The sequence below is a fragment of the Microbacterium sp. genome (assembly GCF_044340635.1).
Lineage (GTDB): Bacteria > Actinomycetota > Actinomycetes > Actinomycetales > Microbacteriaceae > Microbacterium.
The window spans coordinates 1-113,823 of the sequence record NZ_JBIITF010000006.1; the positions used below are offsets into that span (position 1 = coordinate 1).

General features: G+C 68.4%; 106 protein-coding genes, 1 tRNA gene and 3 pseudogenes (1 of these 110 only partly in view). 40 read left to right on the plus strand and 70 right to left on the minus strand.

All coding sequences use genetic code 11. The features are described from left to right. The 4 genes from ACIQ0W_RS07015 to murI all read right to left on the minus strand — a co-directional run. The coding region (locus ACIQ0W_RS07015; protein ID WP_396642044.1) for a cation diffusion facilitator family transporter at positions 1–334 on the minus strand (334 nt) is incomplete at its 3' end. Between the two features lie 98 nt (positions 335–432). Next, on the minus strand, positions 433–1,053 hold the full coding sequence (rdgB, locus tag ACIQ0W_RS07020) for an RdgB/HAM1 family non-canonical purine NTP pyrophosphatase (protein WP_396642045.1): 621 nt from the start codon (positions 1,051–1,053) through the stop codon (positions 433–435). Positions 1,054–1,056: 3 nt separating this feature from the next. Then, positions 1,057–1,839 (minus strand): ribonuclease PH, encoded by a 783-nt coding sequence (gene rph, locus ACIQ0W_RS07025; protein ID WP_396642046.1) that lies wholly within the window; start codon positions 1,837–1,839, stop codon positions 1,057–1,059. A gap of 60 nt (positions 1,840–1,899) precedes the next feature. After that, on the minus strand, positions 1,900–2,721 hold the full coding sequence (gene murI / locus ACIQ0W_RS07030) for a glutamate racemase (protein ID WP_396642047.1): 822 nt from the start codon (positions 2,719–2,721) through the stop codon (positions 1,900–1,902). 54 nt (positions 2,722–2,775) lie between these two features. Here murI and ACIQ0W_RS07035 point away from each other — a divergent pair, with 54 nt between their 5' ends. Beyond that, positions 2,776–4,119, plus strand: a complete 1,344-nt coding sequence (locus ACIQ0W_RS07035) for a nicotinate phosphoribosyltransferase (protein WP_396642048.1) — start codon at positions 2,776–2,778, stop codon at positions 4,117–4,119. 21 nt (positions 4,120–4,140) lie between these two features. Here the strand turns inward: ACIQ0W_RS07035 and ACIQ0W_RS07040 are convergent, their stop codons facing one another. From ACIQ0W_RS07040 to ACIQ0W_RS07050, 3 genes are read right to left on the minus strand one after another with little or no spacing between them, the layout of a single operon-like run. Beyond that, the gene (locus ACIQ0W_RS07040; protein ID WP_036297062.1) at positions 4,141–4,407 is read right to left on the minus strand and encodes a DUF3039 domain-containing protein; all 267 of its coding nucleotides are present in this window, start codon (positions 4,405–4,407) and stop codon (positions 4,141–4,143) included. A 41-nt stretch (positions 4,408–4,448) separates the two neighbouring features. Further along, a complete protein-coding gene (locus ACIQ0W_RS07045) occupies positions 4,449–5,918 on the minus strand; it encodes a hypothetical protein (protein WP_396642049.1) in 1,470 nt (489 codons plus the stop codon). A gap of 56 nt (positions 5,919–5,974) precedes the next feature. Then, positions 5,975–7,327 carry an ABC transporter ATP-binding protein gene (locus tag ACIQ0W_RS07050; protein WP_396642050.1) on the minus strand — a complete coding sequence of 451 codons (1,353 nt, stop codon included), beginning with the start codon at positions 7,325–7,327 and terminating at the stop codon, positions 5,975–5,977. Positions 7,328–7,887: 560 nt separating this feature from the next. Here ACIQ0W_RS07050 and ACIQ0W_RS07055 point away from each other — a divergent pair. The 3 genes from ACIQ0W_RS07055 (at position 7,888) to ACIQ0W_RS07065 (ending at position 10,136) form a co-directional block, all read left to right on the plus strand. Beyond that, positions 7,888–8,580 carry an NTP transferase domain-containing protein gene (locus ACIQ0W_RS07055; protein WP_396642051.1) on the plus strand — a complete coding sequence of 231 codons (693 nt, stop codon included), beginning with the start codon at positions 7,888–7,890 and terminating at the stop codon, positions 8,578–8,580. 49 nt (positions 8,581–8,629) lie between these two features. Further along, positions 8,630–9,664 (plus strand): hypothetical protein, encoded by a 1,035-nt coding sequence (locus tag ACIQ0W_RS07060; protein WP_396642052.1) that lies wholly within the window; start codon positions 8,630–8,632, stop codon positions 9,662–9,664. A gap of 112 nt (positions 9,665–9,776) precedes the next feature. Further along, complete coding sequence (locus ACIQ0W_RS07065; RefSeq protein ID WP_396642053.1) at positions 9,777–10,136, plus strand: hypothetical protein; 360 nt, start codon at positions 9,777–9,779, stop codon at positions 10,134–10,136. Between the two features lie 18 nt (positions 10,137–10,154). Here ACIQ0W_RS07065 and ACIQ0W_RS07070 read toward each other — a convergent pair whose 3' ends face one another. Beyond that, the gene (locus ACIQ0W_RS07070; protein WP_396642054.1) at positions 10,155–11,426 is read right to left on the minus strand and encodes a CDP-glycerol glycerophosphotransferase family protein; all 1,272 of its coding nucleotides are present in this window, start codon (positions 11,424–11,426) and stop codon (positions 10,155–10,157) included. 144 nt (positions 11,427–11,570) lie between these two features. Between ACIQ0W_RS07070 and ACIQ0W_RS07075 the strand changes: the two genes are divergently transcribed. Further along, the gene (locus tag ACIQ0W_RS07075) at positions 11,571–12,596 is read left to right on the plus strand and encodes a glycosyltransferase (RefSeq protein WP_396642199.1); all 1,026 of its coding nucleotides are present in this window, start codon (positions 11,571–11,573) and stop codon (positions 12,594–12,596) included. Positions 12,597–12,763: 167 nt separating this feature from the next. On the opposite strand, the gene ACIQ0W_RS07080 is transcribed toward ACIQ0W_RS07075, so the two are convergent. From ACIQ0W_RS07080 to ACIQ0W_RS07095, 4 genes are all read right to left on the minus strand, one after another. Continuing rightward, entirely contained in the window at positions 12,764–14,047 is a 1,284-nt protein-coding gene (locus ACIQ0W_RS07080) for a DUF222 domain-containing protein (protein WP_396642055.1), read from the minus strand. Between the two features lie 121 nt (positions 14,048–14,168). After that, entirely contained in the window at positions 14,169–15,635 is a 1,467-nt protein-coding gene (locus ACIQ0W_RS07085; RefSeq protein WP_396642056.1) for a CDP-glycerol glycerophosphotransferase family protein, read from the minus strand. Beyond that, positions 15,632–16,906, minus strand: a complete 1,275-nt coding sequence (locus ACIQ0W_RS07090) for a CDP-glycerol glycerophosphotransferase family protein (protein ID WP_396642057.1) — start codon at positions 16,904–16,906, stop codon at positions 15,632–15,634. Before ACIQ0W_RS07090 ends, ACIQ0W_RS07085 begins: the two co-directional genes overlap by 4 nt. 124 nt (positions 16,907–17,030) lie before the next feature. Next, a complete protein-coding gene (locus ACIQ0W_RS07095) occupies positions 17,031–18,581 on the minus strand; it encodes a S1C family serine protease (RefSeq protein WP_396642058.1) in 1,551 nt (516 codons plus the stop codon). 144 nt (positions 18,582–18,725) lie between these two features. Here ACIQ0W_RS07095 and ACIQ0W_RS07100 point away from each other — a divergent pair, with 144 nt between their 5' ends. From ACIQ0W_RS07100 to ACIQ0W_RS07115, 4 genes are all read left to right on the plus strand, one after another. Continuing rightward, entirely contained in the window at positions 18,726–19,928 is a 1,203-nt protein-coding gene (locus ACIQ0W_RS07100; protein ID WP_396642059.1) for an aminotransferase class I/II-fold pyridoxal phosphate-dependent enzyme, read from the plus strand. Between the two features lie 131 nt (positions 19,929–20,059). After that, entirely contained in the window at positions 20,060–20,581 is a 522-nt protein-coding gene (locus tag ACIQ0W_RS07105) for a DUF1877 family protein (RefSeq protein ID WP_036297043.1), read from the plus strand. 46 nt (positions 20,582–20,627) lie between these two features. Beyond that, the gene (locus ACIQ0W_RS07110; protein WP_036297041.1) at positions 20,628–20,834 is read left to right on the plus strand and encodes a type II toxin-antitoxin system VapB family antitoxin; all 207 of its coding nucleotides are present in this window, start codon (positions 20,628–20,630) and stop codon (positions 20,832–20,834) included. 23 nt (positions 20,835–20,857) lie between these two features. Beyond that, on the plus strand, positions 20,858–21,316 hold the full coding sequence (locus ACIQ0W_RS07115; protein WP_304686747.1) for a PIN domain-containing protein: 459 nt from the start codon (positions 20,858–20,860) through the stop codon (positions 21,314–21,316). A gap of 1 nt (position 21,317) precedes the next feature. Here ACIQ0W_RS07115 and ACIQ0W_RS07120 read toward each other — a convergent pair whose 3' ends face one another. The 11 genes from ACIQ0W_RS07120 to dapA all read right to left on the minus strand — a co-directional run bounded on the left by ACIQ0W_RS07120 (position 21,318) and on the right by dapA (position 30,864). Beyond that, the gene (locus ACIQ0W_RS07120) at positions 21,318–22,121 is read right to left on the minus strand and encodes a carbon-nitrogen hydrolase family protein (RefSeq protein ID WP_396642060.1); all 804 of its coding nucleotides are present in this window, start codon (positions 22,119–22,121) and stop codon (positions 21,318–21,320) included. After that, complete coding sequence (locus ACIQ0W_RS07125) at positions 22,121–22,666, minus strand: DUF6328 family protein (RefSeq protein ID WP_304686745.1); 546 nt, start codon at positions 22,664–22,666, stop codon at positions 22,121–22,123. The genes ACIQ0W_RS07120 and ACIQ0W_RS07125 overlap by 1 nt, the downstream gene beginning before the upstream one ends. A 106-nt stretch (positions 22,667–22,772) precedes the next feature. After that, positions 22,773–22,846 (minus strand) — tRNA-Met (locus tag ACIQ0W_RS07130). A 65-nt stretch (positions 22,847–22,911) separates the two neighbouring features. Continuing rightward, on the minus strand, positions 22,912–23,136 hold the full coding sequence (locus tag ACIQ0W_RS07135) for a DUF3046 domain-containing protein (RefSeq protein ID WP_396642062.1): 225 nt from the start codon (positions 23,134–23,136) through the stop codon (positions 22,912–22,914). 6 nt (positions 23,137–23,142) lie between these two features. After that, positions 23,143–23,451 carry a helix-turn-helix domain-containing protein gene (locus tag ACIQ0W_RS07140; protein WP_036297033.1) on the minus strand — a complete coding sequence of 103 codons (309 nt, stop codon included), beginning with the start codon at positions 23,449–23,451 and terminating at the stop codon, positions 23,143–23,145. 140 nt (positions 23,452–23,591) lie between these two features. Beyond that, complete coding sequence (locus tag ACIQ0W_RS07145) at positions 23,592–24,128, minus strand: CinA family protein (RefSeq protein WP_396642063.1); 537 nt, start codon at positions 24,126–24,128, stop codon at positions 23,592–23,594. Then, entirely contained in the window at positions 24,125–24,700 is a 576-nt protein-coding gene (gene pgsA / locus ACIQ0W_RS07150) for a CDP-diacylglycerol--glycerol-3-phosphate 3-phosphatidyltransferase (protein WP_396642064.1), read from the minus strand. The genes ACIQ0W_RS07145 and pgsA overlap by 4 nt, the downstream gene beginning before the upstream one ends. After that, entirely contained in the window at positions 24,700–27,480 is a 2,781-nt protein-coding gene (locus ACIQ0W_RS07155; protein WP_396642065.1) for a DNA translocase FtsK 4TM domain-containing protein, read from the minus strand. Before ACIQ0W_RS07155 ends, pgsA begins: the two co-directional genes overlap by 1 nt. Before the next feature lie 65 nt (positions 27,481–27,545). Further along, on the minus strand, positions 27,546–28,040 hold the full coding sequence (locus ACIQ0W_RS07160) for a GNAT family N-acetyltransferase (protein WP_396642066.1): 495 nt from the start codon (positions 28,038–28,040) through the stop codon (positions 27,546–27,548). 30 nt (positions 28,041–28,070) lie between these two features. Next, positions 28,071–29,747, minus strand: a complete 1,677-nt coding sequence (locus ACIQ0W_RS07165; RefSeq protein WP_396642067.1) for a ribonuclease J — start codon at positions 29,745–29,747, stop codon at positions 28,071–28,073. 139 nt (positions 29,748–29,886) lie between these two features. Further along, positions 29,887–30,864: a 4-hydroxy-tetrahydrodipicolinate synthase gene (gene dapA, locus ACIQ0W_RS07170; RefSeq protein ID WP_396642068.1), complete on the minus strand. Its 978-nt coding sequence runs from the start codon at positions 30,862–30,864 to the stop codon at positions 29,887–29,889. A gap of 306 nt (positions 30,865–31,170) precedes the next feature. Between dapA and ACIQ0W_RS07175 the strand changes: the two are divergent. Both ACIQ0W_RS07175 and ACIQ0W_RS07180 read left to right on the plus strand, forming a co-directional pair. After that, positions 31,171–31,311 (plus strand): annotated as a pseudogene (locus ACIQ0W_RS07175) (type IV toxin-antitoxin system AbiEi family antitoxin domain-containing protein); the annotation flags it as partial. 96 nt (positions 31,312–31,407) lie between these two features. Further along, a complete protein-coding gene (locus ACIQ0W_RS07180) occupies positions 31,408–32,046 on the plus strand; it encodes an endonuclease domain-containing protein (protein ID WP_396642200.1) in 639 nt (212 codons plus the stop codon). 194 nt (positions 32,047–32,240) lie between these two features. On the opposite strand, the gene ACIQ0W_RS07185 is transcribed toward ACIQ0W_RS07180, so the two are convergent. Together ACIQ0W_RS07185 and thyX are read right to left on the minus strand one after the other, a co-directional pair. Continuing rightward, positions 32,241–33,005, minus strand: coding sequence for an SDR family NAD(P)-dependent oxidoreductase (locus ACIQ0W_RS07185; protein WP_396642069.1), 765 nt, complete (start codon positions 33,003–33,005; stop codon positions 32,241–32,243). 20 nt (positions 33,006–33,025) lie between these two features. Further along, entirely contained in the window at positions 33,026–33,784 is a 759-nt protein-coding gene (thyX, locus tag ACIQ0W_RS07190) for an FAD-dependent thymidylate synthase (protein WP_396642070.1), read from the minus strand. Positions 33,785–33,887: 103 nt separating this feature from the next. On the opposite strand from thyX, the gene ACIQ0W_RS07195 reads away from it, so the two are divergent. From ACIQ0W_RS07195 to ACIQ0W_RS07210, 4 genes are all read left to right on the plus strand, one after another. Next, the gene (locus ACIQ0W_RS07195; RefSeq protein WP_396642071.1) at positions 33,888–34,346 is read left to right on the plus strand and encodes a TlpA family protein disulfide reductase; all 459 of its coding nucleotides are present in this window, start codon (positions 33,888–33,890) and stop codon (positions 34,344–34,346) included. Beyond that, positions 34,339–34,917 carry a DUF4395 domain-containing protein gene (locus ACIQ0W_RS07200; protein ID WP_396642072.1) on the plus strand — a complete coding sequence of 193 codons (579 nt, stop codon included), beginning with the start codon at positions 34,339–34,341 and terminating at the stop codon, positions 34,915–34,917. Before ACIQ0W_RS07195 ends, ACIQ0W_RS07200 begins: the two co-directional genes overlap by 8 nt. Positions 34,918–35,036: 119 nt before the next feature. Next, positions 35,037–35,462 carry an OsmC family peroxiredoxin gene (locus ACIQ0W_RS07205; protein WP_036297007.1) on the plus strand — a complete coding sequence of 142 codons (426 nt, stop codon included), beginning with the start codon at positions 35,037–35,039 and terminating at the stop codon, positions 35,460–35,462. Between the two features lie 14 nt (positions 35,463–35,476). Beyond that, positions 35,477–36,373, plus strand: coding sequence for a TIGR01777 family oxidoreductase (locus tag ACIQ0W_RS07210; protein ID WP_396642073.1), 897 nt, complete (start codon positions 35,477–35,479; stop codon positions 36,371–36,373). 31 nt (positions 36,374–36,404) lie between these two features. Here ACIQ0W_RS07210 and ACIQ0W_RS07215 read toward each other — a convergent pair whose 3' ends face one another. Together ACIQ0W_RS07215 and dapB are read right to left on the minus strand one after the other, a co-directional pair. Next, entirely contained in the window at positions 36,405–36,860 is a 456-nt protein-coding gene (locus tag ACIQ0W_RS07215) for a hypothetical protein (RefSeq protein WP_396642074.1), read from the minus strand. Next, positions 36,857–37,669, minus strand: coding sequence for a 4-hydroxy-tetrahydrodipicolinate reductase (dapB, locus tag ACIQ0W_RS07220; protein WP_396642075.1), 813 nt, complete (start codon positions 37,667–37,669; stop codon positions 36,857–36,859). Before dapB ends, ACIQ0W_RS07215 begins: the two co-directional genes overlap by 4 nt. 68 nt (positions 37,670–37,737) lie before the next feature. Between dapB and ACIQ0W_RS07225 the strand changes: the two genes are divergently transcribed. Further along, positions 37,738–38,223 carry a GNAT family N-acetyltransferase gene (locus ACIQ0W_RS07225; RefSeq protein ID WP_396642077.1) on the plus strand — a complete coding sequence of 162 codons (486 nt, stop codon included), beginning with the start codon at positions 37,738–37,740 and terminating at the stop codon, positions 38,221–38,223. Positions 38,224–38,396: 173 nt separating this feature from the next. On the opposite strand, the gene ACIQ0W_RS07230 is transcribed toward ACIQ0W_RS07225, so the two are convergent. From ACIQ0W_RS07230 to ACIQ0W_RS07240, 3 genes are all read right to left on the minus strand, one after another. Then, positions 38,397–38,999, minus strand: coding sequence for a histidine phosphatase family protein (locus ACIQ0W_RS07230; RefSeq protein WP_396642079.1), 603 nt, complete (start codon positions 38,997–38,999; stop codon positions 38,397–38,399). 119 nt (positions 39,000–39,118) lie between these two features. After that, a complete protein-coding gene (locus ACIQ0W_RS07235) occupies positions 39,119–40,141 on the minus strand; it encodes an aldo/keto reductase (RefSeq protein ID WP_396642081.1) in 1,023 nt (340 codons plus the stop codon). A 216-nt stretch (positions 40,142–40,357) separates the two neighbouring features. Beyond that, positions 40,358–42,634 (minus strand): polyribonucleotide nucleotidyltransferase, encoded by a 2,277-nt coding sequence (locus ACIQ0W_RS07240; RefSeq protein ID WP_396642083.1) that lies wholly within the window; start codon positions 42,632–42,634, stop codon positions 40,358–40,360. Between the two features lie 367 nt (positions 42,635–43,001). On the opposite strand from ACIQ0W_RS07240, the gene ACIQ0W_RS07245 reads away from it, so the two are divergent. From ACIQ0W_RS07245 to ACIQ0W_RS07255, 3 genes are read left to right on the plus strand one after another with little or no spacing between them, the layout of a single operon-like run. After that, positions 43,002–43,187: a DUF5302 domain-containing protein gene (locus ACIQ0W_RS07245; protein WP_396642084.1), complete on the plus strand. Its 186-nt coding sequence runs from the start codon at positions 43,002–43,004 to the stop codon at positions 43,185–43,187. A gap of 13 nt (positions 43,188–43,200) precedes the next feature. Then, positions 43,201–43,458 (plus strand): hypothetical protein, encoded by a 258-nt coding sequence (locus ACIQ0W_RS07250; protein ID WP_396642085.1) that lies wholly within the window; start codon positions 43,201–43,203, stop codon positions 43,456–43,458. Positions 43,459–43,460: 2 nt separating this feature from the next. Beyond that, complete coding sequence (locus ACIQ0W_RS07255) at positions 43,461–43,625, plus strand: hypothetical protein (protein WP_396642086.1); 165 nt, start codon at positions 43,461–43,463, stop codon at positions 43,623–43,625. A 75-nt stretch (positions 43,626–43,700) separates the two neighbouring features. Here the strand turns inward: ACIQ0W_RS07255 and ACIQ0W_RS07260 are convergent, their stop codons facing one another. Next, positions 43,701–44,396: an alpha/beta fold hydrolase gene (locus tag ACIQ0W_RS07260; RefSeq protein ID WP_396642087.1), complete on the minus strand. Its 696-nt coding sequence runs from the start codon at positions 44,394–44,396 to the stop codon at positions 43,701–43,703. Between the two features lie 161 nt (positions 44,397–44,557). Between ACIQ0W_RS07260 and ACIQ0W_RS07265 the strand changes: the two genes are divergently transcribed. Continuing rightward, the gene (locus ACIQ0W_RS07265) at positions 44,558–45,532 is read left to right on the plus strand and encodes an AraC family transcriptional regulator (protein WP_396642088.1); all 975 of its coding nucleotides are present in this window, start codon (positions 44,558–44,560) and stop codon (positions 45,530–45,532) included. Between the two features lie 21 nt (positions 45,533–45,553). Here ACIQ0W_RS07265 and ACIQ0W_RS07270 read toward each other — a convergent pair whose 3' ends face one another. Continuing rightward, entirely contained in the window at positions 45,554–47,554 is a 2,001-nt protein-coding gene (locus ACIQ0W_RS07270; RefSeq protein WP_396642089.1) for a GDSL-type esterase/lipase family protein, read from the minus strand. 160 nt (positions 47,555–47,714) lie between these two features. On the opposite strand from ACIQ0W_RS07270, the gene ACIQ0W_RS07275 reads away from it, so the two are divergent. Next, on the plus strand, positions 47,715–48,311 hold the full coding sequence (locus ACIQ0W_RS07275; protein ID WP_396642201.1) for a DedA family protein: 597 nt from the start codon (positions 47,715–47,717) through the stop codon (positions 48,309–48,311). Between the two features lie 138 nt (positions 48,312–48,449). Here the strand turns inward: ACIQ0W_RS07275 and ACIQ0W_RS07280 are convergent, their stop codons facing one another. The 3 genes from ACIQ0W_RS07280 to ACIQ0W_RS07290 all read right to left on the minus strand — a co-directional run bounded on the left by ACIQ0W_RS07280 (position 48,450) and on the right by ACIQ0W_RS07290 (position 51,465). Continuing rightward, complete coding sequence (locus ACIQ0W_RS07280) at positions 48,450–49,094, minus strand: FMN reductase (protein ID WP_396642090.1); 645 nt, start codon at positions 49,092–49,094, stop codon at positions 48,450–48,452. Between the two features lies 1 nt (position 49,095). Then, the gene (locus tag ACIQ0W_RS07285; protein WP_396642202.1) at positions 49,096–50,271 is read right to left on the minus strand and encodes an LLM class flavin-dependent oxidoreductase; all 1,176 of its coding nucleotides are present in this window, start codon (positions 50,269–50,271) and stop codon (positions 49,096–49,098) included. A gap of 306 nt (positions 50,272–50,577) precedes the next feature. Then, entirely contained in the window at positions 50,578–51,465 is an 888-nt protein-coding gene (locus tag ACIQ0W_RS07290; protein ID WP_396642091.1) for an alpha/beta fold hydrolase, read from the minus strand. Between the two features lie 82 nt (positions 51,466–51,547). On the opposite strand from ACIQ0W_RS07290, the gene ACIQ0W_RS07295 reads away from it, so the two are divergent. Further along, entirely contained in the window at positions 51,548–52,720 is a 1,173-nt protein-coding gene (locus ACIQ0W_RS07295) for an acyltransferase family protein (RefSeq protein WP_396642092.1), read from the plus strand. Positions 52,721–52,727: 7 nt separating this feature from the next. Here ACIQ0W_RS07295 and efeB read toward each other — a convergent pair whose 3' ends face one another. From efeB to rpsO, 5 genes are all read right to left on the minus strand, one after another. Then, a complete protein-coding gene (efeB, locus tag ACIQ0W_RS07300) occupies positions 52,728–54,062 on the minus strand; it encodes an iron uptake transporter deferrochelatase/peroxidase subunit (RefSeq protein WP_396642203.1) in 1,335 nt (444 codons plus the stop codon). A 13-nt stretch (positions 54,063–54,075) separates the two neighbouring features. Next, positions 54,076–55,317, minus strand: coding sequence for an iron uptake system protein EfeO (gene efeO / locus ACIQ0W_RS07305; RefSeq protein WP_396642093.1), 1,242 nt, complete (start codon positions 55,315–55,317; stop codon positions 54,076–54,078). Next, positions 55,314–56,300 (minus strand): iron uptake transporter permease EfeU, encoded by a 987-nt coding sequence (gene efeU, locus ACIQ0W_RS07310; protein ID WP_396642094.1) that lies wholly within the window; start codon positions 56,298–56,300, stop codon positions 55,314–55,316. Before efeU ends, efeO begins: the two co-directional genes overlap by 4 nt. A 256-nt stretch (positions 56,301–56,556) precedes the next feature. Then, complete coding sequence (locus ACIQ0W_RS07315; protein ID WP_396642095.1) at positions 56,557–58,359, minus strand: hypothetical protein; 1,803 nt, start codon at positions 58,357–58,359, stop codon at positions 56,557–56,559. Positions 58,360–58,623: 264 nt separating this feature from the next. Beyond that, positions 58,624–58,893 (minus strand): 30S ribosomal protein S15, encoded by a 270-nt coding sequence (gene rpsO / locus ACIQ0W_RS07320; RefSeq protein ID WP_100810423.1) that lies wholly within the window; start codon positions 58,891–58,893, stop codon positions 58,624–58,626. Between the two features lie 171 nt (positions 58,894–59,064). On the opposite strand from rpsO, the gene ACIQ0W_RS07325 reads away from it, so the two are divergent. After that, on the plus strand, positions 59,065–60,375 hold the full coding sequence (locus tag ACIQ0W_RS07325) for an MFS transporter (RefSeq protein WP_396642096.1): 1,311 nt from the start codon (positions 59,065–59,067) through the stop codon (positions 60,373–60,375). 276 nt (positions 60,376–60,651) lie between these two features. After that, on the plus strand, positions 60,652–61,671 hold the full coding sequence (locus tag ACIQ0W_RS07330) for a DMT family transporter (protein ID WP_396642204.1): 1,020 nt from the start codon (positions 60,652–60,654) through the stop codon (positions 61,669–61,671). Here the strand turns inward: ACIQ0W_RS07330 and ACIQ0W_RS07335 are convergent. From ACIQ0W_RS07335 to ACIQ0W_RS07345, 3 genes are all read right to left on the minus strand, one after another. Continuing rightward, positions 61,631–62,194: a YceI family protein gene (locus ACIQ0W_RS07335; protein ID WP_396642097.1), complete on the minus strand. Its 564-nt coding sequence runs from the start codon at positions 62,192–62,194 to the stop codon at positions 61,631–61,633. The genes ACIQ0W_RS07330 and ACIQ0W_RS07335 overlap by 41 nt on opposite strands. A 193-nt stretch (positions 62,195–62,387) precedes the next feature. Continuing rightward, positions 62,388–62,756 (minus strand): FKBP-type peptidyl-prolyl cis-trans isomerase, encoded by a 369-nt coding sequence (locus tag ACIQ0W_RS07340; protein ID WP_100813801.1) that lies wholly within the window; start codon positions 62,754–62,756, stop codon positions 62,388–62,390. A gap of 203 nt (positions 62,757–62,959) precedes the next feature. Next, entirely contained in the window at positions 62,960–64,213 is a 1,254-nt protein-coding gene (locus tag ACIQ0W_RS07345; RefSeq protein WP_396642098.1) for a PrsW family glutamic-type intramembrane protease, read from the minus strand. Between the two features lie 248 nt (positions 64,214–64,461). Between ACIQ0W_RS07345 and ACIQ0W_RS07350 the strand changes: the two are divergent. Further along, a pseudogene (locus ACIQ0W_RS07350) lies at positions 64,462–65,636 on the plus strand (integrase core domain-containing protein). Between the two features lie 54 nt (positions 65,637–65,690). Continuing rightward, positions 65,691–66,566 (plus strand): fumarylacetoacetate hydrolase family protein, encoded by an 876-nt coding sequence (locus ACIQ0W_RS07355; protein WP_396642099.1) that lies wholly within the window; start codon positions 65,691–65,693, stop codon positions 66,564–66,566. A gap of 31 nt (positions 66,567–66,597) precedes the next feature. Here the strand turns inward: ACIQ0W_RS07355 and ACIQ0W_RS07360 are convergent, their stop codons facing one another. The 7 genes and pseudogenes from ACIQ0W_RS07360 to ACIQ0W_RS07390 form a co-directional block, all read right to left on the minus strand. Then, complete coding sequence (locus tag ACIQ0W_RS07360) at positions 66,598–67,005, minus strand: DUF4190 domain-containing protein (protein WP_396642100.1); 408 nt, start codon at positions 67,003–67,005, stop codon at positions 66,598–66,600. Between the two features lie 77 nt (positions 67,006–67,082). Then, positions 67,083–68,549 carry an aspartate ammonia-lyase gene (locus tag ACIQ0W_RS07365; protein ID WP_396642101.1) on the minus strand — a complete coding sequence of 489 codons (1,467 nt, stop codon included), beginning with the start codon at positions 68,547–68,549 and terminating at the stop codon, positions 67,083–67,085. A gap of 180 nt (positions 68,550–68,729) precedes the next feature. Beyond that, on the minus strand, positions 68,730–69,707 hold the full coding sequence (locus ACIQ0W_RS07370; protein ID WP_396642102.1) for an aldo/keto reductase: 978 nt from the start codon (positions 69,705–69,707) through the stop codon (positions 68,730–68,732). Continuing rightward, a complete protein-coding gene (locus ACIQ0W_RS07375; protein ID WP_396642103.1) occupies positions 69,704–70,105 on the minus strand; it encodes a MerR family transcriptional regulator in 402 nt (133 codons plus the stop codon). Before ACIQ0W_RS07375 ends, ACIQ0W_RS07370 begins: the two co-directional genes overlap by 4 nt. 33 nt (positions 70,106–70,138) lie before the next feature. Further along, positions 70,139–71,068 carry a phosphodiesterase gene (locus ACIQ0W_RS07380; protein ID WP_396642104.1) on the minus strand — a complete coding sequence of 310 codons (930 nt, stop codon included), beginning with the start codon at positions 71,066–71,068 and terminating at the stop codon, positions 70,139–70,141. 154 nt (positions 71,069–71,222) lie between these two features. Then, positions 71,223–71,558 carry a peptidase gene (locus tag ACIQ0W_RS07385; RefSeq protein ID WP_396642105.1) on the minus strand — a complete coding sequence of 112 codons (336 nt, stop codon included), beginning with the start codon at positions 71,556–71,558 and terminating at the stop codon, positions 71,223–71,225. Then, positions 71,555–72,810 (minus strand): annotated as a pseudogene (locus ACIQ0W_RS07390) (anion permease). The gene ACIQ0W_RS07385 and the pseudogene ACIQ0W_RS07390 overlap by 4 nt, the downstream one beginning before the upstream one ends. A gap of 363 nt (positions 72,811–73,173) precedes the next feature. Here ACIQ0W_RS07390 and ACIQ0W_RS07395 point away from each other — a divergent pair. Continuing rightward, positions 73,174–74,757: a molybdopterin-dependent oxidoreductase gene (locus ACIQ0W_RS07395; protein WP_396642106.1), complete on the plus strand. Its 1,584-nt coding sequence runs from the start codon at positions 73,174–73,176 to the stop codon at positions 74,755–74,757. 124 nt (positions 74,758–74,881) lie between these two features. Here the strand turns inward: ACIQ0W_RS07395 and ACIQ0W_RS07400 are convergent, their stop codons facing one another. Further along, positions 74,882–76,258 carry an amidohydrolase gene (locus tag ACIQ0W_RS07400; RefSeq protein WP_396642107.1) on the minus strand — a complete coding sequence of 459 codons (1,377 nt, stop codon included), beginning with the start codon at positions 76,256–76,258 and terminating at the stop codon, positions 74,882–74,884. 223 nt (positions 76,259–76,481) lie between these two features. Here ACIQ0W_RS07400 and ACIQ0W_RS07405 point away from each other — a divergent pair, with 223 nt between their 5' ends. The 7 genes from ACIQ0W_RS07405 (at position 76,482) to ACIQ0W_RS07435 (ending at position 85,777) form a co-directional block, all read left to right on the plus strand. Beyond that, on the plus strand, positions 76,482–77,999 hold the full coding sequence (locus tag ACIQ0W_RS07405; RefSeq protein ID WP_396642108.1) for an aldehyde dehydrogenase family protein: 1,518 nt from the start codon (positions 76,482–76,484) through the stop codon (positions 77,997–77,999). 37 nt (positions 78,000–78,036) lie between these two features. Next, positions 78,037–79,413, plus strand: a complete 1,377-nt coding sequence (locus tag ACIQ0W_RS07410) for an NtaA/DmoA family FMN-dependent monooxygenase (RefSeq protein ID WP_396642109.1) — start codon at positions 78,037–78,039, stop codon at positions 79,411–79,413. 41 nt (positions 79,414–79,454) lie between these two features. Further along, the gene (locus ACIQ0W_RS07415) at positions 79,455–79,955 is read left to right on the plus strand and encodes a thiamine pyrophosphate-binding protein (RefSeq protein ID WP_036299093.1); all 501 of its coding nucleotides are present in this window, start codon (positions 79,455–79,457) and stop codon (positions 79,953–79,955) included. Further along, a complete protein-coding gene (locus ACIQ0W_RS07420; protein ID WP_396642110.1) occupies positions 79,952–80,566 on the plus strand; it encodes a thiamine pyrophosphate-dependent enzyme in 615 nt (204 codons plus the stop codon). The genes ACIQ0W_RS07415 and ACIQ0W_RS07420 overlap by 4 nt, the downstream gene beginning before the upstream one ends. After that, positions 80,566–82,170, plus strand: a complete 1,605-nt coding sequence (locus ACIQ0W_RS07425; RefSeq protein WP_396642112.1) for a GMC family oxidoreductase — start codon at positions 80,566–80,568, stop codon at positions 82,168–82,170. Before ACIQ0W_RS07420 ends, ACIQ0W_RS07425 begins: the two co-directional genes overlap by 1 nt. A 388-nt stretch (positions 82,171–82,558) precedes the next feature. Then, entirely contained in the window at positions 82,559–84,697 is a 2,139-nt protein-coding gene (locus ACIQ0W_RS07430; RefSeq protein WP_396642113.1) for a S9 family peptidase, read from the plus strand. Positions 84,698–84,919: 222 nt separating this feature from the next. Beyond that, complete coding sequence (locus ACIQ0W_RS07435) at positions 84,920–85,777, plus strand: DUF559 domain-containing protein (protein WP_396642114.1); 858 nt, start codon at positions 84,920–84,922, stop codon at positions 85,775–85,777. Positions 85,778–85,871: 94 nt separating this feature from the next. Here the strand turns inward: ACIQ0W_RS07435 and ACIQ0W_RS07440 are convergent, their stop codons facing one another. The 6 genes from ACIQ0W_RS07440 to ACIQ0W_RS07465 all read right to left on the minus strand — a co-directional run bounded on the left by ACIQ0W_RS07440 (position 85,872) and on the right by ACIQ0W_RS07465 (position 93,718). Further along, the gene (locus tag ACIQ0W_RS07440) at positions 85,872–86,900 is read right to left on the minus strand and encodes an ATP-dependent 6-phosphofructokinase (protein ID WP_396642115.1); all 1,029 of its coding nucleotides are present in this window, start codon (positions 86,898–86,900) and stop codon (positions 85,872–85,874) included. 158 nt (positions 86,901–87,058) lie between these two features. Further along, positions 87,059–89,224, minus strand: a complete 2,166-nt coding sequence (locus ACIQ0W_RS07445; RefSeq protein WP_396642116.1) for a DEAD/DEAH box helicase — start codon at positions 89,222–89,224, stop codon at positions 87,059–87,061. 231 nt (positions 89,225–89,455) lie between these two features. Further along, entirely contained in the window at positions 89,456–90,103 is a 648-nt protein-coding gene (locus ACIQ0W_RS07450; RefSeq protein WP_396642117.1) for a hypothetical protein, read from the minus strand. 75 nt (positions 90,104–90,178) lie between these two features. After that, positions 90,179–92,524 (minus strand): heavy metal translocating P-type ATPase, encoded by a 2,346-nt coding sequence (locus ACIQ0W_RS07455; protein ID WP_396642118.1) that lies wholly within the window; start codon positions 92,522–92,524, stop codon positions 90,179–90,181. Beyond that, positions 92,521–92,733, minus strand: a complete 213-nt coding sequence (locus ACIQ0W_RS07460) for a heavy-metal-associated domain-containing protein (protein ID WP_396642119.1) — start codon at positions 92,731–92,733, stop codon at positions 92,521–92,523. The genes ACIQ0W_RS07455 and ACIQ0W_RS07460 overlap by 4 nt, the downstream gene beginning before the upstream one ends. Positions 92,734–92,827: 94 nt before the next feature. Then, positions 92,828–93,718, minus strand: a complete 891-nt coding sequence (locus tag ACIQ0W_RS07465) for a glycerophosphodiester phosphodiesterase (protein ID WP_396642120.1) — start codon at positions 93,716–93,718, stop codon at positions 92,828–92,830. A gap of 127 nt (positions 93,719–93,845) precedes the next feature. Between ACIQ0W_RS07465 and deoC the strand changes: the two genes are divergently transcribed. Beyond that, positions 93,846–94,565, plus strand: a complete 720-nt coding sequence (gene deoC / locus ACIQ0W_RS07470; RefSeq protein ID WP_396642121.1) for a deoxyribose-phosphate aldolase — start codon at positions 93,846–93,848, stop codon at positions 94,563–94,565. A 28-nt stretch (positions 94,566–94,593) separates the two neighbouring features. Here the strand turns inward: deoC and ACIQ0W_RS07475 are convergent, their stop codons facing one another. From ACIQ0W_RS07475 to ACIQ0W_RS07495, 5 genes are read right to left on the minus strand one after another with little or no spacing between them, the layout of a single operon-like run. Then, the gene (locus tag ACIQ0W_RS07475) at positions 94,594–95,589 is read right to left on the minus strand and encodes a bifunctional riboflavin kinase/FAD synthetase (protein WP_396642122.1); all 996 of its coding nucleotides are present in this window, start codon (positions 95,587–95,589) and stop codon (positions 94,594–94,596) included. Next, entirely contained in the window at positions 95,586–96,044 is a 459-nt protein-coding gene (locus tag ACIQ0W_RS07480) for a hypothetical protein (protein ID WP_396642123.1), read from the minus strand. Before ACIQ0W_RS07480 ends, ACIQ0W_RS07475 begins: the two co-directional genes overlap by 4 nt. A 51-nt stretch (positions 96,045–96,095) precedes the next feature. Continuing rightward, positions 96,096–96,464: a hypothetical protein gene (locus tag ACIQ0W_RS07485; RefSeq protein WP_396642124.1), complete on the minus strand. Its 369-nt coding sequence runs from the start codon at positions 96,462–96,464 to the stop codon at positions 96,096–96,098. Then, entirely contained in the window at positions 96,461–97,408 is a 948-nt protein-coding gene (gene truB, locus ACIQ0W_RS07490) for a tRNA pseudouridine(55) synthase TruB (RefSeq protein ID WP_396642125.1), read from the minus strand. The genes ACIQ0W_RS07485 and truB overlap by 4 nt, the downstream gene beginning before the upstream one ends. After that, on the minus strand, positions 97,408–98,091 hold the full coding sequence (locus ACIQ0W_RS07495) for a uridine kinase (RefSeq protein WP_396642126.1): 684 nt from the start codon (positions 98,089–98,091) through the stop codon (positions 97,408–97,410). The genes truB and ACIQ0W_RS07495 overlap by 1 nt, the downstream gene beginning before the upstream one ends. A gap of 234 nt (positions 98,092–98,325) precedes the next feature. On the opposite strand from ACIQ0W_RS07495, the gene ACIQ0W_RS07500 reads away from it, so the two are divergent. Next, a complete protein-coding gene (locus ACIQ0W_RS07500) occupies positions 98,326–99,198 on the plus strand; it encodes an A/G-specific adenine glycosylase (protein ID WP_396642205.1) in 873 nt (290 codons plus the stop codon). A gap of 119 nt (positions 99,199–99,317) precedes the next feature. Here ACIQ0W_RS07500 and rbfA read toward each other — a convergent pair whose 3' ends face one another. From rbfA to nusA, 4 genes are all read right to left on the minus strand, one after another. After that, positions 99,318–99,821: a 30S ribosome-binding factor RbfA gene (gene rbfA, locus ACIQ0W_RS07505; protein ID WP_396642127.1), complete on the minus strand. Its 504-nt coding sequence runs from the start codon at positions 99,819–99,821 to the stop codon at positions 99,318–99,320. 124 nt (positions 99,822–99,945) lie between these two features. Then, positions 99,946–102,768 carry a translation initiation factor IF-2 gene (gene infB / locus ACIQ0W_RS07510; RefSeq protein ID WP_396642129.1) on the minus strand — a complete coding sequence of 941 codons (2,823 nt, stop codon included), beginning with the start codon at positions 102,766–102,768 and terminating at the stop codon, positions 99,946–99,948. Between the two features lie 55 nt (positions 102,769–102,823). Further along, positions 102,824–103,096, minus strand: coding sequence for a YlxR family protein (locus ACIQ0W_RS07515; RefSeq protein ID WP_396642130.1), 273 nt, complete (start codon positions 103,094–103,096; stop codon positions 102,824–102,826). 49 nt (positions 103,097–103,145) lie between these two features. After that, on the minus strand, positions 103,146–104,135 hold the full coding sequence (gene nusA, locus ACIQ0W_RS07520) for a transcription termination factor NusA (RefSeq protein ID WP_396642131.1): 990 nt from the start codon (positions 104,133–104,135) through the stop codon (positions 103,146–103,148). Between the two features lie 273 nt (positions 104,136–104,408). On the opposite strand from nusA, the gene ACIQ0W_RS07525 reads away from it, so the two are divergent. From ACIQ0W_RS07525 to ACIQ0W_RS07535, 3 genes are all read left to right on the plus strand, one after another. Next, a complete protein-coding gene (locus ACIQ0W_RS07525; protein WP_396642132.1) occupies positions 104,409–105,872 on the plus strand; it encodes an alanine/glycine:cation symporter family protein in 1,464 nt (487 codons plus the stop codon). A 66-nt stretch (positions 105,873–105,938) separates the two neighbouring features. After that, the gene (locus tag ACIQ0W_RS07530; protein ID WP_396642133.1) at positions 105,939–106,745 is read left to right on the plus strand and encodes a DUF1206 domain-containing protein; all 807 of its coding nucleotides are present in this window, start codon (positions 105,939–105,941) and stop codon (positions 106,743–106,745) included. Between the two features lie 99 nt (positions 106,746–106,844). Beyond that, positions 106,845–107,657: a DUF1206 domain-containing protein gene (locus ACIQ0W_RS07535; protein ID WP_396642134.1), complete on the plus strand. Its 813-nt coding sequence runs from the start codon at positions 106,845–106,847 to the stop codon at positions 107,655–107,657. Between the two features lie 47 nt (positions 107,658–107,704). Here ACIQ0W_RS07535 and ACIQ0W_RS07540 read toward each other — a convergent pair whose 3' ends face one another. Beyond that, positions 107,705–109,543, minus strand: coding sequence for a lipase family protein (locus ACIQ0W_RS07540; protein ID WP_396642135.1), 1,839 nt, complete (start codon positions 109,541–109,543; stop codon positions 107,705–107,707). Between the two features lie 128 nt (positions 109,544–109,671). On the opposite strand from ACIQ0W_RS07540, the gene ACIQ0W_RS07545 reads away from it, so the two are divergent. After that, positions 109,672–110,286, plus strand: coding sequence for an acetate uptake transporter family protein (locus tag ACIQ0W_RS07545; RefSeq protein WP_396642136.1), 615 nt, complete (start codon positions 109,672–109,674; stop codon positions 110,284–110,286). A 46-nt stretch (positions 110,287–110,332) separates the two neighbouring features. On the opposite strand, the gene ACIQ0W_RS07550 is transcribed toward ACIQ0W_RS07545, so the two are convergent. From ACIQ0W_RS07550 to ACIQ0W_RS07560, 3 genes are all read right to left on the minus strand, one after another. Then, positions 110,333–112,099, minus strand: a complete 1,767-nt coding sequence (locus ACIQ0W_RS07550; protein WP_396642137.1) for a proline--tRNA ligase — start codon at positions 112,097–112,099, stop codon at positions 110,333–110,335. 359 nt (positions 112,100–112,458) lie between these two features. Next, positions 112,459–113,262 carry a hypothetical protein gene (locus tag ACIQ0W_RS07555; RefSeq protein WP_396642138.1) on the minus strand — a complete coding sequence of 268 codons (804 nt, stop codon included), beginning with the start codon at positions 113,260–113,262 and terminating at the stop codon, positions 112,459–112,461. A 364-nt stretch (positions 113,263–113,626) separates the two neighbouring features. Then, positions 113,627–113,823: the final stretch of a hypothetical protein gene (locus tag ACIQ0W_RS07560; protein WP_396642139.1), read on the minus strand. 229 nt of this gene lie beyond the right edge of the window; the window shows 197 of its 426 coding nt (coding positions 230–426); the start codon falls outside the window, past its right edge; the stop codon is at positions 113,627–113,629.

The window sequence follows — 113,823 nt, forward strand, 5'->3', positions numbered from 1 at the left end:
TCAGGCGCCCGACGCTCTCGACCGCGATCCAGACGGAGAGCACGATCAGGACCGCCGCGTTGATCAGCGCCCCGAACACCTCGGCGCGCTGATAACCGTAGGTGCGCCGGTCATCCGCGGGCCGGGACGCGACCGCGTTCGCAACGAGCGCGATGACGAGCGCCGCTGTGTCGGTGAACATGTGCGCCGCGTCGGCGAGCAGTGCGAGGGATCCGCTCAGCACACCGCCGACGATCTGCACCACCATGACGGTCGCCGTGATCGCGAGCGACATCGCCAACAGCCGACGATGGGAGGCGGTACGGATGCCCCCGGCCGGCGCGTGATCGTGCATGCCACCAGGCTAGGCCCGTGAATGCCCGTTTCTCCGCCGTTTCGCCTAGCCGGGAATGACTTCGATTCTCATGCCCATGCGCGAGTGTGATCCCGAACTCAGACCGACAAGGTCGAGAGCAGCGGCACGAGCGCGACGAATGCGCGCGCGCGATGGGATGCCGCGTTCTTCTCGGCGGGTGAGAACTCGGCGGCCGAGCGCTCGGCTCGGGCGGGTTGTCCGTCCGGGATGAAGATCGGGTCGTAACCGAAGCCGTTCCCTCCCGAGGGTGCCACGGCGAGACGCCCGGGCCATCGCCCCTCGACGACGTGCTCGGCGGCTGCTCCCCCGTCTTCCGCGGGAACGACCAGCGCGATCGTCGAAACGAACTGGGCGGTGCGGTGCGGGTCGGCGACATCCGAGAGCTGGTCGAGCAACAGGGTGAGGTTCGCCGAGGCATCCTTCGCATGCCCGGCCCAGTACGCCGAGAACACGCCGGGCGAGCCGCCGAGCACGTCCACGCAGATCCCCGAGTCGTCGGCGAGCGCCGGCAGGCCGGTGTGCAGCGCCGCCGCGCGGGCCTTGATGAGCGCGTTCTGCGCGAACGTCACACCGTCCTCGACGGGTTCGGGGCCGTCATAGCCGACGACCTCCAGATCGGGACGCGTCTCGCGAACGATGGCGCCGAACTCCTCGATCTTGTGCGGGTTGTGCGTGGCGAGCACGACGCGGCGGGCCATAAGCTACTCCGTCGTCGATACGGCCAGTGCAGCGAGCTGCAGCTCGCGAAGCGACGCGCAGCCGGCGACGCCCAGGTCGAGAAGGGCGTCGAGCTCGCGCTTGTCGAACGGCGCACCCTCGGCGGTGCCCTGCACTTCGACGAAGAGCCCGCGGCCGGTCACGACGACGTTCATGTCGGTGTCTGCGCGGACGTCCTCGACGTATGCCAGGTCGAGCATCGGCTCGCCGTCGATGATGCCGACGGATACCGCGGCGACCGAGTCGTGCAAGGGCTGCGAGCGCTGCGCGATGAAGCTCTTGCGCTTGCCCCACTCGATCGCGTCGGCGAGAGCGACGTACGCGCCGGTGATCGCGGCCGTGCGGGTGCCGCCATCGGCTTGCAGCACGTCGCAGTCGATCACGATCGTGTTCTCGCCGAGCGCCTTCATGTCGACGACAGAGCGGAGGGCGCGGCCGATCAGGCGCGAGATCTCGTGGGTCCGTCCGCCGATCTTGCCCTTGACGCTCTCACGGTCGTTGCGGCTGTTGGTCGCGCGGGGCAGCATCGCGTACTCGGCCGTGACCCAGCCCTTGCCCTTCCCGACGAGCCAGCGCGGCACGCCGTTCGTGAACGACGCCGTGCAGAGGACCTTGGTGCCGCCGAACGAGATGAGCGCCGAACCCTCGGCGTGGGCGCTCCAGCCCCGCTCGATCGTTATGGGACGCAGCTGGTCGGGGGTGCGCCCATCGGCGCGCGTGGTCTCGGATGTTTCGGTCATGGTGTTCTCGAACTCCTCGTTCGTCATCGGTGTCCCACTTATTCACCCCAAGGGCGCGTGTGGGGTGCAGTGTTGGGACATACAGGGTCAGGTGGGCGGCAGCTCGATGGCGCCGGTATGCACGAGCTGAACGGAGCGCACCTCGCGCCCCATCAGCCGGTTGGCGAGGTCGATGAAGGCATCCGGTGATCCGCCCGTCGCCTCGTAGACGTGCGTCCCGGGCTGCTCGGACGAGGTCAGCAGGTCGCGGGTCACGAGCTGGCGGTACACATCGTTCGCGGTCTCGTCGTCGCTCGCGACGAGCGAGACATCCGGTCCCATGACGTAGCTGATCGCACCCTTGAGGAACGGATAGTGCGTGCAGCCGAGCACGAGAGTGTCGATGCCCGCGTGGCGCAGGGGCGCGAGGTACGCCTCGGCGACCTCGAGCAGCTCGGGCGATCCGGTCACGCCCCGCTCGACGAAGTCGACGAATGCGGGGCAGGCCTGTGCGAAAACGGTGAGCGCATCGTCGAGTTCCAGCATGTCCTGGTAGGCGCCCGAGCCGATCGTGCCCTCGGTGCCGATCACACCGATGCGACCGTTGCGCGTCGTCGCGATCGCGGTGCGGACCGCGGGGCGGATGACTTCCACCACCGGTACGTCGTAGCGCTCGCGCGCATCGCCCAGAACGGCGGCCGAGGCCGTGTTGCACGCGATCACGAGCATCTTCACGCCCTGATCGACGAGCGAGTCGAGTACCTCGAGCGAGTAGCGCCGTACGTCGGCGATGGGCTTGGGACCGTAGGGCGAGTGCAGAGTGTCGCCGATGTAGACGAGCGATTCGCGGGGCAGCTGGTCGCCGATCGCCCGGGCCACGGTGAGTCCGCCGACGCCGGAGTCGAAGATTCCGATCGGCGCGTCATTCATGGTTCCCCAGCCTACCGGCGCGGATGCGCGGGCCCGCGTCGGTAGAGTGACCGGATGACCGCCCCGGCCAGCAGCCGCAGCAGCGCCCTGCACACCGATCGTTACGAGCTCACGATGTTGGGCGCCGCTCTCCGCGACGGAACGGCCCGTATCCCGTGCGTCTTCGAGATGTTCGCGCGTCGGCTCCCCGGCGGCAGGCGGTACGGCGTCGTCGCGGGCACGGGGCGCCTGCTCGGGTTGATCCGCGACTTCCGTTTCGGCGACGACGAACTCGCCTTCCTGCGCGACGAGAAGATCGTGGATGCCGAAACCCTCGCATTCCTCGCGGCCTACCGGTTTCGGGGGTCCATCTCGGGCTACCGCGAGGGCGAGCTGTACTTCCCCGGGTCGCCCGTGCTGACTGTCGAGGGCACCTTCGCGGACGCCGTCGTGCTCGAGACGCTCGCCCTCAGCGTCCTCAACCACGACTCGGCCATCGCGACCGCCGCCGCCCGAATGTCCACGGCCGCGGGCGCCCGCCCCTTGTCGGAGATGGGTTCGCGCCGGGCGGGCGAAGAGTCGGCCATCGCCGCGGCGCGCGCCGCCTACATCGCGGGATTCGCGGCGACGAGCAACCTCGAGGCCGGGCGCCGCTGGGAGGTGCCGACGATGGGCACCGCCGCGCACGCGTGGACGCTGCTGCACGACACAGAAGAGCAAGCGTTCCGTGCCCAGGTCGATGCCCTCGGGCCGAGCACCACGCTGCTCGTCGACACCTACGACATCCGCCGCGGCGTCGAGACCGCGATCCGCGTCGCCGGCACGAAACTCGGCGGCGTCCGCATCGACTCCGGTGATCTGCCGATCGTCGCAACCGACGTGCGGGCGCAACTCGACGCGCTCGGCGCGACCGAGACCCGCATCACCGTCACGAGCGACCTCGACGAATACGCGATAGCGGCCCTCGCCGCCTCACCGGTCGACGCCTACGGCGTCGGCACCTCGGTCGTCACGGGGTCGGGCGTCCCGACCGCGGGCATGGTCTACAAGCTGGTGGCACGCCAGGATGCCTCGGGCAACTGGATCTCGGTGGCCAAAGCGTCCGCGTCCAAGGCCTCGGTCGGCGGCCGCAAGTCCGCGTTTCGGACGCTCGAGAACGGGGTGGCCGCGAGCGAACTCGTGTCCTCCGATCGGGCCGTCGGCCCTGGGCCGGATGCCCCGGCATCCGTTCCGCCCGGTGCCCGATCGCTCCAGGTCCGACTCGTCGTCGAGGGCGAGATCGACACCGCTGCCGAGGGACCCGAGGGCACCCGGGGCGCCCGCGCCCATCATGCCCAGGCTCGCGCCGAACTCCCGCTTCAGGCGCTCGCGCTCAGCAAGTCCGATCCGGCGATCCCGACCGTCATGGTCGGGCGTTAGCGCCGGGTCCGCGCACGAAGATCAGGTCTGCAGCGACTCGTAGATCTCTTTGCACGAAGGGCATACGGGGAACTTCTCGGGGTCGCGACCCGGGGTCCACTTCTTGCCGCACAGCGCCCGCACCGGTTTGCCCGTCAGAGCCGACTCGAGGATCTTCTCTTTCTTGACGTAATGCGAGAAGCGTTCGTGATCGCCGGGTTCGACGTTCTCTTCCCGAATCAGCTCCTCGAGCTCGCGTTCGAGGGTGGCAAGGCCGCCTTGGTCTGGGGTATCGAGAGGCGTGCTCATGGCTGGTCAGTCTATCGGCGCGAGAGGCGGTGGGGTCCGTCTCAGGCGGTCTCGGCGAGTTCCAGCAGCCGTCCACCGCGGCGGCGGAAGACAGCCCCACCGATGGCGACCCCGATGACGAACACCGCGAGTCCGACCCCGAGTCCCAGACCGAGCGCCAGCATGCTCGCTTCCGCGTCACCCGCGACGGTTCGCCACGTCCACAACAGGGCTGGGAGGCTCACGACAGCGGACCCGAACAGCACCGCACCCTGGGCGATGACGCCCGACGAGCCCGTGCGCTGCGGCTGGCGGAAGGGGTTGTCGCCCGGCCGCGTGACGGCATAGGGCGCAACGACCGAAGCGATGCTCGACAGACCGAGACCCGAAAGGTACAGCGACGCGCAGAGCCCGATCATCGCCGGGAGCACGTCCCAACTGCCGTGGACGGCGACCGAGAACAGCACACCCACCGCCAGCACGGGAGTCGCGAAGAGCAGGATGGGTACGAGTCGTCCGACGCGATCCGAGACGCCGTGGACATCGGATGCGACATGCATCCACACCGCGGTCGAGTCGTATGCGACGTCGTCGTGCGGCAGCCATCCGAGAAAAAGGGCCGCAAGCGCCACGGGAACGAGGATGGCGATCTCGAGCGGAACGCCAGCCACCAGGAGGGGAACGATGGAGATGGCCGCGGCGACGGGCACGATGACGACGTTCATCAGGTAGCGGCGATCGTGTAGCCAATAGATCGTGCTTCGCGCCGCGATCGCACCGCCGGGGGTCCCGGGCATGACGCTGAACCACCCGAGTCCGGCGTGGTCATGTCCGGGCGTGGAGCGGATCGACCCCGACAGCAGGCGCTGCGCCAGCCAGGCCCATGACGTCCATACGAGGACGAGGGTCAGGACCGCCACGACGATCGCGACGGGGGTGTTCGCGTTCGGATCGCCGATCGCCCATGCGGCGCCGAACGGGCTGAGTGCCAGGACCTCCGCGACCGAACCGACGGCAACGACGGCAGCGTCCGCGGATGTCGCGAGGTACACGCCGATCGGCACAGCGCCGGCGAGAGCTCCCAGCGCGAGCAGCCCGACGACCGATTCGCCACGCCCTTCCCGGACGGCGATCGCGGCCAGAGCGAAGCCGACACGGCCCGCGAGAGCGCACGTGAGGACAGCGAGGATCGCGCCCACGATCGCGAGCGCGGGACTCGTACCCTGATCCACGCGGACGACCACACCGCTGACGGCGAGGACCACGACGAGCGCGAGAGGGATGCTGATGAGCGACGCGAGCGTCAGCATCGCGACGAGGCCCCGCGGGGCCAGACCGAAGACCGCGAAGCGGCGTGGATCGAGCGGATCGGTGGTCCCCGTCAATGCCGGTGCCAGCGCGAAGGCCAGCACGAGGGCAGAGCCGGTCCAGACCAGGACCGTGCCGGTGCGGTCGGATGACGCGTCGGTGAGCGACAGGACGCCGAGGCATCCGATGATCGCGAGCGCGATCATCGCGACGAGCCCGAGCACAGCGCGAACCACATGTGACGAATCGCCGCGAAGCGCACCGACGAGAAGCGTTGCCCTCAGTCGGAGAACGTGTGCAACCACTCGAGGCCTTCCGCATCGTCAACGCCGCCCGACAACTGGACGAAGCGCTGTTCGAGCGTCATCTCGCCACGCACCTCATCGACGGTTCCCGCAGCCAGGACCTCGCCTTCGACGAGGACAGCGACTCGGGTGCACACGCGTTCGACGAGAGCCATACCGTGACTCGACAGCACCACCGTGCCGCCGTTGTCGACATACGTTTCGAGGATGTCGAGGATGACCTGCGACGACGCCGGATCCAGCGACTCGAACGGCTCGTCGAGCACGAGAACACGAGGCGAGTGAATCATGGCGCCGGCCAGCATGACTTTTTTCGTCATGCCTGCTGAGTAGTCGGAGACGACGCGCCCGAGGGCGTCGACCAGGTCGAACGCGCGCGCGAGGTCGGAGATGCGCGATTGCACGACCGAAGCCGAAAGCCCTCGCAGCACACCGTAGTAGTAGAGCAGTTGGCGCCCGGTGAGGCGATCGAATGTCCGCAGACGATCCGGCAGGACACCGATGAGCTTCTTCGCCCGCGAAGGGTCTGTCGCCGTGTCGATTCCGCAGACCTCGATCGTTCCGCTGTCGGGGCGCAGAAGCCCGGCGATCATCGAGAGCGTGGTCGTCTTGCCGGCACCGTTCGGTCCGACGAGTCCGAAGAACGATCCCGCGGGGATCGTCAGATCGATGGCATCGACGGCACGCGTGTTGCCGAACTCCTTGACGACGCCGCGCAGGGCCAGCGCCGGCGTGGCCGACTCGGTCGCGTTCTCAACGGGCGCGGCGAGGACGTCGGCATCGGTTGGCGCAACGGGAACGAGCTCGTCGACAACCAACTCGTCGATCAATTCGTCGGCGACGGCGTCGTCCGCCTCGACATCAGGTGCGTCAGCCGCAGGCACGCCCACATCCGATTCCCGGGCGACGGGCTCGTCCACGACGGGTTCCACGACGGGCTCATCCACGACGGGCTCGTCCACGACGGGCTCGTCTACGACGGGCTCATCCACGACGGGCTCGTCTACGACGGGCTCCACGACATGCTCGTCCACGACATCCGGCTCGGCGACATCGGACTCAGGAACATCGGACTCCGCGAAGTCCGAGACAGCGAGATCGGGCGCGCCGAGTTCGCCAGAGGCGTCCGTGACCGCGGCATCGGGTGACGAAGCGGGTTCGAGTGTCCCGGCGGGCTCGGGGAGAAAGAGCGGCGGAAGTGGCGGTACCGGCGGGATGTCCGTCTTCCCGACGTGCTGCGCCTCGACCGGGGACGCACCGACAGCCGCGATCGCGGAATCCGTCTGCGCCGGTACAGGCAGGGGTGGCGGCGGTCCGGGGATCGACACGGCAGGTGTGCGCGACGGAGCACTCGGCGCACTCTTGGCGGGGCGGGGTGTCGCGGGTTTACGGGGCGTAGCGGGTTTGCGAGGAGTCGCGCCACTCGGCCGTGGAGCAGCGGGCTTTCGCGGAGCCCGCTGGGTCGACGTTTTGGCCGGGGGTCGCTCCGGCGTCGACGGCGCGGCATTCCGCGTCTCGGCTTCTGCCTGCTGCGCACCTGTCGGCGTCGCATCGGCGGGCGGCGCGGGGGGTCGCGGGGCCCTGGGTGCGCGCGGACGCGGCGGGGCCTGGGGGGCTCGCTGAGGCTCGGCGGGAGAAGTCGCGGCCTTGTCGGAAGGTTCCCGCGGGTCAGGCGTGGGAGCGGTCACCGACCCAACGTATCAACCATCCGGACCTAGACCCGGGGGACGTGCCGGGCATTCACAGCCAACGGTCATCCGTGTCACGAAAAGACAACGACGCCGATCGCCTCTGCTGGTTCCCAGGGTCCATCGGTACCATAGCCGGAGCACAAAGACGTGTCGCGTCGCTGAACCGACGGTGAACGCACACGAACTTTTGGAGCATCATGACACGACAGATCGTTATCCTGGCAGCCGGTATGGGCTCGCGACTCGGTCGCGCCCTGCCCAAGCCCCTCACCGAGCTGAACGATGGCCGATCCATCATGCAGCAGCAGCATGACAACGTCTACGGTGCGTTCGGCGACGACGCCCGCATCACGACTGTCGTCGGCTACCGCGCCGAGACCATCGTCGAAGCCTTCCCGGACGTGGACTACGTCTACAACGACCGCTACGACCAGACCAACACGTCCAAGTCGTTGCTGCGCGCCCTGGAGAAGACCGGGCGCGATGGCGTCCTCTGGATGAACGGCGACGTCGTCTTCGACCCGCGCGTTCTCGGACGCGCGATCGAGTTCATCGAGCGCGGCCAGTCCTTCGTCTCCGTCAACACGGCCAAGGTCAGCGACGAAGAGGTCAAGTACACGGTCACGGCCGAGGGATACATCAACGAGTTGTCGAAGACCGTGCGGGGCGGTATCGGCGAGGCCGTCGGGATCAACTACATCTCGACCGCCGACAAGAAGGCGTTCATGCACCAGCTGGGCCGGGTCGATGACCAGGACTACTTCGAACGCGGCCTCGAACTCGCGATCATCGAGAACGCGCTCCTCGTCGAGCCCCTCGACATCTCTGACCTGTACGCCGTCGAGGTCGACTTCGCCGAGGACCTCGAGCGCGCCAACCTGTTCGTCTGACCCGCACTCTTCCAGCGCGTCCCCAGCCCTCGAGGTTAGGCTCGCACGGATGGCCGACAAGGTACACAGGATCCACTCCCTGTCCGACGATGCCCCCTGGCAGGGGGGCCTTCCGCCCGTGGGCTCGGAGGAGCATCCGCGCATCGTCCGTGCTCTCGACCGCGTACTCGCGATCCAGCGTCCGCTCGTCGTCGCTCACATCCGCAGCATCCGGCTCCGGCACCCGGATGCCGTGACCGCAGACATCGTCCGCATGCTCGAGCGACGCTATCTCGCAGCTGTCACGACGGGCGGTGCTGCCGTCGGTGCGACCGCCGTCGTCCCGGGCATCGGGACCGGCGTGACTCTCGCACTGTCGGGGGTCGAGACGATCGGATTCCTCGAATCCACGACGCTCTTCGCCCAGTCCGTCGCCGAGGTCCACGGAATCGCGATCGAGGACCCCGACCGCGCTCGTGCGCTGGTGCTGACGCTCATGCTCGGCAAGGAGGGCGTGGACCTGGTCGCGCAGCTCGCGGGCCAGGCAGCGGGTAAGGGCACGGCTCGCCCCGCCTACTGGGGTGAGATGGTGACGAAGACCCTCCCGCGCGCCGCCGTCGGTCCGCTCGTCGATCGTCTGAAGACGGTCTTCGTACACCAGTTCGCGGCCAAGGCCGGGGCGTCGTGGGTGGGCAAAGCCCTCCCCTTCGGCATCGGCGCAGCCGTAGGTGGCGCCGGCAACAACATCCTGGGCCGACGCGTTCTTGTCGGCTCGCGTCGCGCGTTCGGCGCCCCACCCCTCGAGCTGCCCGCAGACCTCGAACCGCGTCCCGGCGCACGGCGCGTGGAGCATTCGACGTTCGCGGGCGCATCGCGCCTCGGCGGAACGATCGCAGGAGTCGTCGGTGGAGCTGTCGGCAGCGCCGCACACGGTGCCGGATCCGCGGGGCGCAAAGTGGCGGGCACTGTCGGCCGCATCATCCCCCGCCCTCGTAAGGCGATCGATGCCGAGAAGACGGAGCCCGCGACGGACGCGGGTGTGGACGACGCCGTCGGAACGAACGGCGAAGACAACGGCGACACGAACGGTGGCGCGGGGGCGTAGGCCCGCGCATCCGTCCTCCACCGCGCTCGTCACGAAAAGTTCTCCACGCCGGCGCGCCCAGACCCCCGCCTTCTCGCCTCGGCTGTCTGCGGCCCGCCCTAGCGTGCCCCGCATGCTGACTCCCCTGATCCCCCGAGGCGACCGTTCCCGAAATAGGGCCTACCGCGTGCCCTGGCACGTCGAGCGACTACACGAAAGCCACAGCCTCGTCTCCAACATCGGTGCCACAGCCGTCGACATCGTCCGCGTCTTCGTCCATGTCGGGGGCGCACGGCACGGCGCGCCCCGCCAGCTCGGCGATCCCGTTGGGACACACGATGCGCCGCGGATCGAAACGCATCTGTGGGGGTTCATGATCCCCGGCGAGAGCGTCGAACTCTGCCTGTGCGCCCTCGATCCGGACGACTGCGTCGTGACCCTCGCCTGGTTTCGCCCGGACGGACGCGAGTATGTCTGGCGGTTCGCGCCGTGACCGAGCAGTCGCGAAACGTCAGGCGTCGAACTCTGCCTCGTCGAGTTCTTCGGGGTCCCCTGCGGCGACAGAGCGCGCGTGCCAGGTGTCCCAATCGCTCATGAGGCGTTCGATCGCGGCCCGGAACGTCGCGGTCGGGACGCCGGGGCGCACATCGCCGAAGTAGTACTCGACCCAGTGACCGAGTCGCGCAGCGACCTCGGGATCGGCCGTGACGCGCTCGAGTTCCGCGACGAAGCCCGTCGAAGCGTCGGCGTCGAGCCACTCGCACGCGGCGAGGTAGCCGCCCGTGTCGATGGATGCCTCGGGGTCGACCGGTTTCGTGATCAGGAGCGGCCGCCCCGCGGCCAGTCGGTCGTAGACCATCGCCGAGATGTCGACCACCGCAATGTCTGCCGCGGACAGCTGCCAGCCGAGCTCGGGCCGATCGTCGTAGACATGGTGCGCAGAAGCATCACGAGTGTTGGCGGCAGCAATCGCCGCGATGATGCGCCTGTTCGCCGCACCGTACTCGGGATCGATGACGCCGCTGCGGGGGTGCGGCCGATAGATGACGCGATGCTGGCCGGTCGCGAGCAGTTCGGCGACGAGCCTCTCACCATGGGTGCGGATGGACCCGTAGTGCGCCGAGGGCCGATCGCCCTCCCACGTGGGGGCGTACAGCACCACCCTGCGGTCATTCGGCGTGTAGGGCAGCTCGCCCGAGTAGTAGTCCGCCTGGGGCCGCCCGATCGGGATGGCTCGGCGGTCGAAGTCGTAGTCCCACAGCACCCGCGATAACCGCTCACGCGCGGCCGCGCCGGCGATGAAGGCGAAATCGTATGCCTTGAACTGGTTGGTGGTCATGTACATCTTGTCGGACTCACCGTGGTTGATGAAGACGTGCCAGCGATGCCCGTAACGGAACATCTGGAAGTTGCGCGTGTTCTGGTTCACGTAGAGGACGATGCGGATGTCCTGAGCGGCGACGAACTCCTCGAGGCTCCGCACCGAGGGCACATAGGCCACAGGAAGCGCGCCATCCGCGAGAATCGCGCGAGCCCCGGTCGCCGAGCGCGAGAGCACCACGACCGGCCAAGTGGTAGCCAGCTCGGCGAGGGGTCGGTACCACTGCCTGATCTGGTACATGTTCACGTCGCCGTCGGCGAAGTACACGGCGATTCGGTAGTGACGCGGGGGGTGCGGCGGGCCGTTCTCGAGCTCGTGCAGCACGCCTCGATGAGCGGTGCGGTTCGCGAGCGCTCGCCGCGCCAGAGCGGCGAGCTTGCGGCCATCCGACACGAGACTCATCCGATCAGCCTACCCAGCGTCCACTCGGGTCGACGGCGAGCGCCGTGACATGATCGACGGGTGCATCAGGAGGAACGTGGGACGGTCGCGTCGACGGATCGGGACGCGCCGATCGTGCCGCCCGGTTCCGGGGTGTCTTTCGTGATGCCCGTGCTGAACGAACGCCGCTACCTCGAACGGGCCGTGCAGACGGTTCTCGAGCAGGACGTCGACGGCCCGACCGAACTCGTGCTCGCCCTCGGCCCCTCGACCGACGGAACGACCGAGTTCGCCCGCGAGCTCGCCGGTCGGGAGCCGCGCATCACCCTCGTCGACAACCCCGCCGCAGACATCCCCATCGGGCTGAACGCCGCCATCCGGGCGAGCACGCTACCGACGATCGTGCGCGTCGATGCGCACTCCGAACTCGCGCCCGACTACACCCGTCTCGCCCTGCAGACCCTCGAACGTACGCGTGCCGCCAACGTCGGCGGTGTCATGCACGCCTCCGGGCGAACCCCGTTCCAGCGGGCGGTCGCGCGCGCTTACAACTCCCCCATCGGCCTCGGCGGTGGGGCGTACCACGGTGGCACCCGTGAGGGCGAGGCCGAATCGGCGTACCTCGGGGTGCTTCGACGCTCGGTGCTCGACGAGGTCGGGCTGTTCGATGAGAGCATCCGACGAGGCGAGGATTGGGAACTCAATCTGCGCATCCGGGCGGCCGGATACCGCGTCTGGTTCGACCCGACGCTCTCGGTGACGTATTGGCCCCGCGAGAGCTGGGTGCGATTGGCTCGCCAGTTCCGCGCCACCGGAGCCTGGCGCGGAGAGTTGGTCCGTCGCTACGGCCGCCGCAACTCGCTGAGATTCTTCGCACCTCCCGCACTGGTCGTGGACGTCGCGCTCAGCATCGTCCTCGCCCTGCTGCAGCTCACGGGCGTGATCAGCGGGTGGCCAGCGCTCGTTGCATCCGTCGTCTATCTGCCGGTCGCCGCCTACGCGCTCCTCATCGTCGCCGTCGCGGCTGGGCGCGGCGGCGGAACCGGATGGCGCGACAAACTCTGGACTCTCGCAGTGCTCCCCACGATGCACCTGGCGTGGGGCACGGGCTTCATCGTCGGGCTGATCCGGGGCGCACACGAGACGGTCGACACGTCGCGACTCGGCGATCGAAACACCCCACTGCCGTAGGGCGCAGCCGCGCATGCGTACGACGGCACGGACAGGGTCGTTGAGCGACACTTCGTCTCGCTTCGCTCGCTCAGTGCGGGTCTCCGCGAGACGAAACGCTGACCACGACGGGCGCGATCGCAGGGTCGCGTCTTGCTGTCGCTTCGACAGGCTCAGCGACCGGCGCCCTAGAACGGTGGTGGATCCGTGTTCGGTGTGAAGTGGATCGCCGGGGGTGGTTTGTCGATATAGACGTGGCCGCCGGGTGAGGTCCACTCGAGGATTCCGCCGCCGAGTTGGCGGACCGTCCAGGCTGTTTCGCCCTTGAGAATGTGGTGTCGTTTGCAGAGGCAGGCAAGGTTGCAGACGCTGGTCTCGCCCCCCAACGCGTAGTCGAGGGTGTGGTCCCGATCACACCGGTGTGCGGGTTGCCGGCATCCCGGGAAACGGCAGTGCTGATCCCTCGCCCGGAGGAACCGCTTCATATCCGCCGACGGCGTGTACCGGTCGACAGCGAAAACACACCCCGTGATCGGGTCGGCCAAGACCCGGTCCCATCCGGTGGCATGCCCGGCCAATGCACGGGCCGTGGCAGGGTCGATCGGGCACCGGCCGACAAGCTCGGCCGGCTCGTCCGTCACTCCAGCCAACGCCAACGCAGGCACAGTGACGTTCACGATCGCCTTGATGGCCCCGAGACCGCCAAAGCCGTCCGACATGCCAGCGCCGGTTTCGACGGTGGGGGTTGTCGTGAGGACCATGTCCGCTACCAGGTCGGCACGGATCTGGTCCAGCGTCCGCGTGTCCGTCGGATCGGTGTTCTTGATCGCCCGGGCCTGCTGCGTGATGCGGTCGTGCATCGCGTGCGCCAACACCGCGGGCTGGGTGGAAATGAACTCCGCCATGCCGTCGCCTATGTCCCGCACGCACGCGCCCCGCGAAGCCCGCGCCTCCCGATGACGCTCCGCGAGCGGACGCGGTTGCAGCGACTCGGCGAGCCGCGCGAGCGCGGCTCCGAGGCGTCCGGGCGTGGTCCCCTCGGCCCTGATGAGCGCTTCGGTTTCGAACTTCCCGCGCGCTTCTGGGTCGGTGAGGGACGTGCCGTGTTCCATGATCACCGCGACATGTCCGCCGCTAATCCATCCTTCTTCCCACGCTGCGAACGTGGCCGGGAACAACTCGTCCAATATGGCGGCGTCGTTCATGCGGCGTTGGACGGTGCGGTCGGACATGTTCATCGCGGCGCCGAGTTCTGCCGCCAAGGCGCGGTACGGCAGCTCGGCTTCGCGCGACGAGGGGGACGCCAGTTCCGCAACGCGGCGTGCACCGACGTGCGCGGCTTTCGCGAACACTCGCGCGAGCGCGGCTTCCGTACGCGCGTTCGCGCGCCGGGCGTCGAGGCCCTCCCCAGCGAGTTCGCGCGCGATCGCGTCCACTCCCGTCGTTTCGACGTCGTCACAGCTCGAATGCATGTTCGAAACTCTACGGACGACCACCGACATCCGAACCCCGAAAAGCCCCCGAATCACGCCGAAATCGCGCCCAGAAGATGAGACTTCTCACATCTCACCACGCCGGGGAGCGCCTCCGCCCTCAGTCGCGGTCGACGAAGCCCTGGTCGAGGATGCGGGCCACGACGCGCTCCGCCGCCCGCCCGTCCTCGCGAGCCGAGAACTTCCGTCGCCATGCGTCGTACCGGGGGGCGTATGTCGCCTGCGTCGCCGTGTCCTCGATCGCTTCGACGAGTTCGTCGAATGTGCTGACGACCGGCCCCGGGGCGTGCGCCTCGAGATCGAAGTAAAAACCCCGCAGCTCGCCGCGGTAATGCTCGAGGTCCGGGACGAAGAAATACATCGGCTTGGCCGTCACGGCGAAATCGAACATCATCGACGAGTAGTCGGTGATGAGCGCGTCTGCGGCGAGCAACAACTGTGAGACATCCGGATATCGCGTCACGTCGATGACGCGTGCGCCGGCGGCATCCCGTCCCGTCGGGAGCGTCCGCGAATGGCCGCGCACCAGAACCACCGCACCCGTTCTGCGCGCGAGCTCGGCCGGGTCGAAGAAGTCGACGATGAGGTCGCGGTCATCCCGCCAGGTGGGCGCGTACAGCAGCACAGGCTCGCCCGCGGCGATTCCCAGCTGTGCCCGGACCGTCGCCCCATCCCCCGTGGTGAGGATGTCGTTGCGGGGGTACCCCTCGACCCAGACCGGACGGGTCAGGAAGGCATACGCCTTGCGCAGGATGTTCTCGCTGTAGGGGTTCGCCGCGAGCAGGACGTTCCATCGGCGCGCTTCCCGCACGACGGCGACCGCACGACGAGGGTCGAAGCCCGGGCGATGCAGAGCCAGCCGCTTCAGTGGCGTGCCATGCCAGGTCTGCAGCACATGCTGACCCGGCCGGCGCGAGTAGGCACGACGCAGCCAGTCGTTCACGACGAGCAGCCGGGCCGAGCCTCGGGCGCGCCACCACTCAGGGCTTCCCTCGACGACCGCGATCGCGCCCTCCGGAACCGCGATCGAGAGGTCGACGACACTCCAGTACCGGATGACCGACGGCGCCACGCGCGCGAGTTCACGATCGATCGCGAGGGGGTTGCAACTCGCCGAGCGGCCGTAGAAGCTCTCGAAGAAGACGGCGTTCTCGAGAGGAGCGTCTCGCCCGACATATCGTCGCGCGAGTGCGTCCTGACCCGCACCGGAGTCATACGCCGGATCGACGGGCGGCCCGATGACGAGCGTCGCGTGCGCGCCCTCGAGCGTCGCACGCAGCCCGTGGAGAACGGTGAGCGGCAGCGAATCTGTGTGGAGCTCCTCCTCCGCGGCACCCGGCATGGTGCGCGTACGGATCGTGTACGAGCCGCTCGGCAGGGGCAAGCCCTGGCCGCCCCACCGCGAAGCTGCGAGCGGAAGGCGCGCCTTCCAGGTCTTCCCGCCACCCGTCAGGACCGCCTCCACGCGCGCGCGCGGCCCGTCGAGCCAGACCATGTCCGGACGCGGCCCGCTCCCCTGCAGCACGAGTTCTTCGGTGCCGTCGCTGACGAAACGTGCGGAGGTCATGCGGTGCTCTTTCGGTGCTCGGGGACTCGTCGTTGCAGCTGAGCCCCGTTCAGGATCGCACGGTAGACCCGCGCGGTGTTCTCGCCGTCCCGGTAGCTGTGCACCCTCGCGCTGAGTTCCTCGGCGCGAGCGATCCGCTCCTCGCGGACCATGGGATCGACCAGCAGTGTGTCCAGCTGCGCGACGATGTCATCCCAGGTCGTCCCCGGATCGGTGCCCGCGACATCCGAGAAGCGCCCGTAGAAGCCGCGTCGACGGGCGTACGCCTCGACATCGGGCGCGAGGAACAGCACCGGGAGCGGCACGAGCGAGGCGTCGAAGGCCATGGAGGAATAGTCCGTGACCAGCGCACTCAGGGCCGGCAGAGCGGGGGTGGCGTCCCGGAGCTGCGAACTGCCGAGCGGATGCACCCGGTCGGTCGCGAACGGCGGCTCATAGTCGCCGGCGCCCAGGGGGTGCGAGCGCACCAGCAGCACAGCATCACGCGCCTCCAGGACATCGATGAGCCGACCCCACTGCGCGGGCGTCGGGATCGCGGGGTCGGGCTCGCCATCGCGCCACGTCGGGGCGTACAGCACGAGACGGGAATCACCGAGCGAGGACAGGCCCGCGTGTGCGAGCACGGCGCGAGCGCGCTCACGACGCTCATCCGGCGTTCCCGTCGACAACACATCGACACGCGGCTCGCCCGTCACGGGAACGCGGGCATCGGGCAGTCCGAACGCGGACTCGAGACGGCCGCGCACGAGCGGCGAGGCCGCGGGCAGCAGGTCGATCTGGCGAGCCGTGCCCCGGTACATCGCCCCCAGGGCGCGGCGGAGAAGGCGCGATCGCGGCAGGATGCTGCTGCGGAGCGTCTCCGGAGAGTCGAGCCCGATCCGCTTCAGGGGGATACCGTGCCAGAGCTGTGCGACGAACGCACCCGAGACGGCGTACCGGTTGACGTCACCGAACCCATGCGTCACGACGATCACTCGTGCGCGCGCCGTGCGCCAGAAGCCGCGCCACGACATCCGGGGGATGTGGGGGATGCCGAGGGCCGAAGCATCCGCCGCTTCGCTCTCCGACCCGGTGAGCCAGAGCGCCGGGTGAGCATCGGCGGCAACCCGCTGCCAGAGCGCGAGGGCGCCATCACCGATCCCGGCGCCACACCCGAAGACCCATTCGTCGCGCGAGCGGGGAATTGCGAGGGTGACCAGACGACCGACTGCATACAGCGGAATGCGGGCGAGCTTGGCCGCATTGCCCGCACCGAATGAGAAGGACGCCACGATCCCCTTTCCGCACGCGAGCCTACCGGGTGGCGTCACCAGACGGGCGGAGCACAGCGCGACGCCCCCGGCACCTCTTCGCGAAGAGGGCGCCGGGGGCGTCGAGGGGTGAGGCGGCGGGTGCTCAGCCGAGCGACCCCAGTGTGACGTCCACGCTCTGCGTCTCGCCGTCGCGGACGAATGTGACGGTCGCGTCGCTTCCCGCGGCTGCCGCCCGGACCTGGGCGGTCAGGTCGATCGAGTCGGTGATCGGTACCCCGTTGAACGCGGTGACGATGTCGCCCTCGCGGATGCCGGCCGCATCCGCAGCACCGCCGCTCGAGATCTCCTGGATGTACGCGCCCGAGATGGTTGCGTCCTCGACCGAGCTCGCCGCGACAACCGAGGCGCCGAGCAGACCGTGCGTGGCGGCACCGTCCGCGATGATCTCGTCGGTGACACGCTCGACGATGTTGGACGGGATGGAGAAGCCCACACCGATCGACCCCGAGGAGTCGGACATGGACGAACCGGCCGTCGCGATCGCGACGTTGATGCCGATCAGCTTTCCCTCGGCGTCCACGAGGGCACCGCCCGAGTTGCCCGGGTTGATCGCCGCGTCGGTCTGGATGACCGCGATGCTGATGGTGCCCGCGGACCCGCTGCCCCGGCTGTCCCGGCCGGGGATGTCGAATTGGAACGGGCCCTGCTGGCCCTCCTCCTCGTCCTGCTCACCCTGGTCTTCGTCGGTGCTGGATTCGGGGGCAGCCGACGAGGCGATCGAGATGCTGCGGTTCAGTGCGCTGACGATTCCCGTTGTGACGGTGTTGGACAGGCCCAGCGGGGCACCGATCGCGACCGTCTGGTCGCCGACGTTCAGCTCGGACGAGTCTGCGAACTCGATCGGGGTCAGGCCTGAGGCATCCTCGAGCTTGATCACGGCGAGGTCGTACGTGGGATCCGTTCCGACGATCTCGGCGTCGTAGATCTTGCCGTCCGACGTGGTCACGCGGATCGCCGGGGTACCCGTTGCGCCGTCGAGCGTCACGACGTGGGTGTTCGTTGCGACGTATCCGTCCTCGCTCAAGAGGACACCGGACCCGCTGCCACCCGACCCCCCTCCGGATACCTCGATCGTGACGACGCTCGGAGTCACCTTCGCGGCGATCGCCGTCGTGGCGTTGACCTTGTCCGGGTTGTTGACCGTGACGGTCGACCCGCTCTGCACGACCGTGGTCGAGGGCGTACCCCAGAGCTGCGTACCCGCGTAGGCGCCGCCGAGGCCGGCGGCACCGCCGACCAGCGCTGCTGCGACGATCAGACCGGCCACACGGCCCGCAGCGGACTTCTTCTGCGGGGTGTGCGGGGCGGCACCAACGGGACCCGGACCGAACGGGAGCGTCGGCTGCGTGCCCGTCGCGTGTGCACCGTAGGCAGCGGGACCGAAGGCCTGTCCACCCGAGGGTGCGCCGGGGTGGGCGGGGGGGGCGGGGGGCGCAACGGGGGTGGGGGGCTGGTGGGCCCGGGGCTGGGGGGGGGGGGGGGGGTAACCGTTGTGCGCCGAGGCCGCGGGCGCGGTGTGCGGGGGCACCGTCGGCGCATCGGGCGCGGTCGGTGTGTGCTCGCTCGCCGGCGTTGCGTCGCCGTTCGACTGAGCCGAGTCGTCGGTGGGGTTGGTGCCCTGGGTGTCGGTCATCGGGTGCTCCTTCGTCCAAATCCCTTTCACTGTGCTCCCGGATCCTGTGCGTTGCATATGACACGACCGCATGTCGACTATGCGTACGAGCTGCCTTAGCCTGGAGCGCGGCGACCGCCTCGGGCGCCCCATCAGGAGGCCCGGATGTCTGAGCCCACGGGCGCATGGAAGCGCACCGCTGCGGGAGCCGGTCTGCTCGGTCCGGACGGGTCGGTCTCGCCCACCATATTCGCCGAGATGACCGCGCTTGCGACGAGTACCGGGGCGATCAATCTCGGCCAGGGCTTTCCGGACGAGGATGGACCCCTCGAGGTGCTGGACGCCGCCCGCGAGGCGATCGCGCAGGGGGCCAACCAATACGCGCCCGGTCGAGGCATCCCCGACCTGCGCCTGGCGATCTCCGAGCACCAGCAGCGCTTCTACGGACTCCGGTTGGATCCGGACGCGCACATTCTCGTCACAGCCGGGGCGACCGAGGCCATCGCTGCCGCCCTTCTCGCTCTCGTCGACTCCCCCGACGACGAGATCGTCGTATTCGAGCCGTACTACGACTCCTACGCCGCATGCGTCGCCCTCGCGGGCGCTCGGCTCGTGACGGTTCCGCTCCGCTGGCCCGACTATCAGCCCGACCTCGATGCCCTCGAGCGCGCGGTCACCGATCGCACCCGGGTCATCCTGGTGAACAACCCCCACAATCCGACCGGAGCCGTCTTCGAGACGCCGGTGCTTCAGCTCATCATCGAGCTCGCCGAGCGGCACGACGCGGTCATCGTCGCCGACGAGGTCTACGAGCACCTGACGTTCGGTGTCCCGCACGTGCCCCTGGCGACGCTGCCCGGCGGCTGGGACCGAACGCTCACGATCTCTTCGGCCGGCAAGACGTTCTCGACGACGGGGTGGAAGATCGGCTGGGTCACCGGACCCGCCGCGCTCATCACGGCCGTCAACACGGTCAAGCAGTACCTGACGTATTCGAACGGGACGCCGTTCCAACCGGCCATCGCGACCGGTTTGCGTCTGCACGATGCCTTCTTCGAGGGCATCGCGTCGGCGCTGGCGCACAAACGCGACATCCTGGGCACGGGTCTGCGCGCGGCGGGTCTTGTCGTCTCCGAACCGCGTGGTTCGTATTTCACGGTCGCGGATGCGTCGCCACTCGGAGTGACGGATGCCGCGGCTTTCTGCCTCGAGCTGCCCCAGCGCGCCGGGGTCGTCGGCGTGCCCGTGTCGGCCTTCGTCACCACGGAGCACCGCGCACAGTACGCGACGCTCGTGCGGTTCGCAGCGTGCAAGCGCGTCGAGGTGCTCGAGGACGCCGCCACCCGTCTCGCCGCGCTTATGCGTTGAGCCCGCACGCTCCGAGCCTGTCGACGGGACACCGCAATGGCCAGTCCTCCCCAGGACGAGAAATCTCGTGCCCTACCCACCCCAGGCGAATCCAGAGATCCGTGCCGCAGATACGGCGCGATGATCTGCGCATGGGAATCCGTTACTACGCATACGCCTTCGACGCCGACCTCGCACGACAGGCGGTCGACGACCCGCACAGCATCCTGTCCAGTGACCCGCTCGCTGACGCTTGGGGTCTGGAACCGCATGCGAGCGTCGGCGTTACGACGTTCGAGCAAACCACACCCAAGCGCGACATGCTCTACCTGGACAAGGCTTGGCGGGCCCTTCAGTCGCTGACGCGACCGAGCCCTATCGAGGCCGCAACCGGGTCCTCGTATCGAATGTTCGAGGGCGACGTGACGATGCACGGGATGGGGTGGGACCCGTGGGTGAGAACGATCGTGCCGGAAGAGGTTCCGGCCATCCGCGACGACCTCTGCGCGATAGACGAGACCCGGGTACACGCATGGGCGCGGACGTGGCGCAGTCCGCACGGCGCGGACGACGATGCCGAGCTTCAATACGTTCTCGATTACCTCCGCCGCGCTCAGGAATTCCTTGAATCACTGGCCGACGAAGGCCGAGGGATGGTCTACCTCATCGGGTGAACCGGGCGTAATATATAGACAGCTTATATATGTCGAGGGGGGCGTCATGGCCGTCACATCCATTGATATTGACCGCGATCTTCTGCACGACGCGAAAGAACTGCTGGACGCATCCACCAACAAAGAGGCCGTGCAGCGCGCTCTGCAGTACACGATCACGATGCAACGACAGCGGCTGGCGTTCGAGCGGATCTCGCAGCGAGAGTTCACTGACGAGCAGATCGATGCACCGAAGATCGACTACACGCCGTAGTCCCCCACGTCGGTCAGAGGCACGTGAACGAGTCAAAGTCCCCCACTCCGGTCGAGCGCCGCGGGTACTTGGTAGATAACAGCGTGCTGCAGAAGCTGTCACGCAGCGCGAATATACAGCGCCGGTTCGCGGAGATCACCAATACATACCCGATCTACACATGCCCTCCGCAGGTCCTCGAATACTGCTGGTCGGCAAGAAACCCCGCAGAATACGCCGAGCTGCGGCGGGATATGGACCTCTACACGCCCGCGGGAATCGCACCTGAACAGAGCGCGATTCTCGATATTCAGCAAGCCTTGTGGGACAAGGGACTCATGCGCGGAGCCGGAAACGCGGATGTTCTCATCGCGGCGTATGCCCTGGCAAACGACCTCACCCTGCTCACGGCTGATCATGACTTCGAGCACATTCAGCGGGCTCTCGGGCACGGAATCCTGCGGCAGGAGTACGTGGCGGAGCAGAGCGATCCGCCCGGCTAGATCACCGGGGCTCGACGCGGAAACGACGGAGCGCCAGCGCCGGATTCGTCCGCCGCACACGCTCGACAGCCGCACGATCGACGAAACCGACCACGACGTCCGTCCCGGTGCCCATGGCCGCTATCTCGACGCCCTGCGGGTCGATGACGGCGCTATGTCCGACGCCGAGGGGCGGTGGATGATCTGCTGCCGCCACGTAGAGCGTGTTCTCGATGGCTCGGGCCCTGAGCAGCGTCTGCCAGTGGTACTCCTTGAGCGGACCGCGCACCCACTCCGCCGGCACCAGGACGACGTCGGCTCCGGCGTCCGCCAGCAGCCGTGTCACCTCGGGGAACCGCAGGTCGTAGCAGGTCTGGAGGGCGAACCGCAGTCCCTCGCATTCGAACGTCTGGGGTTCCGTGATCTCGCCCGCCTCGACCCAGTCGGACTCGCGTTGACCGAACGCGTCGTACAGGTGGAGCTTGCGATACAGCGCCTGCACTCCCGCACCGTTCACCGCGACGACGGTATTTCGAACCCGCTGCTCGTCGTCCGCTCGCTCGACCATGCCTGCGACGATGTGGACGTCATGCTGGGCGGCGAGCGCCACGAGCCCGGCAACGAAGGGCCCCTCGATCGTCTCGGCGTTGGCGGCGAGGGACTCGTCGAACGGGTCGACGAAGTAGCTCGAATACTCGGGGAAGACCACGAGCCGTGCGCCACGCGCGACAGCGCGCTCGACGAGTTCGCCGATCGAGTCGAGATTGACCTCGCGAGACGCGGTCGGCGCGAACTGGGCCACCCCGACCCCCACGGACTCGCCCATCAGGAATGGTCCTCTCCGCGGACGCGCCAGATCACGGGCACGACCACCCACAGCACGATGATGAGCGCCCCGAGGGACGCGGCCGCGATGTACGCCGCATCCCGACCCAGCACGACATCGAACACGAACGCGACCACGCCCACCAGCAAGACCGAGACCGTGCCGAGCGCGATCATCAGGGCCGTGTGTCCGTATGCCACGATCAACCCCTTTTCCCGACGCCGGAAGAGGAAGCGATGCAGCGCGACAGGAGCGAGAGCGATGATCGCGCTCAGCGCGGACGCGACCACGAGAAAGAGATAGAACGCTCGCTGCCCGCCGTCGAGATCCGAGAAGGCGGGTTGAAACGCGAGCGCGAGCAGGAAACCTGTCAGGATCTGGGTTCCGGTTTGCAGAACACGAAGCTCCTGCAGCACTTCGATCCAATTGCGGTCGTACCGCTCGGAGGGCGTTTCGTCTCGACCGTCGACGATGTCATCCTCCAGCCCCGGAGCGGTGGAGGCGCCACGTCGCCCGGCGTGCGCGATCCCCTCGGCGTCGACCATTTCCCCATCCTGACGTGCGACTCGGTGCGCGGCAACCCAGCAGGTAAACCAGCAGGAAAAGCAGAAGGTCCCGGATGCCTTCGCGGCTTCCGGGACCTTCTTCTTGTTGCGGGGGCAGGATTTGAACCTACGACCTCTGGGTTATGAGCCCAGCGAGCTACCGAGCTGCTCCACCCCGCGGCACAAGAATCGAGCTTAGCATGCGATCTCGGGGCGGTCGAATCGAGACGACTACGGCCGCGATTTCAGGACCGGGGCTCGAGCCGCCCGACACCGTAGCGTCGCTCGGGGGGCACATCCGTGGCATCGCACAGCGCCGTCCACACCTCGCGGGGGTCGACCCCCGCGGCAATTGCTACAGCAGCCGTGCGGCCACCGAGTGCGTCGAGGCCGAGATCGGCCGTCACAACGGCACCATAAGCCGCGCCGAACTCATCCTCGACGGCGCGTTCGAATTCGCTTCGACGCATCCGGGGTCAGCGCAGCGACAGCTCGGCGTCAACGGACGCGACGAGATCGTCGGGAACGACATCCGGGAAGGTCTGGAGGCCTTCCATCACCGAGATGCGATCACCGACCTCGCGCATGATCGTCGAGATAGGCACATCGAGCGCCTCGGCCACAGAAGCGAGGATCTCGCTCGAGGCTTCCTTCTGACCACGCTCGACTTCACTGAGGTAGCCGAGCGCGACGCTTGCCTTGCCGGCGACCTGACGGAGGGTCTGACCCTTCTGCAGACGGAAGTCCCGAAGGACGTCCCCGATCTCTTGACGAACCAGGATCATGATGCCCCCTCCTCACTGTCCTCGTTGTGCCCCACCGGGTGGGCCACATTACAGCACCGAATGGTGCCAATCTAATGCCCTCCGCTATGCAGAGGCTGGGAATCACCGAATGTAACGGAGACGAAACACGTCCTATTCCCTCACACCATGCTCGACAGCGCGGCGAGGGCATACCCGACGCTTTCCGTCCGGATGCTCTCCCGATCACCATCCAGTCGAAGGGTCAGGACACGGGAATCGTCGGGCGTCCTCACTCCGATATGAACCGTACCCACGGGTTGCCCGTCGGGAGAGTCGGGACCGGCGATACCCGTCGTCGCGATGCCGACCTCGGCCGGCCGGCCGTCGATCGCCACCGCGCGGCGCACGCCGTCCGCCATCTGGCGCGCGACCTCGGGGTGAACGGCTCCGTGCTCGGCGAGCAGCTCCGCGTCCACGCCGAGGAGCGAATGCTTGAGCGGGGTGGCGTAGGCGACGATCGCGCCCCGCACCGTGGCGGAGGCTCCAGGAACGGAGATCAGGGCCGCGGCGAGCAGCCCTCCGGTGAGCGACTCGGCGACGCCGAGTGTCCAGCCGCGCGCACGCAGCCGCGCCAGGGCCGCGGCGGCATCCTGGGGGGTATCTCCGGTGGACGCGTAGGGGCGCCACTCCCCCTCGGGCCGCGCGTCGTCCGTCATGTCCGGTCGGTGCGGGAGCGGCGCGCGCCGCGGATCTCGGTCACGACGTAGTCGATCCCGCTCGCGATGGTGAGGATGACGGCGATCCACATCGTCACGATGTTGGCCCAGACGATCCAGTCCCCCACGACCGACGCCAGCGGCAGCAGCGCGAGCGACAGAGCGACGGCCTGCGCGACGGTCTTGAGCTTGCCCATCCACACGGCCGCGACGACATGGTCACTCGCGACGACCAGGCGATGGATGGTGATCCCGATCTCGCGGATCAGCACGACGATCGTGATCCACCACGGCAACTCGGCCAGGATCGACAGACCGATGAACGCGAATCCCGTCAGGACCTTGTCGGCGATCGGGTCGAGCAGCTTGCCGAGGTCCGTGACGATCTTGTAGCGCCGCGCGATGTACCCGTCGATCCCGTCCGTCGCGATCGCGACGATGAACAGGACCGCCGCCCACCAGCGCAGCGCGCCATCGGCGCCACCATCGGCGAGCAGCATCCACAGGAAGATCGGAGCGCAGAGGATCCGCGCGACCGTGATCGCGTTCGGGAGCTGCCGGGGAACGGCCATCAGTCGCGCCCCGTCAGGCCCCAGGCATCCTCGTCGTTGTCCTCAGCGTCGACGACCGGTAGGCCGTCGTACTGGGCGGCGAGAGAGTCGGCGACCGCGTCGGTGCCGTAGCGCGAATCCGTCTCATACCCTGCAGCCGGGGCCGGGGCCGCGGCGGGGGCAGCGGGCGCGGCTGGCGCAGAAGGGGCCACATCCCCGCGGAGCATACCCAGTACCTCGGGTAGCTGTTCAGCGGTTACCAGAACGTCGCGGGCCTTCGAGCCCTCCGAGGGTCCGACGATCTCACGCGCTTCGAGCAGGTCCATCAGGCGCCCGGCCTTGGCGAACCCGACGCGCAGCTTGCGCTGCAGCATCGAGGTCGACCCGAACTGGGTCGAGACGATCAGTTCGGCGGCGGCGAGCAGCAGCTCGAGGTCGTCGCCGATGTCGGCATCGATCTCCTTCTTCTCGGCCACGGCCGCGACATCCGAGCGGTATTCCGGTCGCGCCTGTCCGGTCACGTACGCCACGACCGTCTCGATCTCGCGCTCGCTGACCCACGCACCCTGCACGCGGATCGCCTTCGAAGCGCCCATCGGCAGGAACAGTCCGTCACCCTGACCGATGAGGCGGTCGGCTCCGGGCTGGTCGAGGATGACGCGCGAGTCGGTGACGCTCGTCACCGCGAACGCCAGACGCGACGGCACGTTGGCCTTGATCAGACCGGTGACGACGTCGACGCTCGGGCGCTGGGTCGCGAGGACGAGGTGGATACCCGACGCGCGCGCGAGCTGCGTGATGCGGACGATCGAGTCCTCCACGTCGCGCGGCGCGACCATCATCAGGTCGGCGAGCTCATCGACCACGACCAGCAGGTACGGGTACGGCTTCAGCACCCGCTCGCTACCCGCGGGTAGCTGGATCTCATTCGCGACAACGGCCTTGTTGAAGTCGTCGATGTGGCGGAAGCCGAACGACGCGAGGTCGTCGTACCGCATGTCCATCTCTTTCACGACCCACTGCAGAGCCTCGGCGGCCTTCTTGGGGTTGGTGATGATCGGGGTGATCAGGTGCGGCACGCCCGCGTACGACGTCAGTTCGACCCGCTTGGGGTCGATGAGCACCATGCGAACCTCGGACGGCTTGGCGCGCATCAGCAGGCTCGTGATCATCGAGTTCACGAAGCTCGACTTACCCGAACCGGTCGAACCGGCCACGAGCAGGTGGGGCATCTTGGCCAGGTTCGCGACGACGAATCCGCCGCCCACGTCCTTGCCGACACCGATCGTCATGGGATGCGTGGACTGCTGCGCATTTCCCGATCGCAGCACGTCGCCGAGGGTCACGATCTCGCGGTCGGCGTTCGGGATTTCTACGCCGATCGCGCTCTTGCCGGGGATCGGCGCGAGGATGCGCACCTCGTTGGAAGCCACGGCGTAAGCGATGTTGTTGGTCAGCGCCGTGATGCGCTCGACCTTCACGCCCGGGCCGAGCTCGATCTCGTACTGGGTGACCGTGGGACCGCGTGAGAAGCCCGTCACCCGCGCATCGACGCCGAACTGACGTAGAACCTCGGTGAGCGAGCGCACGACCTCGTCGTTCGCCGCCGAGCGCGCCTTGGCGGGTGTTCCCGCGGCGAGCGCGCTGACGGACGGCAGACGATACGGGTTCGCCGGGCGGTTGCCGGCGAGCGCGCCGTCCGTGCCGAGGCCGGACAGTCCGGGCAGCACACCGTCATCGACCGCTTCGGTGGCGTCGTCGTGGATGGATGTGCCGTGGATCGACGTGCCGTGCTGTCGGGCGGCCGCGGCCGCGCGTTCGGCATCGGCGAGCAGGTTCGGGTCGATGACCTCGGTCAGCGCGTCCGGCGAGAACACCGGGGCGGGCGGGACGGGCGACACCGTGGCGATGGCCTGTTCGAAACCGCCGTGCGTCGAGCCGGGCGTCAGCAGTTCCGTGAGGTCCTGCGAACTCAGCCCACCCTCGGGGTCTTCCTCGCGGCCGGTCTTGTTGCGCCGCCACCACGGGGTTGCGGGATCCTCGGGCTCCGACTGATCCTGGGGTTGGCCCTGATCCTTCGCCGCGCTCTCGGGGCGCGCGTGCTCCCCGAACATCCAGCCGTACAGCTCCCCCAGCCGTGAACCGATGCGGTTCGGCGGGGTCTTCGTGATGATGAGGACGCTCAGGAGTGCGACCAGCACCAGAACGATCCATGCGCCGATGGGAGTCAGCGCGAGGGCGAGGGGTTCGGCGACCATCCAGCCGAACAAGCCGCCCGAACGACTGAGCACGGGCAGCCCCTCACTCGGGACGGGGCGGTCACCGGCGAGATGGCAGAAGCCCGCGCCGGTCAGCACCAGCATCCCGAAGCCGATGCCGATGCGTCCATTGTCGTGAACGCTCGACGGATGCCGGAAGAGCCAGGCGGCGAGGATCAGGACGAGTACCGGCAGGACGAAGGCGAGTCGCCCGAGCATCCCGCCGAAGCTGTAATCGGAGATCGTGCGGGCGACATCGTTGCCGATGAAGAACCATTCGACGACCCCGCCGGCGATCGCCAGCAGCACGAGCAGGAACGGGAAGCCATCACGGCGCTGATCCTTCTCGAGCGTCTCCGGACCGAAGGCGCGGAAGAGCCCCCCCACCCCGTGGGCGAGGCCCATCCAAGCGCGAGCGATCACGGGCGGTCGTTCGGGCTCGTCGTCATAACGCTTGGGTGCGGGCGCGGGCTTTCGCGCGCGCGTCGTGGTGCCCTTGGCGGGCGCGCGGCCGCTTTTGGTCGGACTGGTGCTCCTGGCCATTCCCCCACGGTACGACTGGACGGCGACGTTCTGCCGCAGCGACGCGGCTCGGCCTCAGGCCAGTCTCACCGGAGGCGCTTGACCATCGTGTCGCGGCCGACTCCGGGCTGCGTGACCGCGAAGCCTTCGGAGCGGTAGAAGACGGCGGCGAAGTTGCCGCGCTCGACGTTCAGGCTGAGGCGAGCGAATCCCGCCTGCGTGGCATGCATCGTGAGCTGCTTCAGCAGCGCGCGCCCCACCCCATGCGCGCGCCAGATCGGCCGGACGCCGATGATCATCTCGGGCACCCCCGTGCCGACATGGGCGAAAGCGGGGTCGGTACGCGGAAGCATCCGGTACCAAGCGGCGCCGATGGGTGATCCCTGCGCGTCGAGGGCGACGAACCCGGCGTCGCTCGGACGCTTCCATCCCGCGACGAACCTGCTGTGCTCGGGCGTGGACAGAATCTGGTGCCGTGGACGCGCACCGCCCGCACGCCAATTGACCGCTTCGACGACCATGTCCGCCAAGAACCCGCCATCCGCCTGAGCGGCAGGACGCGTGGTGAACGAGGCGGGCATGCGGCGAGTGTAGCGGCGCCGCGCCCTCTGCTACGCCTCGATGACGAGCGGCACGATCATCGGCCGGCGGCGCAGCGACTGGCTGACCCAGCGACCGATCGTGCGGCGCACGATCTGCGCAAGCGCGTGCGTGTCCCGGACACCCGACTGGGCGGCTTCTTCGAGCGCGGCGGCGATCTTCGGCTTGACGCTGTCGAACACCTTGTCGTCCTCCGCAAAACCTCGCGCGTGGATCTCGGGGCCCGTGATGATCTTGCCCGTGGCCGCGTCGACGACGACGATGACCGAGATGAAGCCCTCCTCGCCGAGGATCCGGCGATCCTTGAGGTCGGCATCCGTGATCTCGCCGACCGTTGAGCCGTCGACGTAGACGAACCCGATGTCGAGCTGACCGACGACGGATGCGACGCCGTCACGCAGATCGATCACCGTGCCGTTCTCGGCCAGGAAGGTGCGCTCGACGGGCACGCCGCTGTCGTGCGCGATGCGGGCGTTGGCGGTCAGGTGCCGGTACTCGCCGTGGATCGGCAGCACGTTCTTCGGCTGGAGGATGTTGTAGCAGTACAGCAGCTCGCCCGCGGCCGCGTGGCCCGAGACGTGCACCTTCGCGTTGCCCTTGTGGACGACGTTGGCACCGAGCTTGGTCAGCCCGTCGATCACGCGGTAGACCGCATTCTCGTTGCCGGGGATCAGGCTGGACGCGAGGATGACCGTGTCTCCCGGGCCGGGCTCGATCTCGTGGTCGAGGTTCGCCATGCGGCTGAGCACGGCCATCGGCTCGCCCTGCGAACCGGTCGACATGTAGACGATCTTGTCGTCGGGCAGGTCGCGCGCCTTCTTGTAGTCGATCAGCACGCCCTCCGGAACCCGCAAGTAGCCGAGGTCCGACGCGATCGTCATGTTGCGCACCATGCTGCGCCCGAGGAACGCCACGCGGCGCCCGTGAGCGGCCGCCGCATCCAGCACCTGCTGCACGCGGTGCACATGGCTGGAGAAGCTCGCGACCACCACGCGGCGCTGGGCCTTGCCGATCACCTGATCGAGCACGGGACCGATCGAGCTCTCGAGCGGGGTGAAGCCCGGGACATCCGCGTTCGTCGAATCGACAAGGAACAGGTCGACACCCTCTTCGCCGAGTCGCGCAAAGGCGCGCAGGTCGGTCAGGCGGCCATCGAGCGGCAGCTGGTCCATCTTGAAGTCGCCCGTGGCGAGCACCAGGCCCGCGGGGGTGCGAATCGCGACGGCGAGCGCGTCGGGGATCGAGTGGTTGACGGCGATGAACTCGAGGTCGAACGGTCCGACCTTCTCGTTCTGCCCCTCACGGACAGTGAGGCTGTACGGGCGGATCCGGTGCTCCTTGAGCTTCGCCTCGATGAGCGCGAGCGTCAGCCCCGAGCCGATGATGGGGATGTCGCCCTTGAGCTTCAGCAGGTACGGAACCGCACCGATGTGGTCTTCGTGGCCGTGCGTCAGGACGAGGCCGACGATGTCGTCGAGACGCGACTTGATCGGCTCGAAGTCCGGCAGGATCAGGTCGACACCCGGCTGGTGCTCTTCGGGGAACAGCACACCGCAGTCGACGATGAGCAGCTTGCCCTCGTACTCGAAGACCGTCATGTTGCGGCCGATCTCGCCGAGACCGCCCAGGGGGAAGACGCGCAGGGTGCCCTTCTCGAGCACCGGGGGTTCGTAGACGTTCGTGGGCATGCTGCCTCCAGGATGCGCGCTTCGCGGCATCCGATCGTGTGTTGTTGTGGTGTGCGCGGCCCCGGTGAGGGGTCCGCGGCTGTGATTCTTGGCGCCCGTTCGGGCGATTGTTCGTGCTTCCGGCGCGCCGGGCGCGAGATCAGCGGGTCGTGCCGTGGATCTTGGGGAGGGCGCCGCCGGCTGCGGCGTTGCGGTCGGGACGGAAGTTCGAGAAGTCGGCACCGGCGACCTCCCGGACGAGGGCGAGTTCGTCCTCGATCGTCGCGGCCTCCCACTCCTCCGGACCGACGAGCGGCAGGCGAACGCGCGGGCTTCCGATGCGGCCGAGGCCGTGCAGGATGTACTTCGCCGCGACCGTGCCCGGTACGTGCGTCATGACGGCACGAACCAGGGGTTCGAGCTGCTGGTGCGCGGCCGTCGCGGCAGCGAGGTCACCGCGGTTCACGGCATCCACGATCGTCCGGTACGGAGTCGCGGTGATGTTCGCGGTCACGCCGATCAGGCCCGAAGCCCCGATCGCCAGGTGCGGCAGCACGTTCGCGTCGTCGCCGGAGAAGTACATCAGATCGGTCTGGTTCAGCACGCGGCTGACCTCGCTGAAGTCGCCCTTGGCGTCCTTCACGGCGAGGATGTTCGGGTGCTTGGCGAGACGCAGGATCGTCTCGTACTTGATCTCGACGCCGGTGCGGCCCGGGATGTCGTAGAGGATGACGGGCAGGTCCGTTGCATCCGCGACGAGGCGGAAGTGGGTCAGGATGCCGGCCTGAGTGGGCTTGTTGTAATACGGCGTGACGATCATGATGCCGTCGGCGCCGGCCTTCTCGCTCGCCTTGTACAGCCCGATCGCGTGCGCGGTCTCGTTGGAGCCGCCGCCCGTGATGATCTTGGCGCGGCCGGCCGAGACGTCCTTGCCGACCTCGACCAGACGGAGCTTCTCGGCATCCGTCAGCGTGCTCGTCTCACCGGTCGTGCCCGTGACGACGATGCCGTCGGCACCCGCCGTGATCACGTCGTCGATGTGCTTTTCGACAGCGGGCCAATCGACCTCGCCGTCGGCCGTCATGGGGGTGACGAGCGCGACCAGCACCTGACCGAAGGGATTGGCGGTGTGCGACATGCTTCCTAGGTTATCGGGCCGCGGTGCGGAGCACCCTCACCCCCGGGGCGTGGGTGGGCGGTTTGACTGATCGTGTTCGTTCCGCACGACCGGAAGCTCGACACACGGGTGGCGTCTCGATCTTGCTCGGCGCGTCGGGCGCCGGCCGTGCGGACGGAACAACCAAGCCCGCCCAGGCCCCGGATGGAACAGCCGATGACCCGGCAAACCCCGACCATTCCTCCCCATGCGATACGTCGGGACGACTCTCCCCCGAAATCCCCGGGGAGGCGATGGGAGGGACGCGGCCGGCACCATGATCACGGGATGCCACCGGATGCCGCACTCGTCTGTCGACGCCTCGGCGGCGTAGCGTCTGCGAGTGAAATGCGAGCCGCGGGCATTTCGCCGCGCGATCTACAGCACGCGATCACCACCGGGACTCTGATCCGGCCGCGCCGCGGGTGCTACGCGATTGCGACGCTCCCGCCTGGGGCTCGCGCCGCGCTCGCACATGGTGGAGCCCTCTGTTGCGCCTCCGCGCTGCGCCTCCACAATGTCTGGATGCTCGATTCCGAAGAAGCGGTGCACGTATGGCTCGGGCCCAACGCGCGGGCTCACCGGCATCCGAACTGCACGTGCCGTGCGCACCGCGACCGTGGGCGTGCGAGCGGATGGCGGGTCTCCCTGACACACTCCCTGGCGCAGGTGCTCGGATGCCTCGGCGAGGAGTCGTTCTTTGCAGCCCTGGAATCCGCCCTGCGAAAGCACCTACTCACCCGCAGTGAACTCGTCGAGCTGCGCCGCTCGATCCCCGCGGCGCACCGCTGGCTCGTCGACTTCGCCCGGCGCGACGCCGACAGCGGCCTCGAGTCGCTGATCCGGCTGCGCCTGCACCGGTTGGGCATCGCGGTGGTGACGCAGGTGAAGATCGCGGGCGTCGGAATCGTGGACTTCGTCCTCGGCGATTGGCTGATCATCGAGGCGGATGGAGATACCCACTCGGGTGAAGACAACCGGCACCGTGACCTCACGCGAGATGCTCGCGCCGCTGCACTTGGATTCGTCACTCTGCGCTTCGACTACGCGCAGATCATTCACGACTGGGAGACGGTCGAGGCGGCGATTCTCGGCGCGATCGCGAACGATCTGCATCGCTCCCCCGCGGGTCTGCGCCGCGAAGCATCCATTCCGCTGACATAGCAATGGACCGTCCGTAACTCAGCCGGCCGAAGGGCGAGCCCGATCTCGTGCCGCCGAGATGCGCCGTCCGCACGACCGAGCGCGCGACACCCCGATGGAGTGAGATTTCGTCGGCGCGTCTGAATCCGATCGTGCAGACGGCACCCGCGAACCACCGCCATGGTCGAGGCGACCAGCACGAACCGGCACCGGTCTCAGCGGCCGCTCTCGCCCACCCGCGCGGCGAGGGACGGCGGCACCAGACGGATCAGAGCCACGAGCGCTTTGTAGCGCAGCGACGGAACCGAAACGGCCTTGCCACGGGCGATATCGCCGAGAGATTCCGAGACGACGTCGGATGCGTCGAGCCAGAGCGCGGCGGGCACACCCTCGTTGCCGGGCGCGAGACCCATCCGCTCGTGGAAGCCCGTGTGCGTGAAGCCCGGGCAGACCGCCGTGACGGTCACCCCGCGCGGTGCGTACCGCCCGTTCGCCCACCGGCTGAAGCTGATCAACCAGCCTTTGCAGGCGCCATACGTCGAGCGCGGAATGAACCCGGCGACGGAAGCAACGTTGACGATCCGCCCGCTGCCCCGCTCGAGCATGCCGGGCAGCACGGCCCGCATCAGACGCATCGGCACCTCGACGTGCAGGGCCAGGTGCCGCGCCTCATCTTCGATGTCGTTGCTCTCGAAAGCGAGATCCAGCCCGAACCCCGCGTTGTTGACGAGCATCTCGATCGGGCGCGCCACGTCGGCGAGACGGTCGGTCACCTTCTGGAGCTGGCGCGGCTTGGTGAGATCGACGGCGAGCACCTCGTAGGAGATCCCGTGGTCGCGGACGAGCTCGGCCCCGAGGCGCTCGAGCGCCCCACGATCGCGGGCGACGAGCACGAGGTCCGCCCCGCGCGCCGCCAGTTGGCGGGCGTACTCGGCGCCGAGTCCCGAGCTAGCACCCGTGATGAGCGCAGTCTTGGCCATCGCGCGAACCCGACGGCGCCCTAAGGCGCGACGCGGCCGTTGCCGTTGAACGAGGCGTGCGTGAACGGCATGAGATCGGTCCAGATGTGCTCCATCTTTTCCGCCACCATCTCGATCTCACGCTGCGGGAACGACGGGAAGTGCGTGCCCTCACGCTTGGTGCGCAGCGACAGGAAGTTCATCAGGGCGCGGGCGTTCATCGTGACGTACATGGACGAATAGATGTTCAACGGAAGCACGATGCGGGCGACCTCGCGCGCGACACCGGCGTCGAGCATCCGCTGGTACGCCTCGAACGCGTGCACGGATGCCTCGCGCGTGACGGCGTCCGTCAGCGCTGTCTGTTCGGGGGTCCCCTCGAGGAACGAGTATGCACCGGGCTTGCCGACCTGGATCAGGCGACGGTCGGCTGCCGGAACGTAGAACACCGGACGGAGCTCCCGGTAGCGGCCCGATTCTTCGTTGTACGAAGCGATGCGGTGCCGCATGAACTCGCGGAACACGAAGATCGGTGCCTGGACGTAGAACGTCATCGAGTTGTGCTCGAACGGCGAACCGTGGCGGTCGCGCATCAGGTAGTTGATCAGTCCGCGATCTCGAGCCGTTGCGTCGGCGCCCGAGGCGGCCTCGTCGAGCGTCTGCTCACCCATGGTCGAGACGCGCGCGGCGAACAGCACATCGCTGTCGGACGCACTCGACCGTACGAGCTCGACGGTCACATCGGAGCGGAATTCGACGGCGGGAACGGTGGACTCGGCGGAGGTAGCAGCATCGGTCACGCGCCCAGACTACCGGCGACCGTGCGACCGATTGTTACGGCGTCGCCGTGAAAAGTCCTTCGATCGCGACCCGCCCGCGCTGGCGCGCCTATCCTGGGTTGCTGTGACTCTCATTGAAGCCCTGATCGGATTGGCCGTCCTGCTGACGGTCACTGTCGTCGCGGGTTTCGTCGTCCGGTGGAACCAGGGACGCGCGCATCACCACGTGCCGCATGAGGTCGTCGAGCCCGCCCGGCTCGGCGCCGACGGCCTGGGCGATGTCGCGACACTCCTGCAGTTCAGTACCGAGATGTGCTCACGCTGTCCAGGGGTCCATCGCACACTCTCGGCGGTCGCCGACGCTCGACCCGGTGTTCGCCACCTGGACGTCGACCTGACCAATCGTCCCGACATCGCGAAGCACTTCCACGTCCTGCAGACCCCGACGACACTCATCCTCGACCGCGCCGGCGTCGTGCAGACGCGCTTCGGCGGTGTGCCGCGCCGTGACGTCATCGAGATGGAGCTCGCGCGTCTGACCGGCGTCGAGCCGGAATCCAAGCCGGAGGCCGAACGTGTCTAACCGCGCGGGCCGACCCTCGGGCATCGACCCTCGTGGTCCGCGTTTTGCGGCATCCATCACCACCGTTCTCCTCGCCATCGCCGTGCTGCTGGGATTGACAGGACTCTCGACGTCGCGGAGTTTCGACTTCGGATTCGTTTCGGGAACCGCGAGCACGTTCCCGGGAGACGGATCGTTCGCGATCACCTACGCCTCGCTCGCGCAGCGCGTGCTCGACCCGGCATTCCTCCTGATGCTCGTGATCGCCCTGCTGTTCCTGTGGGGCGTGCTCGCGCCGAGGACCGCGCCCTGGAGCGTGCTGTTTCGCCGCATCGTCCGCCCGCGTCTGAAGCCCCCGACCGAACTCGAGGATCCGCGCCCGCCCCGCTTTGCGCAGGGTGTCGGCCTCTTCGTCGTGACGATCGGCCTCGTCCTGCACCTCGCCGGTGTGCCGTGGGCACTGCCGATCGCCGCCGCGGCGGCGTTCGTCGCAGCATTCTTGAACGCCGTCTTCGGACTCTGCCTCGGCTGCCAGCTGTACCTCGTTCTGCAGCGCGCCGGGATCGTCGGGCGCGCCCGGCCCGCCATCTGAGACGGAATCCTCGGAGTTGCGTCGCGCACGTCGTCGGGCCGGATTAGGCTGACCGAAGAGACAGATCGTCGGCGATCCGTGCCGACGATGCAGCGGCACAACCACATCGGAGGACTCCCATGAGCGTTACGAGCGAAGCCAGCACCGCCTGGAAGGGCAGCCTGATGGGCGGCTCGGGCACGGTCGCCCTCGACACCTCCCACGCCGGCACGTTCGACGTCAATTGGAAGGCCCGTTCCGAGGGATCCGGCTCCGTCACGACGCCCGAAGAACTCATCGCCGCGGCGCACTCGTCCTGCTTCAGCATGGCCCTCTCGCACGCGCTGAGCGAGAACGGCACGCCTCCCGAGAGCGTGGACACCACGGCATCCGTCACCTTCGTGCCGGGCACCGGAATCACGGGCAGCCATCTGAACGTCAACGCGGTCGTCCCCGGGCTCAGCGCCGAGGACTTCGCCAAGATCGCACAGGACGCGAAGACGGGTTGCCCCGTCTCGCAGGCTCTCGCAGGCATCGAGATCACGCTCGAGGCGACGCTCGCCTGAGGCGGGCGGATCGGATGTCTCAGCGCGTCGTCATCGCGGGCGGCTCGGGCCTCATCGGCCGGACACTCACCGACAGTCTTCTCGCCGACGACGTCGAGGTGACGACCCTCGTTCGTCGTGAACCGAAGGGGCCTTCCGAGGTCCGCTGGTTGGACGGATCGCCCCTCGACCCGAGCGTGCTCGAGGGCGCCACGGCTGTCGTCAACCTGAACGGTGCGAGCATCGGGCACATCCCGTGGACACCGTCGTACAAGCGAACCCTGGTGTCATCCCGGCTCCAGGCCACGGGGGTTCTCGCCGAGGCCCTGCGCGAGCTCGGGAATGCGGCACCCGCGTTCGTGTCGGCCAGTGCCGTCGGCTACTACGGCTCGCAGCCAGGTCGCGAGCTCCGCGAAGACGCGGGTCCCGGCGGCGGATTCCTGAGCGACCTCTGCGTCGAGTGGGAGGCGGTGGCACGGGCTGCGGGTTCTTCTCCGGTCACACTCCTGCGGACTGCTCCGGTCGTCCACCCCGAGGGGGTCCTGAAGCCGCTCATCCTGCTGACGAGACTCGGCGTCGGTGGCCCACTCGGCCGCGGCACGCAGGTGTGGCCGTGGATCTCGCTCGTGGACGAGGTACGAGCCATCCGGCACGTCATCGACGCGCAGCTCGAAGGACCCGTCAACCTGTCAGGCCCCACGCGGGCGACCGCGAACGACCTCGGGTTCGCCCTCGCCCGCCGCATGAACAGGCCCTTCATCGTCCGGGCCCCGGCGTGGGGTCTGCGTCTCGGGCTCGGACGCGACATGGCGGACGCCGTGCTGCTCTCGGACGCGAACGTGATCCCGGCGTCCCTCGAAGCATCCGGGTTCACTTTCACGCACCCGACCGTCGAAGAGGCGATCGCCGAGGTCATTCCGGCCGCGGGCTGAACCACCCCAATGGGGTTCGGCCGAGCGTGCGTCAGGCGCGACCGCGCCTCTCGGCCGTCTCGAACCGGATCGCCTGGCGAACGGCGGAGCGAGCACGCCGCCGGTCCCCCGCACCGTCGTACGCAAGACCGAGCCGGTACCAGGCACGCCAGTCCTCGGGCGCGGACTCCACGGCATCGCGGTACTTCGGGAAGAGCGCCTCGGCCTCGTCGCGATCGACCCGCCCGCTCGGACGCACCGACAACTGCTCGTCGGGGAGGGCGCCCTCGTGCTCGAGCCGTCGACCGAGATTCTCCGCGCGCATCCCGAACCAGAGTTCACGCCCGATCGCCCACGCCGCGATCGCCGGCAAGACGAACAGCGCGACACCCATCGTGATCCCGACCGGATCGCCCGTCGCGAGCAGCAGGAAAGCCCGCTGAGCGACGAGCACCACGTACAGAACCAACACCGCGGCCATGATGGCCGCGCCGATGCGTGCGCTCACAGGCCGGTGATCCGGGCAACCTGCCCGGGCACGCCACCGTCGTCGACGGGGGTCTCCGACTCGTCTCCCGGCATGCGGATACCCACGTCGATGAATCGGTCGAGTCCTACGACGACGCCGCGCACGGTGCGCGCCGCATCCAAGGCGATCCGGATGCCGGGGGCATAGGCCAACGCCGGATCGACCGTGTCGTGGACGATCTGCAGCGACTCCCCTGGGCCCGACAACAGCACCTCTTGCCGCGCGATCACGCCGGGTCGACGGAGCGAGTGGACGGGGATGCTCGCGACGCGCTGCCCGCGGGCGCGCTGGTCGGTGTGCGGCGCCTCGACAGGACCGACGCTCTCGCGTGCGGCGGCCATGAGCTCGGCCGTGCGCACCGCGGTGCCGCTCGGCGAGTCGACCTTGCGTTCGTGATGAGCCTCGACGATCTCGATCGAGGGGAAGAACGGGGCCGCGGCGGCTGCGAGAGCTGTGCCGATGACCGAGCCGAGTGAGAAGTTGGGGATGAAGACGACACCCGTTTTCGCTGCCTCGACGAGGGGTCGGACAAGGGCGATGCGCTCCTGCGACCAGCCCGAGGTACCGACAAGGACGTTGATTCCGCGTTCGATGGCCGCGCGGACGACATCGATCGAGACAGCCGGGCTCGAGACATCCACCACGAGATCCGACCCGTCGATCTCGGTGATCTCGCTGCGCGAGGACAGCACAGCGACGACCTCGTAGCCCTCGGTCGTCTCGATTACGTCGCGAACCACGCCGCCCAGGCGCCCGGTTCCGCCCACGATGGCTACGCGTGTCGTCATGACCCCATCCTAGGTTCGGGTTATGACGCTCGGCGGGACGCCGGGCCGCGGCGCCATAGGCTCGATGCGTGGTGCGATTCATCGAGATGGCGGCGGATGCTCCGACCGCCCATGACCTGCTGACCGAGTACTTCGCGGCCCGCGCCGAGGTGTTCCCGGGCGGCGAGTATCGACCGACGTATCCGGATGCCTCGGCGTTCGTCGCGCCGGATGGCGTGTTCCTCGTGGTCGAGGACGAGGCCGCCGAGGCGGTCGGGCGCACGGAGGTCGGGTGCGGGGGCATCCGACGCATCCCGGACGGTCCGGCCGGTGCGCGATACGAAGTGAAGCATCTGTACCTCGACCCGTCCACCCGCGGTCGAGGGTGGGGTCGTCTGCTGCTCGATGAGCTCGAGCGTCGAGCACGCGCCTGGGGCGCCGCCGAGCTCGTGCTCGACACGCACCACACCCTCGCGGCTGCCGGCGGCCTCTACGCGTCGGCGGGCTTCACGCCGATCGAGCCGTACAACGACAACCCCAACGCGACGCGCTGGTACGGCAAGGCCCTCACATGATCTGAATCCCGCCGGTGCGGGCACTCGGCCGTTCACAATTCAGTCTCTCCTGGGCGGAGCCCGCGCCCGGCTCCCGTAAATCCGCGGGAGACGACCTTGGCCGACCACGCGCGGACTGAATGACGAACTCGTGCGCCGAGAAACAACGGCGCAGGGCCGAAGCTGGCCGGGAGCTAGACCGGGTGGGTCTCGGGCAGACCGGTGCGGAGTTCGAACGGCAGGTGTGCGAGGTCATTGTGGGTCAGCAGCGTCCACGGACGCCCCTGCTTCTGCGCGATCACCGTCAGTCCGCAGTGCGCCTGGTTGAGCGTCATCCAACGCCACTCGGGCGCCCCGAGCACCTCGCGCACGAACCAACTGATCACGAAGTTGTGGGTGATGACGAGCTCGTGCACCTCGCCCGTGCGGCGCACGAGGAACTCGCTCACGGCGTCGGCCATCTGAGCTCGACCCGCCTCGATCTCGGCATCGGTGACCGCACCGAAGAACGGCTCATACACCGCGGGAGTCTCGGGCGACATGCCCGACGGCACGCAGTCGAACAGCAGCGACGACGCCTGGGGAGTGATGGCGGGCATCCGTTCGGCGACCATGCGGGCCGTCTCCGTCGCCCTCAGCAGCGGCGAGTGCCACACAGCGCTCAGGGGCATTCCCGACAGACGATCGGCGATGAGCGAGGCCTGGCGCTGACCGCGCGGAGAGAGCGGACCATCGACGAGTCCGTGCTCGGCATCCTGGTGCTCGCCGTGGCGGACGAGGTAGATGAAGTGCGTCATCCTCGCTCGCTTTCGTCCCGGCGTGCCCCGATGCCACGCCGTTTCCAGCCTATGTCACGAATCGGCGACAGCAAGGAGGTCTGTCACGAAATGGTCTCGGTGGTGCCGAAACGGATGCGTCACTGGGCGGCGCGGGACAGCTCACCCAGGTGCGCGCGGCTGAGCTGCACGCCTACGCCCTGCGTCAGTTCTTCGACGTGCTCGGGCGCGTAGGCGTTGACGATCGGCGCGATGACGGTGCGCTGCGCGAGCAACCAAGCAACCGCCACTGCGGCGTCCGGCACCGAGAGCTCGAGCGCGATCGCGTCGAGCGCCTTGAGCACTTTCTGGCCACGCCGATTGAGATATGCCGCAACCTGCATACCCCGCGCCGAGAGGCCGACACGGTCACGGCTGCGATGCCGCCCCGACAAGAATCCGTGCGCGAGAGGATGCGAGGGTGTGACCGCGATCCCCTGCGCACCGGCGACGAGACGCAGGTCGCCCTCGAAGGCAGAGCGATGCACGACGTTGTAGTGCGCGTCGAGCACCGTGAAGCGGGGGTAGCCAGCTGAGGCGAGAATGCGCGCCTCGACGAGACGCTCGGGCGTGAAAGCTGCAGCACCGAGGTGCCGCACCTTGCCAGAACCGATCAGCCACTCGGCCGTGGCCAGGGTCTCTTCGAGAGGAACGGACGTGTCGGCACCGTCGAGGTACAGGACGTCGATGTGGTCGGTGCCCAGTCGCACGAGGGATGCCTCGACGGCGCGAACGAGGTTGACCGGGCCAAGTCCCGGGTTGTCGGGGTGCGCCCCCACCTTGACGGCCACCACCATGTCGTCGCGCACGTGACGGGATGCCAGCCACTGGCCGATGATGTGCTCGCTGCGGCCCGCCGAGAACGAGTCGGCCGTGTGGAGGGCGTTCCCGCCGAGCTCGACATAGCGGTCGATGATCCGGTGGCTGGTCGACAGATCGATGTTCCAGCCGAACTCCGCGCCACCCAGCATGAGCGGGAAGATCTCGAGCCCGGTCTCGCCGAGCGTGACACGCATGCCGTGACCGATACTCGGGCCGAGTACGGGGATGGGCGAGGACGGGTGCGGGGCGGGCGGCGATGCCTGCCCGGCCGACAGATCGGTGCCCGTGCTGAAGAAACTCATGCTCCCACCCCCTCGCGCGCTAGGTGCCACGAGTCGCGACTTCTTGCCTCATGCCGCGCCCCCCGGCGCTTTCTTCGAGAGTAGGGCAGCCCGCCGACCGTGGCGCGCGTTCCGGTGACGAACCTATGAACTAGCCATAACGCTTTGGTCACGACAGACGACGGAGCCCCCGCACCCGCGAGGGGTGAGGGGGCTCCGCACATCTGACAGATCAGATCAGACAGCAACCTCGGGCGCGCCTTCGGCAGCACCCTGGTCAGCAGCCTGGTCGGCCGACTCTTCGACGACCGGCTCGAGCGACAGCTTGCCGCGGTCGTCGATCTTCGTGATCTTCACGAGGATCTTCTGTCCGACACCGAGCACGTCTTCGACGTTCTCGACACGCTTGCCACCGGCGAGCTTGCGGACCTCGCTGACGTGCAGCAGTCCGTCCTTGCCGGGCAGGAGCGAGATGAACGCGCCGAACGTCGCGATCTTGACGACGGTTCCGAGGAACTGCTCGCCGACCTCGGGGTTCGTCGGGTTGGCGATCGCGTTGACCTGCGCGCGAGCGGCCTCGGCCGACGGGCCGTCGACGGCGCCGATGTACACGGTTCCGTCTTCCTCGATCGAGATCTGGGCGCCGGTCTCGTCCTGGATGGAGTTGATCGTCTTACCCTTGGGGCCGATGAGCTCGCCGATCTTGTCGACCGGGATCTGCACGCTGATGACGCGGGGCGCGGTGGGCGCCATCTCGTCAGGAGCATCGATCGTGGCGTTGATCAGGTCGAGGATGGCGAGACGCGCATCCTTCGCCTGCTGCAGCGCCGCGGTCAGAACCGAGGTCGGGATGCCGTCGAGCTTCGTGTCGAGCTGGATCGCCGTGACGAACTCGCTCGTACCGGCGACCTTGAAGTCCATGTCACCGAGGGCGTCTTCGGCGCCGAGGATGTCGGTCAGAGCGGCGTAGCGCGTCTGTCCGTCGACCTCGTCCGAGACCAGACCCATGGCGATACCGGCGACCGGCGCGCGCAGCGGCACACCGGCGTTCAGGAGCGCGAGGGTCGAAGCGCAGACCGAGCCCATCGACGTCGAGCCGTTCGAGGACAGCGCCTCGGAGACCTGACGGATGGCGTAGGGGAACTCCTCGCGCGAAGGCAGCACCGGCACGAGGGCGCGCTCGGCGAGGAAGCCGTGCCCGATCTCGCGACGCTTCGGGCTTCCCACACGGCCGGTTTCACCGGTCGAGTACGGCGGGAAGTTGTAGTGGTGCATGTAGCGCTTGTGCGTGACGGGCGACAGCGAATCGATCTGCTGCTCCATCTTGAGCATGTTCAGCGTGGTGACACCCAGGATCTGGGTCTCGCCGCGCTGGAAGATCGCCGAACCGTGCACGCGCGGGATGACGTCGACCTGGGCGTCGAGCGCACGGATGTCGGCGAGCCCACGGCCATCGATGCGTATGCCATCCGCGAGGATGCGTCCACGGACGATCTTCTTGGTGACGGACTTGTACGCCGCCGAGAACTCGAGAGTCGCGACGGCCTGCAGCTCACCGGACTCGACAGCCCCGAGCAGTTCGCCCTTGACCCGGTCCTTGAGCTCGTCGTCGGCGGTCTGACGCTCGACCTTGTCGGCGATCTGGTAGATGCCGACGAGCGGGTCGTATGCGCGGTGCGCGACGAAGTCGTACGTCTCCTGGCTGTAGGGCAGGAAGACCGGGTAGTTCGCGATCTCCTTGGCGGCCGTGTTCGCCAGCGTCTGCTGGGCGTTCACGAGCTCGCGCAGGAAGGGCTTGGCGGCCTCGAGGCCCTCGGCCACGACGGACTCGTTCGGCTTGACGGCGCCGCCCTTGATGAGGTTCCAGCTACCTTCGGTGGCTTCGGCCTCGACCATCATGATGGCGACATCACCGTCGGGCAGAACCCGGCCGGCGACGATGAGGTCGAAGACGGCCTCTTCGAGCTGAGTCACGGTCGGGAACGCGACCCACTGGTCGGCGTGCTCGCCGTGACCCGGGATGAGCGCGAGGCGAACGCCGGCGATCGGTCCGGAGAAGGGCAGGCCCGAGATCTGGGTGGACGCCGAAGCGGCGTTGATCGCCAGGGCGTCGTAGAACTCACCCGGAGCGATCGAGAGGACCGTGATGACGATCTGGACCTCGTTGCGGAGCCCCTCGACGAACGAGGGACGCAGCGGCCGGTCGATCAGACGGCAGACGAGGATGGCCTCGGTGGAGGGGCGACCCTCACGACGGAAGAACGAGCCGGGGATCTTTCCGGCGGCGTACGAGCGCTCTTCGACATCCACCGTCAGGGGGAAGAAGTCGAAGCCCTCGCGGGGGTGCTTTCCGGCGCTGGTGGCCGAGAGAAGCATGGTCTCGTTGTCGAGGTAAGCGGCAACGGCGCCCTGAGCCTGCTGCGCGAGGCGGCCGGTCTCGAAGCGGACGGTGCGGGTGCCGAAGCGGCCGTTGTCGAGAACGGCCTCGGCGGATGTGATTTCAGGACCTTCCAAGAGGTCTCTCCTTCTTTGTTTCGACTCGCGCGCCCGTATGGCGCACGAGTGTGTGCGAAGAAGCAGGAACAGGCAGATATGGGCGCGCGGCGCGCAATACGCGATCTAGCCTGCGCTGGCCACCAGTAGAAATCCACTCGGCGCACTCGCGACGAGGAGACCACCACAGGGGACCAGCTTTCTGCCGGCCTGCTCCAGGTGCACCGCGGTTCGCGATGCGTATGAAATTGTCTGATGACACGACGAATGCCACGCCATCACGTTTCACCCTACCAGCCGGTCCTTCGGAATCGCCCGTGCGGCGCGGACGCCAACGGGACGCGAGGGGCACTCCCCCGCCGCCGCGGGCCCGCGTAGGCTGGCGAACATGAGTACCGACGACAAGGCGCCCACCGCGGCAGCCGACGATGTCAAGCGCAAATTCAAAGAGGCGCTCGAAAAGAAGAACGCCAAGCACCGGGAGGGCGAAGCCCACCTGAACGGCGATTCGGCCGTTCACGCGACGCAGGGTCCCGCCTCGGTCAAGCGCGAGTTCCGTCGCAAGAGCGGCTGAGAAGGAGCACCTGATGGTCTTCGAGCCCACCTTCGAAGAGTTTGACGCGGACGCGGCTGCCCGCGACGCGGCACTCTCGAATTCCGTCGACCCCGAGACGGTGGTCCACGCGACGCACGCGATCGACCTCGAGGCGCCCGCCGACACCGAGACGGCTGTCGCCGACGAGGACCTCGATGATGACCTGGACGCCGGCCTCGAGGGTGAGGCGGACGCCGCGCTCTCGGACGAGGCCGGCGCCGATGACCTGCCCCCGTACGGCGAGGAGTGACGATGTCCGATCGACGAGAGCCCAACACCGGCGAGGAGCGCGACGCCGTCGCGATGGGCGACGCCCCGGGCGACGAGAGCGAAGAGCTCACGGCTCTGCAGACCGCCGAGCTGCGCCGCCAGCTCGAGCTGGATCTCGAACAGTACGAACAGGGCATGGAGGGCTGAGGCTGCTCTTTCGGGTGAGCCCGGCCATGCCGCTTCAACGGCGGCGACTCAGCCGAGCGTGTGCTCGATGTCGACTCAGTAGAGTGCGTTCTCGATGATGTCGGCGAGCTCGGTCGGCTTCGACAGGAACGGCGAGTGGCTCGTGTCCATCCGCACCGCGGTCGATCCCGACCGCGCCGCGAGAGCCTCCTGCGCGGGTAGCGGGAACACCGCATCCTGCTCGGTGATGACGTAGGTCGTGTCCTTTTCACGCCACGCGACCGAGGTCACCGCGTCGCTGAACGCCGCACTGCTCTGGGCCTTCAGCCGACCCACCGCATCGGATGCGGTCACGTCATCGACGTCGGCGAAGAAGAGGCCGGTGGCGGGCTCGGCATCCGTCCCGGCCGTCGCGAGCGGACCGTCGACGACCCACCATGAGGGCGCGACGCCGCCGACGGCGCCGAGAAGCGACTCGCCCTCGTCGAGCACGAACGCCGCCACGTAGACGATGTGGACGACGGAATCGGATGTCGCGCCCTGCGTCGTCGGAACGCCGCCGTACGAGTGGGCGACGACCGCGACGGGTCCCTCGATGTCGTCGATCGCCCGCGCGATGGCGTCCGCGTCATCCGTCATACGCAATCCACGCGGGTCGGCTGCATGCACCGTGGGCAGATCGACGGTGCGAACGTCCCAGCCGCGCGACTCGAGTTCGCGCTGGAGCGGGGCCCAGGCCCACGAGCCGTGCCAGGCGCCGTGGACGAGGAGGAGGGTGGGGCGATCGGCCATGGGTGGCTCCGTCTTCATCGTCGAGGTATCAGAGGGCGCGTGCGCGGCGCGGGGCTGAAGAAAGCGGGCGCCGTTCGGGCGGCGCCCGCTTGAGGCTCTCGCCTCGTGAGACGAAGATAGATCCGCGCGACCCGACACGCAGTGGCGCAGAACGAAAGTCGATGGCGATGGACGCAATGGGGATGCTCGACGGGCCCGCGCCCGTGCTGTCCGCGACGACCGTCGGCGAGCGGGAGACCGAACGGTTCGACAGTTTTCGAGACGCCCTGTGCGATGTGTACCTCGGGATCCTTCCCGAGCGGACCTCGCCGGTGACGTTCGACGCAGACGTGCTCGCCTACGACTGGGACGGCGCGATCCTCTCCCGCATCCGCGCGCCCGGCCACGGCGCGCGACGGAACGCTTCGTCGCTCGCGCGGGTTCCCGACGATGCGCTGTTCATCAACGTTTCGCCGGACTCCGCCGCCCGCCTCGACCACCTCGGTCAGCGATGGCGGATGCCTCCCGGCGCTCCGGTCCTGCTCGACAACGCGCAGCCGTTCGATCTGGAGTTCGACCCCCGTCGCCGATTCCGGCTGTACTCGCTCCGTATCCCGCGTACGTTCGCGGGCGCCGAGCCCACCGGCCGCGACATCGCCGACCTCAACCGGCGACTCGTCGCTTCGGGGGCGGGCGCACGACTGGGCGCGCAGTGCGCCCTCTTGACGACGGAGTTCGATGCGGGACGCTGGGATGCCGCGGCCGCCATGACACGCGCGGTCGTCGCCATGCTGCGCGGAGCCCTGGTCGGTGCCGATGGGGCCGGCGAAGCGGACCCGACATCCCGGCTGGAGTCCGCCAAGCGGGCCGCAGGGTCACGGATCGGCGACCCCGATTTCGACGTGCACGAGTTCGCCCGCTCGGCGAACGTCTCGGTGCGGACGATCCAGAACGACTTCCGCGCCTCGGGCGAGACGTTCCGGGACTGGCTGCTGCATGCCCGACTCGACGCCGCCCGCGAGCGCCTGCGCTCCCCCGCCTGGCAGGGACGATCGATCGAGGCCATCGCGACCGCATCCGGTTTTCGCGACGTCGCGCACTTCCATCACGTCTTTCGGGCGCGATTCGATGCGACGCCCGGGTCGTACCGACCCTGACGGGTCGTGCGAGCGGATGCCTCAGCTCGCCGGTGTGCGCCGACGCGTACGCCCGGGGAGCACGATGTAGTCGGAGTGCTTGGGCTCGAGCCCATCACCCGCGGTTCGTCCCCGCATCCGCCGCCACATCCACGGCAGGGCATGGGCCGTCAGCCAGCGTCCCGCCAGTGCCGATTCTTCGTCGTCGTGGAACGAGGCCTCGAGCGCCTCGAGTTGTTCGGCATCTCGAATGCCCAGCACATCGGCGGCCCGGTAGGCGAGCAGGCGATGACCAGCCGAGCGCAGGTGCACTCCGTCGTCGGCCCAGAGCTCGAGCTCGGAGATCCTCGGCAGCGCCTCCACATCGAGCAGGAGAGCGCCGGTCTCGGTGGCAATTCTGCGCAGTTCGGAGTTGTAGTGCGCGAAGCGGCGCGCGAAGATGCGAGCCGCACGGCGATGCGGCAAGAACGGCGTCGCGAGAAGCACGTCGCATCCGGCGGCGCGCAGCGTGCGGACGACCGCCTCGACTTCGGCTGCGAGACGCCGTGGATCGGCCCCCTGCTTGACGAGGTCGTTGGCTCCGATGAGCACGGAGACGAGATCGGGGCGGAGCGCGAGAGCCGCGGGCAGCTGCCGCTCGACGACATCGCGGACGCGCTTGCTGCGAACGGCGAGGTTCGCGAACCGGAAGCCGGACGCCCCGCCGGCTCCCGCCGATGCCAGGAGCAGTGCAAGGCGGTCCGCCCACCCGCGGTACTGATCCGCCGGGGCTCGGGAGGCGTCGCAGAGCCCCTCGGTGATCGAGTCCCCGAGGGCGACGTAACGACGCCAGCGTGGCGCCGCGGCGCTCGTGATGGAGGGTGCGGGCGGCAGCTCGGGTCGGGTGATGCCGCGAGCGAGCAGGGCGTCGTCGATGGGACGCAGAACACGCGCCTCGTCGTATCGCCCGACGAGGTCGCGGCAGAGCGCCTCCCACGTGCGGTGGCGCACTCCCTCGCGAGCGGCAAGGCCGAACGAGCGGCGCTTGGCCGCATCACCGGTCAGATCGGCGACGCGCGACCGCAGATCGCGCAGGTCGCCCGGCTCATACAGCCAGCCATCGATGCTGCTGCGGACAAGATCGACCGGGCCGCCGCGCCCCGTAGCGACCACGGGAACGCCGCTCGCGTGCGCCTCTTGCACCGTCTGGCAGAACGTCTCGCTCTCACCCGGATGCACGAAGACGTCGAGGCTCGCGAGGGCCTCAGCGAGGTCGAGACCCTCGAGGAATCCCGTGAATACAGCGGTCGGGAGCGCCACCTGCAGCCGCGCCCGGTCGGGACCGTCGCCGATGACGACGATCCGCACCCCGGGCAGGTCCGAGAGGGCCCGTAGGTCATCGACCTGCTTCTCGGCTGCGAGCCGGCCGGCGTAGCCCACCAGAATCTCGCCGGGGGCCACCCGGCGGCGCCACGCCTCGCTGCGCCGCTCGGGGGCGAATCGCTCGGCGTCGACACCGCGACCCCAGGGACGCAGGCGATCGATGCCGAGCGCCTCGAGCTGGGCGATCGCGGCGGAAGACGGAGCCAGTGTCAGCGTCGCGCGGCGGTGCAGACGGGCGACGTGGCGAGCGACGAGCGGCACCGCGCCCACGACGCCGTACTTCTCGGCGTAGGCGATCATGTCGGTTTGGTAGATGGCGACGGACGGCACGCGCAGGGCATTCGCGGCGGCCACCCCCTGCGATCCGAGCACGAAAGGCGACGCCAGGTGCACGACATCCGGTGCGAACTCGCGCAGCAGGCGTGTCAGGTACGCCGTGCGCGCGAAGACGACCCGAACATCGGGATACGACGGCATCGGAACCGAACGGAGCAACTCGGTGCGCACGTCGGTGAAGTCGGGGAGCATGGGCCGGGAAGAAGGCTGCGCACCACCCGGATGCGGGGCGATCACGAGCGTCTCGTGCCCCTCCCGCCGGAGGTGCCGCAGCACCTGCGCGACCGAACCGGTCACGCCGTTCATGTGGGGCAGGGCGGATTCCGCCAGCAGGGCGACTCTCACATGTCCAGGGTGAAGCTCCCGCGGTGACACGCCGCGCCGAAACGGCCCTGAGCACCGAGAGTTCATCGAGCGCACGCATCCGCGTCACCGAACGGATCCCCCGTCGTCGCCGTTCGCCGTTCGCCGGGCGTTCATCCGGTCTTGCTACCCAGAACCTGTGATGTCGGACGTGCTCGCCACGATCGCCGCGAGCCCTTGGGCGCTCCTGGCGATGTTCGCCCTCGTCTTGGGTGATGCCTTCCTCGTCGTCATCCCGGGGGAAACCGCGGTGACGGCGCTCGCGGCGCTGAGCGTCGTGGCCGGCGACCCGTCGATCGTCGCGATCATCGCCGTCGCGGCCCTCGCCGCCTTCATGGGCGACTCGGTCTGCTACCTCGTCGGGCGTCGGGTCGGGCTCGAGCGATGGGGATGGATGCGTCGCCCCCGCATCGCCACCGCCTTCGCGTGGGCTCGGGCGCGGCTGGCGCGCAGCACGGCCGCCATCGTCTTCACCGCGCGCTTCATCCCGTTCGCCCGCCTCGCCGTGAACCTCACGGCCGGCGCGGGCGGGGTAAGCGTTCCGCGCTATCTGCCGCTCGCGGCGCTGGCCGCCCTCGGTTGGGCCTGTTACCAGGCCCTCGTCGGCACCGTCGTGGCGACGCTCTTGCCGGATGCACCGGTGCTCGCGATCCTGGCCTCGATCGCGGTGGCGCTGCTGCTCGGCGTGGCGCTCGACGCCGTGCTCGCCGCACGGTGGCGCCGCACGCCGCGGACCTGATTCGCACCGCTCGCTCCACGGCGGCTTCCGCGAGTGCACCACTTCGGCGCGAGTGCACGACTTCGGTGCGGTACAGAAGCCGTGCACTCGCACATAAGCCGTGCACTCGGCGCTCGACGGGAGCAAGGTGCCGCGGGGCTACTCCCCCGTGAGCCCGCCCAGGAGATGGCCGAACGAGCGGCCCTCGCCGAGGTAGTTAGCCGGGTCGAAGGGGTCCGTCGCCTCGGCTGTGTCGCGCCGGGCGATGGTGTCGGCCAGCTCGCGGGCCGCCTTGTCGATGCGGTCACTGAGCGAGGCGACACCGTCACCCTGCGCTCCCCAGTCGCTCGAGGCCGCGAACACGCCCGTCGAGACGGCATCCGCGTGCAGGTATGCGAAGAGCGGACGGATGGCGTAGTCGATCGCGAGCGAATGCCGGGGGGTGCCGGCGTTCGCCCCGATGAGCACGGGCTTTCCCGTCAGCGCGTCGGGGTCGAGCACGTCGATGAACGACTTGAACAGGCCCGAGTAGCTCGTCGAGAAGATCGGCGTCACGGCGATCAGCGCGTCGGAGGAGACCACCGTGTTGATGGCCGCTTCGAGGGCGGGCGGGGCGAACCCGGTCAGCAGGTTGTTCGTGATGTCATGCGCGTAGTCGCGCAGCTCGATCGTGTCGACCGTGGCCTCGATCCCCCGCACCGCGAGCTCGCGGACCGTCGCCGAGGCGAGCCGGTCACCGAGCAGGCGCGTGGTCGAGGGGTTCGACAGGCCCGCCGTCACGACCGCGATCCGCCGGGCGGCCATCTCAGGCCCCCCGACGCGTCGCGGCGGCACCGAATGCGGACCCGGCGGCGACCGGCTCCGAGTTCTTCACGGCGAGCTTGCCGCCCGCCACCGGCAGGCCACCGGCGGCGGCGAGCGCGACTCGAGCGGCGTGCGTGGGCGCATCCGGAACCTCGGCCGGACGGTTCTTCGCGAGCTCCTTGCGGAGCACGGGAACGACCTCGCCGCCCAGGATGTCGAGCTGCTCGAGCACCGTCTTCACCGGCAGGCCGGCGTGATCGATGAGGAACAGCTGACGCTGGTAGTCGCCGAACAGGTCGCGCATCCCGGCGTAGCGATCGATGACCTGCTGCGGCGATCCCACGGTCAGCGGGGTCATCTCCGAGAAGTCCTCGAGGCTCGGGCCGTGCCCGTAGACGGGCGCGTTGTCGAAGTACGGGCGGAACTCGCGGACGGCGTCCTGCGAGTTGGCGCGCATGAACACCTGTCCGCCGAGGCCGACGATCGCCTGCGCCGCGGTGCCGTGGCCGTAGTGCTCGAAGCGCTGACGGTACAGTCCGATCAGGCGCTGGTAGTGCTCGGCGGGCCAGAAGATGTTGTTCGCGAAGAATCCGTCACCGTAGTAAGCGGCCTGCTCGGCGATCTCGGGAGTGCGGATCGAGCCGTGCCAGACGAACGGGGGCACCTCATCGAGCGGGCGCGGCGTCGAGGTGAAGCCCTGCAGAGGCGTACGGAAGCGTCCCTCCCAGTCCACGACGTCCTCGCGCCACAGCTTGTGCAGCAGGGCGTAGTTCTCGATCGCGAGGGGAACGCCCTGACGGATGTCCTGGCCGAACCAGGGATAGACGGGGCCGGTGTTGCCGCGCCCGAGGGTCAGGTCGACACGACCGCCCGCGAGGTGCTGGAGCATCGCGTAGTCTTCCGCGATCTTGACCGGGTCGTTCGTCGTGATGAGCGTCGTCGCGGTCGAGAGCAGCAGGCGCTCGGTCTGCGCGGCGATGTAGCCGAGCGTCGTCGTCGGGGACGACGACCAGAACGGCGGGTTGTGGTGCTCGCCGAGCGCGAAGACGTCGAGGCCGACCTCTTCGGCATGCTTGGCGATCGCGATGGTGTTGCGGATCTTCTCCGCCTCGCTCGGCGTCCGACCGGTGGTCGGGTCTTCGGTGATGTCGCTCACCGTGAAGATGCCGAACTGCACGGCCTGTCCGGCGACGGGTGTTGTGGTGTTGTCGTCCACGATCCTTCTCCCTCTGCGTTCGGGACCTCGGTCTGGGATCTCGCTCACGCTTATATTCAAGTGAATGTATCTCGTGTAACGCGTGCCCGTCCAGGTTATTCCCGCCGTGTCGCGAGCGGGTCGGACCGCTCTCTTCCGGCGAAACACCCAATGCGACGCGAGACACCCCTCACCACAGGGTGTTTCGCCGCAGAAAGGGTGTTTCGCGGAAATGGTGGGCGCGGGCGCGGTGGGACGGATGCCCGGGGCCCGCGTCAGCGCGCCGCGTCAGGCCGCGGAGTCGAACATCGCGAGCATGTCGCGGGTCAGCTGGTGCGGCGTCGTCTCGCAGGGGCTGTGGCCGGTCGGATACGGACGCAGCTCCGCCCCGATCGCGCGCGCATAGTCGGCGTACTCGACGCTCGGCCAGAGGTCGTGCTCGCCCACCGCCACGAGCTTCGGGATGGGCTGCGCGGCAACGGCAGCCGAGACATCCGGTGTCGTCATCATGAGTCCGACGATGTCGTTCACGCTGTCGCGGCGCGTGAGGGCGAACCGCTCGCGCACGAAGGCGATCCGCCGCGGCGGCACACGATTGAGGTTGTTCCGGATGCCCCACATCAGCAGCGCGGCGCCCGTGCGCGGGGATGCCCCGGCGCTCCAGCGACCGATGCGCTTGACGCCGCGGAACACCTGCCCCGAACCGGGCGGGGTCGAGAGCAGGGTCAGGCTGGCGAACAGGTCGGGCCGCTCGACCAGGACCTGCTGGGCGACGAGGCCCGCGAAGCTGTACCCCAGGACGTGCACGGGGGCCGCGCCATCCTCGAGCGCCGCGATCATGTCGTCCGCGAACAGTCGATAGTCGTACCGGTTGCGGGGTGGGTGCAGATTCGCCGGCCCCGCCTGCCACGACTCGTACTGGCCCGCGAGATCGAGGGACTCGACCCGGTATCCCGCGGCCGCGAACAGAGGGAACATCAGGACGAAGTCCTCCTTCGACCCCGTCACTCCCGGGAAGAGGAGAACCCGAGGACCCTCGTCGGGCCCGAGTCGCACCCGGGCGAGCGAACCGCTCGGTGCCGGGAGAACGTCGCGAACCGTACCCTCGGGGAACACGCGCCAATCGAGGTCGGGGATCGCTCGATCCCGGCCGGGTGCGTCGTCGATCACGGTCATGAACACCTCACCTCGACGCGAGAATACCGGGACGCAACCCCCGCTGTCAGTGCGCCCCCGCCACGGTAGTGTGGGCACGCCCATGAGCGACGCGACCCCACGCCCCTCCGGCGCCGGCGGCGGCGCCAGCACAGGCGAGAATCCCCGGCCCCGACCGCCCGGAGCATCGAAGCGCGTCCCTTTCTGGGACAACGCACGCTTCGCCTGCATCGTGCTCGTGGTTCTCGGCCATTCCGTGCAGCGACTGACGTACGACTCCGATATCGCCCTGGCGCTGTACCTGCTCGTCTACGCGTTCCACATGCCGGCGTTCGCGATCATCTCGGGGTACTTCTCGAAGGCCGGCACCCCGTCGCATCGGCAGATGGCGCGGGTCATCACCGACATCCTGCTGCCCTACGTCATCTTCGAAGGCCTCTGGACGCTGACGAAGTGGATCGTCGAAGGCGACGGCACACCCAACCTCAGTCAGCCCTCGTGGACGCTGTGGTTTTTGCTGGCCCTCGGGATCTTCCGGCTCGTCCTGCCCTACCTCGCTCTGCTGCGCTGGCCCCTGCTGTGGACGGTGCTCATCTCGATCGGCGCCGGCTACCTCCCGAACATCGACTCCACCTTCTCGCTGTCCCGCACCCTCGGGCTGCTCCCCTTCTTCACGCTCGGCTGGTGGCTGCGTGAACACGACATCGTGGACCGGCTGCGGCTGCTCCGCTCGCGCTCGCCGCTCGTCGTCATCGCCGCCATCGCGGCCCTCGCGAGCGCCGCATTCATGGCCTGGTTCTACGTCGACGCCTGGGAGCAGATGAACCTCCGCACCTGGCTGTTCTACGACGACGCCTACGCCGACCTCGGAGGAACCCAGTGGTGGGCCGGCGGCGTGCGGCTGGCCCTCATGATGGTGGCGCTCATCTTGAGCCTGGCGTTCCTCGTGCTCGTGCCGCGCCGGAACACGTGGTGGACGCACTTCGGGCAGTACACGATGTACGTCTACCTGCTGCACTCGTTCGTGCTCTACCCCTTCCGCGAGTCGGGGGTTCTCCGCAATCTCGAACCGACGTGGCTGTGGCTGCCGATCGTCGTGGTGGTGTCGGTGCTCATCGCGCTCGGGCTCGCGACCGCGCCCGTGCGACGGGTCTTCCGACCGCTCGTCGAGCCGCGACCCGGATGGTTGTTCTCGGATCCCGGACTCGCCAAGCGCGAGGGACGGCGCTCGGATCCGACCGGCTCGCGAAGGCCGGCGCCACGCGCGTCTCCGTAGCGAACGCTCAGGCGAACAGTCCGGCGCCGACGAAGGATGCCTGATCCGCTCCGGGCGGGATGGCCCAGACACCCGACCCGACGTGCCGGATGTACTCGTTCATCACGTCCGTCGACAGCGCGCGCTGGATCGTCACGAACCGCTCGGGGGCGCGTTGGTACGAGAGGAAGAAGAGCCCCGCATCGAGGCGACCGAGCTCGTTGTTACCGTCCACGAAGTTGTAGCCGCGACGCAGGATGCGCACGCCGTCGTTGCGGCTCGGATGGGCCAGCCGCACATGACTGGCGGCGTCGATCGCCGTCTGACCCGAGGCATCCGTCGCCGCGAAATCCGGTGCGGTGAACTCGCCTCCACCCGATAACGGCGCGCCCTCACCCTTGGAACGGCCGACGATGCGCTGCTGCTCGGAGAGGCGCACGCGGTCCCACGACTCGATGATCATCGCGATCTTGCGTGCCACCAGGTAGGAACCGCCCGCCATCCAGGCCGGTTCGTCGGATGCCGAGACCCAGACGTGCTCGTCGAGCCCGGCCGTGTCGTCGGCCAGGATGTTCGCCGTGCCGTCCTTGAACCCGAACAGGTTGCGCGGGGTCGCCTGCGAGGTCGTGGTCATCGACGTGCGGCCGAATCCCAGCTGCGACCAACGGATGCGGGCGCGTCCGAATGCGATGCGACTGAGGTTGCGGATCGCGTGCACGGCGACCTGGGGGTCATCGGCGCACGCCTGGATGCAGAGGTCCCCGTCGCTTCGCGCCGGGTCGAGGTCATCGCCCAGGAATGCCGGCAGCCGCTCGAGTCCCGCGGGCCTGCGCGACGCGATGCCGTAGCGGTCGCCGTCGGCGTTGCCGAACAGGCTCGGACCCACCCCGATGGTGATGGTGAGCGAACTCGCGGGCAGACCGAGCGCCTCGCCCGTGTCATCCGGCGGAGCCTCGAGCGATCCACCGACCGAGCCCGTGGCGCTGACGTCGAGCCCCTGCGTCATGCGCGCCGCCGCGTACGACCAGTCCTGCAGCAGGCTGATCAGATCGTCCCGGTTCGTGCGCGCCATCATGTCGAAGGCCGCGAAATGCAGGTGCTCCTGGACGGGCGTCACGATGCCGGCCTGGTGGGCACCGAAGAACGCGTGCACGCCCTCCACGCTCCCCGAGGCAGAGGCGCTCGAGATCGCCAGCCCCCCGGCGACGCCGCCCGCACCACCGACGGCGATACCCGCCGCGCCGGCGCCGAGCAGACCGAGCAGGCCGCGGCGCGACAGGCCGGGACGGGGCTCGTCAGCGGACGGCGCTGCCGGGGCACCCGCAGACGGGGCCCCGGCATCCGTCCCACCCGTCGGCGGAATTGGTTCGCTCACATCACTCCAGAACGGTCACCGTCAGCTGCGACAGCGGCTCGGCGAGGGCGTTGATCAGGTCGGTGAACTCGCGTTTGTCGTCGTCGGTCAGCTCACGGTAGTTGACGAAACCATCGGTGAGTGATCCGTGCTTCGCGAGGGATGCCTCGAGGTCGGCGTATCCCGCATCTATCTCTTCGACGAGCGCGGCGCCGTCGTCGCCTTTCGAGGCGGCGAAGTCACGCGCGAGCGAGAATGCCATCTTGGACCCCTCGACGTTGGCGGCGAAGTCCCAGAGATCGGTTCCCGACCACCAGTCCTCCTCGCCCGAGATCTTGCCGGTCGCGACCTCGTCCAGCAGCGCGATGGCGCCGTTGCTGAGGCCCGCGACACCCTGCGCGTCGAGCGCCTCCTGGAAGTCGTCGGAGTGGACGTAGGTGTCGAGCTCCTGGATGTCGGCGACCAGTTCGTCACCGAACGCGGCGCGCTCCTCGGTTGTCGAGGGCGTCCAGTCCTGCCACGCCGACGTCTCGCCGTCCGCGTTCAGCGCGTCGAGGGCGGGAACCCACAGGTCCTTCTCGATGCGATGGAAACCGGTCCAGTCGAGGCCCTCGGCGACGGCGTCGACCTCGCGGTAGTCGATGCGCGGATCGAGGTCGCCGAGCGCCTCGGCGACGGGCTCGATGCGCTCGTAGAAGGCGCGCACCTGCGGGAACAGGGCGCGCGCCGTGTCGTCATCGCCCGTGGCGTACGCGGTGGTGAATTCCTCAACCGCGGGCACGAGCTGCTCGACCTGATCCTTCGCGAACGCGGCATACAGGTCGACCGCCTGCTGCTTCTGCTCGCCGTCGGGACCCTCGATCGCAACCGATTCACCCGAGACCGAGAACCCCGCACGGCCGACGCCCTCACCGATCATGCCCGGCTTGCAGAGCGTGAAGTACTCCCCCGGCTGCGCGACGACCGTCAGGGTGCGTGATGTGCCCGGGGCGATGTTCTCGACCTCGCCGACGATCCGGAGCCCATCCTCCGCCAACAGGTAGAACTCGGTGATCTGGTCACCCTCGTTCGTCACGTCGAAGGCGAGCGTGCCACTCGCTGCCGTCGTCGCCGAGACGTCGCACCCGGCATCGGTCGATGACACGGCGATCGCGTCGGCGGCCGCGACATCCGTTTTGGCGACGCAACCGGCGAGCGCCAGGGCGGCAACCGCGGCGATCGCCGTCGCGGTCAGGCCTCTCGCGATGATCGTGTGGGCGGTCATAGTGCTCCTTGCTGATTGGGGGCGGGTGACGAGGGGGAGAAATCAGCGGATGCCTGGGCGGACGCCGCGGCGGATGTCGCGGCGGATGTCGGAGCCGCAGCAACCGAGGGCTTGTGCTCGCGCACATTGCGCACGAACACGAAAGCGACAACACCGACATACGCGGCCCAGGCGAGGACCTGCAGCCACGACATCCGGGGCATGAAACCGACGATCGCCTGCAGGATCGCGGCCAGCGGACCCCCGGGGGTGATCACGGCACTGACGTCGAACGCCCATCCGAAGGGGAAGCCGAGCCAGCCGATCGCAGCTGCGCCCGTCACGGGATCGACCGGCGCGAGGGAGGTGAACGGGCCGGGTAGAACCCCCGCCTCCTGCAGGTCGTGGATGCCATAGGCGAGCACGCCCGCGGCGACGACGATGAGGAAGGCACCGGTCCAGGTGAAGAATCGGCGGAGGTCGAGCCGCAGCATCCCGCGCGCGAGCAGCCACCCGAGCACGACGGCTGTCAGCAGGCCGACGAGGGCGCCGAGCAAGGCTTCGGGCGCGTTGCCGAACGACTGCACCATGGTCCAGAGCAGCAGCGTCGTCTCGATCCCCTCGCGGGCGACGGAGATGAATCCGATCACGACGAGCCCCCACAGCGTCGTGCTGGCGAGGGCTCGGTCGATCTCGGCGTGCAGGGTGTTCTTGAGCGTCCGACCGGCTCGCTGCATCCAGAAGATCATCCAGGTCACCATCGCGACAGCGGCCAGCGACAACAGCCCGCCGATGATCTCCTGCGCCTCGAAGGTGAGGGCGAACGCGCCGAACGTGAAGATCGCACCCAGCGCCACCGACAAGGCGATGGCGAGTCCGACACCGATCCACAGCCGGGGCAGCACGTCGCGACGACCGAGCCGCGACAGGTAGGCGACGAGGATGCCGACGACGAGGGCGGCTTCGAGGCCTTCACGCAGGCCGATCAGGAAGGTGGCGAACACGGTGTTATCGCGCGGCTTTCGGGATATTCGAGGGGGTCCAGGATGCTTCGGGGCAACCGGTAGGTGAGGTTAGGCAACCCTCACTTATTGGACGATACTCCCGCGAGCCCGCACACCTCAAATCGGATCGCGCGACTCGTCAGGGCCGCCGCCGATACTCCCGCTCATGAACGGTCGCGACACGCCGTATCGCTCGAGCTGCACGCGGCGAGTCGCGACCGTTCGCGCGAGGGTGTGCTCGGTCAGCGCAGACGGATCAGCGGCGCGCGTCGACAGACGCGTCGGGCACCGCGGAGCCGGATGCCCGGGGCCCGGAAACCTCGGGCCGCGTCCGCGCCGCGATCCACGCCGCGGGGGTGTATGTCAGCACGGCCCACAGCGCGACCGCGACAACGGCATAGATCGCGAACATCGCGATCCACAGAGCGAACGGGGAATCGACGGCCGTCCAACTCGCCGGGAGCGGAAGGACGATGAAGAGGAAGACGCCTATCGCGACGGCCTCGGCGATCGCCCACCGGATTCGGCTGTGCTCCCAGAGCGTCGCGCCGATCAGGCCGGGAAGGGGCAACAAGACCAGGAACAGGGCAGCGAGGCATCCGACCGCGAGTCCCGCGAAAAGTTCGATGATCAGCAGGCCGAGCATGCCGCCTGCTGCGCCGAGCGAGAGTCCGACAGCGACGCTGTAGACAAGCCAGGAGGCCACCCCGGCGATGAGCAGCCAGGCGGCCTCACCGAGTGCCTGATCCACATCCCGTCTGCTCGGCCCCCCGGTGCCGTCCTCGCGCCGTGCCGACATCTCTCCCACGAACGCAAGACCGAAGACCAACCCGAAGACGAAGCCGGGGTCGAACCCCGCGACGCGGCTCGCCAGGGCCGTGACCAACACGACGAGCAGCGACCCGAGCCGAAGACGGAGACGTGCCGGGGCACCTCGGCGTCCGAGCCACCACGCCAGGAGAGCCAGCCCCGCCACGTTCTCGATCAGGAAGGCGCCGACCAGCGACAGCACCAGCCGCAGAGACCCCTCGTTGACACCGAAGTCGGGTTCGACGACCGCGGCGAAGAGCGCGGCGAGCACGACTCCCCCACCGACCACCACGACCGTGGGCAAGCTCTCCACGGCACGGGCTACGGCGCGCATCCGCATCCGGAGCGGCCGGAACAGGGGCCGAAGCATCCCACCCCACTCGTCGTACCGAGATGACAGCGCCGAATCGACCAGGCGGCCGGGCAGCCCGATCAGCGCCACCAGCACGAGCGCGGCCGCGATGCATCCGCCGACCGCGGCGGGGCCGAAGTCCACCTCCGCGGCGGTGCGCAGGCCGCTGAGCGTCGAGGGGGTCGTGGCGCTGAAACCACCGGGGCTGGGTGCCGGAATGGGCTCGAGCTCCACCTCCTCGTCCACGACGGCGGGCTCGGGCACAAACGCCGACAGAACGTTCGACTGGAGGTCCGCCGCGAGGACATCGCCCCAGTTGTACACGGCTTGGAGCTGCTCGACACCCTCTTCGAGCTGAGCGGTCGGGTCGTAGACGAAGAACCAGTATCCGTCGGCGTAGTGGAAGCGGAAGCTCGGATCGACCTCCTCGGCCATGTTCGTGAACTCGGCCGGGATCGCGCGGTAGATGACGTCAGCTCCGTCCGCCCCGTCCCCATCCACGCGCGCGAATCGTCCCGTGTCGAGCAGGCGCTCCCCCTCGGCGGCGGCCTGCTCCGGGGTGAGCTCGATGTAGCCGACGGCGAAGGCCTGGCCGCGAAGGGAGCTCGGATCCGCCCACCAGCACTGCCGGCCCTCCGCGGGGAACAGCGGCGTCGCGTTCTCCATCGGCACGAATCCTCGCGCGGCGACATCGGCGAGGATGCCGGGGCTCAGCAGGTCATCGCATGCCAGCGGCCCCTCGGCTGCAGCCGCGGCTGGTTCACTCGCGGATGCTGCGCTCGCGGTGCCGACGGCGACGAGGGCGACACCCGCGGCCAGCACCATCATTACCGTGCCCGCGACGAGCCGTCGCCACGACATCGGCGTTCGTCGTCCGCTCCCCAGCGAGATCCCCATACCCGGGACCCTATACCGGTGGCCCTGAGCTGCCCACCCCTGGGGTTCATCCGGCCGCCGGCCCCTCCGCGGCCCGCACATCCGGCCGTCCATCCGCCCGTCCGGACGCCGAAACACCCGATATGCGCCGAAACACCCATCGGCACAGGGTGTTTCGGCGCACGATGGGTGTTTCGGCGCCGAGGAAGGCGCGTCCGGGCAGAACGAAGGGCCGCCCCACACCTGGGACGGCCCTTCGAGAAAGCGATTGAACGCTGGTGCGACTTAGCGGCGGAGCCCCAGGCGCTCGATCAACGACCGGTAACGGTTGATGTCGATGTCCTGGAGGTAGCCGAGCAGACGACGGCGCTGACCGACCATCAGGAACAGACCACGACGCGAGTGGTGGTCGTGCTTGTGCTCCTTCAGGTGCTCTGTGAGGTCCTTGATGCGCTGCGTCAACATCGCGACCTGCACCTCGGGGGATCCGGTGTCACCGGGGTGCGTCGCGTACTCTTCGATGATCGCCTTCTTGGCTTCGAATTCAAGCGGCATAGAGGGGATCCCCTTTCTCTTCATTGCGCGGCGCCCATCGCCTGATGCGTGAGCTCTCTTTATCCGCGGCCGATCGAACGGCAACCTCCAGAGTCTACCAGTCCCTGGGACCTGGAACGAGCGGATGCCTGAGCTCGGCTAGCCTCGTGGGGTGCAGCACGGGGCGGACGGATGATGGCGCGTCTGCGCCGCGAACACTTCATCGACCTGCGCCCCCTCACCCAGAGCCCGGCCTTCGCCCGGTTGTGGATCGGATCGACCCTCGCGGGCCTCGGCGGACAGCTGACGATCGTCGCCGTCATGCTGCACGTCTTCGAGCTGACGGGATCGACGCTGGCGGTCGCGATGATCGCGGTCGCCGGGCTCGTGCCGATGATCCTGGCGGGGCTTTACGGTGGCATGCTCGCCGACTACTTCGACCGGCGCGCGGTCGCGTTGATCGCGGCATCCGTCACCTGGGTCTCGACGCTGCTGCTGGCTGTTCTGGCGTGGACGGGCAACGAAACGGTGGCCTGGCTGTTCCTCCTCTCCATCGTCAACTCGTCGGCGAACTCGATCGTCTCGGCCACGAAGTCCGCCATCACGCCACGCCTCGTACCACGCGAACTGCTGCCCGCGGCGGCGGCGCTCAGCGGCATCACGGTCGGCATCATGGTCATGGCGGGACCGGCGCTTGCGGGCGTCCTGGTCGCCTTCGTCGGTTACCCCTGGACGTACACGGTCGACGTCGTGCTGATGCTGACGCTCTTCCTCGGACTGTGGACACTCCCCCGCATCCGCCCGGAAGGCGCCACCGTGCGACCGGGGCTCCGCTCCCTCGCGGACGGATGGGCGTTCCTCAGGCAGGCCCCGAACATCCGGTTGCAGTACATCCTCGACATCGTCGCGATGACCTTCGGGCATCCGCTCGCGCTCTTTCCGGCGATCGGCGCGGTGCTGCTCGGAGGCGGGGCGATCACAACCGGCGTACTCACCGCCGCGATCGCGGCCGGTGCATTCTTCTCCAGCCTGTTCTCCGGACCTATCGGTCGCGTCCGGCGGCAGGGTCTCGGGATCGAACGGTCGATCCTGGTCTTCGGTGCGGCTACGGCCGGCTTCGGCGGCGTGCTCCTCGTCGCCGCGTTCGGGGTTTTCGCGCCGGCGGATCTCGGTGAGGATGTCGCGAACATCCCCCTCATCGTCCTTTCGATGGTCCTGCTGGCGGTGACCGGTGCGGCGGACAACGTCAGCGCGATCTACCGCCAGACGATGATGCAGTCGGCCGTGCCCGACGCGATCCGCGGACGCCTGCAGGGCGTCTTCATGGTGGTCGTCGCGGGTGGCCCGCGCCTGGGCGCGCTCTACGCCGGCACACTCGCCACCGTGACAGCGCTGTGGTTCCCGCCGCTCATCGGCGGGTTCATCATCGTGACGCTCGTGGCTCTGCTCGTGCGGCGGAGCCCCCGGTTCCGCGCGTACGACGCGCTCGACCCCCAGGCCTGATCCGAGCGCCGCCACGGCGACCGACCTCGGTGGATAGGGGGCGGCTCGGTCGATCTGATCCGCCGAACGCGCCCGAACCGACCGAAGGACGGTCCCGCACGGTCGCGCGCCGTCGCGAGACGGCCGATCGTCGGCGGATTCCGGACGCGGCATCCGCTGACGACCACAGACGTCGGATGCCGGAGCTAGAGTCAGCCGGTGAGCAACACCCCGCCCCCGCTCGATCACTCCGCAGCACCGTCATCGGGCGTCCCTACGTCCGCCCCGGCGCGGTCGATCGCCGGGCCGGCCAACGCGTGGATCGCCCTGCAGTTCGCCCTGACCGGCATCGTCTGGGGCTCGAGCTTCCTTTTCATGAAGGTGGCCCTCGAAGGTATGGCGCCCGGCCAGGTCGCCTGGTCGCGTCTCGTGCTCGGTGCGGTCACGCTCGGCATCTTCGTCTCGCTGCGCCGCGAGCGCCTGCCGCGCATTCCGCGCGTGTGGATGCACATGACCGTGCTCGCGATCACGTTCTGCGTGATCCCGTTCCTGCTTTTCTCGTGGGCACAGCAGCACGTCACCTCGGGACTCGCGAGCATCTACAACGCGACGACGCCCATCATGACCGCGATCATGGCCGGCCTGCTGTTCCGCGTCGAACGCCTCAAAGGCATGCAGATCGCGGGGATCCTGGTCGGCATCCTCGGCGTCATGGTGCTCATCGCACCGTGGGAGGGCCTCGATCTCGACCAGAGCCTGATCGCACAGCTCGCGATCCTCGGCGCGACCGCCTGCTACGGCTTCAGCCTCGCGTACATGCGCAAGTTCGTGTCGAATTCGGGGATGAGCGCGCTGATGTTCTCGTTCCTCAACATCGGCATCGCCGCGTTGATCATGATCCTCCTCACGCCGGTCGTCGCGCTCGGCGAGGTCGCCCTCGACCCCTGGATCATCGGGAGCATCCTGCTGCTCGGATGCCTCGGCACCGGCATCGCGTACATCTGGAACCAGAACGCCCTTCGCGCGTGGGGCCCGACACGTGCGTCGACGGTCACCTACCTCACGCCCGTCGTCGGCGTCGCCCTCGGCCTGATCGTGCTCGGCGAGCCGCTCACGTGGAACGAGCCGGCGGGTGCAGTCATCGTGTTCCTGGGGATCCTGCTTGCCCAGAACCGCATACGCCTCGGTCGCCGTCGGCCCCGAGGCGGAAACGACAGAAGGACGGATGCCGAAGCATCCGTCCTTCTGCATTCGCGGGGAGAACCCCGCAACAGGATCAGGCCGCGAGGGCGCCCTGCAGGTCGAGCTCGATCGTGACGTCCTTGCCGACGAGCACGCCACCGGTCTCGAGGGCGGCGTTCCAGGTCAGGCCGAAGTCCTCGCGGTTGATGACGGCCTTGGCGGTCGCGCCGGCCTTGTAGTTGCCCCACGGGTCGGTGCCGAAGCCGCCGAAGTCGAAGTCGAACGTGACGGGCTTGGTGACGTCCTTGATCGTCAGGTTGCCGTCGACCAGGAAGTCGCCGTTCTCGATGCGGACACCGGTCGAACGGAACTCCATCGTCGGGTACGTCTCGGTGTCGAAGAAGTCGGCCGAGCGCAGGTGGTTGTCGCGACCCTCGTCCTTGGTGTCGATCGAGGCGACGTCGACGGTGGCCTCGACGGTCGCCTCGAGCGGGTTCTCGGGGGCCGTGAGGGTGGCGGACTTGACGCCGAAGGTGCCGCGCACCTTCGAGATCATCATGTGGCGGACGCTGAACTGGACCTCGCTGTGCGAGGGGTCGAGGGTCCAGGTGCCGGCCTTGTAGCCGGGGAACTCGATGGGGGTGGCGGTGTCAGTCATATTCGTCCTTCGGTTTGGAGGGCCGGAGCTCCGGCGGTACGGGATGTGCAACAACGGGAATCACGCTGTATTCCAATGAATGCAATTTTTCTTCGCGCCGCTACGGACTCGATCCAGAAGGAGGCGGCGCTCTCGCGACAAGACGAAGCCAGACTCGCGTGTGGACGTCGAGCCCGGCTTCGAAGAATGGGGGTCAGCCGACCTTGATCAGATCGATGATGAAGATGAGGGTCTTTCCGCCGAGGAAGTGCCCGCCCGCCGGCCCGTAGGCGAGGTGCGGAGGGATCACGAGCTCGCGACGTCCGCCTTCCTTCATACCCGGGATGCCGTCCTGCCAACCCTGGATCAGGCCACGGAGCGGGAACTGGATGCTTTCGCCGCGGCCCCAGGACGAGTCGAACTCTTCGCCCGAGTCGTACTCGACGCCGGCGTAGTGCACCGTGACGGTGTCGCCGGGCTTGGCCTCGGCGCCCTCTCCGACGATGATGTCGCGGACGACCAGGGTTTCGGGCGCGGGCCCCTCAGGGGCATCGAACGTGGGCTTGGTGCGGTCTGCAGTCATGACTCCATCCAAGCGGACCGCCGCGGTCGGGTCAAAGCCTGTCGGGTCAAAGCCGCCACGAGCGCTCTTGACACCTTCACAGGCCGGGGGCAGACTCAGTTCAGGCCAACTCAGCGCCCGGTAGACACGCAGGCATCGCCGCGGCACCGGGCGCTGAGTCATTTCTCGGCCGAGTCATCTCCCGGGCATGCCACACAGCTCGCTCAGATGGACAGGAGCGAAGCCCGGGCCGCCGCCGTGCGAGCGAGCAGGACGCGCTCGTCCTCGGCGGCCGAGGCATCCCGTCCCGAGATCGCGCGCTGGCGGGCCGCGGCGAGCGCGGTGGCGTCCGCGATGAAGGCGCGCATGATTGGCGAGCGATCGCTGCGAAGCGTCTTCGACCACCGCAGCGCTTCGCGTCTCCCCGCGTGAGTGGCCAGCATGTCGACCTCTTGCGTGGTGAACCATCCCGCCGAAGCGTATTCCGCGAGGCGCGCGTGCGTGAGCCGGGCCTCTTCGCGGCGGAGAGCCAGGATTGCGAGTATGAACCCGATGAAGAGCGGAACCTGAAGCGTCAGGTACAGCCCGAAGAAGTCGCCGAGCATGGCCGATCCGTTCCAGAACGCGTGAAGCGCAATGGCCCCGATCAGCCCCAGGCACAGTGCCCCGAGAGCTCGTGCGCCCGAGGCGCCGCGCCGGGCTGCGAGCCCCAGCGCGAAGCCGGCCACGGCTGTGAACATGGCGTGAGCGAAGGGCGAGAGGATGCCGCGAACGAAGAAGGTCGCCGTAAGGTCCCCCGCTCCCCCGTCGAGATAGCTGATCGCGAAGTACTGGATGTTCTCGGTGAAGGCGAAGCCAGCACCCACCAGAGCGCCGTAGACGATGCCGTCCACGGGCCCATCTATGGCGCGGCGCGCGGTCGCGAAGATCAGCAACAGGCCGAGCGCCTTCGCGACCTCTTCGACGACCGGGGCCTGCACGACCGTCGAGAACAGGTCGCGCGCGGACGAGTCGCTGTTTCCGACCAGGAGGATGATGCCCAGGTCGACGAGCAGCGCTATCCCGACGGAGGCGATCGCACCCCAGGCCACCGCGAACACGACGAGTCCGCGGGGTTCGGGCTCCCATCGGTCGATCGTTCGCACAGCGAAGAGAACGAGGGCGAACGGCACGAGCGCCACAACCATCCCGATGATGGAGGCGCTCGCACCGAGGAAGGTGAGGAAATAGCCGACGAGTCCGATGAGCAGCACGGCCAGCAGTCCGAAGAGCCAGATCGATATCCGGCGCCCCTTCCGCGGCAACGCGGGCACCGACTCGACCGACCCGGAAACGGGGACGGGCGAGGGCGGAATGTAGGCCCCGGGGGCGTGCTGCGGTTGCGCGAGAGGCGACACGAACGACGCAGCTGAGGGCACCGAGCCTGCGGGGTCGGGCGAACCGGGGCGATCGGGCCAGGGCGGGGGCGCATACGTCACCCGGCCAGCTTATGGCGGGCATGCTCACTCAGAGGGCGGTAAAAGGGACCCCGCCACCGGGGCGGGGTAGCGTTGTGATGTCTCAGGACATCGGTGACAGAAGTGCCTCAGCTCATTGGTGACGGTTTCGGCGGGTTTGGTGGTGACGGTTCTGCCCCTATTTGTGGGGGATGAGTCGCGCGCAGCCTGTTGATCCTCGTGTTCGTCTTGCGATCGTGCAGTGGCCGCCGGATGCGCCGCGCGGATCAGTGACGACGTTCTGTGCGGAGCATGGGATCTCGCGGAAGACGTTCTACGAGATCCGGAAGCGGGTTGTCGTGGATGGTCCGGCGGCGGCGTTGGAGCCGCGTTCGAGACGGCCGGTGTCGAGTCCGAGTCGAATCGCGAGCGAGGTTGCTGAGCGGGCGGTCGCGGTGCGGGCGGCGTTGGAGCAGTCCGGTCTTGACCACGGACCGATCAGTGTTCACGAGAAGATGCGCTCGCTCGGGTTGGTTCCAGTGCCCTCGGTCGCGTCGTTGGCACGGATCTTCCGTGAGGCTGGTGTCGCCCGGGTGGAGCCGCGAAAGAAGCCGCGGGCATCGTTTCGCCGGTTCGTTTATCCGGCGCCGAATGCGTGCTGGCAGCTCGATGCCACCGAATACGTGCTGTCGGGTGGTCGGAAGTGCGTCATCTTCCAGCTCATCGATGATCACTCCCGGTTCGCCGTTGCCTCACATGTCGCCTGGGGCGAGACATCCGAAGCAGCAATCGCGGTGGTCAGGAAGGGTGTTCACGCGCACGGTGTTCCGCATCGGTTGCTCTCCGACAACGGAGCGGCGTTGAACCCGTCCCGCAGGGGAGTGCTCGGACAGCTGGTGTCGTATCTGCGGTCGCTGGGTGTTGAACCGATCACCGGGAAGCCCTACAAACCGACCACGCAGGGCAAGAACGAACGTTTCCATCAGACCCTGTTCCGGTTCCTCGACAAGCAACCCCTCGCCGACAGCCTCGAGCAGCTCCAGGCGCAGGTCGACGCGTTCGACGTCATCTACAACACCGACCGCCCCCATCAGGGACTGCCCGGCCGGGTCACCCCGATGCACGCATGGCTGGCGACGCCGAGACTTGACCCACCGCGACCGTCCCCACGGCCATCCATCCCGACACCGGACGGAATCCGGGTGACCCGCATCCGCGACAACGGCACCGTCTTCCTCCGCCGAACCCGGTTCCAGGTCAGCCGCACCCTCGCCGGCGAAGTCGCCTACCTCCTCGAGACCCCAGAAACGCTCATGGTGTTCGACGACCGCGGCACGCTCCTCATCGAACACCCCTGGCCCGCCCCCGGCACCAAATACGTCGGCAGCGGCAGAACCCCCGGACGACGCAGAACCCTCTAACTGTCACCGATGTCTTGAGACATGAAGTGTCACCGATGTCCTGATACAGAACTGTCACCCATGTCCTGAGACATCACAGGGCGGGGTAGCGTTGGCGTGTGCGTTTTGCCCACATCGTGCCCTCCGGGGCGAGTTCTCCCGTCCTTGCTGTTGTCGACGACGACGAGGCCATCGCCATCCCCGACCTCATTCCGGACGGTCCCGCAGACCTCCAGTCCCTGATCGAGTCGGGCGAGGAAGGCCTCATCCGCGTCCGCCGCGCTGTGGCACAGCCGCCGGCCGGAACGCCGCGGCATCCGCTCGGTGACGTCACCTTCGTCTCGGTCTCGAACCGTCCCCCGCTCATCCTCGCGATCGGGCTGAACTATTCGGCCCACTCGAGCGAGCTGGGATTGAAGACGGATACCGCACCGACGGTCTTCAGCCTCTGGCCGAACTCTCTGACGGGGCACGAGCAGACCACCGCGTGGCCGCGGTCGCTCAGCGAGTCGGTCGACTACGAGGCGGAACTCGGCGTCATCATCGGTGCTCCCGCTCGAGATGTCTCGCCCGAGGACGCCCTCGATCATGTGTGGGGGTACACGGTCGTCAACGACATCACGGCGCGAGACATCCAGTTCTCGGAGGCCCAGTGGTCGCGCTGCAAGTCCTTCGACGGCTTCACACCGACTGGCCCGTTCGCGGTCACCGCGGATGAGATCCCCGACCCGCAGGACCTGCACATCTGGGCTGTCGTTGATGGGCATACGGTGCAGGATGCGTCGACCAATCAGATGGTCCGCTCTGTTGCGACCCTCATCTCGCACCTCTCGGGCACGACGACACTGCTACCCGGCACCCTGATCTCGACCGGAAGCCCGGGGGGCGCCGGTTATTCGCGCGACCCGCAGATTTTTCTCCGCGACCGCTCGACCGTGACGGTCGGCGTGGACGGCATCGGCGCATTGACGACGCACTGCCGCATCCTCGACTGACCCACGGTCACTCGCGGTCAGGAGTCGATCGTCAGGACTCGATCGTCGAGCAGTCCACCTCGATGCCCTCGACGATGACCGTTCCCACGTAGCCCACCTCTTCACAGGCGTTGACGGCTTCGGTGGCGAATCCCGCCGCGGCCGTGATCGCGACGATCACGATGATGCCGACGATGATGCTCAGCACCAACAGCACAGACCCGACGATGATCGCCCAGACCGCCGGGGTGTTCTTGACCCCGGCCTTGCGGCTCTGCACGAGCGCCACGATGCCGAGGATCAGGCCGATGACGTTCGCGAAGAACGCCACGATCAGCGCGACGATACCGAGGGTCTTGCCCGGCACCGGTGCACCCGGAGCTGCGCCGGCCGGGGCCGGGGGTGCGGTCGGGTAAGCGGGAGGCGGCGTGTGGTCGGCGGGGCCGGGGGCGTCGGTCATGAGGTTTCCTCTCGTCGGTTCGCGCTCGAACTTATCGGTTCGGCGCAGAAAGCGGGAGTAACCGGCGCTGGCGATCTTCAGAGATCCTCGGCCGCAACCATGATCGGGATCGCCGCAGTGACCGCCTCGAGACCCGAGAGCCGCGCGGGTGAGAGCTGCTTGGCGACCTCTTCGGCCGACATCAGTCCTGCCTCGACGACGAGATCGCCCACGTTCCGGCCGGTCAGCAGCGCGGTCTTCGCCAGAGCAGCGGATGCCGCGTACCCGATGAACGGCGTCAGCGCAGTCACGACTCCGACCGACGAGCCGACCATCGCGCCGAGCCGGTCGCGGTTGGCCGTGATGCCATCGACGCAGTTGACGCGCAGTGTCCACATCGCCTGACGCATCCACGTGATCGATTGGAATATCGAGTGGGCGATGACGGGTTCGAACGCATTCAACTGCAGCTGCCCGCCCTCGACGGCCATCGTGACCGTGACGTCTGCACCCGCGACCGCGAAGGCCACCTGATTGACGACCTCGGGGATCACCGGGTTGACCTTGCCGGGCATGATGCTCGACCCGGCCTGACGCGGCGGCAGATTGATCTCGCCCAGACCCGCCTGCGGCCCCGATGACAGCAGCCGCAGGTCGTTGCAGATCTTCGACAGCTTGATCGCGTTGCGCTTGAGGGACGAGGAGAACGACATGAAGGACCCGGTGTCGCTCGTCGATTCGACCAGGTCGGCAGCGGTTTCCAGGGGCAGACCCGAGATGTGGCTGAGGTGGCGGACGACCGACTGGGCGTAGCCGCGGTGGGCCGTGATCCCCGTGCCGATCGCCGTCGCACCCATGTTGACCTCGGTCAGCAGATGGGCGTTCTCGCGCAGGCGGTGATAGTCCTCGCCGAGTGTGGTGGCGAAGCCGTGGAACTCTTGCCCCAACGTCATCGGCACGGCATCCTGCAGCTGCGTGCGTCCGACCTTGAGCACGTCGTGGAACTCGGCGGCCTTCGCGAGGAATGAGCGGCGCAGCAGGTCGAGTTCCTCCAGCAAACTCACGAGCGAGAGACTCAACCCCACCTTGATGGCAGTGGGATAGACGTCGTTCGTCGACTGGCTGCGGTTCGTGTGATCGATCGGCGAGAGGAACGCGTAGTCGCCCTTCGTCCGTCCCGCCATCTCGAGCGCGACGTTCGTGATGACCTCGTTCGCGTTCATGTTGGTCGACGTGCCCGCGCCGCCCTGAATCACGCCCACGACGAACTGGTCGTGGAACTCGCCGTCGATGACGCGCTGAGCGGCACGATCGATCACGTCAGCCTTCTCGGCGTCCAACACGCCGATCTCGCGATTGGCGCGGGCGGATGCCTGCTTCACCATCGCCAAGGCGCGCACGAGCTCGGGATAGACCGAGATCGGCCGCTTCGCGATCGGGAAATTCTCCAGCGCGCGGGCGGTGTGGATGCCCCAGTACGCCTCGGCCGGGATTTCGAGGCTTCCGAGGGAGTCGGATTCGGTGCGGGTGGCCGACGTTGCGTCCACGTCGATGTGGGAGGCCATGTGGTGTCCTTGTGGGTCGATCACGGCGGATAGAGGTGCCCCGAGCCTAACGCGCCGCGCTCCCGCGCCCGTCGCGGCGCCGCCGGCGGAGGACTCCGGCGCGGCCGGAGGACTCTGCGCCCGAGAAAGTCCTCCTCCGGCGCAGAATTCCTCCGCCCACGCGAGCCGACGCTCCTCGAATCAGCGATTCACCGGAGTCATATCGGCGTACCGGTCGCCCACGGGCGTACCCACCTCGCCCAGAGCGGTGATCTGTTCTGGCGAGAGCCGCACCTCATCGGCAGCGACGTTCTCTTCCAACGCCGCAATGCGGCGCGTTCCCGGGATCGGCGCGATGTCATCTCCCTGGGCCAGAAGCCACGCGAGCGCGACCTGCGCGGGTGTCCCCCCGGCCTCCTGAGCGACGGCCTCGACCTTCTCGACGATCGCGATGTTCGCGTCGAGCGCCTCACCCGCAAAGCGCGGGTTGGAGCGGCGGAAGTCGCTCTCGTCGAGCTGATCAAGGGAACGGATGGCTCCCGTCAAGAAGCCTCGTCCGAGCGGCGAATACGGCACGAAACCGATGCCGAGTTCGCGGACGGTGGGCAGGATCTCGGCCTCGGGATCGCGACTCCAGAGCGAGTACTCGGTCTGAAGCGCCGTCACCGGATGGACCGCGTGCGCCCGCCGGATCGTCGCGGGCGCGGCCTCCGACAGGCCGTAGTGCAGGATCTTGCCCTCGGCGATCAGTTCCGCGAGCGCCCCTACCGTCTCTTCGATGGGCGTTCCCGGATCCATCCGATGCTGGTAGTACAGATCGATGTGGTCGGTGCCGAGCCGGCGCAGCGATCCCTCGACCGAGAGCCGCACGTTCGCCGCGCTGCCGTCCAGCCCGCCTGTGTCGTCGAGCGTGTGCCGGATCGTGCCGAACTTCGTCGCGATCACGACCTCGTCGCGGCGCCCCGCGATCGCGCGGGCGAGCAGTTCCTCGTTCAGGTACGGGCCGTAGATCTCGGCGGTGTCGAGGAACGTGACGCCGAGCTCGAGGCCGCGGTGGATCGTTCGGATGGCGCCCTCGTCGTCCCGTGTGGCCCCCGTGTAGAACGCGCTCATACCCATGAGACCGAGGCCGATCCGGCCGATGACGGGGCCGTCGGTACCCAATGTGATCTTCTTCATGCGTTTGCTCCCTTTTCTTCGTAGACGGCGATCTTGATGTCGATGGCGGCGAGGCTGGCCGTGATGTCCTCGAGCTGCTCCAGCACGGCGACGCGGTGTCGGACGAGCAGTTCGCGGCGCGCCTCGACGGTTTCGTCGCCGCGGCGAACCAACTCGGTGTATTCGCGGATCGTCGCGATGGGCATGCCGGTCGAGCGCAAACGGGTCAGGAACTGGACCCACGCGATATCGGCGTCACCGTAGCGACGGTGGGTCGACGAGGCACGCTCGACGGGATCGAGCATGAGTCCCGCACGCTCGTAGTAGCGGAGCGTATGGGTCGACAGTCCCGTGGCGGCCGCGGCATCCGAGATCGCGACGCCGACACCCGGGGCGGGCGAATCGTGGGTGAGGGTCATGACCCTACGCTAGAACTTCGAGCGCACTCGAAGTCAAGCGTTCGCGGACCCGCTTCTGTCGGGCTTGCGCGAGAACACCTCGAGTCGCTCCTCGGGGGTGAGCCGAGACATCCGTTCGTACCATTCCGGGCCGAAGTAATCGCCGTCGGCTGCGCCGGCGACGGGCACCACCGAGTGCGTGATCGTGTCGTCGTAGACGTGCACCAGGTGGAACGACTGCCCGGCATCCATCCCGTTGACCGACAGCGCCGGACGGGCGATGTCCATCGTGTAGCACGTCGCCGCGGCGACACTCACCGGGACACCCGCGAACGTGCCGCTCGTCGAGTAGTGCAGGTGGCCGGCCAGGATCGCCCGTACGTCGGTACCCGCGATCGCCTCGGCGAGACGCTCCTGCCGCTGCAGCTCGAGGATCCCGAAGAGCGGGACATGGCTCGGCAGCGGCGGGTGGTGAAGGGCGAGGATCGTCCCGAGCGGCGCCGGTTCGGCGAGCCGGGAGCGCAGCCATTCGAGCTGCCCGTCGTCGAGGTCCCCGTGGTGCCAACCGGGGACGCTCGAGTCGAGCGCCAGCAGGCGCAGGCCGCCCAGGTCCCACTCGCCCAGCACGGGCTCCTCGGTGGGGTCGAGGCCGAGCAGGCCGCTGCGCAGCGCGGGGCGCTCGTCGTGGTTACCGGCCACCCAGGCCACGGGGCACCCCCATTCGCGGGCGACGGGCTCGACGATGTCGCGCAGCCGCTCATACGCGTCCGGTTCGCCGAAGTCGGTCAGATCGCCCGTGAAGACGAGAGCGTCGGGGGTGAGCCCGAGCTCGGCAACCCGTTCCATCGTCCGACGCAGGTTCGTCTCGGTGTCGTAGCGACCACCCAGTGCAACGTTTCCCGCGAGCAGGTGGGTGTCGCTCAGGTGGATGATCGTCCGCTGTGCGGCCGGATACTGCCCGAAGGCGACGGATGTCTCGCTCACCCGCCCAGCCTATGTCGAGGTCCGGACGCGCGCGGTAGGCCGCGAACGGTCGCCACTCGCCGTCCGCCTCGCGATCACACGGCGAGTCGCGACCGTTCGGCGCAATGGCGAGCCGAACGTCAAGAACGGGGCGATGCGTCAGTGGCGACGAAGATCAGTGCCCGACGACGATGAGCACGAGGCCGGCCAGCACGGCCGCGGCGGCGAGGCCGAAGCATCCGTATGCCGCCCACAGCGCGACCCGGCGCTGGCCGTCGGTCAACGGGCTCTTCTTTGCGGCCTTGGCCGCAGCCTTCTCGGCGCGGTGCGCCTCTTTCTCGGTGATGACCGCGATGGCGTCGGTGAAGTCGGCCGGCGCGACCACCGGCGCGCGCCCGGCACGCACAAGCATCCGCAGGCCCAGCGCGTAGAAACCCACGACGAGGACCGCGCTCGTGAGCGCGGCGAGAAAGACCTGCACGAAGGCGAACCAGTTGATCGTCACGTTCACTCCCCTCGACCCTTTTCTGGGCGCCGTTCGGCGTCGGCTTTTCCGGCGGTGGTGCGCGCCTCTTCCCGTGCGAGCGCCCGCTGGCGACGGGTCGGGGGCGGGTTCCGTTTGACCTTTACGGCCTTGCCGGAATCCGCGACCTCGCTCATCGCATTCGCGGCATTGACTGAGTTGCGACGCGACCGCAGGAACAGCGCGACAATGATCAGGACCGCCAGCCCCGCATCGATCACGACGCCCCAGGTGCCAAGCCACACGACCACGAGCGCCGCCGCCGCACCCACGCCGCCCGCGGCTGGCAACGTCAGCAGCCACCCGATCGCGATGCGACCGACGGTGCGCCAGCGCACGGTCGAGCCGCGGCGTCCGAGCCCCGAACCGATCACCGAACCGGACGCGACCTGGGTGGTCGAGAGGGCGAAACCGAGGGCGCTCGAGGCGAGGATCGTCGACGCCGTGGATGCCTCGGCCGCGAAGCCCTGCGCCGGCTTGATGTCGGTGAGGCCCTTGCCGAGGGTGCGGATGATCCGCCATCCGCCCATGTAGGTCCCGAGCGCGATGGTCAGGGCACACGCCACGATGACCCACAGTTGCGGGTCGGGCGAGGACTGCCACCCCACAGTGATGAGGGCGAGGGTGATGACGCCCATCGTCTTCTGCGCGTCGTTCGTGCCGTGGGCCAGGGCTACGAGGCTCGAGGTGAAGATCTGACCCCACCGGAAGCCGTCGCGACCGTCGGGTTTTCCGTCGTAGCGGCGCGTCAGGGAGTATGCGAGCTTGGTCGCGGCGAAGGCGATGATGCCGGCGGTCAGCGGCGCGATCACGGCGGGCAGGATGACCTTCGACAGCACCACGCCGAAATCGATCGCCATGACCCCGACGCCGACCAAGGTCGCCCCGATCAGTCCGCCGAACAGGGCGTGCGACGAGCTCGAGGGCAGACCCAGCAGCCACGTGATCATGTTCCAGGTGATCGCGCCGATCAATCCCGCGAAGATCAGCGCCGGAAAGACGGCGGCAGAGATCTGATCTTCGCGGATGATTCCGCCCGAGATCGTCTTCGCGACCTCTGTCGAAAGGATGCGCCGACCAGGTTCAGGCAGGCGGCCAGCAGAACGGCGACCTTGGGCTTGAGCGCGCCCGTCGCGATCGGCGTCGCCATCGCATTCGCGGTGTCGTGGAACCCGTTCGTGAAGTCGAAGAACAGGGCCAAAACGATGACCAGAACGATGATCAGGGCTGCGGCGTCCACCGTTCGCTTTCCGTCGAGGATCTGGGAGAGAGTGCCGCCATGGGCGGCGTGACGAACGAACAGTTCACCGTCGGTTCAGGTTCCGTTAACCAGCCACGGAGAATCCTGACAGGCCGTTCCGGCGCGGTCAACTCGCACGGCGCCGCGCGACTGCTGCATCCGTTTGTCCCACCGATCCGCGAACGGACGCGACGCGCCGTTCCCTACACTTGCGGAACGGCGTGTTGCGTCCGTTCGACAGGGCTCGACGGGGGATGGCATGGGCCGTGTGGACCGAGCAGGGAGCGCCGTCGCAATCCGATACCTCGCCCGTCGCGAATACGACAGTGCGGGCCAGAGTGGTGTCGCGGGGCGGAGACGATCATGGCGAACCCGAACAGGGCGAAGCGACCGGGGACCAAGCGGTTCCTCGCGTGGGCGGCGCTTGCCGGTATCGTCAGCGCGGCCGTGTTCTTGGCCGTCGCCGAGCTGCTCGCCCTGCTGTTCGCTCGCGGGGGCTCACCCCTGCTCGCGGTCGGATCCTTCGTGATCGACATCGTGCCGCAGCCCTTCAAGGAGTTCGCGATCGCGACCTTCGGCGAGTACGACAAGATCGCGCTGCTCGTAGGCCTCGGCCTCGCGGTGCTCATCGCCTCGGCCATCGCGGGCGTCCTCGAACTTGTCCGTCCGCCGCTCGGAGCGATCGCCCTCGGTATCGCGGGTGTCTTGTCCGTCGCCGCTGTCGTCACGCGTGCGGGCGCCACCGCGACCACGTGGATCCCGTCCGTCGCCGGAGCGATCGCCGGTGCCGCTCTGCTCATCGTCCTCGGACGGATGCTCCGCGTCTGGCGTCAGGGCGCGTCCGGGGCTGCGGGCCCCGCGTCCGAGCCCGCCGCGGGTGTCGCGCGACGTCGGTTCCTCCTCATTGGCGGTATCGCAGCCGCCGGCGCCGTCGTCGTGGGTATCGGCTCGCGGGTCGCCGGGGCCACGACATCCTCGATCGCCGCGATCCGGCGTGGCCTGAACCTTCCCGCTCCCCAATCGACCGTCACGGTTCCTGCCGGCGCTGAACTCGACATCGAGGGCATCTCGCCGCTCTTCACGCCGAACAAGGACTTCTACCGCGTCGACACGGCGCTGACAGTGCCGAGCATCGACCCTGAGACCTGGCGGCTGAGCGTCGTGGGCATGGTCGACAAGGAGCTCGATCTGTCCTTCGACGACCTCGTCGGAATGGGCCTGAACGAATACGCCCTCACGCTGACTTGTGTCTCGAACGAGGTTGGCGGCGACCTCGTCGGCACGGCGAAGTGGTGGGGCGTCCCCCTCCGCGACGTCCTGCGTGCGGCGGGCCCCGCATCCGGTGCGGACATGGTGCTCTCACGCAGCGTCGACGGGTACACGGCGAGCACGCCGCTCGAGTCCCTCACTGATGACGGCCTCGACGCGATCCTCGCGGTCGCGATGAACGGCGAGCCCCTGCCGCTCGAGCACGGATTCCCCGTGCGGATGGTCGTCCCGGGCCTGTACGGATACGTGTCGGCGACGAAGTGGCTGACCGAACTCAAGGTCACGACCTTCGCCGACGACGAGGCCTACTGGACGCCCCGCGGGTACGCCGCGCAGGCGCCGATCAAGATGTCGTCCCGCATCGACACGCCCCGACCCGGAAACCCGGTCTCGGCGGGACGCGTCCCCATCGCGGGTGTCGCCTGGGCTCAGACGGTCGGTATCGACCGCGTCGAGGTCTCGATCGACGATGGCGACTGGCAGCCCGCGACACTGTCGACCGCGGTCGGTGTCAACACGTGGGTGCAGTGGTTCGTCGATTGGGATGCGACTCCCGGCACGCACTACGTCACCGTCCGCGCCGTGAACGCGGCCGGTGAGATCCAGACGCAGGATCGGGCACCGATCGCGCCCGACGGATCCAGCGGATGGCAGCGCACCCTCGTCACGGTGACGTAGCGCCTGCTCTGGCGCAGCCTGCACACCACCACGCAGCGAAACACCCTTTCTGCGGCGAGACACCCCGCCATATGGGGTGTGTCTCGCCGCAGAAGAGGTGTCTCGTCTACTTGCTGTGATGAGGTCAGCGACCGGCGAACAGGCCGTCCGGGTCGCCCTGCTCCGCCAGGTACGCGCTGCGGCGCGCGAACAGGTCGGGCGCGAGCGCCCGGACCCGGTCGATCAGCTCGTCGAGGTCGGCGGTCTGCAGCTCACCGTCGCGGACGACGATCTGCCCGTCGACCATCGTCAGGTCCACGTCCGACCCCCGAACGGCGTGCACGAGGTTGTGGTGCAGGTTCGCGTACCCGCCCTCGGCGAACAGGGGCGTCATCCGCGGGGTGTGGGTGCGGACGGCGATGAGATCCGCCTTCCGGCCCGCCTCGATCGCCCCCAGCTCGGCACCCCGACCGATCGCGGCCGCTCCCCCGCGGGTCGCCATGCGCAGCACGTCCCACGAGTCCATCGCCGCGGCATCCATCGTCCGGAGCTTGCCCAGAAGCGAGGCGACCTTCATCTCCTCGAACATGTCGAGGTTGTTGTTCTCTTTCTCGCCGTCGGTGCCGAGTCCGACGTTGACGCCGGCGGCGAGCATCTCGGCGATCGGGGCCATGCCGCTCGCGAGCTTCATGTTCGACACCGGGTTGTGCGAGACCCCGACGCCGCGCTGTGCGATCAGGTCGACCTCGGACTGATCCAGCCACACCGCGTGCGCGATCATCGCCCGGGGCACGTCGAAGAAGCCGAGCTGCTCGAGTGCGAACATGGGTCGCTTGCCGTAGCGGTCGCTGAAGTCGGCGAGTTCGATCTCGGACTCGCTGCAGTGCGTATAGAGGCCCGTGTCGAACTCGCGCGCCATGTCGATCGCGCGCTGCATCCCGGCTTCATCGGCATAAAACGGATGCTCCAGCCCCACCCACGGCATGATCCGCCCGTTCGCGGCCCCCGACCATTCACGCAGCATCCGCTCGTTGTCATCGAGCGTGTCGAAGTAGTCGAAGTCGGGGTGCTCGCCGACGTAGTTGACCGTCACCACGCGGTTTCCCAGCGCGCTGGCGGCACGGGCCGCGCCGTCCATGTAGCGCCACATGTCCACGACCGTGGTGGTGCCCGAGAGCAGTCCCTCGGCATAGCAGAGCCACGCGGCGGCCTCGGCCTCTTCCGGCTTCAGGACCCGGTGCATCGGATCGATGTGCAGCCGCAGCCACTCCCACACCGGGAGGTGCTCAGCGGTTCCGCGCAGCATCCCGGAGTGGTGGTGCGCGTTCACGAGGCCCGGCATGAGCAGGCGATCCGGCAACTCGACGATCTCGGCATCGGGGTGACGCGCGCGCAGATCGTCGGCATCCGCCACGTCGGCGATCGTGTCGCCGACGACGAGCACTCCCACCCCCGAGAGGACGGAGAGCTCGTCGTCCATGGTCACAACGTGGTCGGGCAGCAACAGAAGGGGGCGGGTCACTCGTCGAGTGTGCCGCCTCGAGGCCCCGGTTCTGGCCAAGGGACGGCCGCGAAACAAAGAGTTTACGAACTAGGAACGCATGCAGTGGTCGTCCACGGGAAAAAAAACCTGGTAAGGATCGATATCACCGTCGCCTGAACCGAATAGTACAACGCGAGGCGATCCGCCTAGCATGGGGCTACTCCTCCGCAGTCGCCCGGCTGCGGAGTGCGAAGGATGCTCCATGAACCACTCCATCCGGCCCCAGCGGCCAGACCTCGACCCGGGCGTTTCGGCGTTCCTCGATGAAGGCCCGCACGGCCTGCTGATCGGCGGACGGTGGCGTCCGGCTGCATCCGGCGAGACATTCGAGACTCGCGACCCCGCGACGGGCGCGTTGCTGACGAGCGCGGCACGCGCGGGGACTGCGGATGTCGACGCCGCCGTGGATGCCGCGGGCAGAGCTCTGCGTGATCCCGCGTGGGCCGATATGACCCCTGCCGCCCGGGGTGCGCTGCTCTGGCGCATCGCCGACCTGATCGAGGCACACGCGGACGAGCTCGCCCAGCTCGAGAGCCTCGACCAGGGCAAGGCCTGGCGCACCTCGCGCTTCGGCGAGATTCCCGCGGCGATCAACCAGTTCCGCTACTACAGCGGATGGCCGACCAAGATCCTCGGCCAGACCATCCCGACGTCCCTGTCACGTACTCCCCCGGGCAAGAAGGTCTTCGCCTACACGGTGCGCGAGCCGGTCGGCGTGGTCGCTGCCATCGTGCCCTGGAACTCGCCGTTGCTGATGGCCTCCATGAAGCTGGCGCCCGCGCTTGCCGCCGGATGCACCGTCGTACTGAAACCCGCAGAGGACACCCCGCTCACCGCGCTCCGCCTCGGGCAGCTGCTCGTCGAGGCAGGGTTGCCGGACGGTGTCGTGAACGTCGTCACGGGCTACGGAGCCGAGGCGGGACGTGCGCTCGCGGCACACCCGGGTGTCGCGAAGATCACCTTCACGGGATCGACCGTCGTGGGCAAACAACTAGCGGCATCCGCGGGTGCCGACCTCCGCCGCCTTACGCTCGAACTCGGCGGCAAATCCCCCTCGATCGTCATGCCCGACGCCGACCTCGATGCGGCGGTGGAGGGAATCTCGCGCGGCATCTTCGACAATGGCGGGCAGGTGTGCGTCGCGAGTGCCCGGGTTTACGCGCATCGGGATGTCTACGACCGACTCGTCGCAGGCATGGCGTCATTCGGCTCCGCCTTGCGACTCGGGCACGGGCTCGACACCGAAGCCGACCTGGGCCCCCTCGTGAGCGCTCGTCAGGCGGAACGCGTCGACGACTTCATCCGCGAGGGCGCGGCAGACGGCATCCAGGTCGTCACGGGTGGTCACCGCGAAGGGCCGCTCGGCACGTTCTTCGAACCGACCGTGCTGACCGGCGTGCGCGAAGACATGCGCATCATGCGGGAGGAGATCTTCGGGCCCGTCGCGGCGGTCGTGCCCTTCGACGATCTCGACGAGGTGCTCGGATGGGCGAACGACACGCGGTACGGACTCGCCGCGAGTGTGTGGACCGAGGGACTCTCGAGCGCGCACCGCATCGCCTCCCGCCTGCAGTCGGGCACGGTGTGGATCAACTGCCACTCGTTCCTGGGCCCCGAGCTGCCCAAGGGCGGCCACAAGGAATCCGGGTGGGGATACGAGAACGGCTCGCAGGGGCTCGAGAACTACCTCGAGACCAAGACCGTCGTCGCGGTCCTCTGATGTCGCACATCCGAGAACACGGAAGTCGGAAAGCACGATGAAGATGCTGCTGGGCGCATTCGAGATGGTCAACCCGAACAACGGGATCCCGACGTGGACCCATCGGGACGGGCGGGGCGACGACTGGGACGACCTGGCGCACTGGACCTCGCTCGCGAAGACCCTGGATGCGGCGGGGTTCGACTTCCTGTTCTTCGCCGACACCTACGGATACCCGACCCTGGACGGGCGCGTTCCCGACGAGACGATCGCCCACGGCATCCAATTCCCCGCCCTCGACCCGATGCTGATGATCGCGGCGCTCGCGGCCCAGACCACGTCGCTCGGCTTCGTCGTGACGTCGCCGACCGTCGTCGAGCGCCCGTACGGCACGGCGCGCCGCTTCGCGACGCTCGACCGGCTGACGGGTGGACGCATCGGCTGGAACATCGTGACGGGCAGCTCGCAGGCCACCACCGACGCCCTGTTCGGCCTCGAGCCGGCTGCCCCGGGTGCGCACGACACGCGATACGACGCGGCAGATGAGTTCGTGGAACTGTGCCTGCGGTACTGGGAGCAGTCGTGGGATGACGACGCCGAGGTCCGCGACCGCGCGCGCAACGTCTACGCCGACCCCACGAAGGTACGGCCCGTCTCGTTCGAGGGCGTCCACCACCGTGGACACGGGGTTTTCGCCGTGCCTCCGACGCCCCAGCGCACCCCCGTCCTGTTCCAGGCCGGGACATCCGACCGAGGCCGCGCCTTCGCCGCGCGGAACGCCGAGGCCGTGTTCATCCAGGGCCAGTCGATCCCGCAGGCAGCGGGCGTGGTCGCGGATGTCCGGGCCCGAGCGGTCGCGGCGGGTCGCCCGGCCGACGACATCGCCGTGATCAGCGGCGCGACGATCATCGTCGCCCCGACGAGCGAAGAGGCCCACGCCCGCCGCGCTGAACTCGACGCCCTGTATGCCCTGGACGACGCCGCGGTCATGTTCGCCGGGTTCACCGGGGTGGACCTGACCCGCGAAGACCCCGACACGCTGCTGGAGGATGTCGTACTGCCAGCGGGTGGCGCGCAGGGCCAGACCCTGCTCGACCGGTACCGGGCCCAGGGCAGTGTGCGCGTGCGCGACGTGCTCGACGGATTCCGGGGGCGAGGCATCCGCGGGTTCCTCGTCACGGGGTCCCCCGTCGAGGTCGCCGACGAACTCGAGACAATCGCCCGCGAGACGGGGCTTGCGGGCTTCATGCTCGAGCCGACGTTCGGTGGGCTCGGGTGCTTTGAGGACTTCTGTGAGCTTGTCGTGCCGATTCTGCGCGAGCGCGGACTCCTCGCGGATGCCCCGGGCCCGACGCTGCGCGAGCGAGTGCACCCGGGCGGCGGGCCGCGGCTGGCGCCGACGCATCCGGCCGCCGCGCTGCGCGCACACGACTGATCTACACCTCCCAAACGAATTCCGAACGCCGAGAGGACCCCATGCAGAAAACCGGAGTGGAGGCCGTGCTGCGCGGCCTCGAACGCGCGGGGGTGAGCGTGGCGACCTACCTGCCCGACTCGCTGCTGAAGGAGCTGTACCCGGCGCTGGATGCGGCCCCCGACATCCGGACCATCCCCGTCACGAACGAGGGCGAGGGCGCCGCGATCGCGGGCGGGGTGTTCCTCTCGGGCAAGCGGGCCGTGCTCGTCATGGAGAATTCGGGGCTGCGCGCCGCGACCGAGCACCTGGCACGTCTGGGGCTCGGCTCGGGCATCCCGGTCGTCATGATCATGAGCTACCGGGGCGAGATGGGCGAGAACAACTGGTGGGCGATCCCCCACGGCATCACGATGGAGCCGCTGCTCGGTGCCTTGCGCATCCCGTACCGCGTCGTCCGGCGCGAGGACGAGATCGAACAGGCCATCGTCGACGCGTTCGAGTGGTCGTACACCGCCTACTATCACTCGGCCGTCGTGCTGGGCGGGGAGGTCGTGCGATGAGCATGTCGCGTTTCGCCTGCATGCAGGCCCTGGGTGCTCGCCTGAACGACGAGCTCGTCATCCTCTCGCTCGGCGGCGCCGTCGACGAGTGGTTCAACGCCGCCCCGCACATGCGCGAGGGGAGCCTCTTCCAGCAGCAGCTCGGATGCGTGAGCGCCGAGGCCTTCGGACTCTCGGTCGGGCTCCCGCACCGCCGCATCGTGTCGCTCGACACCGACGGCGGCCTGCTGTTCAACCTCGGCATCCTCGCGACGCTCGGCAACGAGCAGCCACACAACCTGTTCGTCGTCGTGTGGGACAACGAGCAGTACCAGTCGATCGGCGGACCACGCACGCACACGGCATCGGGACGCGTGGACCTGGCGGGCATCGCCCGGGCGGCGGGCGTCGAGCACGCCTACACGGCGGACACACTCGAGGCGTTCGACGAACACTGCGCGGCGGGCCTCGCGTCGACCGTGCCGTACATCGTGGTCGCGAAGACCGACGGCATCCTCGAGCCCGGCATCAAGCGCAAGCACTCCGACGGGCGCGAGGACACGTACACGTTCGTGCGGCACGTCGAGCGCACCGAGGGCATCTCGATCATGGGTCCGAGCGAGCACAACTGATGCCGATCGTCGCGGTATCCGAGAAGGCCGCGCCCCGCCCCGAATACGACTGGGTGATCGTCGGCGGCGGGTCGGCGGGATGCGTGCTGGCCAACCGCCTCTCGGCGGATCCGGATGTCTCGGTGCTGCTGATCGAGGCCGGCCCTGCCGCGATGGGGTCGGACGGAACGGCGGTCGAGGCGATCGACCGCGCCGACGCGTGGGTTTCACTGTTGGGGTCGGAGTACGACTGGGGGTACCGCTACACCCCGACGCCGCTCGTGGACGGCCGGACGATCCCCATCCCGCGCGGGCGCGTGCTGGGCGGGAGCAGTGCGATCAACGCGATGCTCTGGTACCGCGGACATCCGAGCGACTATGACCGCTGGGCGGCGGGAGGCGCAACGGGCTGGGACGCGGCGCTCATGACACGCCTCTTCCGCGTCGTGGAGGACTTCGAGGGAGGCGCGGATGCCTGGCGCGGCGCCGGCGGGCCGATCCGCATCGAGCGCTCCCGCGACCCCCACCCCGTGGCCGTCGCGCTCATGCACGGGGCGGAAGAGCTCGGAATGCCCGTCATCGACGACCCGAACGGCGCCTCGAACGAGGGCGCCGCGTGGACGAACTTCTCGGCGACCACCGCGCCCGACGGGTCGCTGCGGCGCTGGAGCGCGGCACGCGGGTACCTGGCGCCCGTGATCGATCGCCCGAACCTCGATGTGATCGTGGAATCGCCCGCACTCTCGCTCGAGATCGCGGGGTCGCGCGTCACGGGCGTGCGCCACGTGGTGGACGGCGTGCCGGTGCAAACGCGGGCCGCGCGGGGTGTCGTCATGACGGCGGGCGCGATCGACACCCCGCGCTTGCTGATGCTCTCGGGCATCGGCGATCCGGACGCGCTGTCGGCCCTCGGCATCCGTCCGCGCGTCGCTCTGCCGGAGGTGGGCGCGAACTTCCAGGACCACCCGCTCATCGAGGGCGTCACGGCGAGGGCCCGCGCACCCCTCGGCCCGGTGCGCGACAACGGGGGCGGCGCGATGCTGAACTGGCGCAGCAGCCTGGCCGGGGCGGGGCCCGACCTGCACGCCTTCGTGGTGCAGGGCCCCCACGCGACGGCCGAGGTGCGCTCCGAATTCGACCTGTCCGGGGATGTGTTCGCGGTGTCGCCCGGGTTGATGGACTCGCGCAGCGTCGGGCACGTGCGGCTGCGGTCGGCAGACCCGCGGGTCGCCCCCGACATCCAGCCGAACTTCCTCGCCGAGCGCCACGATCTGGACGCGCTCGTCGAATCGCTCGACACCATCCAGGATCTCTTCGGTACGCGGGCGTTCGCCGACCTCATCGAGGCACCGCTCGCGCCGGCGGGCCGTTTACCGCGGAAGGATGCCGAGCGGTACATCCGGCGCTCGGTGTCGACGTTCTTCCACGCGTGCGGCACGGCGCGCATGGGTTCGGATGACGAGGCCCCCGTGACCCCCGAGCTCGCGTTGCGCGGCGTCGAGGGCGTGTGGATCGCGGATGCCTCGGTCATGCCGACGATCCCGACCTGCAACACGCTGGCCCCGGTCTATGCGATCGCCGAGCGTGCGGCCGAGCTGCTCGGCGCGCCCGCAGTCGTCCGCTAACCCCGCACGGTCGCCGAGCCCGCACGGTCGCTGAGCCTGCACGGTCGGCGAGCTTCCACGGTCGCTGAGCCGGCACGGTCGCTGAGCCTGTCGAAGCGACCCGCCTCAGCCCGATCACACGACCGACGGACCCTTCGACAAGCTCAGGGACCGCCGACCCACGGTCGGCGAGCTGCACGGCCGCTAAGCCTGCACGGTCGCTGAGCCCGTCGAAGCGACCCGCCTCAGCCCGATCACACGACCGACGGACCCTTCGACAAGCTCAGGGACCGCCGACCCACGGTCGGCGAGCTGCACGGTCGCTAAGCCTGCACGGTCGCTGAGCCTGTCGAAGCGACCCGCTCAGCGCGCCGGAGCCCGCCACGGATGCCTCGGCTAACGTGGATCCGTGACCCACGACGCCTCGCCGACCGAGAACGCCCGACCCCAGACATCCGCTCCCGCCGCCGCGCGCGTGGCGCACAGCCGCACGTTCCACGGCGACACCGTGGACGATCCGTACGAATGGATGCGGGCGAAGGACGACGCCGGGGTCATCGCGCACCTCGAGGCCGAGAACGCGTATACGGCCGAGCGCACGGCGCACCTCGCGGGCCTGCGCGAGAGGATCTTCGGAGAGATCAAGGACCGGACGCTCGAGACCGACCTGTCTGTGCCGTCGCGCCGCGGCGCCTGGTGGTACTACGGCCGCACGATCGAGGGCAAGCAGTACGGCGTGCAGTGCCGCGCTCCCCTGGCGGCGCCGGATGACTGGACCCCGCCCGAGCTGACCCCCGGCGAGCCGGTGCCCGGTGAGCAGGTGCTGCTCGACGCCAACGTCGAGGCCGAGGGGACGGAGTTCTTCTCGCTCGGATCGTTCGACGTGTCGGATGACGGACGCCTGATGCTCTTCGGCGTCGACGTGGCGGGCGACGAGCGCTACACGATCCGTGTGCGCGATCTCGCGACCGGCGTCGAGCTCGGCGACGAGATCCCCGACACCTCCTCGGGCGCGGAGTTCTCCCCCGACGGTACGTCGATCATCTACTCAACGGTCGACGACGCGTGGCGCCCCGACACCCTCTGGCGACACGTCGTCGGCACCCCTCTCGCGGATGACGTGAAGCTCTTCCACGAGCCCGACGAGCGCTACTGGCTCGGCGGCGGCTTCACCCGCAGCGAGAAGTACCTCGTGATCGGGCTCGGGTCCTCCATCACCTCCGAGGTCTGGCTCGTGCCCGCCGACGACCTGAGTGCGCCGCCGCGGGTCGTCTGGCCGCGCCGCGAGGGCGTGGAGTATTCGGTCGACCACGCCATCATCGACGGCGAGGATCAGCTGTACATCCTGCACAACGACGATGCTCTGGACTTCGAACTCGTCCGGGTTCCGGCCGCGGACCCCGACGGCGAGCGCACCGTCGTGCGGGCGCACACCCCCGGCATCCGTCTGCTCGATGTCGACTGCTTCCGCGACTTCGCGACGATCGAGTACCGCCGCGAGGGCCTCGCCCGCATCGGGCTGCTCGACTACGCGACCGGCGGTGTCGACGAGCTCGCGTTCGACGAACCCCTGTACGCGGCGGGCTTCGGCGGCAACCGCGAGTGGGCGCCGCCGATGCTGCGGCTCGGCTACGACTCGTTCGTCACGCCCAACACGGTCTACGACTACCGCCTGGCCGACCGCGCGCTGCTGCTGCGCAAGCGCCAGCCGGTGCTGGGCGGCTACGAGGCATCCGATTACGAGCAGGCGCGTGTGTGGGCGACCACGCAGGACGGCACGCAGGTCCCGATGTCGCTCGTTTGGAAGCGCTCGTTCGGCGACGCGGGGGTCGCACCCCGCCCGCTGCACCTGTACGGCTACGGCTCGTACGAGCACTCGATCGAGCCGCGCTTCTCGGTCGCGCGCCTGTCGGAGCTCGACCGCGGCGTCGTGTTCGCGGTCGCGCATGTGCGCGGCGGCGGCGAGATGGGCCGGCAGTGGTACGAGGACGGCAAGCTCGCGCAGAAGCGCAACACCTTCACCGACTTCGTCGACTGCGCCCTGCACCTGATCGACGCCGGCTACACGTCGCCCGACCGCCTCGTCGCCGAGGGCGGGTCGGCCGGTGGGCTGCTCATGGGTGCCGTCGCGAACCTCGCACCGGAGCTCTTCGCGGGCATCCTCGCGGACGTTCCCTTCGTCGACGCGCTCACGACGATCCTCGACCCCTCGCTGCCGTTGACCGTCATCGAGTGGGACGAGTGGGGCGATCCGCTCCACGACCCGGACGTCTACGCCTACATGAAGTCGTACTCGCCGTACGAGAACGTGCGGACGGATGTCTCGTACCCGCGCATCCTCGCGGTCACCTCGCTCAACGACACCCGGGTCATGTACGTCGAGCCCGCCAAGTGGGTCGCGCGGCTGCGCGAGGTCGGGGCCGACGCGCTGCTGAAGTGCGAGATGGTCGCCGGGCACGGTGGCGTCTCGGGCCGCTACAACGCCTGGCGCGAGCGGGCGTTCGAGCTCGCGTGGCTGCTCGACGTGCTGGGCGTCGCCGACGCCTGACGCCTGACGCCTGACGCCTCCGCCTCCGCCTCCGCCTCCGGCAACAGGAGATCCGCCGAGAACAGGGTGGATCGGCACCATCCGTCCTGTTCCCGGCGGATCTCCTGTCTACGGCGACGGGGATGGCTCGCGCCTCACCTCCCCCGATCCCGCTGCGGACATTCGTCCACAGAAGCGGGAGGCGCGACGGCCGCAACGGCCGAGCGGCGGCACGGTGGATTCATGAACGCCTCCGCAGCACTCGCAACGTGGCTCCGGGATCACGGCGGCGTGGCGCACGCCTCGACGGCACGATCCGCGGGCTTCTCGAAATACGACCTGCAGGTCGCCGTCGCGCGGGGTTCCGTCGAGCGTGTGCGGCGCTCGTGGCTCGTCGGGCAGAGCGCATCCCCGGCGCAGCGGGCAGCGGCATCCGTCAGCGGTCGCCTCACCTGCCTGAGCGCCGCAGCGGAACGCGGCCTGTGGACCCCTTCGCATGCGGCCATCCACGTCGCCGTCTCGGCCACCGCGTCACGATTGGAGAGCACCGGGATGCGTCTGCACTACGCGAATGGCCCGGTGCCCGTTTTGCGGGGAGCTGTCGTGGATCCGCTCTTCAACGTCCTGTTCCACGTCGCGCGCTGCGCGCCGCGCATGGATGCCCTCGCGGTGTGGGAATCGGCGCTGAACAGGAAGGTGGTGGACTCGGCCACCCTGACGCGGGTGGAGTGGCGCAGCACGGCGGCGGCCGACATGGCGCGGGCCGCGACAGCGCTCTCCGACTCCGGAATCGAGACCGTCTTCCGCGAACTCATGGCATCTGTCGGGCTGACAGTTCGCCAACAGGTGTGGATCGACGGTCATCCCCTCGACGCGCTGATCGGTGACTTCCTCGCGATCCAACTCGATGGATTCGCGCACCATAGCTCGGCGCGCGACCGACGTCGCGACATCCGCGCCGATGCGCGTCTCACGCTGCGCGGATATACGGTCTTGCGCTTCGACTACCAGCAGATCTTCTTCGACCCGCAGTATGTGATCGAGACGGTGCTGACGGCGATCGCACAGGGTCTGCAGCTCGCGCGCCGCGGCCGCGGCTGATCCTCCCTACACAGGAGATCCGCCGAGAACAGGACGATCCAGTGCCGATCGTCCTGTTCTCGGCGACTGTCCTGTTCTCGGCAGCTCGGGCGGCTCAGCCGAATAGCGCGGCGGCCTCTTCGTAGCGGTACAGCGGCACCGTGTTGAGCTCGCCGAGCGCGTCCGCGAAGGGCACACGCACGATGTCGGTGCCCTTCAGCGACACCATCTGCCCCCACGCGCCCTCCATCACGGCATCGGCGGCGTGCAGGCCGAGCCGGGTTGCGAGCACCCGGTCGAAGCCCGAGGGCGAACCGCCGCGCTGGATGTGTCCCAGGACTGTCGCGCGGGTCTCGATACCCGTGATGCGCTCGATCTCGGGCGCGAGCACCTCGCTGATGCCGCCCAGGCGCGGGCGGTTGAACGCGTCGAGACCCTTGTCGCTGAAGGCCTCGTCCATGTCCTTGAGCTTGAATCCCTCCGACACGACGACCAGCGGCGCGCGGCCCCGGTCGTGGGCCTTGGAGACGAGGTCGCAGATATCGTCCATCGTCATCGGAACTTCGGGAATCAGGATGGCGTGGGCTCCAGCCGCGATACCCGCGTGCAGCGCGATCCACCCGACGTGCCGACCCATGACCTCGGCGACCATGCACCGTTGGTGCGAATCACCCGTCGTCCGTAGCCGGTCCATCGCCTCGGAGGCGATGTTGACGGCGGTGTCGAAACCGAACGAGTAGTCCGTCGCGCGCAGGTCGTTGTCGATCGTCTTCGGCACACCGATGACGTTGATGCCGTCCTTCGAGAGGCGGTCTGCCGCGGCAAGCGTGCCTTCGCCGCCGATGGCGATGATGCCGTCGAGGCGGTGCCCATACATGGTCTTCGCAATGTTCTCGGCGCCTCCGCGAGGACCCTCATACGGGTTGGTGCGCGAGGTGCCGAGGATCGTGCCGCCGACCTTCGACAGGCCCTTCACATCGTGGCGGGTCAGGGGGAAGAAGTCCCCGTCGACCACGCCACGCCAGCCGTCACGGATCCCGACGAACTCGAGGTCGTACGCGGTCGTGCCCTTGAGCACGACGCCGCGGATGACCGCGTTCAGTCCGGGGCAGTCGCCGCCGCTGGTGAGGATGCCGATCTTCATGTCTGATCCTTGCGTTTCGGGAGGGGGATCCGGCGACGCTGCCCCCGTCACACTATCGCCGGATGCGGCGCCCTGCTACACGAGCCCTGTCACACGAGCACAGCCGCACGCCCGAATGGCGGGGCTCCGGGCCCCGCGCATCCGGTCGCGAATGCCGGTTACTCGCCGCCGAGCGCCCTGCGGGTGAGGTGCATGAGCGCGCTGAGCTGCACGGAATCGCTCGACGCCGGGTCGACCGCTTCGCCGTCGAGCGCCCGCAGGGACAAGCCCTGTTTCGAGTCGATGAGCTCGGCGATCTTCGTGTCGATGGTGTGCGCCGCGATGATGCGCCAGGCCGTGACGGGCTCGTCCTGACCGATACGGTGCACGCGGTCGATCGCCTGCGTCTGCTCGGCCGCGGTCCAACTGAGTTCGGCGAGCACGACGTTCGACGCGGCCTGCAGGTTCAGCCCCACACCGGCCGCGGTGAGCGAACACACCGCGATGCCCACGCTGGGGTCGTTGTTGAACGCGTCGATGCCGTCCTGGCGGTTCGCGGTGGTCTGGTCGCCACGGATCGAGATCGTCTTGAGCCCCGCAGACGCGAAGTGCGCCTCGGCGGCGTCCATGACGTCGATGTGCTTGGCGAAGAACACGACCTTGCCGACGGCGCGCTGCAGCTGCACAGCGTAGTCGGCCGCGAGGTGCGCCTTCGCCTGACCGATCTTGCGGACCATCGTGAAGACGTTTTCGGACCCGGAACCTGCGGCCTTCGACTCGTCGAGCTCGTTCTGGGCGACGAGGCGCACGATGTCGGCGTCGATGTCGTCCCCGAGCGAACTGCCCATGCCGCGATCACCGCGGGCCGTGACGATGCGACGGTAACGATCGGCGAGGCGCTGTCCGAGCTCGCGCTCCGCGTCCCGGATCGAGCGCCCGAATTCGTCGTCGAGCTCGACGGGCAGATCGGCGACGAGCTTGTCGGGCAGGTCGGCTGCGACATCCTTCTTCTTGCGACGGACGATGCCCATCGAGATGACAGCCTCGCGCGCCTCGGGATAGAACGCTTTGTCGGCCGGGGTCATGCCGGTCGAATCGAGCTTCTCCATCAGCTCCGGACCGGGCTTTTCGCCGTTGGTCCAGCCCAGGAAGCGCCAGATCGCGTCGAAGTCCTCGACGTCGTTGATCAGGGGCGTTCCGGTCAGCGCCATGAGCAGCGGGTTGCCGCCGGGAGTCATCTCGCGGATGCGTCCCGCCAACGTCAGCACGTTCTGCGAACGCTGCGACGAGAGGTTCTTGATGAAGTGCGCCTCGTCGACGACCATTCCCCGCAGCCCGATCGAGCTGAGCCACGCGAGGTGACGGTCGAGGATCTCGTAGTTGACGATGAAGATGTCCGCGAAGGCGTCGAGCGTTGCGCCATCGCCCTGGATGACCGTAGCGCGGCGATGCGGCGTCCACCGCTCGACCTCGCGCGCCCAGTTCATCTTGACGACGTTCGGCACGACCGCGAGCAGCGGGTAGGCCCCGGCGACGGATGCCGCGAGGAGCGACTGCGCCGTCTTGCCGAGCCCCGGCTCATCCGCGAGCAGGAAGGTGCGGTGACCGTCGCGGACCGACTCGAGGAAGCGCGACTGGTGCGCCATGATCTCGCGGCCCTTCGGCGAGAGCCGATCGAACTCGGGGACGGGGGGCAACTCCATCGAGGCAGCACCGCCCCCGGCTCCCGTTTCGAACGCCTTGTACAGCGGACCCATCAGCTCCCAGCCGTCGAGGCGGCGGCGCGGGTTCTCGCGCCGCACGGGACGGTCGAGGTCGGGCGCGAGGAAGGGGTTTGCGAGCTGACGGGCCTCGATCGCGGGCGGCACGACCTGCTTCTCGGCGAGCGCGGGCGGCACGACCGGAGCGAGCACGGGTGCTGCATCCGTGATGATCAGTTCGTCGGGGGCGAGCTCGGCACCGGACTCGAGCAGCCAGTCACGGCGCATCCGGCGGGCGACCGGCGACGTCGCCTGGTCGACCTCGAGCAGTTGGATGAGCGAGGTATCGCGCGCGGCGGTCTTCGCCAGGATCGTCGCGACGCCGTCGAGGCGCTTGAGCGACTCGGAGCGCACGGCATCCGGAACCGTCGTGTCGGTCTTGACGCGGGCGCGTTCCTCGCGCACCAAGAAGGCGATGACCTGGAACTTGACGCGGTTGGTCGGTCCCAGCTTGCCGCGCTGCGCCTTCGCCTCGACCTCGCGCACCTTGCGCGCGAGGATCGGGATCAAAGGCGCGTCATCGTCACGACGTGCGGACGACTGCTTGCGGCGCCTGTGCAGCTGTGGCTGTGCCGTGCTCGGCATGCTCCTCCTGAGCGTGTGCACCGGATGCTCCGGTGTGATCTCCAGCGCGAGGCTGGCGAGCTGATGAATCCCCGTGGGCGGCTGGTGGGCCGTGACAGACACGGGCGAGAAAAGCGGGGACGAAGCACGAAGCGGATGCCTCGACGCGAACGCCACAGCGCCGTTCCTCCCCCGTATTCTACGGCATCCGGGCCCGTGCTCGTGCGTGCGCCACCTCAGGCGCGCCGCACGTCACTCCCACAGCGTCGTGACGACATCCTCCGTGTAGCCCTGCGGCCCGAAGTTGATCCAACGCGTGGACACCCATCCATTCGCCTGGAGGTAGTGGCTCTCGCCGAACGCATTCTCTTCCTCGGTCTGCTGGGTCCGGCATACCGTGCCCTCGGCGAGGTCACCGCAGGCGAACCCGGCCGATTCGAGTGCGTCACGCACGGTCGACGCCTGGTCGGGATCGACGATGGTGACGTTCGTCGCGAGTCCGTACGACGAGGGCAACCCCCATGAGCAGCGAAGGGTTTGGGCGCCGGATGCCAGGACCTCGAACGCCTCGGGGACTTCCGTGGATTCCATCGTGACGCCGGGGTCGTTCAGGGGCGGATTCCCCGCCTGCAGCAGCGACAGCATCTCGGCCGAGTAGATGTCCTCACAGCTGGCCGGGATGGAGATGTCGGCCACGGGCTCCGGGCTGGGCGTCTCCGACGCATCCGGCGTCTCACCGAGGGTCGTGATCTCGGGGGTCGGGTCACCCGTGCTCGTCGGCGTCGGCTGCGGGGCCGCCGTGCAGCCGGCGAACGCGACCGCACTCATGACCACCGTGCTCATGACCATCAGGGCCAGCGCACCGCGACGAAGCAACGACACGTAAGGGTCGGGGAGCATGGCATCCTCTCGGCGCAGGTGACGTTTTCCCAATGTACCGCCGCGAAGAACGCCGGACGGACCGGATGCCGCGCGTCAGCGCGCCGAACGCAGCCGCAGGCTGTTCAGGACGACGAAGACGCTCGAGAACGCCATCGCCAGGCCTGCGATCATCGGGTTGAGCAAGCCCAGCGCCGCGAGCGGGATCGCCGCGACGTTGTACCCGAACGCCCAGAAGAGGTTGCCCCGGATCGTCCGCATGGTGCGGCGAGACAGCCGGAGCGCCGTGACGATCGACTCGGGGTCGTTGCGGACGAGGGTGATGTCGCTCGCGTGCATCGCGGCATCCGTCCCGCCACCCATCGCGATTCCGAGATCTGCCGCGGCGAGAGCGGCGGCATCGTTCACGCCATCGCCGACCATCGCCACTCGGCGCCCGGCCGCCCGGCGACGCTCCACCTCGGCCAGCTTCCCTTCGGGCAACACCCCGGCCACGACCTCGTCGATACCGACCCGGGCCGCGACCGCGCGCGCCGCGCCCCGGCCATCGCCCGTGAGCAGCACGACGTCGATCCCCTGCTCGCGCAGGCTCGCCACGGCCCGCGATGCACCCTCACGCACGTCGTCGCCGACCGCGAAGACGGCGCGAGCGGCGAGCGCACCGGATGCGTCCGCCCAACCGACCACGACGACCGAACTGCCGTCCGCACGGTCGAGGGCATCGTCGAGGTCGGCGGGCAACGCACCCGCCTGCACGAGGGCGAAGGCGGGACTGCCCGCGAAGGCGCGCACGCCGTCGACGACGCCAGTCACTCCTCGGCCCGCGTGACTGCGGAAGTCGTCCATAGCGACAGCGGTGGTGGCTGCGCCGGACGACACGGTCGATGACGCTCTGTCCGGCGCGCCGAAGGACGCGATGGCACGGGCTATCGGATGCTCCGACCCACCCTCGAGCGCGGACGCAACCCGCAGCACATCGGCGCGGGCGCTGTCCCCTGCCACAACGACCTCGCGGACCGTCATGGCACCCGTCGTGAGCGTGCCGGTCTTGTCGATCAGCACGGTGTCGATGCGGTTCGCGGACTCGATCGCCTCGGGACCCGTGACGAGCACCCCCAGTTGCGCACCGCGGCCCGTGCCCACGAGGATCGCGACGGGTGTGGCCAGGCCGAGCGCGCACGGGCACGCGATGATCAAGACCGCGACGGCGGCGGTGAAGCCCGCAGCGATCGGCTGGCCGAGCGCGACCCACGTGATGAGCGTCAGGATGGCCAGCACGATCACGATCGGCACGAAGATGCCCGAGATCCGATCGGCCAGCCGCTGCACCCGGCTCTTGCCTGCCTGCGCGTCCTCCACGAGGCGTGCGATGTGCGCGAGGCGGGTGTCCGCACCCACCGAGACGGCGCGGACCAGCAGTCGCCCATCGACGGCGACGGTGCCACCGGTGACCTCGCCGCCCGTGCCGACCTCGATCGGAACGGACTCGCCCGTCAACATCGAGGCATCCACGGCCGCTCGCCCCTCGACGACGATCCCGTCCGTCGCGATCGTTTCGCCCGGACGCACGACGAACGTGTCGTCGACCCGCAGCCGGTCCACGGGGATCCGCCGACCGCTCTCGAGTTCGACGTCTTTCGCGCCGAGGTCCATGAGCGAACGCAGTGCGGCTCCAGCCCGGCGCCGCGAGCGTTGCTCGATGTAGCGACCGAGCAGGAGGAACACCGTGACCGCCGCGGCGACCTCGAAGTAGACGAGCGCTGTCGCGTCATGGACGGGTCCGAAAAGCACGACGTCGTGCCGTAGCCCCATCTCCCCCGCGTTGCCGAAGAACAGCGCCCACACGCTCCACAGGTACGCGGCCATCGTGCCGAGGGTGATCAGGGTGTCCATCGTGGCTGCGCCGTGCCGTGCGGCGGCGAACGCGGCGCGGTGGAACGGCCAGCCTCCCCAGAACACGATCGGGGTGGCGAGGACGAGCGACACCCACTGCCAACCCGCGAACTGCCACGCCGGAACCATTCCGAGGACGACGACGGGGAGGGCGAGCGCCGCGCTGACGATCAGACGGGTCGCGAGCCGAGTGCGGCCCGGTACGTCTTCCACCTCGTGCTGGTGTCCCTCATGCGCATCCGAATCGTGCGGACCGTGCCCGTCACCCGTGCCGCGTTCGTCATTGGCGTGCGCCTCCACCGAGCTCGCGTGGGGAACCGGCCGAACGCGCGCGGTGTACCCGGCTTCGGCGACCGCCGCCACGAGCCGCGCGTCATCGACATCCGCCGACAGCTGCACACGCGCCGACTCGGTCGCCAGATTCACGGATGCCGACACTCCATCGACCTTTTCGAGGCGCTTTTCGACGCGCGCAACACAGCTCGCGCACGTCATGCCCTCGATGTCGAGGGTCGCCTCGCGGTACGGGGTAGGAAGGGCGGAGGTCATGCTCGCCCCGCGAGCGCGTATCCCGCCTCGATCACGGCGGCCGACAGGTGCTGTTCGGGGATCTCGTCGACTGAGTCGACGGCGACGGTCGCCGTAGACAGATCGACCGTCGCGGCCTCGACGCCCGCGAGCTCCGAAACCTCTTGTTCGACCGAGCGAGCGCAATGCGCGCAGGTCATACCTTCAACCCGGTAGGTGCGAATCGTCATGCGGATGCCTCCTCGCCCGCCATCATCGACGGTGCTCTGTTCCTCAACCAGAGTACCCCCCTGGGGTATTCCCGAAGGTTCGAAACCATGTCGATCAGGAGGAGGCCAACCACGTGGCGAGCATCTCGGGCCGATCCGTGACGATCCCGTCTACGCCGAGATCGATGGCGTCGCGCCACTCGCGATCCTCATTGAACGTGTAGACCACGACGCGGAGACCGGCGGCGTGCAGCTCGTCGACGATCTCGGGGCGTGCGATCACGGCGTTGCCCTTCGCCACCACGCCTCGCACACCGAGTGCCCGCGCAGCCTGCACGACGTCGTCCGGAAGCGTGCGCAGGATGGCGAGGCGCGAAATGATCTCGGACTCCGTTGCCACCAACGCGAGAGTGCGGGCGTCGAAGCTCGCTGCGGCGACCCTCCGACCGAGGCCGCGCTCCTCGATCGCGGCGACGAGGTGCGCCACCCCGACGGAGGTCCACTCCCCCTTCAGCTCGATCAGCGCGCGGGCCTCGGAGGCGGCGAGCACGTCGAGGAATTCTTCGACCAGCGGCACCGGGGTTCCCACGAACGCCGCGTCGAACCATCCGCCTGCGTCCAAAGATCGAACGTAGGCCAGAGGGAGACCTGCGATCCGACCCGACCCGTTCGTCGTCCGATCGACCGTGGCGTCGTGCATGAGCACGGCCGCACCGTCGGCGGTGAGCGCGACATCGACCTCGACGTAGTCGAACCCCGCCGCGATCGCAGCCATAATCGCCGGCAGGGTGTTCTCGGGCGCACTGTCGGCGGCGCCGCGATGGCTCGCCACGAACGCGGGCTGACCGGGGTCGCGGGTTGCGCCCATCAGCTCCCGCGCCGAGACGGGCACGGGCGATGCGCCCAGGAAGGCGACCGAGAGACTCATGACAGCGAGCACGGCGACAACGATCAGCGGGCCGGCGCCGCGAGTTGCAGCGCGCCCGTCGGCGACGGTTTCGGGCATCGTCGATCCTTCGAGACAATCGCGTCGTCGTTGACGCGTGTGCCCACTGTAGACCCCACCGTTATCGTTTCGTTACAGCGAACAACCACGAAGGCATCCGGCGGCGGCGGCGCGTACCCTGGAAAGCATGCCCCTCGACATCACCGAGGCCGCGCTGGCGGCCACCCTTGACCACGCGATCCTCAAGCCCGACTTCACGCGGGCCGACGTCGACGCCGAGCTCGAAACGGCGGCTCTCTGGCGTGTATTCAGCGTCTGCGTGCGCCCGTCCGACATCCCGTACGCCGTCGCACGGCTCGAAGGTACCGGCGTCGCGGTCGGGACCGTGATCGGGTTCCCGCACGGCACCACGTCGACCACCGCAAAGGTCGCCGAGACCCGCCAGGCGATCGCCGACGGCGCGACCGAGGTCGACATGGTCGTGAACATCGGATGGCTGCGCTCAGGCCTCGATGACGAGGTCACCGCAGACATCGCCGCCGTGGTCGAGGCCGCAGGCGGCCTGATCACCAAGGTCATCCTCGAGACCTCGCTGCTCGACGATGAGCAGATCGCCCGGGGAAGCCGCCTGACCGAGGCCGGCGGCGCCGACTTCGTCAAGACATCGACAGGATTCGCCGGCGGCGGTGCGACCGTCCCCCACGTCGAGCTCATGCGCGCAAGCGTCGGCCCGGATGTCCAGGTCAAGGCATCCGGCGGGGTTCGTGGCCTCGACACGGCCCTCGAGATGCTCGACGCCGGAGCGACACGGCTGGGCACCAGCGCGAGCGCGACGATCCTCGGTGAGCTGCGCGCCCGCCTGAGCGGGAGCGAGACGAGCGCCACTGTCGACGAGTCGTCGTACTGACGCCCGCCGCCGATCCTCTCAGCGGGCGTCAGCCCGGGCGTTGCGCGTCTGACGCAGACGGAGCCGCGAGGAGAATCTCGCGGGAACGCTCCACGTCGTCCGCCATCTGGTCCTTGAGCGCTTCGACTCCGGCGAAGGCGGACATCCCCCGAAGGCGCGCCACGAACTGCACCTCGACGACGTGCCCGTAAAGGTCGAGATCGGTCTCGTCGAGAACATAAGCCTCGACCTGCCGGCGGTGGACATCGTCGAAGGTCGGGTTGTCGCCGACCGAAATGGCCGCGGGATAACGCACGCGGGTGCCCGGCTGGCTCGCCGCGACGCCGTCGATCAGCCATCCTGCGTACACGCCATCGCGGGGCACAAGCCCCTGGGTGGCGGCCTCGAGGTTGGCGGTGGGGTAGCCGAGCTCGCGCCCGCGCTTCGCACCGTGCACGACCTCTCCCCAGACAGCGGGTGGGCGGCCGAGCAGCTGAGCCGCCGTCGCGACATCGCCACTGGCGAGCAGCTCGCGAATCCAGGTGGACGACACCCGGCGACCGCTCGGCGCGCTGCGCACATCCGGCAGTTCGTCGACAGTGAACCCGTACCGCTCCCCCAGTTCGCGCAGAAGCGCGGGTGTGCCGGCTCCATCACGGCCGAACCGGAAGTCTTCTCCGATGAGGACGGAGCGCGCGTGCAGCGAATCCACCAGCACGCGGCGGACGAAGTCCTCGGGTTCCTCCGAGGCGAGCTTCTCGTTGAACTCGAGCATGAGCGTGGCATCGATCCCGGTCGACGCGAGCAGAGCAGCCTTCTGATGCGGGGCGACGAGCGCGGGCGGCAGCTTGGTAGGATTCAGCAGGGCGAGGGGGTGTCGGTCGAACGTGACGACGGCCGACCGTGCACCCAGACCCGCCGCGTCCACGAGCATCTTCTGCAGAACCGCCCGATGACCGGCATGAACGCCATCGAACTTGCCGATGGCGACAACGGTCGGCCCGAAGTCATCGGGCACCTCGTCCGGGGAACGGAAGAGGATCACTTCAGCGCCCCGGCAACGGCGGATGTCTCGGCGCGCGAGTCATCGGCGCCCGAAACAGGCGGGTGCGTCCTCAGCCACCACAAGCCCACGAACGGCAGCACCAAAGGAATGAACAGGTACCCGTAACCGAAAACCGACCAGACGGTGTGGTGCTGGAAAACGTCGGGAAACACGAGGCTCAGGGTGCCGACGACCAGGACGCCGAGCAGCTCGAAAGTGATCGCAACCCACGCCACGATGTACCAGGTGCGCGAGCCGGCGAACACGAGTGCGAGCGTCGCCAGCAGGTAGACGGCGGCCGCCAAGGCCGACAACGAATACGCCACCGGCGCCTCGTCGAAGCGCTGAGCGATCTGCACGAACGAGCGCCCGAGGGCCGCGAGCGCCATGATCGCGTACACCGCGACCAGCACACGTCCGATGCCGGTCATCCGTCGGCGCGCAGGAGAACTCATAACCCGTCAATCTTACGGCGGTCCTCCTCCCCTGCGAGGCGCCCGCGTCGTTCATCCGATCGGTGCGGTCCAGATGACCTGCATACGCCACACCATGACCGCGATGGACAGAGCCACGACTCCCATGATCACGGTGCTCCAGCGGCTGCGCTCCAGCAGCGCCCAGGCGACGCCGGCCGCGGGCAACAGCGCCGCGGACACGAGATATACCCAGAATTCCAGCGCGCTGCCCGTCGGAGGGTTGCCGACGAAAGGCGCGACGATCGAGACGACGACCTGCGCGATCAGCAGCAGTTCGACGAGGGCGAGTGAACCGACGGTCCCGTCGCTGGGACGACGACCCGCGAGGCCCGCCACGAGGCAGAAGAGACCCGCCGCCACCGCCACGACCACCTGTGCGATCGTGAACCACAGGATCATCCCGCTCCGCCGCTCTCAACCGCGGCCTCGGCCGCGCCCTCGGCCGCGGCACCGGTCGGCAGGTTCATCAGGCTCTTGAGATCAGCGCCGCGCCGGCCGACGATCCCGATGAGCCCTCCGGCCGGATCGATCGCGGCCGCATGCTCGCCCACGATGCGGCCGGCAGCGCCCGTCAGGCGTTGGCCGTTACGCAGAGCGGATGCCTCGGCATCCGTCACCTCGATGCCCCCCAGCACCCGCACGGCGACATCGGCGGACGACAGCAACGGTTCGGTCGCGATCGTCTCGGGCGCAACGGCATCGGTGATCTCGAACGGTCCGACGCGGGTGCGCCGGAGCGCTGTGAGGTGCCCCCCGACGCCGAGCGCCGACCCCAGATCGCGGGCGAGCGCACGGATGTAGGTGCCGCTCGAGCAATCGACGACCACATCGAGGTCTACCACGTCACCAGCGCGTCGCAGCTCGAGCACGTCAAACCGCGACACGGTCACCTCACGCGAAGCGAGCACGACCTCCTCGCCCGCGCGGGCCAGGTCATAGGCGCGGCGCCCACCGACCTTGATGGCCGAGACCGTGCTCGGTACCTGCGAGATGCGTCCGGTGAGCGCGGCGATGTGGGCGTGGATGGCCTCGGCATCGACCGCCGCAACCACCTGCGGATCGGCACGCCACACGATCTCGCCGTCCGAGTCATCCGAATCCGTCGCCGCGCCGAGCCGGATCGTCGCCTCGTAGGTCTTGTCGAGTCCGACCATGTAGGTCAGCAGGCGCGTGGCCGAATCGACCCCCAGCACGAGCAGCCCCGTGGCGAGGGGATCGAGGGTCCCGGCGTGGCCGATCTTGCGTGTGCCGAGCGCCTTCCGCGCGCGCGAAACGACGTCGTGGCTCGTCATCCCACCCGGCTTGTCGACGAGCAGTATGCCGGGTCCGTGCGCGCTGGCCATCAGCAGAAGTCGGCGTACATGCGCCGCGGATGTTCGGGGTCGGTGTTGTCCACGATGACCGACGCGGCACGAGAGGGAGCCGCCTCGCGCCGGTACAGCTCCTGACCGGCGCGGTACCGGTGGTTCGCGGGCGCCATGGGGTCGGGATCGGAGCCGTCCCGGAGGGCCATGCGCTGCGCCGCGACGTCGACGGGCACCTCGAGCCACACCGACCAGTGCCACAGCCCTCGCAGGGTCGGGCGATGCAAGAAGATGCCATCGATGATCAGCACGGCGTCCTCGGGCCCCGTGACCCAGCGCGCCTCGGCGGGTACGTCGCGCGCGACATCCCATGCTGCGAGCTGGAAGCCGGTCGAGGGCATCGTGGCGCCGTCACGGAAAGGGTCGATCAAGACGCGGCGCAGCGTCGCCTCGTCGTACGAGTCCTCGTAGTACCCCTCGGGCGAGTCGCGGCCGCGCGCGTAGCGCTCTGCCCGGGGCCGGTGGAAGCCATCGACTGAGGCGCGGAAGACGGATGCGCCGTCCTCGGCGAACACGTCGGCGAGCCCGTCGGCGAAGACCGTCTTGCCCGCACCGTCGATGCCGTCCACCGCGATGATCACGCGGCCGGCCCGGTAGGAACGGCGCACCTCGTCGCGGAGCTCCCGCAGCAGGGTCGTGCGGGGCGTGACGGGCAGGCGCATCCCCTCAGCCTACGGCGCATGGGTGCGCTCGCGCCTCCTGGGCGCCGTCATCCATCCGGGCGGACAGAACTCCGGACGAATCGCCTCACAGGGCCGCGGATCGACCGATTCCGGCCCTCAAACCCGCTTTCTTCCGGAGTCGTGTCCGCCTGCGCCACCACACCGGCGGCGCAGCCGTTCATCGCCCAGCCTCGTAGGGTGGTGGTTGTGCCCGCATCCGTCCGTCCCGAAGCGGTGGACGAGGTCGAATGGGTTCCCGAGCTGATCGACTGGTACGCCGCGACGGCGCGCGAGCTGCCCTGGCGGCGGGCCGGATTCGGGGCATGGGGCGTGCTCGTCAGCGAGTTCATGCTGCAGCAGACCCCCGTGAACCGCGTGGTGCCCCATCTCGAGGCATGGCTGAAGCGTTGGCCGACCCCCGCGGCGTTGGCGGCGGATGCTCCGGCCGAAGCCGTGCGACAGTGGGCGAACCTCGGCTATCCGCGTCGCGCCCTCTGGCTACATCGCGCGGCCACCGAGATCGCCGCGCGCCACGGCGGGGTGGTTCCCGATGATGTGGACGCACTGCTCGCCCTCACAGGAATCGGCGACTACACGGCACGGGCCGTCGCCGTTTTCGCGTACGGTCTGCGCGAACCGGTCGTCGACACCAACACCCGGCGCGTCCTCGCCCGGGTCGTCGCGGGACGCTCCCAGCCCGGCCCCGCGCATCGCCGCGATCTGGACGATATGCGGGCCGTGTTGCCCGAGGATGTCGCGCGCTCCACGATCGTCAATGCCGCGGCGATGGAGCTCGGCGCGGTCGTCTGCACGGCGCGCTCACCCCGCTGCGACTCATGCCCGATAGCTCGGTCCTGCGCGTGGCGCAGCGCGGGCTACCCCGACACCGGCGACACTCGGCCACGCCAGGCACGCTACGAGGGCAGTGACCGGCAGACGCGCGGGGCCATCCTGCGGGTGCTCCGCGCCGCGAATGGCCCCGTCCCGCTCGACGGCGTCATCCCGGACTGGCCGGACGCCGTGCAGCGCGACCGCGCGATCGATTCGCTCATCGCGGACGGCCTGGCCGAGGCATCCGATAACGTGCTGCGCCTGCCCGGCACCTAACCCATCTCGAACGTACGGCTTCCGGCCGAGTGCACGGCTTTCGCACGGCTCCGAAGCCGTGCGCTCGCACATAACCCGTGCACTCGCGTGAACGGGCACAGAGTGTCGGGACCTGCGGCTCAGGACGCGGGGTCTGCCTCGTCGGATGCCGCGGCACCGTCTTCGTCGGCCTCGATCTCGGCCTCGTCCAACTCTTCGGCGGACTCGTCGCGCGGCTTGATGTACGGGTCTGCGTCGCCCGCGTACGTCGCGGACGCGGCGATCCCGGCCACGGCGGCGTCACGCTCGCGCGCCTCGCGCAGAAGCGCCGAGATGGCGTCGGCGTTTTCGGGCAAAGCGTCCTGGATGAATTCCAGACTGGGAGTGAGCCGCGTGTTGAGGTGCTTGCCCATCTCGGAGCGCAGCATGCCGGTCGCCGAGGCCAGGGCCTTCGCGCTGTCGGCGCGCTCTTCGTCCGACCCGAAAACCGTGTAGAAGACGCTCGCATGCTGCAGGTCGCCCGTGACGCGGACGTCGGTGATGGTGACGAACCCGAGCCGGGGGTCGCGCAGACCCTTCTCGAGACGCTCCGCGAGGACGACCTTGATCCGGTCCGCGAGCCGTGCTGCTCTTTCACTACCCATGTTCCTGCTTCTTTCTTCTCACAAAATCTTCGCCGTGCGGGGGCTCCCGACCGGTGAACGACGAAGGTTCCGGATGTCGATGGGGGTGCGGGCGACATCCGCGTCCGCACCCCTGAATGACGGATCAGCCGCGCGGCTTCTCCACCATCTCGGTCGTCTCGATCTCGTCGCCGATCTGGATGTCGTTGAACTTACCGAGTCCGATACCGGCCTCGTAGTCCGTACGCACCTCGGTGACGTCGTCCTTGAAGCGACGCAGCGACTCGATGGCGAGGCCATCGGCGATGACGACGCCCTCGCGGATGACGCGGGCCTTCGCGTTTCGCGTGATGGTCCCGCTGCGGACGATGACCCCGGCGATGTTTCCGAACTTGGAAGAGCGGAACACCTCGCGGATCTCGGCCACACCCGACTGCTTCTCTTCGAACTCCGGCTTGAGCATGCCCGTGAGGGACTGCTCGACGTCGTCGATCGCGTTGTAGATGACGGAGTAGAACCGGACGTCCACGCCTTCGCGGGCGGCACGTTCGCGCGCCTTCGGGTCGGGGCGGACGTTGAACCCGATCACGATCGCGTTGTCGATCGTCGCCAGGTTGATGTCGGACTCCGTGACCGCACCCACACCGCGGTGGATGATACGCAGCTGCACCGAGTCGTCGACCTCGATCTTGAGGAGCGACTCTTCGAGGGCCTCGACGGCACCCGAAACGTCACCCTTGATGATGAGGTTGAGCGATTCGACCTTGCCCTCTTGCAGCGCACGGGTGAAGTCCTCGAGCGAGATGCGCTTGCGCGCCTTCGCCAGGGCGGCGTTGCGCTCGGCAGCCTCGCGCTTCTCAGCGATCTGGCGGGCCAGACGGTCCTCGTCCGTGACGATGAAGGTGTCGCCGGCGCGGGGCACGGAGTTCAGACCCTGCACCTGCACGGGACGCGACGGGAAGGCTTCGAGAACGGGCTCGCCGTTCTCGTCCGCCATCGCACGAACGCGGCCGTAGGCCGTGCCCGCGACGATCGCATCTCCCACCCGGAGCGTTCCGGACTGGATGAGGACGGTGGCGACAGAACCGCGGCCCTTGTCGAGCTTCGCTTCGATCGCGACACCGCGGGCAGCCTTGTTCGGGTTGGCCGTGAGGTCGAGCCCCGCGTCCGCCGTGAGGAGGACCGCGTCGAGCAGCTCCTGGATGTTCAACCCCTTGGTGGCCGAAACATCCACGAACATGACATCTCCGCCGTACTCCTCGGCGACCAGACCGTATTCGGTCAGCTGCTGGCGAACCTTGCCCGGGTTGGCGTCCGGCTTGTCGACCTTGTTGACCGCGACGACGATCGGCACGCCGGCCGACTGCGCGTGATTCAGGGCCTCGACCGTCTGCGGCATGATGCCGTCGTCGGCCGCGACCACAAGGATCGCGAGGTCCGTCACCTGCGCACCACGTGCACGCATGGCGGTGAACGCCTCGTGACCCGGGGTGTCGATGAAGGTGATGGCGCGCTCGATGCCCTCGTGCTCGGTCCACACCTGGTAGGCACCGATGTGCTGCGTGATGCCGCCCGCCTCGCCGGCGACGACGTTGGCGTTGCGGATCGCGTCGAGCAGTCGGGTCTTACCGTGATCGACGTGTCCCATGACGGTGACCACGGGGGGCCGGATCTCGAGGTCGTCCTCGTTCTCGTCCTCGAGTTCCTGATCGAGGTCCAGACCGAAGCTCTCGAGGAGCTCCTTGTCTTCGTCCTCGGGCGAAACCATCTGGATCTTGTAGCCCAGCTCTTCGCCGAGGACCTCGAACGTGGCCTCATCGAGCGACTCGGTCGCGGTCGCCATCTCACCCAGGTTGAACAGGATGGTGACGAGCGTGCCGGGCTGCACGGTGTAGCCGGTGATGTTCTCGATCTTGTCGGCGAAATCCGAGATCGATGCGCCACGGCGCATCCGGATGGTCTCGCCGTTACCGCGCGAGACATTGATGCCACCGACGACCGGGGCATCCCTCATCTCGAATTCCTGGCGCTTGGCCCTGCGCGACTTGCGCTGCTTGGACTTGCCGCCACCCTTACCGAATGCTCCGGCCGTGCCGCCACCGGGGCCACGACCGCGACCGCCGCCGCCACCGGGGCGACCGGGGAAGCCTCCGCCGGGTGCACCGGCTCCGGGAGCGCCGGGTCGGAACCCTCCGCCACCGGCACCGCCGGGACGACCGGGACCGCCGGGACGCTGCTGGAACGGCGCGCCGCCGGGACGACCGGGACCGCCGGGACGACCGGGTCCACCGGGACGAGGCGCGCCGAGACGCGGGGCGCCCGGACGCGGCGCCTGCGGGCGCGGGATGTTGCCGGGCGTCGGGGACGGGCGCTGGCCCATGCCCTGTGCGCTGGCGAAGGGGTTGTTGCCGGGCCGAGGTCCTGCGGGACGCTGTCCCATACCCTGCGCGCTCGCGAACGGGTTGTTGCCGGGGCGCGCGCCACCCGGGCGGGGCGCGGCGGGCGCCGCGTTGTCGCCGGATGCCTCGGCCGCGGGAGCGTCGGAGGGTGCCGGCGCCGCGGGAGCGTCAGCCTTCGGAGCCGCGGGGGCGGCCGGTGCCGATGCCGGAGCGGACGCGGCGGGTGCCGGAGCAGACGCGGCGGGCGCCGGAGCGGCGGGTGCCGGGGTCGCGGGTGCTGCCGGGGCCGGAGCCGCCGCGGGGGCGGCCGGAGTCGGCGCCGCCGGGCGCACGGGGCCGGGACGACCGGCCGGCCGTGGCGATGACGACGCGGCGGCAGGCGCGGGGCTTGCGGGTGCGGCTGCACCCTCGGCCTGAAGCGCCTGACGAAGCTTGCGAGCCACGGGGGGCTCGATGGTGGACGAGGGGCTCTTCACGAACTCGCCGAGCTCTTTGAGCTTGGCCAGCGCAACTTTGCTGTCAACGCCGAGTTCTGAGGCGATCTCGTGCACGCGTGGTTTGGAAGCCACAATTCTCCTGTCTGGGTCCACCCAGGCAGGGCAGACCGTTAGTCGCGGACGGGACTCATTTCGAGCCGTTCACTTTGTTTCCATAGCCGTTCAGCCTGTTCTCTAACGTCTGCGCGTCGAGTGGTCCCGAGACGCGTAGTGCTCGTACGAACGCGCGGCGCCGCAGTGCGGTATCCACGCAGGCGGGCGTCTCGTGCACCCACGCACCCCGACCCGACATCGTCGCACGCTCGTCGGGGACGAGTATGGAATCGATGGAAACGACCCTGAGAAGGGCCGACCGGGGGGCACGCGCTCGGCATCCGACACACGTCCGTACAGGTTCCATCTTACACCTCCCGCTCACGCCGTTCCGCGCGAGGCGTGCGGTCCTTCGATCAGCGGTCTTCCAGAATGCTGTCGGGCTGAATGTCGATCTTCGCGCCCGTCAGCTTGGCCGCGAGCCGAGCGTTCTGGCCCTCCTTGCCGATCGCCAACGACAGCTGGTAATCGGGAACGAGTGCACGGACAGCCTTGGTGGACGCGTCCAGGATGAAGCTCGACGTGACCTTCGCGGGCGAGAGGGCGTTGCCGACGAACTTGGCGAGTTCGGGGTCGTAGTCGACGATGTCGATCTTCTCTCCGCCGAGTTCTTCGGTCACGGCGCGAACGCGGCGGCCCATCTCGCCGATGCAAGCGCCCTTGGCGTTGATCGAGGGATCGTTGGCGCGCACCGCGATCTTCGTGCGGTGGCCGGCCTCCCGAGCGAGCGAGATGATCTCCACCAGTCCGGACGCGATCTCGGGAACCTCGAGCGCGAACAGCTTGCGCACCAGGCCAGGATGCGTGCGCGACACCGTGATCGAGGGACCCTTGGGGCCCTTGCCGACGCTCGTCACATAAACACGCAGCCGCGAGCCGTGCGGGTAGGCCTCGCCGGGCGACTGCTCTTCGGGCGGCAGAATCGCCTCGACCGAACCGAGGTCGACATGGATCATGCGCGGGTTGGGGCCCTGCTGCACGACACCGGCGACGATGTCGCCCTCTTTGCCCTTGAACTCCCCGAGCACCGCGTCATCCGCGATGTCCCGAAGACGCTGGCCGATGACCTGCTTCGCAGCGAAGGCGGCGATGCGGCCGAAGTCGTCGGGGGTGGTCTCTTCTTCGCCGATGACCGCGTCGTCGTCATCCGTCACCGGAATGAACACGCCGACGTGACCGGTCTTGCGATCCATCTCGACCCTGGCGCCCGCGGGCACCTCACCCGAGGGCGACGTGTGCTTTCCGTAGGCGGTCAGAATCGCCTGCTCGATGATGCTCACGAGTTCGTCGAAGGGGATTTCCTTCTCCCGCTCGATCGTCTTCAGCAATCCGAGATCGATATCCACGGAGACCTCCCTATTCAGCTCTCGTCCACGCGTCATACGCGTCGACATCCCCCCTACGTTACCGGATGTCATCGCGAGAGGCCGGTGCGAATAAGTGCGGCGTCCCCGCATCGTTGCTACAGTCCCTGCAACCACACGCGACGACCTGCTCGGAAGCGATGAGATCGTTCGTGTCGGGACCGTCGTGCACTCGAAATGCGGGCGAAACGCGTCCGCTTTCATCAAGCCCCCGAAGGACCCCTCGAAACGGAAAGCGGTCGGTCAATGGACATCATGGCGTTTCTTCAAGAGATTTTCGGCCTGATCGATTCCTTCACGTGGGGGTGGTCGCTGATTCCGATGCTCGTCGTCTTCGGCATCATCTTCACGATTTCGACGAGGTTCATCCAACTGAAGTACTTCGGTCGAATGTGGCGGGTCCTCGGTGGCGGCGACAAAGTCGCCGACCCCGATCAGATCAGTGCACGGCAGGCTCTCGTGGTCTCGATCGGGGGTCGGGTCGGTGGCGGCAACATCGCCGGCGTGGCGGTCGCGATCACGCTGGGCGGCCCGGGTGCTGTCTTCTGGATGTGGATGATCGCTCTCGTCGGTATGGCGACGAGCCTCATCGAATGCACCCTGGCACAGGCGTACAAGCGCCGACTGCCCGATGGATCTTTTCGCGGAGGCCCAGCCACCTACATCCGTCACGGCCTTGGAAAGGGCTTCACATGGCTCGTCGTGATCTACGCGGTGAGCCTGCTGGCCTCGTTCGCCCTCGGATTCAATGCCTTCCAGGCGAACACGATCGCGGGCGCCGCCGAAAACAGCCTCGGAGTCGAGCGCTGGATCACCGGAATCGTCATGGCCGTGATCGCAGGCTTCATCGTCTATGGCAGCATCCAGCGGATCGCCAAAGTTGCCGACGTGATCGTGCCGATCATGGCCGTTGTATACCTGCTGATGGCGCTCATCGTCATCGCCGTCAACATCACCGAGGTGCCCGCCATGTTCTGGACGATTCTCCAGAACGCATTCGGCTTCGAGTCGGCCGTCGCCGGCGGTATCGGCGCGGCGATCGCCAACGGACTGCGGCGTGGACTCTTCTCCAATGAGGCGGGCCTGGGGTCCGCGCCCAACGTTGCGGCCACCGCATATGTCAAGCACCCGGTGAGCCAGGGCATCACCCAGATGCTCTCGGTATTCGTGGACACGATGATTGTGTGCTCGGCAACCGCCTTCATCATTCTGCTCAGCGGCGCCTACCAACCAGGCAACGAGAACGTCGACGGCATCGTCCTGACCCAAGACTCCCTCGCCGACAGCCTCGGCGGATGGACCACGTATGTGCTCACGTTCTCGATCTTGCTCTTCTCGTTCAGCTCGATCATGTACAACTACTACCTCGGCGAGACGGCGCTTCGTGAGCTGACGAAGAGTCAGGTGGCCACGCACATCCTTCGTTGGGCGGTGATCGCCATCGTGCTCGTCGGCGCTATCGCCCCCGGAGCCACCGCGGTGTTCTTCTTCTCCGACCCGCTCATGGGTGTGCTCGCCCTCGCGAACCTCACCGCCATCCTGATGATGCTTCCCACAGCACTCCGCTTCGTGGCTGACTACGTCCGACAGGTCAAAGCGGGAGTCGACAGACCCATCTTCAACGTCGCGGACTTTTCCGACCTCGACCTCGATGTGACTGCGTGGGCTGACGTCGACGTGGACACGGATGTCGTCGAAGAAAAAGCCCGCAAACGATAGGGGCACCACCGTCCTGTCGTCCTGAAGCGGTCCGTCGGCTCGGCCAGCCGCGCCTAGGCTGAGCCGATGGACACCGACGCCCCGAAGCGCGTCGCGCGCGAGGCGACAACGGTGCCGTGGTTCCGCGGCCTGGCGCGGCTCGGATACGTCTCGAGCGGCATCGTGCACGGCCTGATCGGCGCCATCGCCCTGATCGTGGCCTTCGGAGGCGATGCGGTGAGCGATCAGACCGGCGCGCTGCGGGCCATCGCCGCGCTCCCCCTGGGTTTTACGCTGCTCTGGGTCATCGCCGCGGGGTTCTTCGCCCTGGCGGTCTGGAAGATCGCCGAAGGCGTGCTGGTCTACCGAGACAATCCGCTGCAGAGATGGGGCGGCCGCGTGGGCCAATGGGGACAGGCCGCCGTCTTCGCCGTGTTCGGCACCGTCGCCGGCGCCATCGCACTCGGCGCGCAACTGAGCAGCGAGCGCGCGGCCGAAGCACTCAGCGGTGGTGTCCTGCGGATTCCCGGGGGAACCTTCCTCCTCATCGCGGTCGGCATCGGGGTCGGCATAACGGGCATCTCGTTTCTCTTCATGGGCGTTCGCCGCAGTTATCGCTCACAGGTTTCGGTTCCGGAAGGCTCGCTCGGCCGTCTCGTCGACACACTCGGTATCGTCGGGTTCATCGCCAAGGGCGTCGCGCTCGTCGCGATCGCGGTGCTCCTCGTTGTCGCCGCGGTCCGTGACGAAGCACGCACGGCGGGTGGCCTCGACGGCGCGCTCGGGGCACTCCTCGACCTCGCCTTCGGGCCGTTGTTGGTCGGAATCATCGGCATCGGATTCGTCGCCTACGGGGTGTTCTGCTTCTTCCGCGCCCGTTACGCCCGCATGTGATCGTCGTCCGAACGCGCACGGCTGGCACGCATCCGCACGAACCTCGAGGCTCCACGCTTGCCGACACGAACGAGGCACAGCCCGCGTACCCTATGGAGAATGACACCCGACGTGGCGGACTCCGCCGAGAGAACCGCTCGTAAGGCGGCCTCGCACCCCGCCTTCCGCACCCTCGCCCGAACGGGCTATGCCGCCAACGGCGTCGTCCACATCTTGATCGGTGCCATCGTGCTGGCCGCCGGAGCGGGCGGCGGCGAGTCGGATCAAACGGGTGCTTTCCGCGCGATCGCCGAAGCACCGCTCGGATTCGTAGGCCTCTGGGTGCTCACCGTCGGGCTGGCCGCGCTCGCCATCTGGTACGCGGTCGAAGGCGTACTGATCGATGAGGAAGACACGGGCAAACGCTGGGCGAAACGCGTCGGCGAGTGGGCCAAGGCCATCGTGTACGCGGCCATCGGCTACAGCGCAGCATCGGTGGCACTCGGCGCAGGGTCGAGCGGCGATCAGGGCGCACAGAACGCGAGCAGCACCGTGCTGTCGCTCCCCGGAGGGCCCGTCCTGCTCGCCGTCGGTGGCCTGGTCATCGTCGCGATCGGTGGAGCATTCGTCGTGAAGGGCGTCACGCGCAGCTTTCGCGAGAAGCTCCGGATGCCCGGCGGCACCACCGGCAGGATCGTGACCGTACTCGGCGTCGTCGGGTACGTGGCGAAGGGCGTCGCACTCGCGATCGTCGGCGTCCTGATCGTCACGGCGGCGGTACAGGTCGACCCGGGCGAGGCGGGCGGGCTCGACCGGGCGATCTCGTCGCTCGTCGCGCTGCCGTTCGGACCCTGGCTGGTCGGCGCCGCCGGCATCGGCTTCATCGCATACGGCGTCTACTGCTTCTTCCGCGCGCGCTACGCCCGTCTGTGACCGCGTAGCCGCCGGTCAAGCGGTCACTCTGCGCAAACGGACAGCGCTCACGCGGGGCAGTCGTCCGCCGCGGCTGTCACGGGGACACCGTCAAAGCGCGCCTCGGTCCAGCGCATCATGGTCGACAGAAACGGCGAACCGGGCAGCATCGGTCCCGTGTGATCCAGGCGGTCGTAGACCCGTACCTGTAGTGCCTGCCCTTCGGCGCACCGTTCCTCAACGAAGCGCTCGTACAGCACCGTCGGGATGACCTCATCCCGGCCGCCCCACGCCAACAGGATGGGGGATGTCCAGGGCCCGGACGCCGCGTTCTGCGCGAGCCTCTCCCCCAGGGCTCCCTTTGTCAGGTCGGCGTCGTACAGCGGTCGGTCGGCCGAGACGCCGAGCGCGGCGAGCACGGACACCACCACGCCGGGCTCGGTCGGGCAGCGCTGGGTCATCTCCCGCACGATCGAGCGCCCGCCCGGGGCGACGTAGTCCGAGATCGTGACGTCGGGGTACGTGTCCGCATAGGGCACCAGCACCCAAGAAATGAGCACCGACAGCATCGCGGAGTCCTGCGTACGCGCCAGCTCCTCCGCGAGCGCGAGCGGATCCGCCGCGGGCGATATCGCCACCGTCCCCTGCACGCTGAGCTCGGGGGCGTAGGCCGGTGCGACCTGGCTCACCCAGAGCGCGGCATGTCCGCCCTGCGAATGCCCCCAGACCACGACCTCTGACGAGAGCCACATCCCGTCCGCGTCCTCCGCCGCCCGCACCGCGTCGATCGCCGAGCGAGCCTCGCTCTCGCCGATCAGGTACGGGAAGGTACCGGGCGCGCCCTGGCCGGTGTAATCGGTCGCAACGACCACCCAGCCGGCCGCGAGGGCCCGATCGATAGCGGGGATCGCCCAGCGGGTGGCCGAGGCGTCCGCAAGGCTCGGGGCGCAACCGCGTGCGACACCCGTCGTTCCGTGGTTCCAGATGATGACGGGCCGCGGGCCGGGTGGCATCTCGGCGGGCGAGATCACCAGCCCGCTGGCGAGCGCGCGGTTACCGAACGTATCGGTCGTGCTGTACAGGATGCGTCTGACCTCGCCGCCGACGGGGGTGCGCCCGCTGTACGAGCCCTCCCGCAACAGCGTTCCCGGGGCGCTCGGGGGTCCGTCGGGCGCGTCGTAGAAGGCATCGATCACCGGGGCCCCGTCGGCAAGCCACGTGCTCACCCACCAGGATCCCCCGGCGAGTCCGAGTAGCACCGCGGCGAGCGCGTATCGGCCCGCAGCGGCCCAGATGAGCCCCCGACGATTGCCCGATGTCTCGCCCGGCCGCGGTGAGCGTCCGCGGATCCGTCGGGACGCGCGCCAGGTCAGAACGCTCCCGAGCACGACGGTTCGGAGCCCGAACGCTATCGCGACGACGAGCAGCGTGACGTCCGGCCACAGCAGGGCGAGAAGACCGAAGACCACCTGAGCCACGCCAGAAGCACCCGCGAGAACCCGCTCGCTGGCGCGGCCACGGAAGACACCGATCGCTGCACCGAGTCCACCCAGCACCAGGAGCCCGGCGATGAGTTCCGGCAAGAGGTCGAGGTTCCGCCCGAGCCAGAACAGGATCACGCCGCCGCCGATGATCCACAGGACGGCGAGGATGATGTTCGCCCGGCGGGGAACATCGCGCGGCGCGATCAGGTCCATCACACCGGAGGCGATGGCACTCACGCCGATGTAGATCGCCAGCACCCACAGCGAGGTCAACGGACGGGTGACGGTGAAGACGCCCAGCACGATCAGTCCGAGTCCGACGATGATGCCCACCCACGCGGGTGCGTGGCCCACGAGTCGGCCCACCCCGCCGCGTCGCGGCACGGGCACGGGTGCGCGTGGGGGCGCGGGCTCGTCAGTCACTCGGGCAATGCTAGATCGACTTCCGGGACGACTGCCGTACGGCGCACCCGGCGACCATCGCACACGAGCTCCGTAAGTCACGGTCGTCAGCGACACGTTCGGGAGCCGTAGTGGGTTACGGTCGCCTCGTGCCCCGCATACCCGTCCCCGCGCCCACACGCACGCTCCGCACCGCCGACCCCGGACTCATCGGTCTTCTCGGCTTCGCCATCGCGACGCTCACCGCGCAGCTCGCGCATCTCGGCGTGCAGAACGAGAGCTCGGTCTTCTGGGTGGGTGCGATCTTCGGCGGCGTCGTTCAGATCATCGCGGGGATGCTGTCGTTCACCGTAGGCGACGACTTCCACTTCCTCGTCTACAACGCCTTCGGGTGGTACTGGCTCTGCATGCCCGGATTCCTGCTCGGCGGCGAACTCGGCTTCTTCGAGGTCGCTGGGCCCGCACGCGGAGTTTTCACACTCATGTTCGCGGTGCTGGCGCTGCTGTTCACATTTCCGGGCGCGATGCACAACACCGTTCTGCCGATCACCCTGCTGTGCGTTTCGGCGGGCCTCGCGCTGCAGTCCGTCACGGCATTCGGGGGCGCCGGGGCCTTCGGCGCGATGGGGTCGGTCCTGCTGATCGCGTCATCCGTGCTCGCGACCTACATGCTCGTCGAGAAGTTCATCCGCCGCACGATGGGCCGCGCGATCGTGCCGCTCGGTCCCTCGTGGCTGCGCGGGTCACGCGACCCGGAGTCCTAGCCCGGCAGCGGTCGTTGAGCGAGCGGAGCGAGACGAAACGCCCGCGTCAGCCGCGCAGTCGCGCGACAGCGTCGGCGACGGGCAGGACCTCACGGTCGCCGGTGCGGCGATCCCAGAGTTCGACCTGGCCCTCGGCGGCACCGCGGCCCACGATCAGGATCCTGGGCACACCGATCAGCTCGGCGTCGCCGAACTTCACGCCCGGCGACACCTTGGGCCGGTCGTCGTAGAGCACATCGAGTCCGGCGCCCTCGAGCTCGTCGGCGATGGACGTCGCCAGATCGAATGCCACCGCATCCCGCCCCGTGGCTACGACGTGCACGTCGAACGGAGCAACGGACGCGGGCCAGATCAGGCCCTTGTCGTCGTTGTTGAGCTCGGCGATGATCGCCAGGATGCGCGTCACGCCGATGCCGTACGAACCCATCGTGACGGTGACGAGTTTGCCGTTCTCGTCGAGGACCTTCAGTCCGAGCGCCTCGGCGTACTTGCGGCCGAGCTGGAAGACGTGGCCGATCTCCATACCGCGTGCGAGATTGACGGGGCCCGAGCCATCCGGTGCCGGGTCGCCGTCACGCACCGTGGCGACCTCGACGAAGCCGTCGGCCGCGAAGTCGCGGCCCGCGACGAGCGAGTGCACGTGCTTCTCGTGCGCGTTGGCACCCGTGATCCAGGAGGTGCCGTCGACGACGCGGGGGTCGAGGACGTAGCGGATGTCGGTCGCCGACTCCGAGCCGAGGATTGCGCCCGTCGGTGACCAGGGGCCGATGTAGCCCTTGACCAGCAGCGGGTGCTTCTCGAAGTCGGCCTCGGTCGCGGCCTCGACGGCGGCGGGCGCGAAGGCGACCTCGACGCGCTTGTCGTCGACGTCGCGATCGCCGGGGAGCCCCACGACGACGAGCTCGCGCGTTCCGTCGAGGTGTGTCAGGGCGAGCACGACGTTCTTCAGCGTATGCGCGGCGGTCCACTCCCCCTCCGCCGGGGCGTCGAGGTGCGCGTTGGCGTGGTCGACGAGAGTCGCGATCGTGGGGGTGTTCGGTGAATCGAAGATCACGGCCTCGGGCAGGCCATCGAAGGGGATCGGCTCGGGCGCCAGCGTCGTGAAGGCCTCGACGTTGGCCGCGTACCCGCCGTCCGAGCGGACGAACGTGTCCTCGCCGACGGGGGTGGGGTGCAGGAACTCCTCGCTGCGCGAGCCACCCATCGCCCCCGCATCCGCCTGAACGATGACGTACTCCAGCCCGAGGCGCGTGAAGATGCGCTCGTACGCATCCCGCTGGGCCTGGTAGCTCGCGTCGAGCCCGGCGTCGGTGTAGTCGAACGAGTAGGCGTCCTTCATCGTGAACTCGCGGCCGCGCAGGAGACCGGCGCGGGGGCGTGCCTCGTCGCGGTACTTGTCCTGGATCTGGTAGATCGACAGCGGCAGGTCCTTGTACGACGAGTACAGGTCCTTCACGAGCAGCGTGAAGACCTCTTCGTGCGTCGGGGCGAGCAGGTAGTCGGCGCCCTTGCGGTCCTGCAGGCGGAAGAGGGCGTCGCCGTACTCCTCCCAGCGGCCCGTGACCTCGTAGGGCTCGCGCGGCAGCAGGGCCGGGAAGTGGACCTCGTACGCCCCGGCGTTCGCCATCTCCTCACGGACGACGGCCTCGATTTTGGCCTTGACCTTCAGACCGAGTGGCAGCCAGGCGAAGACGCCGGGCGCCTGACGGCGGATGTATCCGGCCCGCACGAGCAGCCGATGGCTCGTGACTTCGGCATCGGAGGGGTCCTCACGGAGTGTGCGGAGGAAGTAGTGCGAGAGACGAGTGACCACGATCGTCAAGTCTAGGCGCGCGGATGCCTCCGCCCCGGCGCCCTCGTTCCGTCGCGCTCCCTGACACCCTTTCCTACCGAGCCGTCACAAACCGCTCGATCTGCGATGGATATCGAGCGTTTCGTGACAGTTCGACCCCCTCACGACACAGTCCGGGGCGACGGTCTGGGGCCCGCTGTCGGCTGGCGGACCCCTTGCGGACGACGGAAGCTTCTTCCTCGCTTCGCGGGAAAGCCCGGATGTCGGGATCGGGCGCCACCGAGGTTCCGATCAGCTCGGAGATCTGGGGTTCGGCCAGCATCTGGTCGCAGCAGGCGAGCGTGTCCGCCCCTATTCAGCGTGCGATTTGTGATCGCGGGTCAGCCCGCGTCCACCGCCAGGGCAGCCAGCATCCGGGCTGCTGCGTCGTTGACGTCGACCGCGTCCCCGCTGACCGTGACCACGATGGTTCCATCTGTCGCTGCCAGCCACGCTCCCTGCGCGAGTCCGGTTCGCTGCACGGCCTGGGTCGCGCCGTCCACGGTGACGGCCTCGACCGGTCCTCGGTCGGTGTTCGCGAACTCATCCCACATCCAACCGGCGAAGGGGTAGACGTCGTACCAGACGTAGGGAAGAGATCCCGGGACGTCATACACCGTCCACGCGCACCACTGATAGACACCGGAGCTGATGGCGATCCGGGCCGGCGTCGTGGAGTTCACACCCCCGGTTGGGAAACCCGCCTGCGCCGTGGCACCCACGAGTTCCGCGACGTCGATGCGCTCACCGAGCAGACCGCAGTCCAGCGGCGCGGCCGGCACCCCGGGCTCGAACGGTCGTGGCGGCGCGAAACGCTCCGCCGAGGCCGCCGCGGCCTCGGCCGCGGGTTCCAGGTACAACGGGATGGGGTCGGTCATCGAATACGAAACAGCACCCGAGACGACGAGCATCCACTGACCGTTCGCCGAGACTCCGACCTTGCAGAGCGCGACGTCGTAGTCCTGTTCGCACAGGGGCGAGGAATACTTCGCCTGGGTGTCGGTATCGATCACGTCCAGCGGGAAAGTGGTGAGCTGTACCGCCGGATAATGCCCCGTCGCGTCGGGCTCGTCCCGCGCCCAATCGCACTGCAGCGCACCGAGGGCGGCCGTGCGCTGATCGACTTCTCCGGTCGATGCTGTCACGGGGCCTCCGAGCAGTTCCTGAGCATCAGAGTCGGACAGAGCATTCGCGCAATCTCCGTCGAAAGCCAGTGTCGGCGGGGTGGGCGCCATCGCCGTAGCGGACGGAGTGACCGATGGGGAGGCGGGCACCGAAGGTGTCGATGACGTGGATGCCTGCGGTTCCGCCGCGCATCCGGCGATCACTACGACGATCGCGAGCGACACAAGAGCAAGGACTCGCGTTCTGGCCATGGCAACGAGCGTATGCGCCACCCAGGCGCTACGCGTGGGATATGCCCAACACGGAAACTACGATCGGGTCACGAGCGAGAGACCTTCAAGACTCACGTGATTATTCCGACCCAGTGGGTAGGTTCTGTCGCGGTCATCCCATCGAGACGACCGCGACGATGGTTTCGAGGACACGTGCAGCAGCAGCCGGATCGCTCGCGAGATCGCGAGGGAGAACGAGAACCCTCAAGCCCAACAGATCAGAGTTCCACTCGCAGGCGATTCCACCGGACCATTCCGCGGATGCACGCAGACCGAGGCGCTCACGTGCCGCAGCGACCGGATCGACTT

What these genes read in the sequence shown, in the direction of transcription:
- ACIQ0W_RS07435 (WP_396642114.1), top strand. Translation starts at nt 84,920, where the DNA reads ATGAACGCCTCCGCAGCACTCGCAACGTGGCTCCGGGATCACGGCGGC.
- efeO (WP_396642093.1), bottom strand. Translation starts at nt 55,317, where the DNA reads ATGACCGCCCACACGATCATCGCGAGAGGCCTGACCGCGACGGCGATC.
- truB (WP_396642125.1), bottom strand. Translation starts at nt 97,408, where the DNA reads ATGGCCAGCGCGCACGGACCCGGCATACTGCTCGTCGACAAGCCGGGT.
- pgsA (WP_396642064.1), bottom strand. Translation starts at nt 24,700, where the DNA reads ATGGCCGTTCCCCGGCAGCTCCCGAACGCGATCACGGTCGCGCGGATC.
- ACIQ0W_RS07365 (WP_396642101.1), bottom strand. Translation starts at nt 68,549, where the DNA reads ATGGCCTCCCACATCGACGTGGACGCAACGTCGGCCACCCGCACCGAA.
- ACIQ0W_RS07525 (WP_396642132.1), top strand. Translation starts at nt 104,409, where the DNA reads ATGGCGTTTCTTCAAGAGATTTTCGGCCTGATCGATTCCTTCACGTGG.
- ACIQ0W_RS07080 (WP_396642055.1), bottom strand. Translation starts at nt 14,047, where the DNA reads ATGCATTCGAGCTGTGACGACGTCGAAACGACGGGAGTGGACGCGATC.
- rph (WP_396642046.1), bottom strand. Translation starts at nt 1,839, where the DNA reads ATGACGAACGAGGAGTTCGAGAACACCATGACCGAAACATCCGAGACC.
- ACIQ0W_RS07440 (WP_396642115.1), bottom strand. Translation starts at nt 86,900, where the DNA reads ATGAAGATCGGCATCCTCACCAGCGGCGGCGACTGCCCCGGACTGAAC.
- ACIQ0W_RS07275 (WP_396642201.1), top strand. Translation starts at nt 47,715, where the DNA reads ATGTCGGACGTGCTCGCCACGATCGCCGCGAGCCCTTGGGCGCTCCTG.
- deoC (WP_396642121.1), top strand. Translation starts at nt 93,846, where the DNA reads ATGCCCCTCGACATCACCGAGGCCGCGCTGGCGGCCACCCTTGACCAC.
- ACIQ0W_RS07205 (WP_036297007.1), top strand. Translation starts at nt 35,037, where the DNA reads ATGAGCGTTACGAGCGAAGCCAGCACCGCCTGGAAGGGCAGCCTGATG.
- ACIQ0W_RS07315 (WP_396642095.1), bottom strand. Translation starts at nt 58,359, where the DNA reads ATGGGGATCTCGCTGGGGAGCGGACGACGAACGCCGATGTCGTGGCGA.
- ACIQ0W_RS07135 (WP_396642062.1), bottom strand. Translation starts at nt 23,136, where the DNA reads ATGCGTCGAAGCGAATTCGAACGCGCCGTCGAGGATGAGTTCGGCGCG.
- ACIQ0W_RS07535 (WP_396642134.1), top strand. Translation starts at nt 106,845, where the DNA reads ATGACACCCGACGTGGCGGACTCCGCCGAGAGAACCGCTCGTAAGGCG.
- ACIQ0W_RS07155 (WP_396642065.1), bottom strand. Translation starts at nt 27,480, where the DNA reads ATGGCCAGGAGCACCAGTCCGACCAAAAGCGGCCGCGCGCCCGCCAAG.
- ACIQ0W_RS07145 (WP_396642063.1), bottom strand. Translation starts at nt 24,128, where the DNA reads ATGACGGACGACGCGCGGCCCGAGGGGGAGTGGCGCCCCTACGCGTCC.
- rpsO (WP_100810423.1), bottom strand. Translation starts at nt 58,893, where the DNA reads ATGCCGCTTGAATTCGAAGCCAAGAAGGCGATCATCGAAGAGTACGCG.
- ACIQ0W_RS07405 (WP_396642108.1), top strand. Translation starts at nt 76,482, where the DNA reads ATGAACCACTCCATCCGGCCCCAGCGGCCAGACCTCGACCCGGGCGTT.
- ACIQ0W_RS07230 (WP_396642079.1), bottom strand. Translation starts at nt 38,999, where the DNA reads ATGACGCACTTCATCTACCTCGTCCGCCACGGCGAGCACCAGGATGCC.
- ACIQ0W_RS07185 (WP_396642069.1), bottom strand. Translation starts at nt 33,005, where the DNA reads ATGGCCAAGACTGCGCTCATCACGGGTGCTAGCTCGGGACTCGGCGCC.
- ACIQ0W_RS07340 (WP_100813801.1), bottom strand. Translation starts at nt 62,756, where the DNA reads ATGACTGCAGACCGCACCAAGCCCACGTTCGATGCCCCTGAGGGGCCC.
- ACIQ0W_RS07055 (WP_396642051.1), top strand. Translation starts at nt 7,888, where the DNA reads ATGACACGACAGATCGTTATCCTGGCAGCCGGTATGGGCTCGCGACTC.
- ACIQ0W_RS07265 (WP_396642088.1), top strand. Translation starts at nt 44,558, where the DNA reads ATGGCGATGGACGCAATGGGGATGCTCGACGGGCCCGCGCCCGTGCTG.
- ACIQ0W_RS07110 (WP_036297041.1), top strand. Translation starts at nt 20,628, where the DNA reads ATGGCCGTCACATCCATTGATATTGACCGCGATCTTCTGCACGACGCG.
- ACIQ0W_RS07280 (WP_396642090.1), bottom strand. Translation starts at nt 49,094, where the DNA reads ATGGCCGCCCGGCGGATCGCGGTCGTGACGGCGGGCCTGTCGAACCCC.
- ACIQ0W_RS07125 (WP_304686745.1), bottom strand. Translation starts at nt 22,666, where the DNA reads ATGGTCGACGCCGAGGGGATCGCGCACGCCGGGCGACGTGGCGCCTCC.
- ACIQ0W_RS07425 (WP_396642112.1), top strand. Translation starts at nt 80,566, where the DNA reads ATGCCGATCGTCGCGGTATCCGAGAAGGCCGCGCCCCGCCCCGAATAC.
- ACIQ0W_RS07235 (WP_396642081.1), bottom strand. Translation starts at nt 40,141, where the DNA reads ATGAGTTTCTTCAGCACGGGCACCGATCTGTCGGCCGGGCAGGCATCG.
- ACIQ0W_RS07085 (WP_396642056.1), bottom strand. Translation starts at nt 15,635, where the DNA reads ATGACCTCCGCACGTTTCGTCAGCGACGGCACCGAAGAACTCGTGCTG.
- ACIQ0W_RS07335 (WP_396642097.1), bottom strand. Translation starts at nt 62,194, where the DNA reads ATGACTGACACCGCCACCCCCATCGAGTTCCCCGGCTACAAGGCCGGC.
- ACIQ0W_RS07295 (WP_396642092.1), top strand. Translation starts at nt 51,548, where the DNA reads ATGAGCGACGCGACCCCACGCCCCTCCGGCGCCGGCGGCGGCGCCAGC.
- ACIQ0W_RS07455 (WP_396642118.1), bottom strand. Translation starts at nt 92,524, where the DNA reads ATGACCTCCGCCCTTCCTACCCCGTACCGCGAGGCGACCCTCGACATC.
- rbfA (WP_396642127.1), bottom strand. Translation starts at nt 99,821, where the DNA reads ATGGGTAGTGAAAGAGCAGCACGGCTCGCGGACCGGATCAAGGTCGTC.
- ACIQ0W_RS07070 (WP_396642054.1), bottom strand. Translation starts at nt 11,426, where the DNA reads ATGAGTCTCGTGTCGGATGGCCGCAAGCTCGCCGCTCTGGCGCGGCGA.
- ACIQ0W_RS07480 (WP_396642123.1), bottom strand. Translation starts at nt 96,044, where the DNA reads ATGAGTTCTCCTGCGCGCCGACGGATGACCGGCATCGGACGTGTGCTG.
- ACIQ0W_RS07460 (WP_396642119.1), bottom strand. Translation starts at nt 92,733, where the DNA reads ATGACGATTCGCACCTACCGGGTTGAAGGTATGACCTGCGCGCATTGC.
- ACIQ0W_RS07040 (WP_036297062.1), bottom strand. Translation starts at nt 4,407, where the DNA reads ATGAGCACGCCTCTCGATACCCCAGACCAAGGCGGCCTTGCCACCCTC.
- ACIQ0W_RS07465 (WP_396642120.1), bottom strand. Translation starts at nt 93,718, where the DNA reads ATGCCCGAAACCGTCGCCGACGGGCGCGCTGCAACTCGCGGCGCCGGC.
- ACIQ0W_RS07395 (WP_396642106.1), top strand. Translation starts at nt 73,174, where the DNA reads ATGGCGAACCCGAACAGGGCGAAGCGACCGGGGACCAAGCGGTTCCTC.
- ACIQ0W_RS07410 (WP_396642109.1), top strand. Translation starts at nt 78,037, where the DNA reads ATGAAGATGCTGCTGGGCGCATTCGAGATGGTCAACCCGAACAACGGG.
- ACIQ0W_RS07375 (WP_396642103.1), bottom strand. Translation starts at nt 70,105, where the DNA reads ATGACCCTCACCCACGATTCGCCCGCCCCGGGTGTCGGCGTCGCGATC.
- ACIQ0W_RS07075 (WP_396642199.1), top strand. Translation starts at nt 11,571, where the DNA reads ATGCCCGTGCTGAACGAACGCCGCTACCTCGAACGGGCCGTGCAGACG.
- ACIQ0W_RS07530 (WP_396642133.1), top strand. Translation starts at nt 105,939, where the DNA reads ATGGACACCGACGCCCCGAAGCGCGTCGCGCGCGAGGCGACAACGGTG.
- ACIQ0W_RS07095 (WP_396642058.1), bottom strand. Translation starts at nt 18,581, where the DNA reads ATGACCGACACCCAGGGCACCAACCCCACCGACGACTCGGCTCAGTCG.
- ACIQ0W_RS07165 (WP_396642067.1), bottom strand. Translation starts at nt 29,747, where the DNA reads ATGCCCACGAACGTCTACGAACCCCCGGTGCTCGAGAAGGGCACCCTG.
- ACIQ0W_RS07360 (WP_396642100.1), bottom strand. Translation starts at nt 67,005, where the DNA reads ATGACCGACGCCCCCGGCCCCGCCGACCACACGCCGCCTCCCGCTTAC.
- ACIQ0W_RS07495 (WP_396642126.1), bottom strand. Translation starts at nt 98,091, where the DNA reads ATGCGCCTGCCCGTCACGCCCCGCACGACCCTGCTGCGGGAGCTCCGC.
- ACIQ0W_RS07245 (WP_396642084.1), top strand. Translation starts at nt 43,002, where the DNA reads ATGAGTACCGACGACAAGGCGCCCACCGCGGCAGCCGACGATGTCAAG.
- ACIQ0W_RS07485 (WP_396642124.1), bottom strand. Translation starts at nt 96,464, where the DNA reads ATGATCCTGTGGTTCACGATCGCACAGGTGGTCGTGGCGGTGGCGGCG.
- ACIQ0W_RS07140 (WP_036297033.1), bottom strand. Translation starts at nt 23,451, where the DNA reads ATGATCCTGGTTCGTCAAGAGATCGGGGACGTCCTTCGGGACTTCCGT.
- ACIQ0W_RS07180 (WP_396642200.1), top strand. Translation starts at nt 31,408, where the DNA reads ATGCTCGATTCCGAAGAAGCGGTGCACGTATGGCTCGGGCCCAACGCG.
- ACIQ0W_RS07105 (WP_036297043.1), top strand. Translation starts at nt 20,060, where the DNA reads ATGGGAATCCGTTACTACGCATACGCCTTCGACGCCGACCTCGCACGA.
- ACIQ0W_RS07060 (WP_396642052.1), top strand. Translation starts at nt 8,630, where the DNA reads ATGGCCGACAAGGTACACAGGATCCACTCCCTGTCCGACGATGCCCCC.
- ACIQ0W_RS07290 (WP_396642091.1), bottom strand. Translation starts at nt 51,465, where the DNA reads ATGACCGTGATCGACGACGCACCCGGCCGGGATCGAGCGATCCCCGAC.
- ACIQ0W_RS07210 (WP_396642073.1), top strand. Translation starts at nt 35,477, where the DNA reads ATGTCTCAGCGCGTCGTCATCGCGGGCGGCTCGGGCCTCATCGGCCGG.
- rdgB (WP_396642045.1), bottom strand. Translation starts at nt 1,053, where the DNA reads ATGGCCCGCCGCGTCGTGCTCGCCACGCACAACCCGCACAAGATCGAG.
- ACIQ0W_RS07515 (WP_396642130.1), bottom strand. Translation starts at nt 103,096, where the DNA reads ATGGAACCTGTACGGACGTGTGTCGGATGCCGAGCGCGTGCCCCCCGG.
- ACIQ0W_RS07120 (WP_396642060.1), bottom strand. Translation starts at nt 22,121, where the DNA reads ATGGGCGAGTCCGTGGGGGTCGGGGTGGCCCAGTTCGCGCCGACCGCG.
- ACIQ0W_RS07100 (WP_396642059.1), top strand. Translation starts at nt 18,726, where the DNA reads ATGTCTGAGCCCACGGGCGCATGGAAGCGCACCGCTGCGGGAGCCGGT.
- dapA (WP_396642068.1), bottom strand. Translation starts at nt 30,864, where the DNA reads ATGTCGCACACCGCCAATCCCTTCGGTCAGGTGCTGGTCGCGCTCGTC.
- ACIQ0W_RS07450 (WP_396642117.1), bottom strand. Translation starts at nt 90,103, where the DNA reads ATGCTCCCCGACCCTTACGTGTCGTTGCTTCGTCGCGGTGCGCTGGCC.
- ACIQ0W_RS07255 (WP_396642086.1), top strand. Translation starts at nt 43,461, where the DNA reads ATGTCCGATCGACGAGAGCCCAACACCGGCGAGGAGCGCGACGCCGTC.
- ACIQ0W_RS07065 (WP_396642053.1), top strand. Translation starts at nt 9,777, where the DNA reads ATGCTGACTCCCCTGATCCCCCGAGGCGACCGTTCCCGAAATAGGGCC.
- ACIQ0W_RS07370 (WP_396642102.1), bottom strand. Translation starts at nt 69,707, where the DNA reads ATGAAGAAGATCACATTGGGTACCGACGGCCCCGTCATCGGCCGGATC.
- ACIQ0W_RS07445 (WP_396642116.1), bottom strand. Translation starts at nt 89,224, where the DNA reads ATGCCGAGCACGGCACAGCCACAGCTGCACAGGCGCCGCAAGCAGTCG.
- ACIQ0W_RS07325 (WP_396642096.1), top strand. Translation starts at nt 59,065, where the DNA reads ATGATGGCGCGTCTGCGCCGCGAACACTTCATCGACCTGCGCCCCCTC.
- ACIQ0W_RS07260 (WP_396642087.1), bottom strand. Translation starts at nt 44,396, where the DNA reads ATGGCCGATCGCCCCACCCTCCTCCTCGTCCACGGCGCCTGGCACGGC.
- ACIQ0W_RS07415 (WP_036299093.1), top strand. Translation starts at nt 79,455, where the DNA reads ATGCAGAAAACCGGAGTGGAGGCCGTGCTGCGCGGCCTCGAACGCGCG.
- ACIQ0W_RS07035 (WP_396642048.1), top strand. Translation starts at nt 2,776, where the DNA reads ATGACCGCCCCGGCCAGCAGCCGCAGCAGCGCCCTGCACACCGATCGT.
- murI (WP_396642047.1), bottom strand. Translation starts at nt 2,721, where the DNA reads ATGAATGACGCGCCGATCGGAATCTTCGACTCCGGCGTCGGCGGACTC.
- ACIQ0W_RS07420 (WP_396642110.1), top strand. Translation starts at nt 79,952, where the DNA reads ATGAGCATGTCGCGTTTCGCCTGCATGCAGGCCCTGGGTGCTCGCCTG.
- ACIQ0W_RS07250 (WP_396642085.1), top strand. Translation starts at nt 43,201, where the DNA reads ATGGTCTTCGAGCCCACCTTCGAAGAGTTTGACGCGGACGCGGCTGCC.
- ACIQ0W_RS07160 (WP_396642066.1), bottom strand. Translation starts at nt 28,040, where the DNA reads ATGCCCGCCTCGTTCACCACGCGTCCTGCCGCTCAGGCGGATGGCGGG.
- dapB (WP_396642075.1), bottom strand. Translation starts at nt 37,669, where the DNA reads ATGACGACACGCGTAGCCATCGTGGGCGGAACCGGGCGCCTGGGCGGC.